Source organism: Actinacidiphila yanglinensis (assembly GCF_900107965.1).
Classification (GTDB): domain Bacteria; phylum Actinomycetota; class Actinomycetes; order Streptomycetales; family Streptomycetaceae; genus Actinacidiphila; species Actinacidiphila yanglinensis.
In genome coordinates, this window is record NZ_FNVU01000025.1 from 1 (window position 1) to 113,706 (window position 113,706).

At 73.1% G+C, this 113,706-nt stretch carries 99 protein-coding genes and 3 pseudogenes (2 of these 102 cut by a window edge); 44 read left to right on the plus strand and 58 right to left on the minus strand.

What is annotated here, in order from left to right; translation table 11 throughout:
- The 3 genes and pseudogenes from C4U44_RS35465 to C4U44_RS35475 all read right to left on the minus strand — a co-directional run.
- Positions 1–1,386: pseudogene (locus tag C4U44_RS35465) on the minus strand (ATP-binding protein); the annotation flags it as partial.
- Positions 1,387–1,815, minus strand: coding sequence for a hypothetical protein (locus tag C4U44_RS35470; protein WP_103890211.1), 429 nt, complete (start codon positions 1,813–1,815; stop codon positions 1,387–1,389).
- A 2-nt stretch (positions 1,816–1,817) separates the two neighbouring features.
- The gene (locus C4U44_RS35475) at positions 1,818–2,399 is read right to left on the minus strand and encodes a WXG100 family type VII secretion target (protein ID WP_103890212.1); all 582 of its coding nucleotides are present in this window, start codon (positions 2,397–2,399) and stop codon (positions 1,818–1,820) included.
- 122 nt (positions 2,400–2,521) lie between these two features.
- Between C4U44_RS35475 and C4U44_RS35480 the strand changes: the two genes are divergently transcribed.
- Entirely contained in the window at positions 2,522–3,115 is a 594-nt protein-coding gene (locus C4U44_RS35480) for a hypothetical protein (RefSeq protein WP_103890213.1), read from the plus strand.
- Positions 3,116–3,162: 47 nt separating this feature from the next.
- Here the strand turns inward: C4U44_RS35480 and C4U44_RS35485 are convergent, their stop codons facing one another.
- The 7 genes and pseudogenes from C4U44_RS35485 to C4U44_RS35520 all read right to left on the minus strand — a co-directional run bounded on the left by C4U44_RS35485 (position 3,163) and on the right by C4U44_RS35520 (position 9,633).
- A complete protein-coding gene (locus C4U44_RS35485; protein WP_103890214.1) occupies positions 3,163–4,326 on the minus strand; it encodes an AAA family ATPase in 1,164 nt (387 codons plus the stop codon).
- Positions 4,327–4,414: 88 nt separating this feature from the next.
- A pseudogene (locus tag C4U44_RS43730) lies at positions 4,415–5,857 on the minus strand (right-handed parallel beta-helix repeat-containing protein); the annotation flags it as partial.
- Positions 5,858–5,885: 28 nt separating this feature from the next.
- Complete coding sequence (gene eccD, locus C4U44_RS35500) at positions 5,886–7,253, minus strand: type VII secretion integral membrane protein EccD (protein WP_103890215.1); 1,368 nt, start codon at positions 7,251–7,253, stop codon at positions 5,886–5,888.
- A 57-nt stretch (positions 7,254–7,310) separates the two neighbouring features.
- Positions 7,311–7,634: a WXG100 family type VII secretion target gene (locus C4U44_RS35505; protein WP_103890216.1), complete on the minus strand. Its 324-nt coding sequence runs from the start codon at positions 7,632–7,634 to the stop codon at positions 7,311–7,313.
- 53 nt (positions 7,635–7,687) lie between these two features.
- A complete protein-coding gene (locus tag C4U44_RS35510) occupies positions 7,688–8,056 on the minus strand; it encodes a WXG100 family type VII secretion target (protein WP_103890217.1) in 369 nt (122 codons plus the stop codon).
- Between the two features lie 286 nt (positions 8,057–8,342).
- Positions 8,343–8,681: a YbaB/EbfC family nucleoid-associated protein gene (locus C4U44_RS35515; protein WP_103890218.1), complete on the minus strand. Its 339-nt coding sequence runs from the start codon at positions 8,679–8,681 to the stop codon at positions 8,343–8,345.
- A gap of 31 nt (positions 8,682–8,712) precedes the next feature.
- A complete protein-coding gene (locus tag C4U44_RS35520; protein WP_160145178.1) occupies positions 8,713–9,633 on the minus strand; it encodes an RICIN domain-containing protein in 921 nt (306 codons plus the stop codon).
- Positions 9,634–9,966: 333 nt separating this feature from the next.
- Here C4U44_RS35520 and C4U44_RS35525 point away from each other — a divergent pair, with 333 nt between their 5' ends.
- The gene (locus C4U44_RS35525; RefSeq protein WP_103890220.1) at positions 9,967–10,401 is read left to right on the plus strand and encodes a nuclear transport factor 2 family protein; all 435 of its coding nucleotides are present in this window, start codon (positions 9,967–9,969) and stop codon (positions 10,399–10,401) included.
- A gap of 35 nt (positions 10,402–10,436) precedes the next feature.
- Here C4U44_RS35525 and C4U44_RS35530 read toward each other — a convergent pair whose 3' ends face one another.
- Entirely contained in the window at positions 10,437–11,960 is a 1,524-nt protein-coding gene (locus tag C4U44_RS35530) for a protein kinase domain-containing protein (protein ID WP_103890221.1), read from the minus strand.
- Between the two features lie 426 nt (positions 11,961–12,386).
- Here C4U44_RS35530 and C4U44_RS35535 point away from each other — a divergent pair, with 426 nt between their 5' ends.
- Both C4U44_RS35535 and C4U44_RS35540 read left to right on the plus strand, forming a co-directional pair.
- A complete protein-coding gene (locus tag C4U44_RS35535; protein ID WP_200823520.1) occupies positions 12,387–13,112 on the plus strand; it encodes a molybdopterin-dependent oxidoreductase in 726 nt (241 codons plus the stop codon).
- A complete protein-coding gene (locus C4U44_RS35540; protein WP_103890222.1) occupies positions 13,057–13,833 on the plus strand; it encodes a cytochrome b/b6 domain-containing protein in 777 nt (258 codons plus the stop codon). The genes C4U44_RS35535 and C4U44_RS35540 overlap by 56 nt, the downstream gene beginning before the upstream one ends.
- Here the strand turns inward: C4U44_RS35540 and C4U44_RS35545 are convergent.
- Positions 13,818–15,053 (minus strand): cytochrome P450 family protein, encoded by a 1,236-nt coding sequence (locus C4U44_RS35545; RefSeq protein WP_200823529.1) that lies wholly within the window; start codon positions 15,051–15,053, stop codon positions 13,818–13,820. The two genes, C4U44_RS35540 and C4U44_RS35545, sit on opposite strands and share 16 nt — an antisense overlap.
- Before the next feature lie 362 nt (positions 15,054–15,415).
- Between C4U44_RS35545 and C4U44_RS35550 the strand changes: the two genes are divergently transcribed.
- The 3 genes from C4U44_RS35550 (at position 15,416) to C4U44_RS35560 (ending at position 20,080) form a co-directional block, all read left to right on the plus strand.
- Positions 15,416–16,834, plus strand: a complete 1,419-nt coding sequence (locus C4U44_RS35550; protein ID WP_103890224.1) for an FAD-binding oxidoreductase — start codon at positions 15,416–15,418, stop codon at positions 16,832–16,834.
- A 90-nt stretch (positions 16,835–16,924) separates the two neighbouring features.
- Entirely contained in the window at positions 16,925–17,485 is a 561-nt protein-coding gene (locus tag C4U44_RS35555) for a CGNR zinc finger domain-containing protein (RefSeq protein WP_103890225.1), read from the plus strand.
- 408 nt (positions 17,486–17,893) lie between these two features.
- Positions 17,894–20,080: an AfsR/SARP family transcriptional regulator gene (locus C4U44_RS35560; protein ID WP_235032600.1), complete on the plus strand. Its 2,187-nt coding sequence runs from the start codon at positions 17,894–17,896 to the stop codon at positions 20,078–20,080.
- Here C4U44_RS35560 and C4U44_RS35565 read toward each other — a convergent pair.
- Positions 20,037–20,846 (minus strand): YbaB/EbfC family nucleoid-associated protein, encoded by an 810-nt coding sequence (locus tag C4U44_RS35565; RefSeq protein ID WP_160145179.1) that lies wholly within the window; start codon positions 20,844–20,846, stop codon positions 20,037–20,039. The genes C4U44_RS35560 and C4U44_RS35565 overlap by 44 nt on opposite strands.
- 269 nt (positions 20,847–21,115) lie before the next feature.
- On the opposite strand from C4U44_RS35565, the gene C4U44_RS35570 reads away from it, so the two are divergent.
- A complete protein-coding gene (locus tag C4U44_RS35570; protein WP_235032601.1) occupies positions 21,116–21,967 on the plus strand; it encodes an alpha/beta fold hydrolase in 852 nt (283 codons plus the stop codon).
- A gap of 260 nt (positions 21,968–22,227) precedes the next feature.
- Positions 22,228–23,739: a GMC family oxidoreductase gene (locus C4U44_RS35575; RefSeq protein WP_103890228.1), complete on the plus strand. Its 1,512-nt coding sequence runs from the start codon at positions 22,228–22,230 to the stop codon at positions 23,737–23,739.
- 54 nt (positions 23,740–23,793) lie between these two features.
- On the opposite strand, the gene C4U44_RS35580 is transcribed toward C4U44_RS35575, so the two are convergent.
- Together C4U44_RS35580 and C4U44_RS35585 are read right to left on the minus strand one after the other, a co-directional pair.
- Positions 23,794–24,582, minus strand: coding sequence for an alpha/beta fold hydrolase (locus C4U44_RS35580; RefSeq protein ID WP_235032602.1), 789 nt, complete (start codon positions 24,580–24,582; stop codon positions 23,794–23,796).
- 426 nt (positions 24,583–25,008) lie between these two features.
- Complete coding sequence (locus C4U44_RS35585; RefSeq protein ID WP_103890229.1) at positions 25,009–25,443, minus strand: Immediate-early protein 2; 435 nt, start codon at positions 25,441–25,443, stop codon at positions 25,009–25,011.
- Positions 25,444–25,700: 257 nt separating this feature from the next.
- Here C4U44_RS35585 and C4U44_RS35590 point away from each other — a divergent pair, with 257 nt between their 5' ends.
- Positions 25,701–26,501, plus strand: a complete 801-nt coding sequence (locus C4U44_RS35590) for an SDR family NAD(P)-dependent oxidoreductase (protein ID WP_103890230.1) — start codon at positions 25,701–25,703, stop codon at positions 26,499–26,501.
- Here C4U44_RS35590 and C4U44_RS35595 read toward each other — a convergent pair.
- From C4U44_RS35595 to C4U44_RS35610, 4 genes are all read right to left on the minus strand, one after another.
- Positions 26,482–27,081: a TetR/AcrR family transcriptional regulator gene (locus tag C4U44_RS35595; protein ID WP_103890334.1), complete on the minus strand. Its 600-nt coding sequence runs from the start codon at positions 27,079–27,081 to the stop codon at positions 26,482–26,484. The genes C4U44_RS35590 and C4U44_RS35595 overlap by 20 nt on opposite strands.
- A 52-nt stretch (positions 27,082–27,133) precedes the next feature.
- Positions 27,134–27,682 (minus strand): telomere-protecting terminal protein Tpg, encoded by a 549-nt coding sequence (tpg, locus tag C4U44_RS35600; protein ID WP_407642939.1) that lies wholly within the window; start codon positions 27,680–27,682, stop codon positions 27,134–27,136.
- A 12-nt stretch (positions 27,683–27,694) separates the two neighbouring features.
- On the minus strand, positions 27,695–29,986 hold the full coding sequence (gene tap / locus C4U44_RS41755; RefSeq protein WP_103890232.1) for a telomere-associated protein Tap: 2,292 nt from the start codon (positions 29,984–29,986) through the stop codon (positions 27,695–27,697).
- Between the two features lie 131 nt (positions 29,987–30,117).
- Positions 30,118–32,460 (minus strand): XRE family transcriptional regulator, encoded by a 2,343-nt coding sequence (locus C4U44_RS35610; RefSeq protein ID WP_103890233.1) that lies wholly within the window; start codon positions 32,458–32,460, stop codon positions 30,118–30,120.
- Positions 32,461–32,830: 370 nt separating this feature from the next.
- Between C4U44_RS35610 and C4U44_RS35615 the strand changes: the two genes are divergently transcribed.
- Positions 32,831–34,294 (plus strand): catalase, encoded by a 1,464-nt coding sequence (locus C4U44_RS35615; protein WP_103890234.1) that lies wholly within the window; start codon positions 32,831–32,833, stop codon positions 34,292–34,294.
- 136 nt (positions 34,295–34,430) lie between these two features.
- On the plus strand, positions 34,431–34,829 hold the full coding sequence (locus C4U44_RS35620; RefSeq protein WP_200823522.1) for an ankyrin repeat domain-containing protein: 399 nt from the start codon (positions 34,431–34,433) through the stop codon (positions 34,827–34,829).
- A 154-nt stretch (positions 34,830–34,983) separates the two neighbouring features.
- Here C4U44_RS35620 and C4U44_RS35625 read toward each other — a convergent pair whose 3' ends face one another.
- Positions 34,984–36,120 carry a glycosyltransferase gene (locus tag C4U44_RS35625; protein WP_103890235.1) on the minus strand — a complete coding sequence of 379 codons (1,137 nt, stop codon included), beginning with the start codon at positions 36,118–36,120 and terminating at the stop codon, positions 34,984–34,986.
- A gap of 234 nt (positions 36,121–36,354) precedes the next feature.
- On the opposite strand from C4U44_RS35625, the gene C4U44_RS35630 reads away from it, so the two are divergent.
- Positions 36,355–36,717 carry a hypothetical protein gene (locus C4U44_RS35630; protein ID WP_103890236.1) on the plus strand — a complete coding sequence of 121 codons (363 nt, stop codon included), beginning with the start codon at positions 36,355–36,357 and terminating at the stop codon, positions 36,715–36,717.
- A gap of 40 nt (positions 36,718–36,757) precedes the next feature.
- Positions 36,758–37,132: a DUF2255 family protein gene (locus C4U44_RS35635; RefSeq protein WP_103890237.1), complete on the plus strand. Its 375-nt coding sequence runs from the start codon at positions 36,758–36,760 to the stop codon at positions 37,130–37,132.
- A 17-nt stretch (positions 37,133–37,149) separates the two neighbouring features.
- Here C4U44_RS35635 and C4U44_RS42145 read toward each other — a convergent pair whose 3' ends face one another.
- From C4U44_RS42145 to C4U44_RS35660, 5 genes are all read right to left on the minus strand, one after another.
- Positions 37,150–37,998 carry an alpha/beta hydrolase gene (locus C4U44_RS42145; RefSeq protein WP_235032614.1) on the minus strand — a complete coding sequence of 283 codons (849 nt, stop codon included), beginning with the start codon at positions 37,996–37,998 and terminating at the stop codon, positions 37,150–37,152.
- Positions 37,971–38,888, minus strand: a complete 918-nt coding sequence (locus C4U44_RS35645; RefSeq protein ID WP_103890239.1) for a TIGR03619 family F420-dependent LLM class oxidoreductase — start codon at positions 38,886–38,888, stop codon at positions 37,971–37,973. The genes C4U44_RS42145 and C4U44_RS35645 overlap by 28 nt, the downstream gene beginning before the upstream one ends.
- Before the next feature lie 36 nt (positions 38,889–38,924).
- Positions 38,925–39,446: a class I SAM-dependent methyltransferase gene (locus tag C4U44_RS43010; protein ID WP_322973723.1), complete on the minus strand. Its 522-nt coding sequence runs from the start codon at positions 39,444–39,446 to the stop codon at positions 38,925–38,927.
- Positions 39,413–41,551 carry an MFS transporter gene (locus C4U44_RS35655; RefSeq protein WP_235032603.1) on the minus strand — a complete coding sequence of 713 codons (2,139 nt, stop codon included), beginning with the start codon at positions 41,549–41,551 and terminating at the stop codon, positions 39,413–39,415. The genes C4U44_RS43010 and C4U44_RS35655 overlap by 34 nt, the downstream gene beginning before the upstream one ends.
- A gap of 65 nt (positions 41,552–41,616) precedes the next feature.
- Complete coding sequence (locus C4U44_RS35660; RefSeq protein ID WP_103890240.1) at positions 41,617–42,834, minus strand: LLM class flavin-dependent oxidoreductase; 1,218 nt, start codon at positions 42,832–42,834, stop codon at positions 41,617–41,619.
- A gap of 147 nt (positions 42,835–42,981) precedes the next feature.
- Between C4U44_RS35660 and C4U44_RS35665 the strand changes: the two genes are divergently transcribed.
- Positions 42,982–43,560, plus strand: coding sequence for a TetR/AcrR family transcriptional regulator (locus C4U44_RS35665; RefSeq protein ID WP_235032604.1), 579 nt, complete (start codon positions 42,982–42,984; stop codon positions 43,558–43,560).
- Positions 43,561–43,645: 85 nt separating this feature from the next.
- Here the strand turns inward: C4U44_RS35665 and C4U44_RS35670 are convergent, their stop codons facing one another.
- From C4U44_RS35670 to poxB, 3 genes are all read right to left on the minus strand, one after another.
- Positions 43,646–44,584 (minus strand): alpha/beta hydrolase, encoded by a 939-nt coding sequence (locus C4U44_RS35670; protein ID WP_103890242.1) that lies wholly within the window; start codon positions 44,582–44,584, stop codon positions 43,646–43,648.
- 159 nt (positions 44,585–44,743) lie between these two features.
- On the minus strand, positions 44,744–45,172 hold the full coding sequence (locus C4U44_RS35675) for an SRPBCC family protein (protein WP_103890243.1): 429 nt from the start codon (positions 45,170–45,172) through the stop codon (positions 44,744–44,746).
- Positions 45,173–45,320: 148 nt separating this feature from the next.
- Positions 45,321–47,054, minus strand: a complete 1,734-nt coding sequence (poxB, locus tag C4U44_RS35680) for a ubiquinone-dependent pyruvate dehydrogenase (protein ID WP_103890244.1) — start codon at positions 47,052–47,054, stop codon at positions 45,321–45,323.
- A 646-nt stretch (positions 47,055–47,700) separates the two neighbouring features.
- Between poxB and C4U44_RS35685 the strand changes: the two genes are divergently transcribed.
- Positions 47,701–48,786, plus strand: coding sequence for an alpha/beta fold hydrolase (locus C4U44_RS35685; protein ID WP_103890245.1), 1,086 nt, complete (start codon positions 47,701–47,703; stop codon positions 48,784–48,786).
- A 112-nt stretch (positions 48,787–48,898) separates the two neighbouring features.
- Positions 48,899–49,672 (plus strand): creatininase family protein, encoded by a 774-nt coding sequence (locus C4U44_RS35690; RefSeq protein ID WP_103890246.1) that lies wholly within the window; start codon positions 48,899–48,901, stop codon positions 49,670–49,672.
- A 101-nt stretch (positions 49,673–49,773) separates the two neighbouring features.
- On the opposite strand, the gene C4U44_RS35695 is transcribed toward C4U44_RS35690, so the two are convergent.
- From C4U44_RS35695 to C4U44_RS35705, 3 genes are all read right to left on the minus strand, one after another.
- Positions 49,774–51,192: an FAD-binding oxidoreductase gene (locus tag C4U44_RS35695; RefSeq protein WP_235032605.1), complete on the minus strand. Its 1,419-nt coding sequence runs from the start codon at positions 51,190–51,192 to the stop codon at positions 49,774–49,776.
- A 134-nt stretch (positions 51,193–51,326) separates the two neighbouring features.
- A complete protein-coding gene (locus C4U44_RS43015; RefSeq protein WP_235032606.1) occupies positions 51,327–51,932 on the minus strand; it encodes a hypothetical protein in 606 nt (201 codons plus the stop codon).
- 136 nt (positions 51,933–52,068) lie between these two features.
- The gene (locus C4U44_RS35705) at positions 52,069–52,713 is read right to left on the minus strand and encodes a peptide deformylase (protein WP_103890338.1); all 645 of its coding nucleotides are present in this window, start codon (positions 52,711–52,713) and stop codon (positions 52,069–52,071) included.
- A gap of 547 nt (positions 52,714–53,260) precedes the next feature.
- On the opposite strand from C4U44_RS35705, the gene C4U44_RS35710 reads away from it, so the two are divergent.
- Entirely contained in the window at positions 53,261–54,067 is an 807-nt protein-coding gene (locus C4U44_RS35710; RefSeq protein ID WP_103890247.1) for an alpha/beta hydrolase, read from the plus strand.
- Between the two features lie 64 nt (positions 54,068–54,131).
- Here the strand turns inward: C4U44_RS35710 and C4U44_RS35715 are convergent, their stop codons facing one another.
- Positions 54,132–56,876: a helix-turn-helix transcriptional regulator gene (locus C4U44_RS35715; protein WP_103890339.1), complete on the minus strand. Its 2,745-nt coding sequence runs from the start codon at positions 56,874–56,876 to the stop codon at positions 54,132–54,134.
- Between the two features lie 431 nt (positions 56,877–57,307).
- Here C4U44_RS35715 and C4U44_RS35720 point away from each other — a divergent pair, with 431 nt between their 5' ends.
- From C4U44_RS35720 to C4U44_RS35735, 4 genes are all read left to right on the plus strand, one after another.
- Entirely contained in the window at positions 57,308–58,273 is a 966-nt protein-coding gene (locus tag C4U44_RS35720) for an RNA polymerase sigma factor (protein WP_103890248.1), read from the plus strand.
- Between the two features lie 218 nt (positions 58,274–58,491).
- A complete protein-coding gene (locus C4U44_RS35725) occupies positions 58,492–59,430 on the plus strand; it encodes an alpha/beta fold hydrolase (RefSeq protein WP_103890249.1) in 939 nt (312 codons plus the stop codon).
- A gap of 276 nt (positions 59,431–59,706) precedes the next feature.
- Positions 59,707–60,126, plus strand: a complete 420-nt coding sequence (locus tag C4U44_RS35730) for an SsgA family sporulation/cell division regulator (RefSeq protein WP_407642936.1) — start codon at positions 59,707–59,709, stop codon at positions 60,124–60,126.
- Between the two features lie 197 nt (positions 60,127–60,323).
- Positions 60,324–61,184 (plus strand): Bax inhibitor-1/YccA family protein, encoded by an 861-nt coding sequence (locus tag C4U44_RS35735; RefSeq protein ID WP_103890251.1) that lies wholly within the window; start codon positions 60,324–60,326, stop codon positions 61,182–61,184.
- 120 nt (positions 61,185–61,304) lie between these two features.
- Here C4U44_RS35735 and C4U44_RS35740 read toward each other — a convergent pair whose 3' ends face one another.
- The 5 genes from C4U44_RS35740 to C4U44_RS35760 form a co-directional block, all read right to left on the minus strand.
- Positions 61,305–61,508, minus strand: coding sequence for a hypothetical protein (locus C4U44_RS35740; RefSeq protein ID WP_103890252.1), 204 nt, complete (start codon positions 61,506–61,508; stop codon positions 61,305–61,307).
- A gap of 329 nt (positions 61,509–61,837) precedes the next feature.
- Positions 61,838–63,463, minus strand: coding sequence for a tannase/feruloyl esterase family alpha/beta hydrolase (locus C4U44_RS35745; protein WP_103890253.1), 1,626 nt, complete (start codon positions 63,461–63,463; stop codon positions 61,838–61,840).
- Between the two features lie 372 nt (positions 63,464–63,835).
- On the minus strand, positions 63,836–64,498 hold the full coding sequence (locus C4U44_RS35750; RefSeq protein ID WP_103890254.1) for a GPP34 family phosphoprotein: 663 nt from the start codon (positions 64,496–64,498) through the stop codon (positions 63,836–63,838).
- A complete protein-coding gene (locus C4U44_RS35755) occupies positions 64,495–65,937 on the minus strand; it encodes a dihydrolipoyl dehydrogenase family protein (protein WP_103890255.1) in 1,443 nt (480 codons plus the stop codon). The genes C4U44_RS35750 and C4U44_RS35755 overlap by 4 nt, the downstream gene beginning before the upstream one ends.
- A gap of 85 nt (positions 65,938–66,022) precedes the next feature.
- Complete coding sequence (locus C4U44_RS35760) at positions 66,023–66,469, minus strand: VOC family protein (RefSeq protein WP_103890256.1); 447 nt, start codon at positions 66,467–66,469, stop codon at positions 66,023–66,025.
- Positions 66,470–66,754: 285 nt separating this feature from the next.
- On the opposite strand from C4U44_RS35760, the gene C4U44_RS35765 reads away from it, so the two are divergent.
- A complete protein-coding gene (locus tag C4U44_RS35765; RefSeq protein ID WP_103890257.1) occupies positions 66,755–67,612 on the plus strand; it encodes an SGNH/GDSL hydrolase family protein in 858 nt (285 codons plus the stop codon).
- 111 nt (positions 67,613–67,723) lie between these two features.
- On the opposite strand, the gene C4U44_RS35770 is transcribed toward C4U44_RS35765, so the two are convergent.
- A complete protein-coding gene (locus C4U44_RS35770) occupies positions 67,724–69,319 on the minus strand; it encodes a GMC family oxidoreductase (protein ID WP_103890258.1) in 1,596 nt (531 codons plus the stop codon).
- A 90-nt stretch (positions 69,320–69,409) separates the two neighbouring features.
- Here C4U44_RS35770 and C4U44_RS35775 point away from each other — a divergent pair, with 90 nt between their 5' ends.
- From C4U44_RS35775 to C4U44_RS35795, 5 genes are all read left to right on the plus strand, one after another.
- Positions 69,410–70,153: a TetR/AcrR family transcriptional regulator gene (locus C4U44_RS35775; RefSeq protein WP_103890259.1), complete on the plus strand. Its 744-nt coding sequence runs from the start codon at positions 69,410–69,412 to the stop codon at positions 70,151–70,153.
- A 147-nt stretch (positions 70,154–70,300) separates the two neighbouring features.
- Positions 70,301–70,933 carry an HAD-IA family hydrolase gene (locus C4U44_RS35780; RefSeq protein WP_103890260.1) on the plus strand — a complete coding sequence of 211 codons (633 nt, stop codon included), beginning with the start codon at positions 70,301–70,303 and terminating at the stop codon, positions 70,931–70,933.
- A 378-nt stretch (positions 70,934–71,311) separates the two neighbouring features.
- Positions 71,312–73,948: a carboxypeptidase regulatory-like domain-containing protein gene (locus tag C4U44_RS35785; protein WP_103890261.1), complete on the plus strand. Its 2,637-nt coding sequence runs from the start codon at positions 71,312–71,314 to the stop codon at positions 73,946–73,948.
- Positions 73,949–74,115: 167 nt separating this feature from the next.
- Positions 74,116–75,147, plus strand: a complete 1,032-nt coding sequence (locus C4U44_RS35790) for a helix-turn-helix transcriptional regulator (RefSeq protein WP_103890262.1) — start codon at positions 74,116–74,118, stop codon at positions 75,145–75,147.
- Positions 75,148–75,425: 278 nt separating this feature from the next.
- Complete coding sequence (locus C4U44_RS35795) at positions 75,426–75,902, plus strand: SsgA family sporulation/cell division regulator (protein ID WP_200823523.1); 477 nt, start codon at positions 75,426–75,428, stop codon at positions 75,900–75,902.
- A 60-nt stretch (positions 75,903–75,962) separates the two neighbouring features.
- On the opposite strand, the gene C4U44_RS35800 is transcribed toward C4U44_RS35795, so the two are convergent.
- Positions 75,963–76,445: a sigma-70 family RNA polymerase sigma factor gene (locus C4U44_RS35800; protein ID WP_235032607.1), complete on the minus strand. Its 483-nt coding sequence runs from the start codon at positions 76,443–76,445 to the stop codon at positions 75,963–75,965.
- Positions 76,446–76,938: 493 nt separating this feature from the next.
- Between C4U44_RS35800 and C4U44_RS35805 the strand changes: the two genes are divergently transcribed.
- Positions 76,939–77,511, plus strand: a complete 573-nt coding sequence (locus tag C4U44_RS35805) for a BlaI/MecI/CopY family transcriptional regulator (RefSeq protein WP_103890264.1) — start codon at positions 76,939–76,941, stop codon at positions 77,509–77,511.
- Positions 77,512–77,713: 202 nt separating this feature from the next.
- Here the strand turns inward: C4U44_RS35805 and C4U44_RS35810 are convergent, their stop codons facing one another.
- The 8 genes from C4U44_RS35810 to C4U44_RS35845 form a co-directional block, all read right to left on the minus strand.
- Entirely contained in the window at positions 77,714–78,760 is a 1,047-nt protein-coding gene (locus C4U44_RS35810; protein WP_103890265.1) for a hypothetical protein, read from the minus strand.
- A gap of 654 nt (positions 78,761–79,414) precedes the next feature.
- Positions 79,415–79,840: an Ohr family peroxiredoxin gene (locus tag C4U44_RS35815; RefSeq protein WP_103890266.1), complete on the minus strand. Its 426-nt coding sequence runs from the start codon at positions 79,838–79,840 to the stop codon at positions 79,415–79,417.
- Between the two features lie 254 nt (positions 79,841–80,094).
- Positions 80,095–82,899 (minus strand): discoidin domain-containing protein, encoded by a 2,805-nt coding sequence (locus tag C4U44_RS35820; RefSeq protein ID WP_146088422.1) that lies wholly within the window; start codon positions 82,897–82,899, stop codon positions 80,095–80,097.
- Positions 82,900–83,028: 129 nt separating this feature from the next.
- Complete coding sequence (locus C4U44_RS35825; protein WP_103890268.1) at positions 83,029–83,943, minus strand: carbohydrate ABC transporter permease; 915 nt, start codon at positions 83,941–83,943, stop codon at positions 83,029–83,031.
- Between the two features lie 4 nt (positions 83,944–83,947).
- On the minus strand, positions 83,948–84,880 hold the full coding sequence (locus C4U44_RS35830) for a carbohydrate ABC transporter permease (RefSeq protein WP_103890269.1): 933 nt from the start codon (positions 84,878–84,880) through the stop codon (positions 83,948–83,950).
- Positions 84,877–86,274, minus strand: a complete 1,398-nt coding sequence (locus tag C4U44_RS35835) for an ABC transporter substrate-binding protein (protein ID WP_103890270.1) — start codon at positions 86,272–86,274, stop codon at positions 84,877–84,879. Before C4U44_RS35835 ends, C4U44_RS35830 begins: the two co-directional genes overlap by 4 nt.
- Before the next feature lie 42 nt (positions 86,275–86,316).
- The gene (locus tag C4U44_RS35840) at positions 86,317–87,414 is read right to left on the minus strand and encodes an enolase C-terminal domain-like protein (protein WP_103890271.1); all 1,098 of its coding nucleotides are present in this window, start codon (positions 87,412–87,414) and stop codon (positions 86,317–86,319) included.
- Between the two features lie 179 nt (positions 87,415–87,593).
- Entirely contained in the window at positions 87,594–88,385 is a 792-nt protein-coding gene (locus C4U44_RS35845) for a FadR/GntR family transcriptional regulator (protein ID WP_235032608.1), read from the minus strand.
- A 206-nt stretch (positions 88,386–88,591) separates the two neighbouring features.
- Here C4U44_RS35845 and C4U44_RS35850 point away from each other — a divergent pair, with 206 nt between their 5' ends.
- From C4U44_RS35850 to C4U44_RS35860, 3 genes are all read left to right on the plus strand, one after another.
- Positions 88,592–89,632, plus strand: a complete 1,041-nt coding sequence (locus tag C4U44_RS35850; RefSeq protein ID WP_407642937.1) for an aldo/keto reductase — start codon at positions 88,592–88,594, stop codon at positions 89,630–89,632.
- 41 nt (positions 89,633–89,673) lie between these two features.
- Positions 89,674–90,189, plus strand: coding sequence for a hypothetical protein (locus tag C4U44_RS35855; protein ID WP_235032609.1), 516 nt, complete (start codon positions 89,674–89,676; stop codon positions 90,187–90,189).
- Positions 90,190–90,329: 140 nt separating this feature from the next.
- The gene (locus C4U44_RS35860; RefSeq protein ID WP_103890273.1) at positions 90,330–91,103 is read left to right on the plus strand and encodes a glycosyltransferase family 2 protein; all 774 of its coding nucleotides are present in this window, start codon (positions 90,330–90,332) and stop codon (positions 91,101–91,103) included.
- Positions 91,104–91,291: 188 nt separating this feature from the next.
- On the opposite strand, the gene C4U44_RS35865 is transcribed toward C4U44_RS35860, so the two are convergent.
- The 3 genes from C4U44_RS35865 to C4U44_RS35875 form a co-directional block, all read right to left on the minus strand.
- Positions 91,292–91,513, minus strand: coding sequence for a helix-turn-helix domain-containing protein (locus C4U44_RS35865; RefSeq protein ID WP_103890274.1), 222 nt, complete (start codon positions 91,511–91,513; stop codon positions 91,292–91,294).
- Positions 91,513–92,004: a DUF2975 domain-containing protein gene (locus tag C4U44_RS35870; RefSeq protein WP_103890275.1), complete on the minus strand. Its 492-nt coding sequence runs from the start codon at positions 92,002–92,004 to the stop codon at positions 91,513–91,515. The genes C4U44_RS35865 and C4U44_RS35870 overlap by 1 nt, the downstream gene beginning before the upstream one ends.
- Positions 92,005–92,109: 105 nt before the next feature.
- Positions 92,110–92,772 carry a hypothetical protein gene (locus C4U44_RS35875; RefSeq protein WP_146088423.1) on the minus strand — a complete coding sequence of 221 codons (663 nt, stop codon included), beginning with the start codon at positions 92,770–92,772 and terminating at the stop codon, positions 92,110–92,112.
- 192 nt (positions 92,773–92,964) lie between these two features.
- Between C4U44_RS35875 and C4U44_RS35880 the strand changes: the two genes are divergently transcribed.
- From C4U44_RS35880 to C4U44_RS35890, 3 genes are all read left to right on the plus strand, one after another.
- A complete protein-coding gene (locus C4U44_RS35880; protein WP_103890277.1) occupies positions 92,965–93,780 on the plus strand; it encodes a hypothetical protein in 816 nt (271 codons plus the stop codon).
- Between the two features lie 137 nt (positions 93,781–93,917).
- Positions 93,918–94,100, plus strand: a complete 183-nt coding sequence (locus tag C4U44_RS35885) for a DUF1877 family protein (RefSeq protein ID WP_103890278.1) — start codon at positions 93,918–93,920, stop codon at positions 94,098–94,100.
- Positions 94,101–94,260: 160 nt separating this feature from the next.
- Positions 94,261–94,947 carry an alpha/beta fold hydrolase gene (locus C4U44_RS35890; protein WP_103890279.1) on the plus strand — a complete coding sequence of 229 codons (687 nt, stop codon included), beginning with the start codon at positions 94,261–94,263 and terminating at the stop codon, positions 94,945–94,947.
- 103 nt (positions 94,948–95,050) lie between these two features.
- On the opposite strand, the gene C4U44_RS35895 is transcribed toward C4U44_RS35890, so the two are convergent.
- Complete coding sequence (locus C4U44_RS35895; protein ID WP_103890280.1) at positions 95,051–95,629, minus strand: hypothetical protein; 579 nt, start codon at positions 95,627–95,629, stop codon at positions 95,051–95,053.
- 185 nt (positions 95,630–95,814) lie between these two features.
- On the opposite strand from C4U44_RS35895, the gene C4U44_RS35900 reads away from it, so the two are divergent.
- From C4U44_RS35900 to C4U44_RS35910, 3 genes are all read left to right on the plus strand, one after another.
- On the plus strand, positions 95,815–96,438 hold the full coding sequence (locus C4U44_RS35900) for an RNA polymerase sigma factor (protein ID WP_103890281.1): 624 nt from the start codon (positions 95,815–95,817) through the stop codon (positions 96,436–96,438).
- Positions 96,431–97,447 (plus strand): CU044_5270 family protein, encoded by a 1,017-nt coding sequence (locus C4U44_RS35905; protein WP_103890282.1) that lies wholly within the window; start codon positions 96,431–96,433, stop codon positions 97,445–97,447. Before C4U44_RS35900 ends, C4U44_RS35905 begins: the two co-directional genes overlap by 8 nt.
- Before the next feature lie 112 nt (positions 97,448–97,559).
- On the plus strand, positions 97,560–98,258 hold the full coding sequence (locus tag C4U44_RS35910) for a nucleotidyltransferase domain-containing protein (protein WP_103890283.1): 699 nt from the start codon (positions 97,560–97,562) through the stop codon (positions 98,256–98,258).
- Positions 98,259–98,386: 128 nt separating this feature from the next.
- Here C4U44_RS35910 and C4U44_RS35915 read toward each other — a convergent pair whose 3' ends face one another.
- The 3 genes from C4U44_RS35915 to C4U44_RS35925 all read right to left on the minus strand — a co-directional run bounded on the left by C4U44_RS35915 (position 98,387) and on the right by C4U44_RS35925 (position 100,071).
- Entirely contained in the window at positions 98,387–98,821 is a 435-nt protein-coding gene (locus C4U44_RS35915; protein ID WP_103890284.1) for an SMI1/KNR4 family protein, read from the minus strand.
- A 166-nt stretch (positions 98,822–98,987) separates the two neighbouring features.
- Positions 98,988–99,725: a barstar family protein gene (locus C4U44_RS35920; RefSeq protein ID WP_103890285.1), complete on the minus strand. Its 738-nt coding sequence runs from the start codon at positions 99,723–99,725 to the stop codon at positions 98,988–98,990.
- Positions 99,726–99,846: 121 nt separating this feature from the next.
- Positions 99,847–100,071 carry a dTMP kinase gene (locus C4U44_RS35925; RefSeq protein WP_103890286.1) on the minus strand — a complete coding sequence of 75 codons (225 nt, stop codon included), beginning with the start codon at positions 100,069–100,071 and terminating at the stop codon, positions 99,847–99,849.
- 993 nt (positions 100,072–101,064) lie between these two features.
- Between C4U44_RS35925 and C4U44_RS43020 the strand changes: the two are divergent.
- Positions 101,065–101,889 (plus strand): annotated as a pseudogene (locus tag C4U44_RS43020) (DnaJ C-terminal domain-containing protein); the annotation flags it as partial.
- Between the two features lie 304 nt (positions 101,890–102,193).
- Positions 102,194–102,580: a hypothetical protein gene (locus C4U44_RS35935; RefSeq protein ID WP_103890288.1), complete on the plus strand. Its 387-nt coding sequence runs from the start codon at positions 102,194–102,196 to the stop codon at positions 102,578–102,580.
- A 114-nt stretch (positions 102,581–102,694) separates the two neighbouring features.
- Here C4U44_RS35935 and C4U44_RS35940 read toward each other — a convergent pair whose 3' ends face one another.
- Positions 102,695–103,591, minus strand: coding sequence for a MurR/RpiR family transcriptional regulator (locus C4U44_RS35940; RefSeq protein WP_103890289.1), 897 nt, complete (start codon positions 103,589–103,591; stop codon positions 102,695–102,697).
- Between the two features lie 148 nt (positions 103,592–103,739).
- Here C4U44_RS35940 and C4U44_RS35945 point away from each other — a divergent pair, with 148 nt between their 5' ends.
- Both C4U44_RS35945 and C4U44_RS35950 read left to right on the plus strand, forming a co-directional pair.
- The gene (locus tag C4U44_RS35945) at positions 103,740–105,797 is read left to right on the plus strand and encodes a family 20 glycosylhydrolase (protein ID WP_103890290.1); all 2,058 of its coding nucleotides are present in this window, start codon (positions 103,740–103,742) and stop codon (positions 105,795–105,797) included.
- A complete protein-coding gene (locus C4U44_RS35950; RefSeq protein ID WP_103890291.1) occupies positions 105,794–107,719 on the plus strand; it encodes an alpha-L-fucosidase in 1,926 nt (641 codons plus the stop codon). Before C4U44_RS35945 ends, C4U44_RS35950 begins: the two co-directional genes overlap by 4 nt.
- A gap of 81 nt (positions 107,720–107,800) precedes the next feature.
- Here C4U44_RS35950 and C4U44_RS35955 read toward each other — a convergent pair whose 3' ends face one another.
- The 3 genes from C4U44_RS35955 to C4U44_RS35965 form a co-directional block, all read right to left on the minus strand.
- Positions 107,801–108,352 (minus strand): hypothetical protein, encoded by a 552-nt coding sequence (locus C4U44_RS35955; RefSeq protein WP_103890292.1) that lies wholly within the window; start codon positions 108,350–108,352, stop codon positions 107,801–107,803.
- A gap of 219 nt (positions 108,353–108,571) precedes the next feature.
- The gene (locus C4U44_RS35960) at positions 108,572–109,801 is read right to left on the minus strand and encodes a glycoside hydrolase family 76 protein (protein WP_160145180.1); all 1,230 of its coding nucleotides are present in this window, start codon (positions 109,799–109,801) and stop codon (positions 108,572–108,574) included.
- A gap of 112 nt (positions 109,802–109,913) precedes the next feature.
- Positions 109,914–112,631, minus strand: coding sequence for a glycoside hydrolase family 97 catalytic domain-containing protein (locus C4U44_RS35965; protein WP_235032611.1), 2,718 nt, complete (start codon positions 112,629–112,631; stop codon positions 109,914–109,916).
- Positions 112,632–113,204: 573 nt separating this feature from the next.
- Here C4U44_RS35965 and C4U44_RS35970 point away from each other — a divergent pair.
- Positions 113,205–113,706, plus strand: the 5' portion of a protein-coding gene (locus C4U44_RS35970) for a helix-turn-helix domain-containing protein (RefSeq protein WP_103890295.1). It continues 29 nt past the right edge of the window; only the first 502 of its 531 coding nucleotides appear in the window; its start codon is at positions 113,205–113,207; its stop codon lies beyond the right edge, outside the window.
- Positions 113,648–113,706, plus strand: the 5' end (the start) of a protein-coding gene (locus tag C4U44_RS35975) for a hypothetical protein (protein ID WP_103890296.1). The gene runs 424 nt beyond the window's last position; 59 of the gene's 483 nt are visible here — the first part of the coding sequence; it begins with the start codon at positions 113,648–113,650; the stop codon falls past the right edge of the window. Before C4U44_RS35970 ends, C4U44_RS35975 begins: the two co-directional genes overlap by 88 nt.

The window sequence follows — 113,706 nt, forward strand, 5'->3', positions numbered from 1 at the left end:
GATCGGCAACCGCAACAACGCCTCGTCATCCGGCGCGTGCCACAACTCCGTCGGATCGAACGACCCGAGATCAGCAACCCCCAGCATCTCCGGCAGCGCGACGGTACGGGCCAGCACCTGCTCCTGCTCACCCGACAACCGCAACGGCGCCAACGCCCGGGCCGCCTGCTCACCCAGCTCCGGCGGGCACACATCCGCCACCGCGTCCTGCACCGTCTGCACCAGGACCGGGTAGCGCGTCTCCAGCTCCAGGTCACCGGCGGCGTCCACCCGGGCCCGCGCGTCGACCCGGCCGGGCTCCTCGCTCTCCCGGGCGACGACGCACACGACGTGCAGACCGGTGTCGGCGCCGGCCTCGGCCAGCAGGTCGGCCACCAGCGGCAGGCGTGCCCACTCCGCTCCCGGCCGGTAGCCGTCGAGCACGACCACCACCTGGCGGGACGCCCGGGTCTCCCGGCGCATGCCGAGCGAGCCGGCCCGCTCCGTGCGCTCCTCGCGGATCCGGTCCACGTGCGCCTGCAGCAGGTCGGCGAGGCCGTCCATGCTGCGCGCCACCATGGGGACCAGGTCCGTGCGGCCGGGACCGCGGGTGTGCGGCAGCCACTTCACCCACGCCCAGGGATGGTCCTCCTCCTCGGTGAGGGCGATCACCTGCACGTCGTCGGGGGCGTGCAGCACGGCCAGCTGCATCAGCAGCGACCCGACGAGCTGCGCGGTGCGCTCCGGCGGCCCGAGCAGGCTGAGGACGCCGGTGTGCGCCAGATCGACCCAGGCCGGCTGCAGGCCGACAGTGGCGAAGTCGTCCGCGAGCCGCTCGGCGCGCTGGTGCGCGTCGGGGTCGTGCTCGGCGGTGGGGTCCCCGTGCTTGCTCAGCGTGACGCGCAGGGCCGGCGCGCCGCGGCCGATGCCGAGCCGCAGCTTGAGGAAGTCCGCGTCGGACGGCCGGCGTTCCCACACCCGGCGCGGGCCGGTGGTGGCGATCGCCCACAGCCGCTGCGGGCTCGGGTGCACGAACGCGCCGGCCGCGCGCTGCGCGGCCGCCGACTCCCGTGCCTGCCGCCGGACGTCGCCGAGGTACTCCACGTACAGGTCGCGCTGGCGGTACTGGGTGCGCCGGTTCGCCTTCTTCATCTGCGTCCTGATCAGCACCATGACGCCGAGCGAGAGCGTGACGAATCCGACGCCGAGCATCATCAGCCACGGCCGGCCGAACGTGAACATGTAGGCGGCCATGCTGACGCTGCTCAGCAGCGGCAGCAACATGGTCAGCCAGGTCTGCGCCTGGTTCTGCACGGCCTTCTGCGGCGGTGCGGCCAGCGCGACCTGCTGCTCCGGAACGGAGAGCGGGAAGGTCCTGGCGGGGCGGTGGAAATCAACCCTGGTCATCTAGTTCGGGTAATCCTGGGAGAGGGGATAGTCGGGGCCGGTGTGGTCGGACGGTGTGTCGCCGGCGCCACCGGTGTCGGCGAGGCCGCTGGAGAACTTCTGGAAGGCCGACGCGAGTTCGACCTCGGTGTGGCTGTACGCCACGGCGGTGCCCAGCAGTCCCCCGGCCATCGCGGGGAGCACGCCGGTGGGGCCGTCCTTCTTGCCGAACAGCTGGAGCATGACGTTCTTCCAGGAGTTGTTGAACTCCTGTGCCTCGCCGGCGGAGTTGCCCACCCACGACAGCACGAGGCTGCTGACGGCGTCGTTGATGCCCTCGATCTCGTCCGCCATCTGCTCGGCCAGGGACACCAGCCGGTCACTGGCGGTACTGAGGTCCTGCGGGCGGACCCGCAGGGTACTCACGTCGTAGTCGGCGTTCACCGGCACGGTCAGCCTCCGGAGTTGTGGGTGTTGGCGGTCTCCACCGCGTGATATGTGTCGTACGTGCTCCGCATGCGGCGGGCCATCTCGTCGAGCAGGTCCTTCAGCGCCCGGGAGGACTGGGTGAACCAGGTCGCGGTCGTCTCGAACGTCGTGGCCGACGGGCTCTGCCAGGCGTCGTGGGCCGCGGTGAACTGCGACTGGATCTCGGCGAGCAGGTCCGAGATCGCTTCCCGGTGCCCGTTGACCTTGGTGATCGCGGTCTGGAGTTCCCCGAGGGCGACCCGGAGTTCGTGCAGCGCCCCGGAGGTGCCGGACCCCCCGCCGGTGCCGTTCCTGTCGGAGAGGGAGGAGGTCTTCGACGAGGTCAGGACGTGGCGGTCGGTGCCGCCGGCCTGCCGGTCCTCGGCGGGTGTCCTGGGCTGGGCCGCGACGGTGGTGCCGCTCGGCGAGGCCGCGTCCGCCGCGGTGCGGTCGAGCACGGGTGAGGCCGGCGTGCCCGCGTCCGCCGCCGTGCGGTCGAGCATCGGCGACACCGGGGTGGCCGCGCTGTCGCCCACCGCGGAACCGTTCCCTGACGGTGGTGTCATGAGGCCGTCCTCACCGAGGTTTCTTCGACATACGTATGTGTGGCAATGTGTGAGCAACCGGCGTTGTCAGGGCCGGAGGTACCGCCCGGCCGTGCTGCCGGGCCGACTGAGGGGAGAAAAAGGTGGCCGACTCGGACGACGACCCGGACGCGGGCAAGGACTTCTACAACCTCGTGCCGGCCATGTCGGTCGACTGGGACACTCCGCCCAGCTTCAACCTCGATCCGAGCGGTCAGTCGAGCGGCCAGGCGTCGTCCGACGTGGCCGACAGCGGCCCGATCTCCTTCGACGCGACCACCGTGCGGGCAACCGAGAACACGCTGCTGGCCCAGAGCCGCAACGCCGTCTCCAACTACGAGTGGCTGCGCGGGCAGGTCGACCACGCCGCGCACGGCCAGTTCTGGGGACCGGCGCACACCGCCCAGACGATCTCCTCCGGGCAGGACACCGCGTCCCAGACCCCGAACTCCACGGGCGGCTCCCCCGCGCCGGCCCCGGACTGGGAGGACAAGGAGGACCAGAACACCCTCGCGGACATCGGCGACGACTTCGCCCGGCACATCAACCCGGCGATGCAGAAGGCGCTGGCCCTGCAGAGCAACGCGCTGGAACTGCTCGGCGACTACATCGCGATGATCAACAGCGCCGGGCAGTCCTACGCGCACATCGACAAGGCGGCGGGCTTCCCCGAGCCGCCGGGCTCGGTCACCCACTGAGCCCGGCGCCGCGCGGCGGCCGGCGGGCCGGCGGTGGTGGCAGGTCATCACGCCACCACCGCGGGCACGTCGGCCGGCTGGAGCACGGTCAGGTCCTCGTCGCTGGGGTCGTCCAGGTCGGCGACCCGCATCGCGTGCTGCTCGGTCATCCTCTGGAACGCCTGGCGGGCGGTGCGCCCGTTGCCGAAGCGCTCGGTCCGCTCGACGGCGTCGAAGCGGGCCAGCAGCGCCGCCGCCGTGTCCCGCGGGATCCGGTACTCGTGCCGCGTCGCCTGGTGCTCCACGATCTCCACCAGGTCCGCCGAGGAGTAGTCGTCGAAGCGCAGCGTGCGGGTGAAACGGGAGGCCAGGCCCGGGTTGGAGTCGATGAGGCGATCCATGTCGTCCGGGTAGCCCGCCGCGATCACCACGACGTCGTCGCGGTGGTCCTCCATGAGCTTGACCAGGGTGGAGATCGCCTCCTGGCCGAAGTCGTTGCCCTGCCCCGCAGGCACCAGCGCGTAGGCCTCGTCGATGAACAGCACGCCGCCCAGCGCCCGTTGGAAGACCGCGGTGGTCTTCGGCGCGGTGTGCCCGACGTACTCGCCCACGAGCGCGCTGCGGTCGGCCTCCACCAGGTGCCCCCGGACCAGCAGCCCGAGCGCGGCCAGCAGCCGGCCGTACAACCGGGCCACCGTGGTCTTTCCGGTACCGGGGTTGCCCGCGAAGATCAGGTGCCGGCTCAGCGGCGGCGGCTGCAGGCCCGCCTCCTGACGGCGCTTGACCATCCGCATCAGCTTGGCCATCGACGCCACCTCCCGCTTGACGCCGTCCAGGCCCACCAACCGGTCCAGTTCGGCGAGCAGTTCGGGCAACTGGTCCTCGCCGGCTCCCTCGTGTTCCGTCGCGGCGGGGGTGGAGGCTCCGCCGCTGCCGCCGGGGGGCGCCGCCACGCCGGCCGCCGCCGGGACGGCCTCCCCCTCGGGGGCCGTCGGCAGCGTGCCGGTCCTGACGTTGCTGCTGCGGCACGCCTCGAAGCGGGCCGCGGCGTCGTCGTCCTGCGACAGGTCCTCGTCGGTGTCGCGGACCAGGCAACGGCGCAGCACCGGCGCGGCCTTGGCCCCCACGTACACCGCCGGGAAGCCGGTGGCGGACAGCGTGCAGTCCTCCAGCAGGCCCAGCGCGCCGTCGCCCGCGTACACGCCGTTCTTGCCGGTGCCCTCGATGGTCACCGACCGCACCCGGGGCCGGGCTTCGGACCAGACCGCTGCCCTTGGTGTCGCGGATGGTCAGGTCCTCGATCAGCGGCTCGCTGCGCTCGTCGAGGAAGACGCCGGCCGATCCGGCGCCCTCGACGCGCCCGCCGAGCAGTACCGCGCCGGTGTCTGCGGCGATCTCGATGCCGGTCCGGCCGGAGCCGAGCACCTCGCAGTCCTCCAGCAGCGGCCGGTGCCCGGTCTCCAGCCGGATGCCGGTCTCCGCGTCACTGACGGTGCAGCGGCGCAGCACCACATCGGCTTCCTTGACGTCGACGCCGCACAGGGCCGCGCGCTCCACCCGGGTGTCCTCGGCCAGCAGGGTGGCCGTGCCCTCCACCCGCACCCCGTGCTGCGCGCTGTCGCGTACGGTGCAGTCGCGCACTTCGAGCCGGGCGCCCCGGCCGGCGTTCAGGGCGGTGTACGCGGTCGCCGAGATCTCGCAGCCGGTGAGCCGGACGGTGCATCCGTCGGTCGCGTGCACGCCGTTGGCGCCGGTACGGGCCACGGTGCCGCCGCGCACCAGCAGTTCCGCGCCGTCCACGGCGGCCAGGCCGGTGCTGGGCACGTCGACCACCCGCGTCCCCTCCAGTTCCACCCGGCCGCTCCCGGCGGCGATCAGTCCCGCGCCGCCGGTCTCACGGATATGACAGTCCGTCAGTTTCAGGCCGGCGACCGACGCCGCCAGCACGCCTTCCTGCCCGGTGCGGAAGATCTCGCTGTCCTCCAGCCGGATCCGCAGCTCTTCCCGCCCGGCGCCGTCGCCCCGGCCGCCGGCGGGATCGGGGGGCAGGGCCGCGGCGCCGGGGCCGTCGGCGATCCGGACGCCCTGCGCCTTGGTGTCGTGCAGCCGGCAGCCGCGCAGCAGGGGATGCGCGGGGGCGTGCACCAGGAGTGCGGCGTCGCCGGTGTGCCGGACCGCGCAGTCGTCGAAGGTGCCCGCGGACTCGCCGGTCATCACGATGCCGCTGCCGGTGACGCGCTCGATCGTGGCGCCCCGCACGTCGGCTCGCGCGGCGTCGTCGAGCGTCAGGCCGTGCCCGGTCGCGGCGCGGATCACGCAGTCCTCCAGCACCACCCGTGCGGTGCCGGTGGCGTGCACGCCGGAGCCGGAGGCGTCCTGCACGGTGCACGAGCGCAGTTCGGCGCAGGCGTCCCGGACCACCTCGACCCGGCCGCCGGTCACCTCGCAGTGGTCGAGCACCGGGGTGCCGCCGCCCACGACCACCGCGGGTCCGCTGTCCGGGGCGACCTCGATCGTCAGCTCCCGCAGCTGCGGAGCGCCGGCGTTCACCCGCACCGCCGGGCCGTGCGCGGCCACGACACGCACGGTTCCGGGGCCCTTCTCGGCCGCCACGACGATGTCGCGGTCCAGGACCAGGGACTCCCGGTAGACGCCCGGCTGGACGTGGACCACCGCGCCCTCCTCGGCCACCCGTACGGCCGCCGTGAGGGTGCGGTAGGTGCCCCAGCCCCGGTCCGCCACCCGCAACACGCTGCGCTTCACGGGCGACGCACTCCGATCGCGGCGCGGATCACGGTGTGTGCCCGGAGTTCATCATGCTGCTGTAGACGCCGAACACACCCACCACGAGCGGCACGCAGGCCACCGTGAGGAAACCGGCGAGCGGGTCGATCCAGGAGGGGCGCACGTCGGGGGCGCTCGCGCGGAACGCGCGGACCAGGCCGACCGCCACGGCGAGCAGGGCCACGACGAGCAGGACGGCCGATCCGGCCCAGTCCGGCGCGCCGAAGCGACCCGGTGCCTTGATCAGCCCGGTGACGAGGCCGATCGTCCCGGCGATCACGACCGGCACCACGGCCGGCGCCATCGTCAGGCGGCCCGCGCGCAGCACGAGCGCCAGGCCCAGGCAGCCGGCGAGGGCCACCGCGTAGCGCTGGTGGGAGGAGCCGAGGACGAGCAGGCAGGCGGCGGAGACGACGGCCACCAGGACGTTGGTGCCGATGAGCAGCCGCTGGCCGCGCTTGACCAGGTGCAGGACGTCGGCCTCCTCGTCGCGGCCGGCGGCGCCGCCGGGATGGCCCGCCAGGACCGCGAAGTGCCCGGACAGCCGCGGGGCGACGCCCAGGACGGCGAGCATGGCGACGCCCACGACCGCGGCGGCCTCCAGCAGCGTGACGTGGCCGCCGGCCAGACACACCGTCAGCACGACGGCGAACGCGGCGATCGCGGCGGTCATCAGCGTCGTGGCGTGGCGGATCGCCAGCAGCCCGGCGAGGGCCGCGAGCACCGCTCCCGCGCTCAGCGCCTCCAGCACGGAGCCGGCGTGCCGGCCGTGGTCGGCGCCGGCCAGCTCGAACGACGCCGAGGCCACGGCCAGCAGCGGGATGGCGGAGTAGGCCATGACCAGGCGCAGGGCGAGCGGCAGGGACCAGCCCTGGCGGGTGGCCTGCCACACCAGGACGAGCAGGCACAGCGCGACGACGACCGCGGCGGCGCCGGCGGCCGGCAGCACCGCGGTCCGGTCGCCGGAGCACGCCAGGGCGACGAACCCGGCGATCAGGCCGAGCAGTCCGAGGACCAGGGTGACGTAGGCCCGTGTCCGCCGGCCCCACACGCTGACGTCCTCGCCGGCCCCCTCGACCTTCTCCTCCAGGTCGGTGACGACCGGCTCGTCGAACTCCCCGGCGGCGGCGTCCCGCAGGTACAGCGTCGCGCCGTCCGCGACGCCGCTCTCCCGCAGGGAGGTCTGCGGGCCCAGCGGCGGCCCGCCGGGCAGGGCGAGCGACCAGACCGGGGGCAGGGTGTCGTCGAACTCGACCTCGCCCAGCAGGGTGAGCAGGGTCGGGGTGTACTCGGCGATCGCCGCGTCCGCGGGCACGGCGAGGTCCACGCGCCGCCGGGCGCCCACCACGGTCACGTGGCAGCGTTCATTCTCCACAGGGTGTCTGTCCTTGTCGCGTGTGCGTCCGGCGGCCGGGCCTGCTGCGCGGGTGCGTCACCTGGACGCCCACGTCTTGGTGTTCGCTCCCTCGGCCTCGACGTAGTTGTCCCAGATCGCCTGCAGCCGGTTGGCGATGTCGCCGAGTACCCCGCCGTCGCCCTGGGTGCCGAAGAGGCCGGTGGCGGAGGCGTCCCACTCGTGCATGCGGTCCTGGAACTCGGTCGAGGACTGGGCGATCCAGGTCTCGGGCATCGCGAGCACGCGGTTCTTCAGGGCCTTCAGCTCGCCCATGATGCTCTCCGCCCGCGCCTCGATGGTGCCCGGGGCCGCCTCCAGTTCCTGCTGGACGCTGATGGGCATGGTGTCGATGTCGGTCATCTCGGCTCCTCCGGACTGTTTGTGCGACCTGCTGCGAGGGGTGTCGGGCGCGGTCAGGACAGGCGGGCTGCCGGCAGGGACGCCGACGCGGCGGCCAGGACCGTGTGGTTCGCGTGCTCGGCCTTCGCGTAGGTGTCGGCGCTGCCGACCAGCGCGGTCGAGATCTCGCCGAGGACCTCGCCCAGCTTGTTGGCGTACCGGTCCCAGTCGGTCATGAGGTCCTGGAAGGTGTTGGACGCGTAGCCCTGCCAGATGTCCTCCATCTGCACGACGTACGTCCGCAGGGCCGCGATCTCGCCCATGATGGTCTGCTGGGTGCTCGCGATGTCGTGCGCGTGGGTCTTCAGGTCGTCGGGCGTCGCGTGGTACAGCACGCCGTTTCCACCCTTGTAGTCCGTGACCCCGCCGTCGGTCGCCGCCATGGCTTCCGCCTCCCTGACCTGGTCGCCGGCGGACCGTGCGCACGGCTGACCCCGAGTGAAATATGGTGCGCGGTGCCGCCGGTCACCCGCCGCGAGGCGCGACCTGCCGGACACTTCACACCATCAACGATGTTTACACATGCTAACACGTATCGACCGAGGCCTCCGCTCTCCCCCGCCGGGGCGGCTCGGCCGAAGTCCCAGACAGGGAGGGCGAGATGGCCGGTGAGCGCGTCCCCAGGGTGCGGCGGGGTGCGGAGCGGTGCGGCGGGTGTCCTGGTGCGGGTCAGCCCGAGATGCCCCGGCCGAGCTCGCTGTTGATCGACTCCAGCAAGGGACGGAACCGCTCCTCGCGCCGGGCGGTCAGGGTCTGCCGGGCGTCGTGGTAGGCCGAGACGATCAGGTCGGCCAGGCCCCGCGCGTTGCCGGGGTCGGCGGCGAACGGCGCGATCGTCACCGCGGCCAGCACTCCCTTGCTGTCGACGGTCGCCCGCACCGCGCCGCCACCCGCCGTGCCCTGCACGGTCAGCGCGCCGAGGTCCTCCTGGGCCCGGTCGAAGTCCCGCTGGAACTGCCGGGTACTGCTCAGCAGCCGCTGGATGGCCGCGTCGTCGTCGAGGGCCATGCCCGCCGTCCCTCCCGTCCCTGCCGCCGGCTCACTTCTTGGTCCACTTCTGGTTGGGGGTGCCGGCGCAGTCCCACAGCTGCAGCCGGGTGCCGTTGCCGGTGTTGCTGTCGACGACGTCGACGCACTTGCCGATCGAGGTGTTCACCAGGTCGTAGGAGGTGTTGACGATGAACTTCTGGGCCCAGCCGCCGTTGCACTTCGCGAGCTGGATGGTGGTGCCGTCGCTCTTGTCGGCGCCGGCGATGTCCATGCACAGGCCGTACATCCGCGCGGTGCCGTCGGAGCGGAAGTCGACCTTCTGCCACGACCCCCCGTCGCAGTCGTGGATCTCCAGGGGGGTGCCGTCGGTCGCCTTGCTGTTCTGGTGCCCCGTGGCGGACACGCAGCGCCCGCTGGCGTGGCCCACGACGGTGACACCCGGATAACCGGCGACCTGCGTGCTCTGGGTGGACTTCTGGGTCTGGGTGCTGCCCGAACCGCCGGACGTGGTGGACGATCCGCCGGTGCCGGTCCCCGATCCGGACTGCGTGCCGGCGACCGGCGCGGCGGCCCCGCCGGTCCTCCCGCTGCCTCCGCCGGAGGAGCCGCTGCCGCCTCCGGCCGCCTTGGTGCCGCCCGCGTGCTTCGTGGCACCGCCGGTCGGGCCGTGGCCGGTCGCGCCGGTCTTCGCGGGCGTGGTCCGCTCGGCACCGGAGGGGGTGGGCGAGGCGGAGACGGCCGCGGTGTCGCGTGTCTTGCCGTCGTGACCGGAGGACACCTTCGCGACCGCGAACACGATCAGGACCACGGCCGCGGTGGCGCCGGCCGCGCCGACGATCCAGGTCACCGGTCGCGGTCCCGGGCCGCCGCCCGGGCGGCCCTGCGTGGTGCGGCGGAGGAACGCGTCGGCGAAGCGCGACGACGCTCCGTCCAGCAACGCGGGATCCTGCGGCTTCTGTTGGGGCGGCACTTCGTCTCCTGAGAGCTCGGAAACCAGAGGGCAGGCTCGGACACACGGGAAGGCGGGTCCACCGAAAGGGGCCCGACGATGCGCTTCCGCGGCCGGACGGTTCACGCGGCCACGGGCCACGGCCCCTCCGGTCCGTGGGACGCCACGGGCCACATGTGTCTCCGGGTAGGCGTACCGGATTCTACACACCTTTGCCGACACCTACGTGTCCCGGATGCCAGGAGGGCCGCATCCTCCGGGGTCGACGGTACGACCGCGGCCGCGGTGAGCGACTCACCAGTCCATGCGCGGCGCCTCCCGTCTGCGATTCCCGGCCCACGTATGCTCGGCGTCATGGACAGTGCCACCTCTCATGCCGCCATCGCCCGACTGATCGCCGAGTACGCCGAGTTGGTGGACGACGGGAACTTCGCCGCAGTGGGCGCGCTCTTCGCGGACGCGGTCTTCGTCGGCAGCGGCGAGCCGGCCCGGGGCGCGGAGGCCGTGGAGCGGATGCTCGCCGACAGCGTGATCCGTTACGAGGACGGCACGCCGCGCACCCACCACGCCGTCTCCAACCTCGCCGTCGACGTCGACGAGGAGGCCGGGACGGCCGTCGCGCGGTCCTACGTGACCGTCTTCCAGGCACTCGCCGGCTTCCCGCTGCAGCCGGTGGCCGCGGGACGCTACCGCGACCGTTTCGAACGGACCGGCGCCGGCTGGCGGTTCACCGAGCGCCGGGTCCGCATCCGCCTCGTCGGCGACGTCAGCCGCCACCTGCGCGGATAGTTTCAAAGGCACGGCCGTTTCGCCGTGCCGGACGCCTATTCACCCCAGGCCTCGGTGTCGGACTTGCCGTGGCCGTACCGGTCGAGGGCGGCCCTCAGTGATGCCTGCTGCTGGTCCGTCATCGGGCCGAGGACGCAGACGGGAACCAGCCTGTTGCGGATGGCCGCGGGTTGCGGGAACGCCCATCCTGCCGGGGGATACAGCTTGGAGCGCATGTCCCTGGTAAACCTGATGTGGATCCCGGCCGCGGCCCGATAGGTGCCCGTACCCGAGAGGACCGCGTCGATGGCGTAGGTCTTCACCTGCTTCCACTGGATCTCAGGCCCCCCGGGTCCCCCGGTCCTGATGCCCTGCGGCCCTATTTGCAAGGACCAGGTGCGTCTCGCGTTGAGGGTGGATCGAGCGCCCACCAAGGTCGCCAGAAACAGCAGTACGCCGATGACGAGGAACATCGTCGCGACCAGCCATCCGGAATTGACCGCGAACGTCAGGCCCAGCGTGAGGAGCGTACCCGCCACGCACACGGCCAGCAGGGTCGCGAACCATGCGACCCGGACGCGCAGGGGCCGGATGTCGGCGTAGGTCGCCAGGCGTTCGGTCCAGGTGATGGTGAACGGACCTTCGGTTCCGGCTGGTTGCCGCGTGCCGTTGTTCGTGCGCGGGTCGAGTGGTGGTGACACCTTTGTGGTCGGCAGGTTCGACGTGCCCTCATCCGCCGGGTCAAGGGCCGCCCGCAGACGCTGAAGACGTTCCTGGACCTGTCGCGCCGCCTGCGGGCGCCGGTCGGGGTCGCGTTGCAGAAGCTCGGTGACCAGCGCGGTCACCACCGCCGGCAGGTCGGGGCGGAGCGCGTCGAGACGTGGCGCCTCCTCGTCCAGTTTGCGCCGTACGACCGCGAGGGCGCTGTGACCGGTGAAGGGCGGCTGACGCGTGAGCATGGCGAACAGCACGCCGCCGAGGGCGTAGAGGTCGGAGCGTTCGTCGCCGCGCTCGGTGAGGAACTGCTCCGGCGCTCCGTATTCCACGGTGCCGGCCGGGGTCAACTGGGAGGAGCGGGCGACAGAGAACGCGGCCTGGACGAATCCGGCGATCCCGAAGTCCAGGACCTTCACGTGGCCATCCGGGGTGAGCATCACGTTGTGCGGCTTGATGTCGTAATGGATCACGTCGGCCTGGTGTGCGGCCGCCAACGCCGTAGAGATCCCGCCGGCGATTTCCAGGGCGCGGGCCAGGGAGAGGGGGCGTTCGGCGTGGATGTGCTCGGCGAGCGTCCGGCCCTCGACCTTCTCCATGATCAGGAACAGCATGTCTTCGTGGACGCCCCGGTCGTACAGCGCCACCACGTTCGGGTGGTTGATCTGAGCGGCGGCCACGCCCTCGCGTTCGAATCGCCGGGAGAGCTCCGGGTGCCCGGCGCCGTCGAGGTCGAGCAGCTTGATCGCGATGTCACGGTGGAGGGCGCGGTCCCGGGCGGCCCACACCTCGCCCATGCCACCTCTCCCCAGCCGCTTGGACAGCTCGTAACGGCCCGCGATCAGTTCCCCGCGCTCCACACCCATCCCCCCATCGACTCAGGCATCCCAGGTGCCACAGTACGGTCGGCGGCTTCGATGACACAGGCGAAACGACATCCCGTCAGGGCTTCGAGTGCGCCCTGCCCCCGCCCGTAAACGAGACCCGTACGCCTGCGCGGTCCGTTCGCGAGCCCGCTCCGCCATCTCTTCACAGCTTCATGCCAGGCGCGAGGAGTCCAGGAGCTCAGCCCCCACAGCACCGTGTTGACCTGTCCGGGACGTGACACATGTGTCGGTCCGCCTTGACGTTCCGCACACAGAACCGGATACTCGTCACCAGTCTGAATGGTGATTTCGCCTGACGGCCGGGCGTCCTGCCCGGCGTCACGCGGCGGCGTGCTCCCGCGGGTTCCCGACGGGAAGGCCCGGAGGCACGTGCGGGTGCACCACGCCCGAGGAGGAGTGCGGAAGATGGCAGACCGGGAGAAGGGAACGCCCGAGGGACCACCGGTGGGGCGGCGGGCGCTGCTCGGCATGCTGGGACTCGGCGCGGCGGGACTCGCCGCCGCCCCGACCCTGCAGCGCGGCTGGGACTCGTTCCTTGCCGCGGCCTCGCAGGAGGACCCGACCGGGCTCAGCGCCCTGCTGCCCAACCCGGGCGGCTTCCGGTACTACAGCGTCGTCGGCTCCGTGCCGCACCGGAGCGAGGCGGACTACACACTGCGCATCACCGGCCTGGTGCGGAAGCCGATGACGCTGCGCCTGCCGGACCTGCGCGCGATGCCGCAGACGCGGGTGGTCCACGACGTGCAGTGCACCGACGGGTGGCGGGTACCGAACACCCCCTTCGCCGGGGTGAAGCTGTCGGACCTGCTGGACGAGGCGGGAGTGCGCCCGCAGGGCAAGGCGCTGCGCTTCACCTGCTTCGACGGGGCCTACTCCGAGAACCTCACCCTGGAACAGGCCCGCCGGCCGGACATGCTGGTGGCCCTGCAGATGCAGGACAAGCCGATCAGCCACGCGCACGGCGGGCCGGTACGGCTGTACGCGGCCCCGATGTACTTCTACAAGTCGGCCAAGTGGCTGTCGGGCATCTCCGTCACGGACGAGGTCGTCCCCGGGTACTGGGAGGAGCGTGGTTATGACATCGACGGCTGGCTCGACGGAGCCGACAAGAACTCCGGCGGGCAGGGCTGAGGTGCCGGACCGGATCCGCCGGTTCAGCCGGGCCGAGCGCCTGGTGCACCGGAGCACCGGCCTGCTGATGCTGCTGTGCGTGGCCAGCGCGGCCTGCCTGTACCTGGGCCCGCTCGCCCAACTGGTCGGGCGGCGCTACCTGGTGGTCACGGTGCACGAGTGGTCGGGCATCGCGTTGCCGCTGCCGTTCCTGCTCGGCCTGCTCTCCCCCGACTTCCGTGCGGACCTGCGCCGGCTCAACCGCTTCGCGCCGTACGACCGGCAGTGGCTGCGCGCGGCCCGCAGGCGCCTGAACTCGGTGCGGGACCGCCCTGCGGGCAAGTTCAACGCCGGCCAGAAGATCTACGCGGGCTGGATCGCCGGCGCGGTGCTGGTGATGATGTTCACCGGCCTGCTCATGTGGTTCATGGGGCTGCTGCCCTCGATCTCCCGCACCAGTGCGATCTTCGTCCACGACTTCCTGGCGTGGGCGCTCGTGGGGGTGCTGGCCGGCCACGTCCGCAAGGCATACCAGGACCCGGGGACCGCCCCGGGCATGCGCACCGGCTTCGTCAGCCGCGGTTGGGCCAAGCGGCACCATCCCCGCTGGGTCGACGAACTCGACGAACTCGCCCGGCTCGACGCACCCGGCGCACCCGCCGCACCCGCCCCTCGCCCACCCAGCGACCCCGGCGCACCCGGCAGGCGCGACACGTTCGGCGACGCTCAGCCGCGGGCGTAACGCACCGGCAGCGCCAGCACGCCGCGCATCATGCCGGCCGGGACCCAGGACAACGACTCGGCGGGAACGGCGAGTTCCATGGCCGGGACGCGGTCCAGCAGGATGTTCAGGGCGGTGGTCGCCTCCAACCGGGCCAGCGGCGCGCCCAGGCAGTGGTGGATGCCGTGGCCGAAGGACAGGTGCCGCGCCGAGGGCCGGGTGACGTCCAGCCCGGCAGGGTCGGCGTCTCCGGGCACGCCCGCGTCACGGCCGGCCGAGGCGAGCGCCACGGACACCACCGCGCCCCGGGGGATGCGGACCCCGGCCAGTTCCAGGTCCTCGGCCGCGTACCGGTGCGTGGTCCGCTCCACCGAGGTGTCGTAGCGCAGGAACTCCTCGACCGCGCCCGGCATCAGCTCGGGGCTGCCGCGCAGCAGCCGCAGCTGGTCGGGGTGGCGCAGCAGCGCGAGGACGGCGTTGCCGAGCAGGTTGACCGTGGTCTCGTGGCCGGCGATGACCAGAAGCGCCGCGGTGCCCGCGAGTTCCTCCTCCGACAGCTGCCCGTCCTCCTCGTCCCGGACCGCGACGAGCGCGGACAGCAGGTCGTCCGCCGGGGCCTGCCGCTTGGACCGGATGACGTCCGCCAGCAGCCCGTGCAGGCTCGCCACGGACGAGGCGTACTCCGGGTGGGCCACCTGGAGGGCCAGGGACGACCAGCGGCGGAAGTCCCCCTCGTGTGCCCGGGGGATGCCCAGCAGTTCGGCGATCACCCGGATCGGCAGCGGCGCGGTGAACGCCTCGACGAGATCGAGTTCGCCGGCGGGCGGCATCGCGTCGATCAGCCCGTGGGCGATCTGCGCGACCCGGGGCGCCAGGCCCGCGGTGCGCCGCGGCGAGAACGCGCTCGACACCAGGCGACGCAGCCGGGTGTGCTGCGGCGGATCGGCCTCCAGCATCTGGCCGCCCAGGCCGACTTTCGGCTTGTGGCCGACGAAGCCCGCGGCTTCCAGAGTCCGCGCGGCGGGCCCCGGGTCCTTCAGCAGCGCCGGGTGGGTGAGCGCCTCGCGGGCCGCGTCGTACCCCACGACCAGCCAGCCCTCGATGCCGGGGAAGAACTGGGCCCGGTGCACGGGGCCGTCCGCGCGTAACCGGGCGTACCGCGCGTGCGCGTCCGCCTTGAACTCGGGGCCGAGGACCAGCGGTCCGGCGCCGCCGCCGTCCCCTCCCTGCTGCGCGTCCATGTCCATGCCGCCTCCCGGACCGATACGTGTGCGTCACACGTGACGCATGGGACACATCTCGGGCCGCAGTCTGACATGTGCCGCGGGAAAAGCGGAAACCCTGCGGGCCGCCGGCCGGGGGACGTGCACCGGCGCCCCCCGGCCGGCCCATACACGGGCACATACGCCGGCGCATCCAATGGCCGAAAGTGTGCGCCGATCCTCATGCCCCGGTCCCGAGGTGAACTCACCGGCCGGCATGCCCCGTCTCCCCTGTGAGGAAGCCCGCGTACGCGCGCTCCTCGGCGGCCCGCTCCCGGAGCCGGGCCCGCCCACCGCGAGGACGACAACCGCGACAACCCAGTGGATGTGCGAGACAGTTGATGAGCGGCAAGGACACCGGCCCGGACCAGGCGGGTCTTCCCGCGCGGGAGGCGCCCACGGCGCTGGTGCGGGAGGTCGGCGGTCCGGTCCTGGTGCCGGGCTCCGAGGCGTACGACGCCGAATGCGCCACCTTCAACCTGAACTCCTGCCTGCGGCCCGCCCTGGTGGTCGGCGCCACCGGTCCCGCGGACGTGCGCGCCGCGGTCGCCTTCGCCGCCCGGGAGGGCATGCCGGTGGCGGTGAAGTCCACCGGCCATCAGGTCCTCTCGCCGGCGCACGGCGGCCTGCTCGTCACCACCGGGCGGATGCGCGGCCTGTCCGTCGACGCGCGGACGCGGACCGCCCGGGTGGCGGCCGGGCTGCGCTGGAGCGAGGTGCTCCCCCGCACCGCGGCGCTCGGCCTCGCCCCGATCGTCGGCTCGGCGCCCGAGGTCGGCGTGGTCGGCTACACCCTCGGCGGCGGCCAGAGCCCACTGCTGGGCCGGACGCTGGGCTACGCCGCTGACCACGTGCGCGCCATGGACGTGGTGACCGCGCGGGGGGAGTCGCTGCGCGTCACTCCCACGAGCGCGCCGGACCTGTACGGGGCGCTGCTGGGCGGCAAGGGCAACTTCGGGGTGGTGACGGCGATCGAGTTCGGCCTGTTCCCGGTCACCCGCTTCTACGGCGGCGGCATCCACTTCCGGGGCGAGTACCTGCCCGAGCTGCTGGAGGCGTGGCGCGGTTGGCTGCCGGACGTGCCGGAGGAGATGACCTCGTCCCTGGCCGTCCAGCGGCTGCCGGACACGCCGGCTCTGCCCGCACCGCTGCGCGGCGCGTTCGTGGCGCACCTGCGGATCGGCTACCCGGGCCCGGCCGCCGAGGGCGAGCGCCTCCTCGCTCCGCTGCGGGCGGTCGCGGCTCCGCTGCTGGACACCGTCGGGGAGCGCCCTTTCACGTCCATCGGGGCGATCCACCAGGATCCGGTGACCCCCTCGCACTACCTCGACCGGACCGTGTGCCTGGCCGAACTCACCGACAAGGCAGCCGACACCCTGCTGGCCCTGGCCGGTCCCGGCTCGGGCTGCCGGCTGGCGAACGTCGAGATCAGGGCGCTGGGCGGCGCGCTCGACCGGGCGCCGGAGTTCCCCAACGCGATACCGACCCGGGGCGTCCCCTTCATGGTCTTCGCCCTCGGGCGGGGCGGCCCGGACCGGGCCGAGACCCTGCGCGCGGAGCTGGCCGGCCTGGTGGACGCGCTCGCGCCGTGGGCGGTGGAGCGCAACATGGTCAACTTCATGTCGGCCGACGACGCCCCGGGCGCCGCGGACGTGGCGGCGGTGTTCGGGCCGGAGCGCCACGCGCGGCTGGCGGAGGTGAAGCGGCGCCACGACCCGTCCAACCTCTTCCGCTTCCACCACAACGTCCGGCCCGCCTGACACCGCCCTGCGCGACGGGTCGGTGACTCTTCGCCCACACCGCGGGTGCGGCCCCTTGCCGCTCGACCAGTCACCTGTCAAAATGGTGACATGAACCTTACCCATGTCTTCGTCTGCGACCATCCGGCGCTGGACTTCGCGGCGACCCTCCGGGCGCGGCGGTCCACGCGCTTCGAGATGTTCGCCGCACCGGACCGGCTGGACGCCTGGTACCTGGAGTCCGGCATCGTCGACGCCGTCGCCCCGAGCCAGCAGCGGGACGTCGACCAGGCGGTGGCGGTACGGGAGGCCGTCTACAGCCTGGTCACCGCCCGCCGCTCCGGCGAGGAGTACGACCCCGGGGCGCTGGACCTGCTCAACGCCACCGCCCGCAAGCCGTCGGCGGTGCCGCAGCTCACCGCCGAGGGGCGCCGCACCGTGGCCACGCCGGAGGAGGCGCTGTCCACCGTGTCCCGGCAGGCCGTCGAGCTGCTCAGCGGCCCGGACGTGCCCCTCCTGAAGGAGTGCGGCAACCCCGAGTGCACCCGTGTCTACATCGACCGCTCCCGGGGGATGCGCCGGCAGTGGTGCGGGATGGAGTCGTGCGGGAACAAGATCAAGGCCGCCGCGTACCGCGCCCGCAAGAAGAGCGTGCAGCCCGCCGGCGCCTGACGGCCGCGGATCCCCGGTCCCGCGGCCGGTCGCCGGTCGCCGGAGTCGGAGCGTACTGGACTTGCGGGTCCAGTCACGACACACCATGCTGTCGGTGCGACACGGCGGAACGCCCCGGCGACCGGGACACCCACCGGCGGTCGCCCCGCCCACGCAGTGCCCGCGGGCACCGGGTGAGACACCTGGTAGGAACGGGCTCCACCACGGCGGTGCCCGGCGGCCCCCGGTACCGCGAACCCGCCGTCCTGTGACGGCACCCTCCGGCAGGCACCTTCCGTCGGACCCGGCCCCGGCCGGCCGGTAGGCGCCTGCCGGGAGGTGCCGGGGCGCCACCCGCCACGAGGGACCCGCCTGCCACCGTCACTGCCCGGAGCGGTGAGAAGACCGGCCGCACGCACGACGCGACATGTGAGGAAGGACCAGGTCCACGGCACGATGAAGGCCACGGTGCGCTACTCGATCCTCGGCACGGTGCGGGCTCAGCGGGGTGACACCGAGCTCGAACCGGGCCCCCCGAAACGGCTGGCGCTGCTCGCCCTGCTGCTGCTGCGGGCCCCGGGGACCCTCCCCCTGCACGAGGCGGTCGACCTGCTCTGGGACACCGAGCCGCCGGCCAGCGCCGTCAACGTGGTGCACCGGCACATCGGGGCGCTGCGCCGGACCCTGGAGCCGGAGCTGCGCACCCGGTCGGCGGCCCAGCACCTGGTCCGCGCCGCCGACGGCTACCGGCTCGCCGTCGACGTCACCACCTCCGACCTGCTGCACTTCCGCGATCTGCGCAGCCAGGCGCAGTTGGCGGTCCGGTCCGGGGACCCGGCCGAGGGGGCCGCCCTGTTCCTGGACGCGCTGCGGCTGTGGCGCAGCCCCGTCGTGGCCGCGGGCTCCTACCTCGCCCGGCACCCGCTGTTCACCTCCGTGGGACACGAGTACGTCGCGGCGGTGAAGGACGCGGCCGACACCGTCCTGACCGCGGCGCCCGCCCTGACCGAGGAGATCCTCGCGATGCTGCGCCAGGCGGTGGAGCAGCACCCCTTCGACGAGGGCCTGCACAGCCGGATCATCGCGTCACTGGCCGCCACCGGCCGGCAGGCCGACGCCCTGCGGCAGTTCGAGGCGATACGGCGGGCGCTGGCCGACGAACTCGGCGTCGATCCCGGGCCGGGCCTGCGCGCGGCCCAGCAGCACCTGCTGCGGCCCCGCGCGGTACCCGAGAGCGGCGCTCCCGCGCCCCGGTTCCGGCAGGGCACGGGGCCAGGCACGGGACTGGGCACCGGACCTGGCACGATTCCGGCGCAGCTTCCGGCCGACCCCGCCTCCTTCGCCGGGCGCCGCGAGGTCCTCGCGCAGTGCCTGGAACTGCTGCCTCTGGAGGGCGAGGACCGCCCCCCGACCATGACCGCGGTGATCTGCGGGATGCCCGGGGTCGGCAAGACCACCCTGGCGGTGCACTGGGCCCACCAGGTGGCCGACCGCTTCCCCGACGGGCAGGTCTACGTCGACATGCAGGGCTACCACCCCAGCCGGTCGCCGCTCGCCCCCGGGCAGGCGATGCGCGAGGTGCTGGACGCCCTCGGCGTCCGCCCGCGCCGCACCCACACCGGCGCGGCCGGGCTCGGCTCCCTCTACCGCAGCGCGCTGGCCGGGCGGCAGTTGCTCATCGTGCTGGACAACGCCTACGACTGCGAGCAGGTCCGCCCGCTGCTTCCGGGCACCCCGGGCTGCCTGGCGCTCGTGACCAGCCGGCGCCGGCTGGAGGGGCTGGCCGTGACCGACAACGCGCGGGTGATCACCCTGGACCCGATGACCTCCGAGGAGGGGCTGGAACTCCTCGACCGCCGGCTGGGCACGGACCGGATCCGGGCGGACTTCCAGGCCGCCCGGGAACTCGTCGACCTGTGCGGGGGGTTGCCGCTGGCGCTGGCCGTCTCCAGCGCGCGGGCGCTGCTGAACCCGACGTTCCCGCTGTCCTGCCTGGCGGCTCGGTTGCGGGAGAACCGGGACACCCTGACGGTCTTCGCCGGCCACGACGCGCTCACCGACGCCCGCAGCGTCTTCTCCCGCAGCTACGACGCCCTCGGCCCCGGCGCCGCGGACCTGTTCCGGCTGCTGAGCCTGCACCCCTCGCGCGACATCACCACGGCCGCCGCCGCGAGCCTGACCGGCCGGCCGCTGCGGACCACCCGGGAGGAGATCGCCGAACTCGCCGACCACCACCTGCTGGTGGAGCAGGTGCCGGGCCGGTTCACCTGCCACGACCTGCTGCGGACCTACGCCTCGGAGCTGAGCGCCGCACACGACACGCACCAGGCCCGCTCCGACGCGCGGGCCCGGATGTTCGAGCACTACCTGTACAGCGCCGACGCGGCCACCGCGCTGATCGCGCCCCACCGCGGCAGCATCATCCTCCCCCCGCCGCGCCCCGGCGTCCTGCCCCAGCGGTTCAGCCGGCGCACCGACGCCGCGGAGTGGATCGTCGCCGAACGGTACGTCCTGCCCGCGCTGGTCGAGGGCATCACCCACCACCCGAGCGTGGAGACGTTCCGGCGGCAGCTCATGCGCACGCTGGAGGTGGGTCTGCAACCGAGCGCCCGCTGAGGTCGCGGGTGCGCCGGGTCCCGAGGTCCGCCGCGCCGGCCGCCGCGGCGCCGGGTACCGGTCCCTGACCCTGGCCCTGGCCCTGGCCCGGTCCCTGGCTCAGGGTCGTGACGGCGCAGCGCACGGCGTCCCCCAACGCGAGGGCGGCCGACCGCAGTTCCACCGGCACCGGCGCGTGCCGGAAGGCGAACTGCTGCTGGTGCCGTTCGCTGCCCCACAACGGGCCCCGGGTGAACGGGACATCGTCCCGCGCGGGATCCGCCCCGGCGGGGCCGCCGGCCACCACGGCCCGTGCCTCCCCCACGAAGCGCCGCCAGTAGGAGTCCGGTGCGGCGGGCAGTGCCGGGTCCTGCGCGGCGGGCGCCGCCGCCAGGTCGCAGGGGGCCGACGGGTCGCAAGCAGGGACGGGATCGGGCAGGTCCGGGAAGTCCGGGAAGAGCGAGGCGTCCGGGACCTGCGAGGGCAGCAGCCCCAGCGACTCGACGACGGACGCGGTGCGCCGGGCGAGCTCGATCCGGGCCGCCGCCAGGGCCTCCAGGAGGCTGTCGGCCAGCGTGCGCCCGGCCATCTGCCGGAACCTCTCGCCGGGAAAGCTGAGCGCGCGGACGTCCCCGCAGCCGGCGACCGTGACCTCCACCGAGCCGTCCCGGGACCTCGCCTGCACCGAGAGCGACGCGATCTGCTCCTTCGCCTTGGCCTGCGTCCGGTGTTCCGCCGCGAAGTGGTCGAGGACGCCCTGCAGCCTGCTTTCCCGTGCCCTGTCCATGTCGCTCCCCCTGCCGTGCGCGGACAGCATCCCGTACGTGAACAACACGGTGGTACGTGCACGGCAGGTTCACATGTCGCGCCGGAATCGGCCACCGTATGTGTGAACGGTCGGGCGTACGGGCGAGCGAACGGGTGAACTATCGTCACTGGCTTGACAGGTGATCGATTGCCATGGCAGATTCATCACCAGTTGAAGCGGTGATGCGGGGCGAGCCCCGCAAGATCCGCCCACCCGCCGCCCAGTCGGCTCGAGAAGGGACCGTCGTCGTGATCAGCATCAGGGGTGCCCGCAGGAACCGCTTCGTCGTGGGAGCAGTGGCGGCCGCCGCGGCGGCCGCCGCGCTCGGCACGTTCGCCGCCACCGGGAGCGCGAGCGCCTCCCCCCGCACCCCCTCGGCCGCCGGTGGCGCCAAGCCGACCATCGTGCTGGAGCACGGGGCGTTCGCGGACGGCTCCAGTTGGAACGGCGTCATCCAGAAGCTGCGCGCCGACGGCTACCCCGTGGTCGCCCCCGCCGACCCGCTGCGCGGCCCCGCGAGCGACGCCGCCGCCCTGCGCAGCGTCCTCGACCACATTTCCGGACCGAAGATCCTGGTCGGGCACTCCTACGGCGGCTCGGTGATCAGCGAGGCCGGTACGAACGACCCGCAGGTCAAGGGCCTGGTGTACGTCGCCGCGTTCCTGCCCGCGCCGGGCGAGAGCGCCGCCGGGCTGACCGGGAAGTTCCCCGGCTCCACGCTGGCCGGCACCCTGGACGCGGTGCCCTACACCCTGCCCGACGGGAGCAGCGGCACCGACCTCTACGTGCAGCAGGACAAGTTCCACCACCAGTTCGCCGCCGACGTCCCCGCCGCCCAGGCCGCCCTGATGGCCGCCGAGCAGCGGCCGATCGCGCAGGCCGCCCTGGACGAGAAGGAGACCTCCGCGGCCTGGGAGCAGAAGCCGAGCTGGGACGTCATCACCACGCAGGACCTCAACATCCCCGCCGCCACTCAGCGGTTCATGGCCAAGCGGGCCCACGCCCACACCACCGAGGTCGCAGCCTCCCACTCCGTCGCGGTCTCCCACCCCGACGTGGTGGCCCATGTCATCGAGGAGGCCGCCCGCGCCACCCGGTGAGCGGTCTTGCCGGGCCGGCGGTGCGGGCGGACCCGAGGGTCCGCCCGCACCCATCCGTCGCGCCGGTCCTTCGGCTGCCGCCACCCCGCCCGCGGGCCCGGCCGGAGCAGCCTGGACAATCCTCTGCCACGGCGTTGCCGACACATGCCTCGGGTCCGGACCGGCGGCGGACGAACCATCGATATCACGATCATCGGATCGTCGATTCCCGGATGGTAGCGTTGACACGTGTCGAGTGAGGCAGCTAGGAGTCTGACAACATGAGCCGGGCACAACGTGCTTACGACGTGGTGATCGTCGGCGGCGGAACGGCGGGCTCGGTGCTCGCGGCCCGGCTGTCGCAGGACGAGGACGTGCACGTCCTGCTGCTGGAGGCCGGCGCCGCCACCCTGCCGGACGAGGTGCGCGACCCGCCGGCCTGGCCGTCGCTCGCCGCCACCCATGCCAGTTGGGGCGAGACGACCGTGGTCCAGCGCTCCCGCGGCACCGCGGTGGCCCTGCCCCGGGGCCGCGGACTGGGCGGCTCCTCGGCCATCGACGCCATGGTGTTCGCCCGGGGCCACCGCTCCGGCTACGACGCGTGGAGCCACGGCGGCGCCAAGGGCTGGGGGTTCGACGACCTGCTGCCGTACTTCCAGCGCAGCGAGACCGCCCTGGTCCGCGCCCCGGGCCGCGGGACGCAGGGGCCGCTGCTCGTGGCCCCTGCGGCCGCGCCCAACGACGTCCTGCTCGCCTGCCTCGACGGGGCGGTCGAGGCGGGCCACCCGCGTGCCCGCGACATCAGCGGGGGCCTGGAGGAGGGTTTCGCGCCGGTCGACCTGACCATCGTCGACGGGCGCCGGCAGAGCGCCGCGGACGCGTACCTGGTGCCCGTGCTGAACCGGCCCAACCTGCACGTCGTCACCGAGGCGCTCGCCCACCGGCTGCTGTTCGACGGATCGCGCTGCAGCGGCGTGGAGTACGGCGTCGACGGCCGCACCGAACGGGCCGACTGCGCCGGGGAGGTGGTGCTGGCGGCCGGGGCGGTGGGATCGGCGCATCTGCTGCTGCGTTCCGGCGTCGGTCCGCCCAGCGACCTGCGGCAGGCCGGCGTCGACGTCGTCCACGCGCTGCCCGGGGTCGGCCGCAACCTGCACGACCACCCGCGCGCCCACCTCGTCTACCACGCCCAGCGGGAGGTGCCCGCGGCCCGGTACAACCACGGCGAGGTCATGGGCCTGCTGCGCAGCACCCCCGAGGCGGACGGCCCGGACGTGCAGATCGTCTTCGCCGACTTCGCGGTCCCCAACCCGGCGGGCCCGGTCGACAACGGCTTCACCATGGCGATCACCCCGATCCGGCCGGTCAGCCGGGGCACCGTCCGCCTCACCTCGGCCGATCCGCGCACGCCTCCCCTGGTGGACCCCAACTACTTCGCCGAGGAACAGGACGTCCGCACCGCCCTGTGCGGGCTCACCGCCGCCCGCCGGATCGCCTGGTCGTCCGCCCTCGCCGAGTGGGGCATCGAGGAGGTCAGCCCGGGGCTCGGGGCGGTGGACGAGGAGTCCATCGGCGCCTTCGCCCGGCGGGAGTTCAGCGCCTGCTGCCAACCGATGGGGACGTGCGCCATGGGCGAGGAGGAGATGTCGGTGGTCGACTCCGAGCTGCGCGTCCGCGGCCTCGACGGCCTGCGGGTGGCCGACGCCTCCGTCATCCCCTCGGTGCCCTGCGGCTCCCCCGCGGCCACCGTCTACGCCGTCGCCGAGCGGGCGGCGGACCTGCTGCGCCCGTGACACGCGTCCGCTGGCACCTGTCCCGACGCGCCGCCCACTCCCCGGCCCGACCGCTCACGCCAGCAGGCGCGCCAGCTGATCGGGGTGGGCGAGGTGGGGGAAGTGGCCGCTTCCGGGCAGCACGGTGACGATCGCCTCGGGCAGCGCCGCGCTCAGCCAGCTCCGGTACTCCGGGGCGGGCTCCGAGCCGGTGACGTAGTGGTAGGGGATGCCGCCGGCGGCGATCCGCGCCAGGCGTTCGGCGTGCCGCTCCTGCAATTCGGGCGCCGGGGTGGACAGCAGCTCGTCCCAGTACCCGAGCAGGGCCTCCTGCACCGGCGCCTCGCTCTGCGCGGCCAGGCCGCGAACGTCCGGCGGCAGTTGGTCGATGCCCATGCCGCCGGCCAGCCGGTGCCAGAAGGCGCCGTAGTCGGGCCCGCGCAGCAGCTGCTCGTTGTTCCGCAGCATGGCGGCGAAGCCGGCCACCCGGAGCGGCTGGTCGATGTTGACCGCACCGCGCACCGGGTACAGCGCGGCGTACGCGGTGGCGATGGCGCCGCCGAGGGAGTGCCCGACCACGACCGGTGCGGCCAACCCGGCCTCACCGACCGCCTGGTGCACGATCGCCGCGACGTCGTCCAGCCCCAGCGGGTCGCGCAGCGGCGACTGCCCGTGGCCCGGGAGGTCGACGGCGAGGACGCGGCGGCCGGGATCGCAGCCCTCCAGCGCCCGCAGCAGCGGGCCCCATTCTCCACGGTGCCCGCCCATTCCGTGCAGCAGGACGAGCGGGGGGCGGCCGTCCGGCTCGCCGTGGCGCTCCGCCCTCAGGCCGGCGTACGTCAGGGGCTGTCCGCTGGTGCTCACGTGGGTGTTCCTTCTCTGGGGTGCGTGCCTACGTGACAGAAGGCGTAGCACGGGGGTGAACGACCTGTGCATGGCGGGCATCACACCCCCCAGCCGGCGGGTCCCCCTGCGTCGGGTTGGTACCGCATGAGGCGGCCGGTGCGCGGCGAGGCGCGCAGGTGGGCGCCGATGAGCGGAGCGGCGGCCTCGATCGACACAGAACCCGCCTCACGCAGGGTGTACAGCACCCGCCGGGGCAACGGGAAATCCGCAGCCCGCTCGCGACTCCCCGCCACCCGATTCGCGGTGTGCCGACACCCCGAGCGGGGGGAGACATCACCCGCGAACTGCACGGCCGACATTACCCGGGACCGGGCCCACACGTCCACACGTATCTCCGATGGTCCGAGACACCTTTCTCCGCGTCCGGCCCGGTACCAGCCACCCTCACTCCGCCAGCAGGGTGGCGACGACCCGGCGAAAGACCGTGCGCGAGACGGCACGGGTCAGCCCGTCGAAGACCCCCGGGAGACCGCGTACCCGCAGATCCTCGTGCCAGCGCACATGCGTGCCGGCGGCGTACGGACGCACCTCGATCTCGGCCCAGCCGAGGACGACCCGGCCCGTCTTCTCCAGCCGGCACCGCCCGCTGCCGCCCTCGTCGGGCGGCTCCCACACGGCGACCCGCATCGGGTCCGCGAAGCCCACCCGGCCGACCCCGGTCCTGGCGATCATGACGGTGCCCACACCGGTCGGCGGAGAGGTGGGGACGGTGATCCGGGTCAACGGCACACTTCCCGAGTGCCGTTCCCACGTGGTCAGCCGCCGCCACGCCTCGCCGGGTGGCAGCACCGTACGACATTCGACAACGAACTCGGGCACGCGCCGAACGTACCCGCCCGCGTCCCCGCCGGGCGAGCGGCAGGCCGGAGACACGTCAAGCGTCGAGCGGAGTACGCAGCCGGGTCGCAACCATGCGGCCGGCCTCCGGGCCGAGCCGGCGGCAGAGGGCGCGATCCGGGCGACGACTCGGCGCCCGTCGCGCACAAGTCTACGAGTGTATACTTGTGGGTGAAGGCGGTCGCGGCTCGCACGATCAGGGGGCGAGAGCGGTCCGCCGACGAAAGGGAGCAAGCAGCATGAACCTCGATCTCATCGGCAAGCGGGCACTGGTCACCGGTTCCAGCGCGGGACTGGGCGAGGCGACCGCCAGGATGCTGGCGGCCGAGGGCGCCGCCGTGGTGATCCACGGGCGGAACAAGGGCCGGGTGGAGGCGGTCGCGGACGCGATCCGTGCGGCAGGCGGGACCGCGGACACGGCGCTGGGCGACCTGGCCACCGACGAAGGCGCCGCCGACGCCGCCCGGGCCGCGACCGCCGGCGGGCCCGTCGACATCCTCGTCAACAACGCCGGCTTCTACCGGCACCTGTCATGGACGCAGGCCACCGCGCAGGAGTGGAACGACACCTACAACGTCAACGTCGTCTCGGGGGTGCGGATGATCCAGCACCTGGTCCCGGCGATGCGCGAGCGCGGGTGGGGACGGGTGGTCACCATCGGCGGCGGCCTGGCCTCCCAGCCGATGAACACCCACCCGCAGTACAACGCCACGCTCGCCGCCCGCCACAACCTCGCCGTCTCCCTCGCCCGCGACCTCAAGGGGACCGGCGTCACCTCCAACGTGGTCTCGCCGGGCGCGATCCTCGTCGACAGCGTGAAGGACCTCGTCACCGGGATCGGGCCCGACCGGGGCTGGGGGCAGACCTGGGACGAGATCCACCCCAACGCCGTCGAGGCGCTGATCCCCAACGACCAGGAGCGTTTCGGCGAGCCCGACGAGATCGCGGCGGCCGTGGCCTACCTGTGCGGGCCGCACGCGCAGTACGTCAGCGGGGCCACCCTGCGCGTCGACGGCGGCCTCATCCGCTCGGCGTTCTGACCGGGCCGGCCTCGCCCGTGACCGGTTCGAGCATGGCGGCCAGCAACGCGGCGACCCGCCCGTCGTCCGCCGCCTCCAGGGCGCCGACGCCGACGACCGTGCGCAGCAACCACGTCCCCGCGGCCAGCGCCAGCCCCAGCTGGGCGCGCAGTTCGGCCTCCGGGCCGCCGATCAGGTCCGCCAGCCGCGCCCCCACATGGGCCTCGATGCCCCGACGGACGATGCCGGCGGCCTCAGGGTCCGACGCCGAGCGGAGCATGAGCAGGAACGGGTCCAGGCGCTCGGCGCCGGGTCCCGTGCGCTCGGCGAGCGAGCGGGCCATGATCTCGGTGAGGCCGCGGGACTCGGTGCCGACCACGGTGGGCGGGGCGAAGCAGCGGTCGACCGCCTCCGCGAAGAGGCCCTGCTTCGACCCGAAGTAGCGGTTGATCAACATCGCGGTGACGCCCGCGCGTTCGGCGATCCGGCGCACCCCCGCACGGTCGTAGCCGTGCTCGGTGAACTCCACCACCGCGGCGGTCAGGATCGCCTCACGCGTCGCCGCGGCATCCCGCCGGCGGGGTGGCTGGTCAGCAGTCATGCGGGTGAGCATACGTCGCGCCGTCTACGACCGTAGACAACGCCGCCCGCGGTCAGAAGTCGAGTTCGACGTAGTCGATGTCGGTGAACTCCACCTCCAGGTCGGCCGCGCGGCGGCCGCGGTCCTTGAAGTAGATCTCCTGCAGTCCCTCGGCGGCGATGGCCTGGAGCTGCTGCTCGGTGGCGCCGGCCGCCTGCGCGTCGAACAGGCGGGCGGCGTAGGCCGGGGGGAGGTGCTGGGTGATCCGGCGCATCCGGCCGTCGTCCGTCGAACCGGGTGCGGCGGTGTAGCCGAAGCGGGCCCGGGTCTCGATCACGATGCCCGTGCTCGTGGCGGCCTGCTTCCTCGCCCGCTGCCGCACCCGGGGCTGCCAGTCCCTGCGGACCTCGCGCTCCAGGCGCGCCGCGAGGTCCTTGCGCGGCTGCCGCAGCGTGCCCTTGACGTACCGCTCCACCGTGCGCTGGGAGATCCCCAGGCGGGCCGCCAGGGCGCGGGTGGAGCCCTTCTCCACCCTGAGCAGGAACCGCATCTGCGCGCCGGCCGACTTCGGGATCGGCCGCGTCGCGGTGTTCGCGGCCGCGCGCGCCAGCGCGTCTTCCATGTCGCCCACGCGCTACTCCCCGTCGTCCGCGGCGCCGTCGCCCTTGATGTGCCGGGCGGGGTTGTGCTGTTGCTCCATCAACTCCACCGCCCAGAACAGTGGTTGCGTTCCCTCGTGCTTGACCATGCCGGGCGAGACGCCGAGCCGGAAGGTGCCCGGCGCCGGCTTGTCCGCCGCGTCGTAGGGCAGGACGTCCAGCGGTGACGGGCCGGCGGCCGGGTAGACCGCGCAGTCCGACAGCAGTGCGATCGGCAGCAGCGCGTCCTGGCCGAACACCACCGAGCCGGCCGGCGCGGGGCCGGTCTGCGTCGCCAGCGCGGTCTTGAGCAGCTTGCGGTGCATGTTGACCCGCGCCGCCGAGATGACCGCCGCGCGGATGTCGGGGCGCCAGGTGGGGCGCTCCAGCGCCGGCCAGCGCTCGCCGGGCCGGTATCTGGTCCCCTGCGGGCGTTCGCGCAGCTTGCCGATGCCGCCCTTGACCGTCGACTTGATCGCCGAGAGCACCGCGGCCATGCCCGGGTCGGTCTGCTTGTGGCCGGCCATCGCGTCCAGGAACGCCGCCGGGGACAGGTCGGCGGTGATGCCGAGATCGGCCATCGTGGCCTTGTACGCCTCGGACACGTGCTTGTACCAGGGGTCGAGGTACGGTCCGGCCTCGCGCCGGACGTACGCTTCGGCCGGGTGGATCTCCACCGGCAGCCGATAGGTGTCGATCAGCTCCTGAGCGTACGCCACGGTCGGTGTCGCGTACCAGGCCGGCCCCGACGGGCGGCTTCCGTGCGGGGTGAACGGCGAGGGCAGCCGCGGGTCCAGCTCGATGCCGGACAGGTCCACCAGCCAGGAGCCGGGCACCTGCTTGTCGAACCGCGGCGCGCTCACGTGCTCCGGCCCGCCCAGGCCGACCACCAGCCGGTTCGCGGCCGCGAGGAAGGCGGTGTTCACGTCGACGCCGACCGCGAACGCCTTCGCGCACTCGTCGTCGGTGAGCAGTTCGGTGGGGCGGATCCAGTCGAAGGCCTCCTCGTCGAGGACTTCGGCAGGGGTCCGCTCGTGGGTGCGGGGGAACAGCGCGGTGACGACGGGGTGTTCGTCGGGGGCCTCCGGCGGCGCCGGGTCGACGGCGACGGTGAGCGAGCCGGGGACGGCTCCCGGCACCCAGGTGCCGGTGGCGTCGTCGCGCACCGCGCGGGTCGGCGGGCGCAGGCTCGTCATCAGCTCCAGGCCCGCGACCGCGGTGGAGCCCCGCGGGGTGAGCACGCGCGAGGAGTAGGCGGTCAGCACCCGGGCGAGTTCCGGTGGGGCGAGCTCTCCCGCAGTCCCCCAGGCGCGCGCGTCCAGCGCGTCCCAGGGCAGGACGGCCAGTTGCACGCACTGCCGCTGGTTGCCCTGAGCGGGGCGGTAGATCCTCGCCCACGGCCCGAACCCGCGCTTCGTCAGCCGCCACTTCGCGCGGAGGACCTGGCGTACCACCGCGTGGTCCTCCGGCAGCCGCATCCCCCGCCGGTCCTCCAGTTCCTCCGGCAGGCCCAGCCGGTCGGCCGCACCCGCCGTGAGGACCACCAGCGGGTCGGAGTCCTTGCCGAACTGGTGCAGCCGCGGCGCGCCCAGCCGCGCTTCGGCGAGCGTCCACTCCACCAGTTCGGGCACGCTCTTCGCCGGGCACTCCAGTACGAGGCCGCCCGCGCAGTACAGCGATCCGTCGGCGTCCAGGACTCCGAGCGGGCCGTGGGCGAAGCGCGGGTCGGAGGGGGGTGGGGTCGCGGGGGTGGCCGGGGACTTGGGCGCCGCCCTTCTGGCGGCGGGCCGGAGCGGGGTGGGAGGTGCGGGGGGCGCGGACGGAGCCGGGGCCAGGGCCGGGGCTGGAGTCGGGGCCGGGGCCGGGGCTGGTGTCGGGGCCGGCTCGACGGTGGTGGGGTGCTGCGGGGCGCCGCCGGGCGCCGTCACTGGTGCGGCGGCGGGCAGGGCGGCGGGGGGGGCGGGCGGCGCGGCGGGGGCGGGGGCGGGAGCAGGGGCGGGCGGCGCGGCGGGGGCGGGGGCGGGAGCAGGGGCGGGCACGGGGTATTTCGCGGCCCACCCGTCCAGCAGCCGCAGGTACGCGTCCCGCTTCGGCGGCCGGGGCTCGGACCGGCCCGCCTCCCAGTTCTTCACCGTCTGCACCGTGGTCTGCAGGGCGGTCGCGAGCCGGGACTGCGGCACCCCGGCGGCCTTGCGCAGCCGGGACCGCTCGTCGGGCGGGGGCAGGTCGGGCTCGCCGGCGAGAAGCGCGTCGACCGCTGCGAACAGCTCGTCCTTCTCGTGGGACATGTGGCACCTCCGGGCCGGACTCTAGCATCACTTAGCCAACGTTTTAGCCGCGAATTTATCCCATGGGCCCTCTCGGGACCGGGGGTTGGCCGCCCCGGTCCCCTCGGACCGGCGGATGAGGGGATCGTCCCTCAGGCGGCGGGCAGATCCGGCACGTCGCCCAGGTCGGCGAGGCGGGAACGGGCCTCGACGAGGTGTTCGGTGCCGGCGTCGGGCCCCAGGGCGGCGCACTGCTCGAAGGCCTCGCGTGCCTCCACGGTCCGGCCGGCCCCCAGCAGGGCGTCACCGAGGTGTATGAGGTAGCGGCCCTCCATGGCCGAGTTGCCGACCGTGCGGCTCAGCTCGACCGAGGCCCGCACCAGCCGTACCGCCTCGTCCCAGCGCTGCAGGCGGCTGTGGCAACCTCCCTGGCCCGCCAGGGAGTTGATCCGGTAGATGGCCGCGACGTGCGAACCGATCCGGTCCTCGAACTCCTCCGCCAGGCTCAGCAGCTGCTCGAAGACCTCGATCGCCTTCTCCTGGTCGTCGCTGATGTCCCGCAGCGTCGTGGCCCGTTGCTGCAGCGCGGTCAGCATGCCCGGGGTGTCCCCGGCGGCCTGGAAGAGCCCGGCGGCCTCGGTCACGTGGAAGACGGCTTCCTCCCCCTCGCCCAGGAACCGGTGGGCCCAGCCCGCGTAGTTGTGGGCCCACGCCTGTTGCAGGGTGTCCTCGGCGAGGCGGGCGGCGACCAGGGCCCGGCCGGAGTACCGCAGGCTGTCCCGGAACCTCGCCTCGCACATCCCCAGGGCCCAGGCGTAGAAGTTGAGGTGGGTCGCCTCCAGCAGGGGGTCGCCGAGCGCCTCGGCGGACCGGGCGGAGGCGCCGAACACCTCGGACCAGTGGCCCCAATACATCCAGTGGTCGGCGAACCACTGCAGGGCCGCCACCACCTCCACGACGGTGGCGTGCTCGCCGTTCGCCGCGGCGGCGTGCAGGGCCGCGAGCCAGTTGGGGGCCTCGCTCTGCAGCCAGTCGCGGGCCTTGTCGGCGCTCGACAGGTCGACCGCGCCCGGTGCGGAGGGCGGCGGCGCGGCGGCGCCGGGTTCGTACCAGAGGCCGGCCGCGGTGGCGGTCTCCAGCAGCCAGCGGAACATGGTCGCGCGGGAGTGCGCGATGTCCTCGGCGCTCTCCTCGGAGGTGAGGCGGATGCGGGCGTACAGGGCCAGCAGGTCGTGCAGCCGGTAGCGGTCGCCGGCGCTGTCGAGCAGTCCCGCCTCGACCAGCTCCTCCAGGGTGTCCTCGGTGTCGTAGAGGTCCTGGCCGGTGAGCCGGGCGGCGCAGGCGGCGCTGGTGTCCGGGGCGGGGACCAGCGACAGCCGGCGGAAGAGGCGGGCCGCGGTCGGGGTGAGCTGGCGGTAGGACAGCTCGAACGCGCCCGCCACGCGTACGTCGCCGGCGGACAGCGCGTCGAGCCGTCGCTCCTCGTGGGCCAGCCGCTCGGCGAGGCGGCGGACGCTCCACGCCGTCCGGGTGGCCAGCAGGTTGCCCGCCACCCTGAGGGCGAGGGGCAGGTGCCCGCAGAGCCGGGCGACCGCCTCGACGGCTTCGGGGTCGGTGGTGGCGCGGTCGTCACCGAGGAGGGCGGCCAGGAAGGCGGCGGACTCGGCGGGGGCGAGCCGGCCGAGTTGCAGGCGGTGGACGTCGTCGAGGCCGGTGAGCATGCGGCGGCTGGTCACCAGGACGAAGGTGCGTCCCGAGCCCGGCAGCAGCGGGCGCACCTGGGCCTCGTCGCGGGCGTTGTCCAGCATCAGCAGGCAGCGGCGGTCGGCGAGGGTCTGCCGGTAGAGGGCGGGGCGGCCCTGCGGGCCGGCCTTGGCCAGGTCGCGGTCCGGCACGCCGAGGGCCTTGAGTATCCGGACCATCAGCTCGGCGGGCGCGGGGGAATCGTCGTCGGTCCCCATGAGGTCGACGATCAGCTGGCCGTCGGGGAACCGGTCGGCGAGGCGGCGGGCGGCACGCAGCGCGAGGGCGGTCTTGCCCGCGCCTGGCGCACCGTGGATGGCGGCGATGACGGGGCGCGCGTGCGGGTCCGGGGAGTACGGGGAGCCGCCGGAGCCCTCAGGTGCGGGATCGCCGCTTCCGCCGTCCTCGTCCGCGGTCCGGGCGAGCGTCTCCAGGCGGCCGAGCTCGTCCGCCCGGCCGACGAAGTCCTCGGCGCCGCGCGGGAAGGAGCGCACTCCGACCGGGCTGTACACGGAGCTGCGCTCCGCGGACGCCGCGGCGTGCAGCCGCGCCCTGCCGGCGTCGTCCAGGCCCAGTCCGTCCGCGAGCGCGGTCACCGTGCGCTGGCGGGGGTCGGCCCGCCGTCCCCGTTCGAGGTCGCTGATGCCCCGCACGCTGACGCCGGACGCCTCCGCCAGCGCCTCGATGGTCAGCGCCCTGTCCCGGCGCATCGCCCGCAGCAGCGCGCCGAAGGTCGCTTCCTGGGCCGACACGCTTACCTCTTCCGCCTGCGACGAACGCACTTCTTCCCGACGTACCGCATCCTACGGGGCGGGTCCGGTGAAACGGCCGGGCGCTCGCGGGCGTGCCTACGCGGGGTGCGGGAGGGCGAGGGACGCCGAGGGAGGGCGAGGAGGCGTCCGGACGAGCCGGGAAGACCGCGCCGCGGCGACCGGCGCGATCACCGGCCGTCCGTACGGCTCCGGCGTACGCACACCACACACCCTTTTCTCACATGTATCGAAGATATGTGTCAAAATGCGACGTGTGCCGGCAGGTGTCGCGGGGTTGCCTGCGCGCCCACTCGACCTCGGCCGGGACCGCCGGCCGCGAACCGGCGAGGACCCCGCCCAGGAGCGAGCTGTGCCCGAGAACGACCAGAAGCCGTTGACGACCGCCGCCGGCGCGCCGGTGGCCGACAACCAGAACTCCCTCACCTCCGGTGCGCGGGGCCCGATGCTCCTGCAGGACGTCTGGTTCCTGGAGAAGCTGGCCCACTTCGACCGCGAGGTGATCCCGGAGCGGCGGATGCACGCCAAGGGGTCGGGCGCGTTCGGGACGTTCACCGTCACCCACGACATCACGCGGTACACGCGCGCGGCGCTCTTCTCCGAGGTCGGCCGGCGGACCGCGCTGTTCGCCCGGTTCTCCACCGTCGCCGGCGAGCGCGGCGCCGCCGACGCCGAGCGCGACATCCGCGGCTTCGCCCTGAAGTTCTACACGGATGAGGGCAACTGGGACCTGGTCGGCAACAACACGCCGGTGTTCTTCTTCCGCGACCCGCTGAAGTTCCCCGACCTCAACCACGCGGTGAAGCGCGATCCACGCACCAACCTGCGGAACCCGGAGAACAACTGGGACTTCTGGACCCGGCTGCCCGAGGCACTGCACCAGATCACCATCGTGATGTCCGACCGCGGCATCCCCGCGTCGTACCGGCACATGCACGGCTTCGGCTCGCACACCTACAGCCTGGTCAACGCCGACGGCGAGCGGTTCTGGGTCAAGTTCCACCACCGCACCCAGCAGGGCGTCCGGAACCTCACCGACGCCGAGGCCGCCGCGCTCATCGGCAGGGACCGCGAGTCCCACCAGCGTGACCTCTTCGACGCGATCGAGCGCGGCGACTTCCCGAAGTGGAAGCTGTTCGTCCAGGTCATGCCGGAGGCCGACGCGGCGCACTACCGCTTCCACCCCTTCGACCTCACCAAGGTCTGGTCGAAGGACGACTACCCGCTGATCGAGGTCGGCGAGTGGGAGCTCGACCGCAACCCCGGCAACTACTTCGCCGACGTCGAGCAGGCCGCCTTCAGCCCGGCGAACGTGGTGCCGGGGATCGGCTTCTCCCCCGACCGGATGCTGCAGGGCCGGCTCTTCTCCTACGGCGACGCGCAGCGCTACCGCCTCGGCGTGAACCACCACCAGATCCCCGTCAACGCCCCGAGGAACCCGGCGCACTCCTACCACCGCGACGGCGGCATGCGCGTCGACGGCAACCAGGGCGCCACCCCGGGCATCGAGCCCAACTCCTACGGCCGCTGGCAGGAGCAGCCCGCCTACCGCGAGCCGGCCCAGGCCGTGGGCGCCGTCGCCGACCGCTTCGACTTCCGCGCGGACGACGACAACTACTTCGAGCAGCCCGGCACCCTGTTCCGCCTGATGAGCCCGGAGCAGCGGCAGGTGCTCTTCGAGAACACCGCGCGGGCGATCGACGGCGCGTCGCAGCAGACCGTCGAACGGCACATCGGCCACTGCACCCTGGCCGACCCCGCCTACGGCGAAGGCGTCCGCAAGGCGATCGAGGCGCTTGCGGCCGGCACCCTCTGACGCCCGGTCAGGCGGGCGCGCCGCCCGGCGCGGGCGCGTGCACGGTACGCGCCCGCGCCGGTCACGGCGCTCCCGGCATCACCGGGTCCACCCGGTTCACCCGGTCCACCGGAGCAGACGGCAGGAGAAGGCGGAAATGACCGGCGGCAGCGCGACCAGGGGCAGCCTGACCCCCGAGCAGACGCGGCGCGTCGTGTCGGTCGCGGCCGACCTGGCGCGCGAGGGCAGGACCGGCGACCTGCTGGAGTTCGTGGCGCACGGGCTCCCCGTGGACACCGCCGACGCGGCCGGCAACACGTTGCTGATGCTCGCCGCCTACCACGGCCGGACCGGCACCGTACGGGCGCTGCTCGCGCTCGGCGCCGACCCGGACCTGCGCAACGACCGGGACCAGAGCGCCATCGCCGGCGCCCTGTTCAAAGGCGCGGACGGCGTGGTGACGGCGCTGCGCGAGGCCGGCGCGGACCTGGACGCCGGCACCCCGACGGCGCGCGTGGCCGCCGCGCTGTTCGGCGCGGCCCACCTGCTGGAGTGAGCGGTGGTGCGGCCGGGCGGGCGGCTGCCCGGGGCGGCCGCGTTTCCAGCCGCCGGGCCGGACCCCGCCGCCGCTTCCGGGAGAACGGTGGGCTCCCCGGGCGTCGGTCGCTCGGGGGCGGGGTCCGGCCCGGCGCGGGAACCGGGCGGGGAGCTCAGCGCAGCGCGGAGGCCAGCCGGTCCGCGACCTCGCGCGGCGAGGGCATCGCGGCCATCTGCTCCGCCGCGCGGCGCGCGTTGCCCCGGAACTCGGGGGCGCCGAGCACCTCGGCGGCGGCCGCCACGACGGCCTCGGGGCCGGCGGCCGGGGGCGGCACCGCCACGCCGGTACGCGAGCGCGCGACGGCGGCGGCCTGCAGGAACTGGTCCGCGCCCTGCGGCACGACCACCAGCGGCAGGCCGTGGGCGAGGGCGCCGAGGGTCGTGCCCGCGCCGCCGTGCGTGATCACCAGGTCGACACCGTCCAGCAGTTCGGCGAGCGGCCGGAAGCCGGTGAACTCGACGTGCGCGAGGTCGGTCCCGTAGTCGGCGGGCGTCGTGGTGAGCCCGAGGGTGACGACGAGGTCGACGGCCGGCGCGAGGGCCTCGATGATCGGGCGCAGGACTCCCGGGTCGGTGAATTGGGTGCCGAAGGACACCAGCGCCTTCACCCGCGTGCCCTCCGCGACGGGTCCCGCGGCGCCGGGGGTGCGCTCCGGGGTGTCGGGTCCGCGGTGGGCCTGCGGCCGCATCGGAAGGCGGCCTCGCGGCGGCTGCCAGTCCGGGGCCTGCAGGAGCTGCGGGCACGGGTCCAGGTACCAGGCGGGCGTGGGGAGTTCCACGCCGCGCTCCTTGTAGCGGGACGCGGCGACGGCGTCGAAGGCGTCGGTGAAGTCCGCGGGGATCAGGGGGCCGAACGCCAGCTTCGCGAACGGGACGCCCAGCACGGCCGCGACGAGCGGGCCGACGTAGTCCGTCGCCTCGGCGACGACCAGGTCCGGCCCGAAGTCGCGGGCCGCGGCGAGTGCTTCTTCCGCGGTGAGGTCGATACGGGCTCCGGCGAAGAACTCCGCGGCGGCGGCCGGGGTCGGCTCGGTCGCCACGCCGCCGGTCCTGCGGGCCGCCTCGGCGAGCAGTTCGGCGGCCTCGGGACCGACGGGAAGCAGGTCGATCCGCTCGGCGGCGAGCATCGGGGCGAAGGATGCCGAGCTGATCACCGACACGTCGTCGCCGCGGTCGCGGAACGCGCGGGCGAGAGGGAGCTGCGGCAGGAGGTGTCCGTGCGCAGGTGTACTGGAGAAGAGAATACGCATGGCGAAAGCCTAGAGGCTCCGCACATGTTTCTCGGCAGCGACACCGGGGCATGCAGGCAGGTGTCGATGGCGGGATTCCCCTCTACCGCAGGGCACTTGGATGCGGGAGAGTACATCCTGCCGACCGCGGGGCACCTCGGGTGTGGGCCTTCCCGTGCCACTCGCAGGGGAAGTGGCGACGGGGTCACACATGTGAGGTGCGCCTCCGGGTTCGTCCGAACGAAAGGTGGGAACATGCTCACGTCCAAGGCGAAGGCGGGCGGTGCGGCAGTCGTCGCGGTGGCGGCCGCGGCCCTGCTCGGCCTGGGGACCGCGTCGGCGAGCGCCGCCGGCCCGCCGCCCCTGCGGTACGGCGCGTACCTCTACTCCGGCGCGGGCAGCACCGGTTCGGTGACGACCGTGGACCTCACCGACGCCGGCACCTGCCACACCATTGCCACCCCGGCGCTCTCGGGGATGGTCGTCGACGGCAGCCGGCAGCTCGAGCTCTACTCCGGTGCCGGCTGCACCGCGACCTGGAGCTACACCACGGGCAGCCTGATGCAGGGCGACTTCCCGTGGGCGATGCTCAGCTACCGGGTGATCCCCGCGACGTGACCTGCCGGACTAATCAGCTGATCACGCGCGTTGTACAGACATGAGCATCTGGCCCCCCGAAGACCGGTCCCTGCTGGCTGACACCTATGCGCTCGTCCTCATCGTCGGCGAGGGCGACGGCTCGCCCGGGGTGGAGATCGGGATGGTGGTCGTCGGCGGCGAGTTGTACGTCCGGGCCTACCGGGGGGTGCGCTCGCGCTGGTACCGGGCGGCCCAGGAGGACGGGCGCGGCACGATCCGGGTGGGCGCGGTCACCCGTGACGTCACCCTGGAGACCCGCGGCCTCGAACCCCCCGCCGGGGTCGAGGCCGCCTTCCGGGCCAAGTACGGCGAACTCGCGGAGGCGCTCGTGGCGAGCCCCGAGGCGCGCGCCGCGACGATCCGCATCGACCCGGCGCCCGCTCCGGCCCGCTGAGCACCTGCCCCGCTCGGTCAGCCGCGCAGACCGTCGGGGCCGTGCGCGCGGATCCAGTCCGCGCTGCCGGTGAGGATCCGCTCCGCGTCATGGTCGTGCAGGGCGACGTGGAAGCTGTTGCCGAGGATCTCCTCGCGGAACTCGGCGTCGCGCATCCCGGTCCGGACGAGCCGGGCCGACCTGCCGTCGACGACGTGGTCGACGCGGCTGCGGAACAGCAGGGTGGGCGCGACGACTCGGGGAAGCTCGCCGCGGACGGTGCGCCACAGCCGGGTCAGCTGGTAGGCGGCGCGGACCGGCACCAGGTCATAACTGCTGGTACGGGCGCCCGGCTTCTTGACGTCCCCGCCGATCCCGTGGCTGGTCCGCTTGATCCGGGCGATCACCGGTGCGCGGCCCAGCAGTCGGGGGCCCAGGCCGTACGTGCCCAGCGAGGGGTTGACCAGCACCACGCCGGCCACGCCGTCCGGATGCGTGGCGGCCAGGTGGAGGGCGAGGGCGCCTCCCATCGAGAAGCCGCAGACGAAGACGGCGGCGCAGCGGTCGCGCAGCTCGGTGAACGCCGTCTCCACGCCCTGGTACCACTGCTGCCAGGACGTGGTCTCCAGGTCCTCCCACCGCGTGCCGTGCCCCGGCAGGAGGGGCAGCCGGACGGAGTGCCCGGCCGCCGCCAGGTGGTCCGCCCCGGGGACGCACGTTCCTCGGCGTACCGGCGAAGCCGTGGGCGACGACCGCCCCGATCCGCCCGCCGTCCGCGGCGAACGCGGCGTCCGCTGGGTCCGCGGAGTCCGCGAGATCCGCGAGGTCGCCCACGGGGTCGCCCTCGCCGGATGCGCCGTCAGCCCGCACGGACGCCCTCGATGAATCGGCCGGCGATGTCGATACGTTGGTCGAACGTGGCGGGTGACTGCCCGAGGTCCACGAAGAGTTCGTGGACGCCGGCCTCGGCGGCGGCCCGCGCGTAGCCGATGTACTGGTCGAGGGTGCCCGCCGAGGGCATCTGCTCCGGCGCGGTCGCCGCCTCGGTCAGCGTCGGGTTCACCCGCAGCGCCATCCTCAGTTCGGCGGGGTCCCGGCCGGCCTTCTCCGCCTCCTGAAGGATGCCCGTCCACATGGCCGTCAGGTGCGGCAGCGGCATGCCCACCGGCAGCCAGCCGGCGGCCCGCCGCGCCAGCCGCCGGATGCCGCCGGGGGTGAACGCGGCGAGCAGGACCGGCGGGCCGGGCCGCTGGACCGGCTTGAGGCCGACGACGGTCCCGGGGACGGTGAACAACGGTCCGGTGTGGCCGAACTCGTCACGCGTCCAGTACTTCTCCAGGATGTCGAGCGTCTCGTCGAGCCGGGCGCCCCGGCCCTGCCAGGGCACGCCGACCGCGGTGTACTCCTCCGGCATCCAGCCCAGGCCCAGCCCCACGTCCAGGCGTCCGCCGCTGACCACGTCGAGGGTGGTCAGCGCGCGGGCGAGCATGACGGGCGGGTGCCACAGGGCGTTGAGGGTGCTGGTACCGAGCCGGACCCGGCGGGTGTGGGCGGCGGCGAGCGTCAGGCTCACCAGGGGGTCCATGAAGTTCTCGTAGTACCGCGGCATCACCGGGTCCTTGCCCGGGTAGGGCACGCTCGGCGAGCGGGGCGCGAGGATCCGGTCGCCCGTCCACAGCGAGTCGTAGCCGAGGTCCTCGGCGGTGCGGCTGACCTCGATGACGGCGTCCGCGCCGGCGTCGGTACCGAAGGTGGGAAGGGCCAGGCCCAGTCGCATGTGTCGTCCTCCAGGAGTGGTGCGGGAGATCATCGGCTACCGCTTGACGTCGTGGACGCGGTTGGTGGGTGTCTCGACGGCGAGCCGCCAGCGGCTCAGGCCGGCCTCGGCGGCGATGCCCTCCAGGGCCCGGCCGGCGTGGTTGCCCAGCGCGTGCAGGCCGTTCTGGGCCAGGGCGGTCGGCAGGCACAGGACGGCGGAAGTGGACGCGAAGGAGCGGCCGATGGGGTGGATGTTCGCGCCGGGCTCGGCCGACGCGTTCGGTTCGACGACCAGGCAGCTGCCGTCCGGGGCGAGCGCCTTCTCCGCCTGCCGCAGGGCCGCGCCGGGGTCACCGAGGTCGTGCAGGCAGTCGAAGAACGTGACGAGGTCGTACCCGCCGCCGGGGAACTCGTCCGCGGCGGCGACCTCGAACGTCACGCGGTCGGCCACGCCCGCCTCCTCGGCCAGCCGCCGGGCCGCATCCACGGAGGCGGGGTGGAAATCGAAGCCGTGGAAGCGGGAGCGCGGGTACGCCTGGGCCATCAGCACCGTCGAGTGGCCGAAGCCGCACCCCACGTCCGCGACCGAGGCGCCCTGCCGGAGCTTGGCCTCGACGCCCTCCAGGGCGGGCAGCCACTCCTGGACGAGGACCGCCTCGTAGCCGGGCCGGAAGAACGCGGCCACGCCCTGGGCCAGTTCGGGCCCGTACTCCTGCCAGCCCACGCCGCCGCCGGTCCGGTAGGCGCGCTCCAGCGCCTCCTCGGCGCCGTAGAGGGCCTTGAGCATGGTGAAGCCGCCGCCCACGTACGTCGGCACGAGGAGTCGGCCAGGACGGCCGCGTGCGCGTCGGGCAGGACATAGGTGTCGGCTTCGGCGTCGTGCAGGACGTAGGCACCGGCGACCTGTGCGGCCAGCCACTCCCGGACGTACCGCTCGGCGACTCCCGTGCTCTTCGCCAGTTCGGCGCAGGTGAGGGCGCCCGCGCCGGACATGGCGCGGTACAGCCCGAGGCGTATCCCCAACGACGTGGACACCCCCGCGAAGGCGGCCGCCTGGTCGGCGACGACCCGCTCGAGGAATTCCATGACGCGCTTCTCGTCCTGCATGTGCTCAACTTTCTCGGTGCGTTGTCCTGCGGATGTACCAGGAGGCGACGTGGGGGACCCCTCGTTCCTCCGACGAGCGGCGGCCCCCTCCGGGTTCACATCCGGATGCCCCGCCGCGCGGCCGGCGAGGTGGGCGCAGGCGGCGGCGAGGACCGCCACCGCGGCGACGACCCAGGTGGCGACGGCCAGGGCGTGCCCGGAGGCGGCGCCCGCCGCGGGCAGGGCCACCCGGCTCAGGAAGAGGGTGCCAATCACCGAGACGCCCAGTACCTGGCCGAGTTGGATGACGGTGTTCATCAGCCCGCTGGCGTCGGCGGCGTCAGCCGCACCGACCCGGCCGAGCGCCAGGCCGAACAGCGGGCCGTAGGCGATCCCCGAGCTGAGCCCGACCACGGCGAGCGCGGTCTCCACCGCCGCCCCGGCCTGCCCGCCGTCGCGTTGCAGCAGCGCCAGCGCGCCGTAGCCGAGCGCGGTGGCCAGCAGTCCGGCCACCGGCAGCGCGGGGTGCAGCCGGGCCGGCAGGCGCCGCCAGTACAGGCCGCCCAGCCCGAACGTGACGACCAGCGGCACGAACAGCAGCCCCGCGCGCTCGGGTCCGTAGCGCAGCGCGCCCTGGAAGTGCAGGGCGCAGACGAACAGGAAGCCGGAGAACGTCACCAGCACCAGGCAGATCGCCGCCGCGGCCGGCACCAGCCCCGGGGAGCGCAGCACCCGCCCCTCGATCAGCGGGTCGCCGCCGCGGGCCGTGAGCCGGCGTTCGAACCGGACGAAGGCGGTGAAGGCGGCGGCCGAGGCGGCCAGCAGGACCCAGGTCCAGGCCGGCCATCCCGTCTCGTGGCCCAGTACCAGCGGGGTGACCAGCAGGCCGAGCGCGGCGGCGAGCAGCAGCAGGCCGGGCAGGTCCAGCCGGCGGGCGCGGGTGCCCTCGACCGCGGGCAGCAGGCGGCGGCCGGCCGCCAGCAGGACCACGCCTACGGGCACGTTGACCAGGAAGACGGCCCGCCAGCCGCTGCCGAGCAGGTCGGCGCCGACCAGCACGCCGCCCAGGATCTGCCCGACGACGGCGCCGGCGGCCAGCACCGCGGTGTACACGCCGAGCGCCCGGACCCGGGAGGGGCCGGTGAGCGAGTGCTGGATGAGCGACATGACCTGCGGCACCAGCAGGGCCGCGCCGGCGCCCTGAACCAGCCGGAAGCCGATCAGCCAGCCGGCGCCGGGGGCCAGCCCGCAGGCAAGCGAGGCGGCGGTGACCAGGGCGGTGCCGGTGAGGAAGAGCCGGCGGTAGCCGTGCCGGCCGCCCAGGCGGGCGCTGCTGATCAGCAGGACCGCGTAGACGATGGTGTAGCCGGCGACGATCACCTGGAGGGCGGGCCCGGAGGCGTGCAGGTCCCGCTGGATGGTGCGGGCGGCGACGTTCACGATGGAGACGTCGAGGGTGGCCATGAACTGGCCGGTCAGGATCAGGGCGAGCAGCGTGCCGGTGGCGCGGCCGGCCGGCGCGTCCTGTTCTGCGGGGGGCGGTGCGCCGGGCGCGTCGCCCGGGGCGGCGGACACGCGGGGTGCCGCACTCGGCATGGTCGTGCCTTCCTTGCGTCGGGGGCGAGGTGGAGCGAGTGGGCGGGGTTGCGGGCGAGGTACGGTCACATGTCCGCGGTCAGGCGGCCGCCATCGGACGTCTGCTGGGTCGGCTCCCCCGTCGGACATGGGCGGTCGGCCCCTGCCGCCAGTCCGAACTCCCTCGCCACCAGCGCGTAGGAGAGCGCACGCGCGGTGTCGTCGTGGATCATCGTGGTGAGCATCAACTCGTCCGCCCCGGTGCGTATCTGAAGATCCGTCAGCCCCGCGTGGACCGCGTCGGGGGCGCCGTGGACGACACCACCGAGCCACCCGTCGACGAACTCCCGCTCCTCGGGCGTGTACGGGTGGCGCGCCGCCGTGTCCGCGCTGGGCAGGGCGGACTGCCTGCCCTGCCGGGCGCGCATCATCATCAGCGCCCCCGACCGGGCCAGCCGCAGCGCCCCCGCGGCGGTCGGCGCGCAGGTGGCGTTGACGGACACCATCACGTGGGGCTCGGGCAGTGTCGCTGAGGGGCGGAAGGTGCTCCGGTACAGGTCGATCGCCTTCAGCGCCTGGCCGGGGTTGATGTGGAAGGCGGCCGCGAAGGGCAGCCCGAGGCGGGCGGCGGTCACCGCGCCCGTCGTCCCGGATCCGAGGGCCCACACGGGGAGTTCGGGCGCCTTCGGCACGACGTGCACGTGGTCGCGCGCGTACGGGTGGTCCGCCGGGAAGCGGTCCGCCAGGAATCCCAGCAGTTCCTCGACCTGGTCCGCGAAGTCGCCGCCGTCCTTGGCGCGGTCGTTCTTGGCGCCGCGGTCGTGTGCGCCGCCGTCCTCGACCTGGTCGTCGGCGCCGTCCTCCTTGCCGTGGCCGGCGCGGCGCAGGGCCTGTTCGACGGCGGGCAGGCCGCCGGGGTTGCGTCCGACGCCCAGGTCGATCCGGCCCGGGTGGAAGGCGTTCAGGACGCCGAACTGCTCGGCGACGACCAGCGGGGCGTGGTTGGTCAGCATCACGCCGCCGGAGCCGAGCCGGATCGTGCGGGTGCGGTCCGCGAGGAACGCGAGGAGAACCGCGGGGGCGGGGCTTCCGGAGGCGGGGAAGCTGTGGTGCTCGGCGACCCAGAAGCGCCGGTATCCCCAGCTTTCCACCGCCTGCGCGAGCGAGGCGGTCCGCCGCAGCGCGGCCGCGGGATCGCCGTTCTCCCCCACGACCGTCAGGTCCAGGACGGACAGCGGGATGCGGCTGCCGCCGGTCCCGCCGGTGTCCGGACCCGGGCCGCCCGCGGGTGTCGTGTGGTTCATGCGCCGCTCCTTCGTGCCGCCCCCATGTAATCGGACTCATGAGTCCGCTTAGTCGAAGAGCGTAAACGGACCCATGAGTCCGGTCAAATGGGTGTGCCGCGCCCCCGGCCGCGGCGGGCCGGTGCCGCGCGCGGGCACAATGGGTGCGTGACAACCACGGAGGTGAGCGCGGTGACCGCCGAGCCCGAGCCGTCCCTGCGGCGCGCCGACGCCCGACGCAACCACGAGCGCGTCTTCGCCGCGGCGCTCGAGGTCTTCCAGGAGTTCGGCCTGCACGGCACCATGCCGCAGGTCGCCGAGCGGGCCGGCGTGGGCAAGGCCACCGTCTACCGCAGCTACCCCGCCAAGGAGGACTTGGTCGAGGCGGTCGTGGCCGAGCGGCTCGGCGAGCTGGACCGGCGCACGGCGCCCGCGCTGGCCGGTACCGACCCCTACGAGAGGTTCCGCGCGTACGTGTCCTGCCTCTTCGAGAGCCTCGCCGGCGACCGGCTGCTGTCGGAGGCGCTGGCCACCGGGCAGTTCCGGCGGGCCTCGGGACTGCTGTCGCGGCTGTCGGGTCTGATGGACGACGCCAAGGGCCCCGGGCAGGTGCGCGAGGACGCCACCGCACTCGACCTGCGCGTGTTGCTGTGCGGGATGACCCTGCAGCTCATGACGAACGGCGACCGCGATCCCGCGCTGTGGCGCCGGTACGGGGAGTTGACCCTCCAGGCGCTGCGCCCCTGACCGGCCCGCCCTCAGGGGCACGCACCGGGGCCGCGCAACGGGCCTGGGTGCGTCGCTCCCTCACCTGCCCTCGGCGGGCGCGGGGTCAGACCGCGGGCAGGTTCGCCGTGAAGAACTCGGTGAGCCGGTCGATGGCCGGGCCGATGTACTCCTGCTTGTCGTACAGGTCGACGTGGCTGGCGCCCTTCATCCAGTGGATCTGCGCCGGGCCGGTGGCGCGCCGGTGGGCTTCCAGGCCCATCCACGCCGTGACGGCGCGCTCGCCGAGGATCTGCAGGATCGGGCGCGGGCCGATCAGCGGCACGGCGTGGAAGACGTCGTAGGAGGCCATCTTGTCGATGCTCTCCCAGGCGAGGGTCTTCGCCGAGCGCTCGTGGTAGCCGCGGGTGCTGCAGTAGTACTCCCAGCCCTCGACGCCGTGCTCGCCGCCGAGTTGGCGGGCCTGGTCGGCGGTCTCGGGGAACATCGTCATCGCCCCGGCGTCCTCGCCGCGCGCGGCGGCGGTACGGGCCTGGGCGGCCGCGTCCAGCAGGGACTGGAAGACGGCCGGGTCCTGGGTGCCGTCGGCGCCGTAGCGGAACTGGCGGGCGGGCTCCGCGGTGGAGACGGTGGCCACCGCCCTGATCCGGTGGTCGCCGCCGGTCGCCGAGAGGCTGTAGCCGCCCGAGGCGCACACGCCGAGCAGGCCGATGCGGGCGGGGTCGACCTCGTCGCGGGTGGTGAGGTAGGAGACGGCCGCCTTGAAGTCCTCCACGCGCTGCGCCGGGTCCTCCAGCCCGCGGGGCAGCCCGCCGGATTCGCCCTGGTAGGCCGCGTCGAAGGCGAGGGCGGCGAACCCGCGCTCCGCGAGCTGCCGCGCGTAGACGCCGGAGGTCTGCTCCTTCACCCCGGTGCCGGGGTGGCCGACGACCAGCGCCGGCAGGGGGCCGGCCGCGCCGGCGGGGAGGTAGAGGTTCGCGGCGATCGGGATGCCGGCGCTCTCGAAGGTGACGGAGGCGGGGGCGGTGCTGGACGTGCTGCTCATGGGCTGCGTGCTCCTCGTGCTCGGTGCTGTGGTCGTGCGAGGTGGTGGATGGGGGGCGGAGGGTTCCCCGTCGCCGGGGGCCGGGCCCCTACCGCGACGGGAAGGTCCTTCCCCCGGGAGGGCCGATGATCACGGTGGTGCGTCCGGCCGGGGACCGGGTCACGCGGCCCGCAGCGGCTTGGCGAAGGACTTGCGCAGGCTCCCGGGGGCGGCGAGTGGAAGCAGGGAGGCCAGCATCTTGCCCTTGACGGTGGCGGGCCTGCGGACCAGCTCGACGTCCACCCGGGTGCCCTCACCCTCCGGGGTCATGGTGAACTCCCAGCCGCCGCCGGCACCGAAGAGCTTGGAGTCCAGGGTGGTGATGGTGACGGTGTCGCCGCCGGGCTGCCATTCGTAGCGGGCCCGCTCCCAGGCGGAGGCGGTGCCCTCGGTCACCTCGGCCCAGTTCTCGCCGCGGCCGTGGAGGACGAAGTGCTCGGCGTCGATGGTGGGCCAGCTCTCCGCGCGGGAGGGGCCGAAGTCGGTCAGCACGTCGAGGACGGCCGACGGGCTGAGGGTGGACACGAGGTGGAAGCGGACGACTGCCATGGCTGGATTCCTTCATCGGGTTCTTGCGTAACTTCTCTGACTGGTGACGACTCTTCCATCCAACATCGTCACCTGTCAAGACGGTGACGAATCGAATCCGCCGGCCGGACACATGCCCCGGCCGGCGGGGCGCGGCAGGTGGGCCCGGTCAGTGCAGGATGCGGCGGGCGACGTTGGTGGAGACCAGGTCGAGCAGCTCGCCGCCACGGCCGGACAGGACCGTCCGGATCGCGTAGAGCGTGAAGCCCTTGGCCTGCTCGGCGGTGATCGTCGGCGGCACCGAGAGCTCCTGGCGGGCCGTCATCACCTCGACCAGCGCCGGGCCGTCGTGGGCGAGGGCGCCCACGAGCGCGTCCTCCAGCTCACCGGGCCGCTCCACCCGGCGCGACCACAGCCCGATCGCCTCACCCACGTCGGCCAGCCGCGGGTTGTCCAGGTCGGTCGCGAAGTTGACGATGCCGGCCGCCTTCATCTCCAGCTCGACGAAGTTCAGCGAGCCGTTGTTGAAGACCACCACCTTCACCGGCAGCCGGTTCTGGCGCAGCGTGAACAGCTCGCCGAGCAGCATCGTCAGCCCGCCGTCACCCGACAGCGCCACCACCTGGCGGCCGGGGAACGCGGTCTGGGCGCCGATCGCGTGCGGCAGGGCGCAGGCCATCGTGCCGTGGTTGAAGGAGCCGAGCAGCCGGCGCCGCCCGTTGAAGGTGAGGTAGCGGGCGGCCCACACCACCGGGGAGCCGACGTCGGTGGTGAACACGGTGTCGGCGCCGGCGAGGCGGTCGAGGGTGGAGGCGACGAACTGCGGGTGGATCGGGGTGCGTTCGTGGTCGTTGACCGCCAGCGCGTCCAGCGACCTGCGGGTGCGGGCGTAGTGGGCCAGGGCACCGTCCAGGTGGCCGCGGTCCTCCTTGCCGGCCAGCAGCGGCAGCAGCGCGGGCAGGGTGTCGCGGACGCTGCCGACCAGCGGCAGGTCGACGCGGGTGCGGCGGCCGATCTGCTCGCCGCGCAGGTCCAGCTGGATCACCTTCGCGGCCTGCGGGTAGAACTGCCGGTAGGGGAAGTCGGTGCCGAGCATCAGCAGGGTGTCGGCCTCCTCGATGGCCTTGTAACCGGAGGCGAAGCCGAGCAGGCCGGTCATGCCGACGTCGTAGGGGTTGTCGTACGCGACGTACTCCTTGCCGCGCAGGGCGTGCACCACCGGGGCCTTGAGGACACCGGCGAGCCGGACCAGGTCGTCGTGGGCGCCGGCCGCGCCCGCTCCGGCCAGGATCGTCACCTTGCGGCCGGCGTTGAGCAGGTCGGCGGCCTCCTGCAGGGCCGCGTCGTCGGGGCGCACCACGCTGCGGGCCGGGCGGACCACCGCGGGGGCCGTGCCGTGCGGGGCCTTGGCGAGGAAGACCTCGCCGGGGACGACCACGACGGCCACGCCCCGGCGCTCGACGGCCGCCCGCATCGCCGCCTCCAGGATGCGCGGCGCGGACTCCGGGCTGCCGACCACTTCCGCGTAGACGCTGCACTCGCGGAACAGCTCCTGGGGGCGGGTCTCCTGGAAGTAGCCGGTGCCGATCTCGGCGCCGGGGATCTGGGCGGCGATGGCGAGCACCGGCACGCGGCTGCGCTGCGCGTCGAACAGGCCGTTGATCAGGTGCAGGTTGCCCGGGCCGCAGCTGCCGACGCACACCGTCAGCTCGCCGGTCAGCCCCGCCTCGGCCGCCGCGGCGAAGGCGGCGCTCTCCTCGTGCCGCACGTGCACCCAGTCCACCTCGCCGTCGCGGCGGATGGCGTCGGTCAGTCCGTTGAGGGAGTCACCGGCCAGGCCGTAGAGGCGGTGGACTCCCGAGGCCTTGAGCGTGGCGATGACGTGATCGGCGATGCTGTGCATGGCTGGTGATGCCTTCCGTCGGTCGGGGAAACGCGGCTTGTGCGGCGCGCTCGGCCCGCGCCGGGGCCCGCCCGCGCAACCGGGGGCCACCCGCGGCGGGGTGCCCGCCCAGTGTCCGGGCGGGTGCCGGGCGCACACATCCGTCGATTGACTGTGCCCCGGCCGGGACCCGGCGCCCGCCCGATGCGGGGCGATCGGGCGCGGTGGCGGGGGTGGCGGACCCTGCCCGGGAGCACCGGCCGGCGTGCACCCTTCCGGCGCGCTCACACGTGTTGGGGGTCCGGGAAACGGGGCGCAGCCCCGCGCGCAGTCAGATGACGTAGCCGGTCGCGTGGGTGCGGGCCCGGGCTCCGGCGGGGGGTTCGCGGGGCGCACCGGTGGGTGTTCCGTGCCGGACCGGGGCGGTACGGAGGTGCCGGCCGGGCGCGGCGGACGCGGGAGGTGTCCGCTCCGGGTCGGTACTGCCGCGCGCGTCTCACCGTCAACTGACTGATGTGGACCGCCGCGCCGGGGACGACAGTGGTGAACCGTCGGCCTCACGGCGCGGCGGTCGGAACGCACGGCCGGGCGGAGGCGGACGCTTTGGGACACGAGGTCGCCTGCGGCGCGGGTCGGCCACCGACACACACGGGACAAGGGTTTTCACATGATCGACAGGCGTACCTTCGGCAAGGCCTTCGGCGTGGGCACCGGCGCGGCCGCCATGGCCATGACCGGTCTGGGCACCGCGAACGCCGCCGGCACCGGCACGGCCGCCCGGCACGGCGGCACGAACGGCACGGGCGTGCCCGCCGCCACCGTGCCCCCGATCGTTCCCGGCACGCACACCACCTTCCCCGCCATCAAGCAGGTCAGGGCGGGGCTGCTGGACGTCGGCTACGCGGAACTCGGCCCGGCGCACGGCCCGGTGGTGCTGCTGCTGCACGGCTGGCCCTACGACATCCACAGCTTCGTCGACGTCGCCCCGGCGCTGTCCGGCCTCGGCTACCGGGTGCTGGTCCCCTACCTGCGCGGCCACGGCAGCACCACCTTCCTGTCCCCCCGCACGCCGCGCACCGCGGAGCAGTCCGCGGTGGCGCTGGACATCATCGCGTTCATGGACGCCCTGCGCATCGACCAGGCCGTGCTCGCCGGCTTCGACTGGGGTTCGCGCACCGCCGACATCATCTCCGCGCTGTGGCCGGAGCGGGTCAAGGCGCTGGTGTCCACCAGCGGTTACGTCATCACCAATGTCGAGGCGCAGAAGACCCCGGCGGCGGCGGCCGTCGAGCACAACTGGTGGTACCAGTGGTACTTCTCGACCGACCGCGGCAAGCAGGCCATGGAGAACCCGGACGAGTGCAAGGCGCTGTGCCGCCTGGTGTGGCAGATCGTCTCCCCCAACTGGAACTTCGACGACGCCACCTTCGAGCGCACCGCGCAGGCGTTCACCAACCCCGACTACGCCGCCACCGTGCTGTTCAACTACCGCTGGCGCATCGGGCTGGTGGAGACCGACCCGCGTTACGCCCGCTACGAGAAGCAGCTGGCCGCCGCGCCCAGGATCGGCGTCCCCACCATCACCCTCGACCCGGCACTCGACCCCTTCACTCCGGCCGGCGACGGCGCGAACTACCGGACGTACTTCACCGGGAAGTACGACCACCGCACGATCCAGAACATCGGCCACAACCTCCCGCAGGAGGCGCCGACCGTGTTCGCCCAGGCCGTCGTCGACGCCGACCACCTCTGACCCCGACCACCTCTGATCCCCACCCGCACCACCCACCCGTCCGCGCCGGCCGGGCGCCGGCCCACCCGCCGCGCCCGCGCCGGCGCGGCACCTGCCAGGAGGAACCTGAAGGATGAGCGAAGTCCAGTGGAACCGTATGACGGCCGCGCGGTTGCGCGACCTCGCGGCCGAGGACGCGGTGGTGCTGGTGCCGGTGGGAGCCACCGAGCAGCACGGTCCGCACCTGCCGACCGGGGTGGACGACTTCCTGGCGGCGGAGGTGTGCCGCCGGGCGGCCGGACTGGCCACCGCGCGGAACTCCGCGGCGGTGGTGGCGCCGTCGGTGGCGACGGGCCTGTCGGAGCACCACATGGGCTTCGGCGGCACCATCACCCTGTCCCTGCCCACCCTGCACGCGCTGCTGCGGGACATATGCCGCTCGGTGGTCCGGGCGGGTTTCTCCCGCGTGCTGATCGTCAACGGGCACGGCGGGAACATGACCGCGCTCAACGCGCTGACCACGGAGCTGACGGCGGAGCTGGGCAGGCCGATCGCCTTCGCCAGCTACTTCGGCGCCGGCCGGGAGGTCGTGCGCGACACCCTGGAGACCCAGGACGGCCTCATGCACGCGTGCGAGGGGGAGACGTCCATGATGATGGCCGCCTTCCCCGGCCTGGTGCGCACCGAGTACCTGGGCGACGCGCACGGGCCGCGCATCACGCTGCCGGCGGAGTCCACCGAACCGGTCTACCTGGCCGTGCCGTTCGACCGGATCACGCCCTCGGGCGTGGCGGGTGACGCGCGCACGGCCGGGGCCGAGAAGGGCGAGAGGATGCTCGCCGGCTGCGCGCAGGCGCTGGCCGACGTCATCGTGCAGGACCCGTGGGCGGCGCTGCTGGACCGCTGAGGCGGCGCAGGCCCGGCACCACTCCACCGCCCCGACGGGCGACGGCCTCCGCCGGAGGAGCCGTCACCCGCCGGGGCGGTCCTTCTGTCTCTGACCTCGCGTCAGGCAGGTCGGACGTTGTGGTTGAAGCGGAACATGTTGCCGCCGTCGTAGCGCTGCTTGACCGCCGCGAGGCGCTCGTAGCGCTGCGGGCCGTACGCCTGCGCCACTCCCGCGCCGTCGGTGGCCTCGTGCGGGGACAGGAAGTTCACCATGTTGCGGCGGGCCGCCCAGGGGGCCAGGCCGTCCACCACCGTCGCCAGGCCGGCGCGCGACTGCTCCTCGTGCTCCGGGCTCCCGACGGCGAACGCGAAGACGACGAAGGGCAGCCCGCGGCTGGAGACCGCGTTGCCGCCGGCCGGCTCCCGGTCGAACGCCCCGCCCAGGGCGCGGATCTCGACGTTCGCCAGCGCGCACCCGGACCCCGCGCCGGTCAGCTCCACGAGCGTCTGCGCGGTCTTCTCGGAGAACTCCTCCAGGCAGACGCTGCGGTCGAAGTACGGCATCGGGGCCACCGGGTCCCGGTGGATCTCCCCGAGGGCGGCGAACGGCTTGTCCTCCACCAGGTCCAGCAGCACCGGCGCCGCCGCCCGCAGCGGCGCGATCAGCCGCGCACCGTTCTCCGCGGGCCCCAGGTAGCCGATCCGCAGGTGCACCACGAAGGCGCCGCGCAGCGGTTCGGGCAACACCGGCAGGTCGGGCAGCCGCTGGATCGCGACGGACGACGTCATGTCCTCACCGACCGTCGGCAGCCAGGCGCGCCACGCCTCCAGCACGTCGGCCAGGTGCTCGCCAGGGAAGTAGAGGCCGCCGCCGTAGAAGCGGGTCCGGGGGAACGCGTCGAACTCGACCGCCGTCACGACGCCGAAGTTGCCCTTGCCGCCGCGCAGTGCCCAGAACAGCTCGGGTTCGCTGTCCGGCTCCACCTCGCGCAGCTCGCCGTCCGCGGTGACCACTTCCAACCGGCGCACACGGTCGGCGGCGTAGCCGAGCGACCGGCCCAGCAGCGGGCTCTGCCCGCCGCCGAGGGTGTAGCCGACCACGCCCACGTCGGGCGCCGAGCCGGCCAGGACCGCGAGGCCCGCCTCGGCGACCCGCGGCAGCACGTCCCGCCACCGCACGCCCGCCTCGACGCGCACGGTGCGCGCCGCGGCGTCGACGGAGATGCCCGCCATCCGGCCGGTGGTGACCAGCACGCCGCCCTCCGCCGAGCCCACCACCTGATGGGCGGTGCACTTCACCGCCACAGGCAGCCCGCGCTCCGCGGCGAACCGCACGGCGGCCCGCACGTCCTCGGGCCCGGTCGCGCCCACCACCACGGCCGGGCGCAGCCGGCACGCCAGGTTGTACGTGGCGCACTCCTCGTCGTACGCCGCCGATCCCGGCACCAGGACCGGGCCCCGGACGGCCTCCCCCAGTCCCGCAACGTCCTGCGGCCGCAGGTCCCCACCGGTCACACCGGACATGTCCGCGTTCACCATGACATCTCTCTTCCGAAACACACATATGTCTTCTTCCAGAATACGTGTCTCGGCTTGGACCAGGTGCACGGCTGCGGTGCGGGTAGGGCTGCCCGGGAGGGGAGGTGACATATGGCAGCGTGGCAGCCTGCCTGTCAGTCGGTGAGCCCTTCCAGGAGCACGGTGGCCAGGCGCAGGGCCGCGTGCAGTTCCGTCACCTCGGCGACGGTGGGCCGGACCACGCCGGACCAGTCGCCGCGCAGGCCCGGCCAGCACGCCAACAGCACCTGGGTACCGGGGAGTCCGAGGTGGGCGGTGACGTCCATCCGGTCGAGCCCGGCGGGTGTCCAGGACAGCAGGACGCGGCCCGGCGGCACGCGGGACGGTGCGTTCCGCGGCACCCACACGGCCGTCAGCGTGCCGTCCACCGGTGCCACGAGAGCGCCGCGGACGCCGTCCGGCATCGGCAGGCGGGTCAGCCGGGACAGCGGCGCGGGTCCGCGGCGGGCGCGGGGGTCGGCGTCCGCGGGGGTTTCCACGGCGGTGTCGGTGTGTGTGTCGCCTTCGGCCGGGAAGCGGGTGTCGGTGTCCGCCGAGCCCTGCACGTCGGCCTCGGCCGGGACGAGGGTCAGCGGCGGCCGGCCGGCCCGCTCGGTGTCGGGCCCCGGCCGGGACCGCCGCAGCGGCCGCGGCCAGGACCGCGGCCGGGTGGCCGGTGAACGGTCGCAGCAGGGCCGGCCGCATCCGCCGTATGTCGTCATGTCCCTCTCCCCCTCCGGGCCCGTGCGGGCCTCAGCCGTGCGAGCTTCGCGGGCTTCAGTCTGCGGGGGGAAGGGGGTCGGGCGAATCCGTCATCCGACTGCCGGACAGCCGGGCCGCACCGGGCGGTTCACGGTGTCACGGCAGCTCGAACCCCAGCTCCCGGGCGGCCGTCTCGGGGGTGGGCTGCGACCAGTGCGCGGCCACGGCCTCGTTGGTGGACAGCGACCGCGTCAGGGCCGAGTCGAGGTAGAGGATGCCGCCGAGGTGGTCGGTCTCGTGCTGCACGATGCGGGCCGGCCACCCGGTGAACACCTCGTCGACGGAGCGGCCGCGCTCGTCCCGCGCCCGCAACCGCACGCGGGCGTGCCGGGCCACCACCGCCTGCCACCCGGGCACGCTCAGGCAGCCCTCGAAGAAGGCGACGCGCTCGTCGCCCTCGGGTCGGTACGCGGGATTGACCAGCACCCGGAAGGGCAGCGGGGTGCGGCCGCGCGCCTCCAGCACCTCCGGCGAGCCGGGCGCCGGATCCTCCACCACCGCGATGCTCAGCGGGATGCCGACCTGTGTCGCCGCGAGCCCGACACCCGGGGCCGCGTGCATCGTCTCGCGCAGCGCGGCCACGAACCGGGCGAGCAGCGCGTCGTCGAGCTGGCCGTCGTACGGCTCGGCGACGCCGCGCAGGACGGCCTCGCCCGCGGCGACGATGGGCAACGGGCCGCCGGCTGCCAGGAGTTCCTCCACCCGCTCGGGCAGGGACATGTGTGTCGCGGAAGCAGTCATGCGGGTCAGCATGCCAGTCCGAGCGGCCCGAACGTGGCCGGGGGTGCCCGGTGTGCCGGGGGTGCCGCGTGCGGGAAGCAGCGCGGCCGGCGGCGGCCGGTCCGCGCGGCGGGCCGGCCGAGCGGAGCTGCCCGGCCCGGTGCCCTCCTCGGTCCGGCCCGGCCCGCGTCGCCGGTCGGAGCGGCCCCGGTCCACGTGAGGTGCCGTACCGGGGCGGCGGCCGCGCACCGCCCGCCTGACAGCGCCCCCGTGGGATGCCGCGGGCGACGGCACCCCGGCCCTCAGTCATCTGACGTACGAACTTCCCGGCGTCCCTCCCCCGGCCTGCCCCGCCGCCCGCCGGCATCCCGGCCTCGGTGGGCCCCCGGCGGGCGGCCGGAGCCCGCACTCCCGGGTCAGCGGCGTGTGCGGGGCCGCCCGGTCCGGCCGGCTTCCGGCGCCCACATTCAGTCATTCGACTCTGGCCGCCGCCGTACTGCCTGAACGATGCTGGGGCGGTCGCCCGTGTACCGGTGCCGGGTGATCGCCATGCTCGGAGGAACCAACCGTGAACCGCACTCCCGTCGTCTTCATCCACGGCGCGTGGCTGCACGCGCTCGCCTGGGAGTCGTGGGCGGAACGCTTCGCCAGCCGGGGGTTCGTCGCGATGGCCCCCGGCTGGCCCGGGGAGGCGGACGAACCCCGGGACGTGCGCCGGGACCCGGCGGGGCTCGGCGACATCGGCCTGGACGCGCTGACGGACCACTACGCCCGGTTCATGCGGTCGCTGGACGTCCCGCCGGTCATCGTCGGCCACTCCGTCGGCGGGCTCGTCGCCCAGCAGCTGCTCGGCGCCGGCATCGGCCGGGCCGCGGTGGCGATCGCGTCCGCCCCGGTCAACGACGTCCCGCTGCCCGCCGCCCGGGACCGGTTGTGGACCCCGGACGGCGCGCAGGGCGACGACCCCTTGGTGTCGCTGTCCGCGCGGGAGTTCCACCGGGTCTTCGCCAACACTGCCGGGGAGCAGGAGTCCGACGCGCTGTTCGAGCGGTACGTGGTGCCGGCCCCGCGGCGGCTGCTCGCCGACCTCGGGTGCGCGGACACGGCACGCAGCCCCCGTGCGGCGGCGGACGTGGCCAACGCCCGCCGCGGCCCGCTGCTGCTGATCTCCGGGCAGGAGGACCTGCTGGTGCCCGACGTCGTGACCCGCGCGGCCTACAAGCAGTACGGCGACTCCACGGCGCTGACCGACCTGAAGCAGTTCGCGGACCGCGCCCACTCGCTGACCATCGACAGCGGATGGCGCTTCGTCGCCGACTACGTGCTCGGCTGGCTCGACGAACGCGGCATCCGGGCCGGGCAGGCGCGGGGCTGAACGCACCATGACCGACGGGTTGGTGGCCGGCGGGCCCGGGGAAGCGCACCCGCCCGCCCCCGGGTCACACGTTCTGGTCGCTGGGGAGCTTGCCCAGCGCGTCGCGCAGCGCGGCCCGCGAGGTGATGCCGAGCTTGGGGAACACCCGGTACAGGTGGGAGCTGACCGTACGCGGCGACAGGTGGATGCGCTCGCCGATCTCCTTGTTGGTCAGGCCCCTCGCGGCCAGGTCGGCGATGCGCTGCTCCTGCCAGGTGAGCGCCGCGAAGGGTGCCGAGGAGGAGGCGGCGGCCGTACCGGCCGCCCGCAGCTCCGCCCGGGCCCGCTCCGCCCAGTCGGGCGCGCCGAGCCGTTCGAAGGTCTCGGCTGCCAGCGTCAGCGAGGGCCGCGCGGCCTTGCGGCCCTGGGTGTGGCGCAGCCGGATGCCGTGCGCGAGCCGGATGCGGGCGTGCTCGAACGGGAAGGTCACCGCAGCCGGATGGGTCTCGGCGCGGTCGTACATCGCGTCGGCCTCGGCGGCGTCCTCGGCGGTCATCGCCAGGGCCCCGTACGTGATCAGCGCGAGCCGGGGGGAGATGTCGGGCAGGTTCGCGTCGCGGGCCGCGAGCGCGTGGGCGCGCGCCTGCTGCGAGCGGCCGGTGTGCAGGGCCGCCTCGACGAGGTCGAGGAGGCTGCGGGAGGCCTGGTGGGCGTAGGGGGTGAAGGTGCCGGGGGGTGTGAGGCCGATGGCGTGGAGGTAGGCGGCCTCGTAGTCGCCCTCGCCGAGGGCGGCGGCGGTGCCCGTGGCGTCGGCGATCTGGGTGAGGAAGCCGACGCCGCGCGGGCGCGCCCACGCGTCGACCTGGGCCTGGAGTTCCCGCGCGCGTTCGACGTCCCCGCGCAGGGCGGCCAGCAGGCCGAGGTACGCCTGGGTGTGGTGGACGAACAGCGCGTGCTGGTGGGTGATGGTCAGCTCCAGGCAGCGCTGCCCGGTGCGTTCGGCCTCGGCCCACTCCCCGACCGCGATCTGGTCGAGCATGATCAGGTGCAGCATGGTCATGGCGTCGGCCACGGCCCCCGTCTCGACCTCGCGGTCCACGGTGCGCTGCAGATGCGGCCGGTACTGGCTGAGGGTGTCCACGTGGTACGCGGCGACGCACAGCCGGGTGACGTCCCACGGCTCGAGGCCCTGGGGGTCGGCGAAGGCGCGCTCCACCCGCGCGTGCAGGCCGGCGCCGCGGCGCACCACGTCGCCCCAGGCGTCCTCGTAGATGCGGGTGAGCGGGGGCACCAGGTGGCCCACGTCGTCCAGGATCCGGTGGGTCCGCTCCCAGGCGGCGTCGTCGCTGGCGTACTGGTTGATGACCAGCAGCAGGTCGACCAGGCGCGTGAGCACCTCGTCCGGCTCCTTCACCCCCGCGTCGCGCATGCTCTCGACCGCCGCGCAGATCTGGCGCTGGGTGGACCGTACGTCCCCGTCCTCGAAGAGCGCCGCGTAGCCGGCGGCGAGCGCCGCGGCCGGGGAGTCGTTCGCGCCGGGGCCGCCGCCGGCGCCGGCGAGTTGCCGGGCGTGGTCCAACTGGCCCGAGTGCCCGGCGATGTAGGCCGCGTCGCCCAGCCGCCGGTGCCGTTCCTCGGGGCTCTCGCTGAGTTCGGCGGCCCGGGTCAGCCAGGCCACGGCGGCCAGCGCGCCGCCGCGCAGGGTGGCGGAGTCCGCGGCCGCCTCCAAGGTGGCGGCGACCTGCTCGTCCGGGTCGATCGTCGAGGCCGCCAGGTGGGAGGCGCGGCGTTCCAGGTCGGCGCGGTGCAGATCCGCGAGCACCGCGTGGGCGGCGCGCCGCTGGTTGGGGGTGGCGGTCTGCACGACGGTCGAGCGCACCAGGGGGTGGCGGAAGACGAAGTCGCCGCTGAGCGGGTCGACGTCCAGCAGGCCGCGGGCCGCGGCCTCGTCGGCGTCCCTCATCCGGTACCGCGTGCCGCGGGTGCGGTCGGCGGCGCTGCCCGCGCCGACGCCGTCCAAGGCGCCGCGCAGCAACTCGGCCCGCACGGACGGTTCGAGGGCCTCGATGCGCGCCCCGTAGACCTGGTGCAGGCGCTGGGGCAGGGGTATGCCGGTGTAGCCGGACACGTTTCCGCCGCCGCGTTCGGCCCGGGCACCGGAGACGTGCGGCGGCAGTTCCAGCAGCGCCAGCGGGTTGCCCCGGGCCTCGTCCAGCACCAGCCGGCGGACGCTTGGGTCCAGCGCGGTGTGGCGGGTGTCCAGGAGTTCCTCGGCGGCCGCCTCCGACAGCGTCGCCACCGCCAGTTCGGGCAGGGCGGCCGTGTCGAAGCCCGAGGGCACGCCGGCCCGCAGGCCGACGAGGAGCTTGACCGCGCTGCCGGTCAGCCGGCGTCCCACGAAGCCGCACACCTCGGTGCTGGAGCCGTCGAGCCACTGGCCGTCGTCGAGGACCAGCACCAGGGGTTCGTGCGACGCGGCGAGGGACAGCAGGTCCAGGACGGCGATGCCGAGCGTCATGACCGAGGGCGAAGTGCTCCCGCCCCTGCCGAAGACGACGTCGAAGACGCTCCGCTGGGCCGGGTCCAGCTGGTCGATGGAGGGCAGCAGCGGGTACAGGAACTGGTGCAGGCCGGCGAACGGCAGCTCCGATTCCGCCTCGACGCCCGCCGCCCGGATCACCCGGTGCCCCTGCTCCGCGGCGAGTTCGGCCGCGTGGTCCAGCAGCGCGCTCTTGCCCACGCCCGCGTCGCCGCGCAGCACGAGCACGCGCCCGCCGGTGGCCGCCGTGAACTCCGACAACACCTCCCGCTCGGTCTCCCGACCGACCATGGCCCCGATCGACCCCACGCCCCCACTCCCTTCAGCCCTGGACACGCCGGACCGGAACGCTGCCGCGCTGGTGCGGAACGGAACGTGCCAGGTCCAGGGGCGACAGTACGCTGTCGTTCCGCCGGGCCGCGGCGCCGTCCATTTCCGTCGGGCGCCCTTGCTGGCTGGTCAGGGGCGCGTTCCGGAAGCCGCACCCGCCGTGGGAACTCATACGTGTGTCCCGGTCCGGCGGTGAGCGGCCGTGCTCGCCCCTAGTATGACCGAAAAGTGACGCCGGTCTCGTGTCGATGTGTCTGCTTCTGCGAGACACGTGTCACATGTGGCGGGACGGTACGGTGCCGTACCGGTCGGTACGCGGTCGGGACCGCGCTTTCCGCCCGGCCCCGGCGGGCGGGTTAGGGTTCAGGAAGATGTCTCGGTCAGGAACGGGTATGGACGGAACGCCGCAGGACGCCGGGCCGGCGATGGACGCGGCCCTGACCCGCGCCGCGCAGGCGGGCGACGTGTCGGCCCTGGCGCTGCTGCTGGAGCGGCACCGGCCCGGGATGCGGGCGGTGGCGGTCAGCCTGCTGGGGCCGGGCCCCGACGTGGAGGACGTCCTGCAGGACGCGGCGCTGGTGGCGCTGCGGCGCATCGTGGACGTCCGCGATCCGGAGGCCGTCGGAGCGTGGCTGCGGATGGTCGTGCGCAACGGCTGCCGGAGCCTGCAGCGGGCCGCCCGGAGGGTCGAGCCGGTCGCACAGGTGCCGCTGCCGCCGGACCTCGGCACCCCCGAACAGGTCCTGCACGGCCACGCGCTGCGGGACTGGGTGTGGGAGGCCGTCGAGACGCTGTCCCCGGCCCTGCGGCTGCCGGTGGTGCTGCGCTACTTCTCCGCCGGGATCACCTCCTACCAGCAGATCGCCGAGGCCTGCGCGATCCCGGTCGGCACCGTGCGCAGCCGGCTGAACCAGGCGCGCACCGCCCTGGAGCGGGCCCTGACGGCGACCGCGGCCGGCGCGCACAGCGACACGCAGCGCCGTACGCGGGACAGCTGGCAGGATGCCCGTGACATGCTCGCGGCCGCCGAACGCGGTGAGTTCGGCCGGGTGGTCAAGGACCGCTGCTCCCGCGAGGTCTCCCTGCTGGCCGGGGGCGCGCGGCTCGGCGGCGCCGGGATGCTGCTGGCGGGCATGGACCTCGACCTCTCTGCGGGCGTACGCCAGCGGCCCCTGCACGTGACGGCCGGCCGCTCCCTGGTGGTGTGGGAGATGGAACTCCTCAGCCCGCCCGACGATCCCGACCACTGCCCGCCCGGGGTCGCCTGGATCATGACGGTGGAGGAGGGCCGCTTCCAGCGGGTCTCCCTGCACCACGCGGCGCGCCCGCAGGCCGGGTCCGTGCCCGACGCCGCCTGATCCGGTGCCGGGCGCCGCCTGATTCCGTGCCCGAAGCGGCCTGATCCGGTGCCCGAAGCCGCCTGAGTCCCCTCCCCGCGCGCCCCTGCCCGGGCGGCATGACCCAGATCACACCGTCCCGATCGAACTTCGCGGCCTCCACTCCGTCATGTCGGTGTCAGTGCCAGTCAGTACCGGCCACTGCCCGCCAGTGGCACCTTCACCGTACGGAGACCGCGATGAGCGACCGCCTTCCCTCGCAGCACGACGACGCCCCGGCGTCCGGCCCCCTCTCCCCCGGCACCCACACCTACACGCTGGCCGGTGTGGTCCAGCGCTACCACGTCCACGGCAGCGGCCCGGTGTGCGTGGCCCACTCCGGCGGCCCGGGCATCGACTGGGAGTACCTGCGCATGCCCGCCCTCGAGGAGCACCTGACCATGGTGTACGTCGAGCCCGTCGGCACCGCCCCGGACAGCCGGCTGCCCACCCACCCGCACGGGTACACCCGGGAGCGGTACAGCACCTTCCTGGAGGTGCTGGTCAACCGGCTCGGCGTGCCCGAGGTGCACCTGCTGGGTCATTCGCACGGCGCGTTCGTGGCCGCCTACCACGCCCTGTACCGCCCCGAACGCCTCGCGGGCGTGGTGCTGTACGAGGGCGCACCGGTCACGGGCCCGGAGCACGGCGCGGAGGCGGCCCGCATGGTCGAGGCGTTCGCCGCGCGGCACGCCGACCATCCGGGGCTGCCCGGTGTGCTGGCCGCGTTCGCCGCGCTGTCCGGCCTGTCCACCGACGAGCAGACCACGGCGGCGGCCCGGGGCGTGCTGCCCTCCTACTTCGCCGACTTCTGGGGCGACGAGGAGCGGCTGGCCCCGTTCCGGGACGCCGTGCGGGCCACGTACATCTCGGGGCTGGACGAGGACCTGACGCCCGATGTGATCGACGACCGGGCCGCACTGAAGGGGCTGGAAGTCCCCGCACTGGTGGTCGTCGGCCGGCACGACGTGATCTGCGGGGTGCGCTGGGCGCGGGAACTCGACGAGCTGATCCCCGACTCGGACCTGCTGGTGCTGGAGAACAGCGGGCACATGGGGCACCTGGAGGAGCCGGATCTCTTCGCGGAGGCGGTGCGCCGCTTCGTGCTGCGGACAGGTGCGCAGCAGGCAGCCGGCTGACTTAGGTCACGCGGTCCGCCCCCCTTCGCCGCGCCGTCACCAGGCAGGCCCATCACGCGGGCCTCCCCGCGCGGCAGGCGGGCGGGCGGGCCGTGTCGGCCGGCGCCTTTCCGTCACGGGCCGTGCCGGGCCCTTGCGTTGACCGTCAACTGACCGATGTGGCGGCGGCGCCGTGAGCCGAGAGTGGTGGCCAAGACAAGACGTCGTCCCACGGAGGGAACCCCTGCCATGCACCGCGATCAGTCACCACTGCGGGCTCGTTCGCAACCCGGCGCCGTGCCTTCGCTGATCCTGGAACTCGACCAGATGCTCGACGAATTCACCCGGCTCCCGGTGCGGGCGGAGTTCATCTTCGACCCGGACGAACCCGCCCTGATCCGGGTGGAGTTCCGTGCCGAGCGCGGGCCGGGGCTCATCTGGCACATCGGCCGCGAGCTGCTCCAGCGCGGCCTGACCACGATGAGCGGCTCCGGCGACGTACGGATGTGGCCGACGCTGCCCGGGGAGCGGCCCTCGTCCTGGCTGCTGCTGGACTCGCAGGAGGTGGAAGCCCTCTTCGAGTTGCCCCGGGACCGGCTGGCCGCGTGGCTGGAGACCACCTACCGCGCGGCCCCGGCCGGGACGGAGCTGGACGGTCTGGACTGGGACGGCTTCCTCACCGGACTGCTCGACGGCCGCGGATCGGCGTCCGCCTGACCGGCGGCCCGCCGGGCGTCGGAGGTGGGTTGCCTTCCCGTGCGTCACCTGTCAGAGTGGTGACGCAATCAGGAACGACGTCGCCGCCGCCGTCCGGTCGGCCCCGCACCCTTCACACATGTGCGGAGCGGGACCCGGGATCCCCGGTGACACCGCACCACCCCACACCGCGTACGCGGTGGACCAGGAGGAACGACGTGAGGACAAGCAACCCGATCTTCTCCCGCTGGGGTGCCGCACGCGCCGCACGCCCGGCCGGCGGGTATCCGCCCCGGCAGCCGGCCGCCCCGCTCGGCGACCGGCCGGCGGGCGGCGGCCTGGGCGTCGCCACCGTGCCGGACCTCGGCACCGCCGTCGACGCGCGGGCCACCCGGGCCACCATGACCATGGACGACGTCGTCGTCCACACCGCGGCGACCGTCGGCACGGCGGCCCTGGCGGCGGTGCTGTCCTGGCTGCTGCTGCCCGTCGACGAGGCGAACCTCGGCCGGTCCTACGGCATCGCCGTGAGCGCCGCGCTGGTCGCCTTCGTCCTGTCGCTGGTCCAGTCGTTCAGGCGGACGCCGGTACCCGCGCTGATCCTCGGGTACGCCGCCCTGGAGGGGGTCTTCCTCGGCGTCCTGTCCAGCGCGATCTCGACCTACGTCGCACCGGGCGTGGTCGAACAGGCGGTGCTCGGCACCTTCGCGGTCGCCGGAGGGGTGCTCCTCGCGTACCGGCGCGGCTGGATCCGCGTCACCCGCACCTTCGCCGGGTTCGTCGGCGCCGCCGCCACCGGCTTCGTCCTGCTGCTGGTCGCCGACAGCCTCTTTTCCGCCTTCGGCGCGGGCAACGGCCTCGGCTTCCACGGCGGCGGCCTCGGCGCCGCCTTCGCGATCGTCGGCGTCCTGCTCGGCGCGGCCTTCCTCGCCCTGGACTTCCGGCAGGTGGAGGACGCCGTCGCGAGCGGGGCACCGCGCGAGCAGGCGTGGCTGGCCGCCTTCGGCCTCACCATGACCCTGGTGTGGATCTACCTGGAGGTACTGCGCGTGGTCACGATCTTCACCAGCAACGACTGACCTCTCCCGGTCCAGGACCGGTATCCCACGCCCGGAGGGGGCATGCGCACCGCGCATGCCCCCTCCGGGCGTCCGGCCGTGCTCCTTCGCGGGCGGCCGCCGGCCAGGGCCCGCGGCGGGTCAACGGCGCCGTCGCCCGGGGGCGAGCGCGACGGCCGCCGCGCACACGACCGACCCGAACAGCAGCCCGCCCCACGGCAGCGCGCCGATCGCGTGATTCCGGAACACGCCGTAGCCGAGGGAGCCGAGCGCGCCGCCCGCGAAGAAGCACGCGAAGGCGCGGAGTGCGGTCCACCCTCTCGGGTGGGCGAGGCGTGAGGTCACGGCAGGCAGTATCGCCGCGGCCTGGCCGCGGGCGCGACGGTACGGACGTGAACGCGCCGACGAGCGGGCGGACTTGAGCGTACGGGCACGACCGTGTTGACGTGAGCGTACGGACGAGGGCGCGGACATGACCGTACGAGCCCCCCGAGGGCGAACGCGTCGCGCAGGCAACCCCGTTGGGCCGGGGAGACGAGCGCCGCACGGCACCTCGCCCTCGCGACGAAGCCCACCCGGCAACGAAAACGTCCCGGCCCGCGCCGGTGGGCGCGGGCCGGGACGGGTCCGGGTGAGAGGAGTTGCTCAGGTCGCCGAGGTCGTCGGCGGCCGGGTCAGTGCCGGGACGGGAGGACGCAGCGGAAGCTGGAGGCGACGGCCGGGTCACCGTGGCCGTTGTAGCGGGAGACCTCCGGGTAGCTGCACAGGTTGCGGCTGACGCTCTGCCCGGAGGCGTTGATCAGCGTGGCGGGCAGGGTCTGCGGGGCCTTGCCGTGCTCGACCCACGCGGTCAGCGCGCCGAGCCCGTCGGTCGAGCCGTCCTGGCCGTTGAGACCGCAGTGGCTGGTGCCCGGGGCGAGGAAGAGGCGGTAGAAGTCGTCGACCTTCTGCGAGCCGCCCATCTTCTGGTCGACCTGCTGGCGGTAGGCCACGGTGCCCTGGGCGGGGATGTACTGGTCGGACTCACCGTGCCAGGTCAGGAGCTTGCCGCCGGCCTTGCGGAACCCCGACAGGTCGGGGTCGTCGGAGCCGATGACCTTGTCGTACTCGGCCTCGGACTGCTTGAACAGCTGCGTGAACCGGCTGTAGGTGATCTTCGACAGGTCCAGCGAGGGGTTCTTCGCCACCCAGAGCTTGACCCAGTCGGCGGGCACCTGGAAGGGCGCTCCGGCGACGTTGCCGTTCGCGTCGGGCTGGGTGAGACCCGCAAGTCCCGTCAGGTCGGCGCCGATCGGCACACCGGACCACAGCTTCTTGCCCGACGTGGTGCGCGGGCCGTCCCAGATCTTGCGGACCACGGTGGCGTCGGCCGCCGTGATGGTCAGCGTCTTGCCGTTGCACTCCACCGTGGTCCCGATGAGCTTGCGGGGGTCGAAGTCGCAGCGGTTCGGGTCCTCGATCAGCCCGTCCTTGACGCCGTCGAGCGGGTCGCAGGCCTTGACCGCCGCTGCGGTGAAGGCGTTGAACTCGCAGGTGGTCGGGAAGGTCTTCTCGTTGTTCATGACGACCTGCGGCCACAAGGTGGCCACCTCGAACTCGTCCCAGTTGACGGCCGGGGCGTCCGCGAGGATGCCGTCGTAGTCGTCGGGGTACTGCTGGGCCTCCACGTAGCCCTCGCGCCCACCGGTGGAGCAGCCGTTGAAGTAGGAGTACGTCGGGCCCTTGCCGTAGATCCCGTCCACGACCTCCTTGCCGACGATCGACGCCTCGTGCTGGGAACGGGAGGCGAAGTTCTGCAGCAGCGCGGTGTTGACCTTGCCCTTGCTGTTCAGGGCCCAGCTCGTGTCGAGGGCGTCCCCGACCCCGGCGTCGGTGCTGACACCGGCGTAGCCGCTCTTGACGGCGTTGCCCAGGCCGACCCCGTTGTCGCCGGCCAGGTAGGCGCTGCCGCCCAGGGCCTCGAAGCGGCCGTTCCAGCCGCTGACGGGCAGCCAGGTCTGCACCTTGGCGTGGTCGCCGTCGCCCGGGTGGGTGAGGGTGACGGTCACGTCGCAGTAGGCGGGGACACCCGTGGCCGAGCCGCCGAGGACGCCGGTTCCCTGAATGGTGCCGCCCGCCTCGGCGACCGCCGTCACGGACTCGACCTTGGTGCCCGACGGCGCCTTCACGGACGGCGCCGAGCAGGAGAAGGGGGCGGGGGTGAGGGTGGCGGCGTGCGGCTCGGCGGACGCGCTCGGCAGGTACACCACCGCCGCGGCCAGCGGCACGCCCGCCGCGAGGACGGTCAGCAGTCGTTTCATTCGCTTCTCTCCAAGGAATAGGTGTGCAACCGGCGATGCCGACACATGTGCACGATGCATGTTACGTGAGTGCCGGGTCACGGGCCCGCCGCAGAGGCGATCTGCGCGCATGTAACCAATGACCTGGGACAAAGAATCAAAGTGGCTTGGTTCCCCGAAGCCTTCGGCCTCACAGTATCACCTGTTAAGCAGGTGATAAAAGGGGGAGCTCTCGGTGTGTCGGGACGGGGCGTCCCGACCAGAGTCCACTGTGGCCGGGCCCCGTCCTCCGCCACCACCGTCAAGTGACTGCCGGCGACGGGGGACCCGGCCGCGCCCCCGTCGGGTCATCCGACCGCCGCGGGCCGAGTCCTGTGCACACGTGTGGCGCAACTACGCGCGCCACATGTTGTCGAACGCGGCGTCCTCGACCTCCCGCCGCAGCCGCAGCGCCTCCAGGTCGGTGACCGCGTCCCCGACGGCGGCCAGTACGGTCGCCACCGCGTCGCCGGCCGGGTCCTCGGTCCCATCTCCGGCTACGTCCGCGGTCGCGTCCTGCGCCTTTTCCTCGGCCTCCTCGTCGGCCTCTTCCGGCAGGGCGTCGACGCCCCTGAGGACGGCCAGCAGCTCGCCGACCAGGGGATCGTCCGCACCGCGGTGTTCCTCCGCCGGGTGAGCGACGGGCAGGTCGGCCGGCGCGTGCCGCGCGAACCGGGCCCGGAGCCCGTGCCCCGTGGCATGGCCGATGCCCTCCGCCCGGCCCAGGTCGTCGACGTAAGCGGCGGCAAGTCCGTTGCCCCGGCGCCACAGCCAGTCCTCGACCTTCTCGTACGGCTCCTGCCGGACGAGTGCGGCCGCCGCCTGGTCCAGCAGGCGGTCACCGGTCATCGCGGGCGGCCCGGGCACCAGGACGTCGCCGACCAGGGTCAGCGCGCCGCCCTTCAGAAGATCGGCCGCCTCGGCGCCGGCGAGCGCGAGGGACAGGTCCCCCTGCTCCGGGGCACGTTCGGCCGGCAGGCTCAGGGCGGCGCGCGCGAGATCGCGGGCGGTACTCATGACTGACTCCTTGTCTCCAGCAGGCGCAACCAGACCTCGCTGATGGTGGGAAACGCGGGAACGGCGTGCCACAGGCGCTCGACGGGCACTTCCCCGGCGATGGCGACGGTCGCCGAGTACAGCAGTTCGGCGACCCCCGGTCCGGCGAAGGTGGCGCCGACGACGACCTGGCGTTCGGGGTCCAGCAGGATGCGGGCCCTGCCCTGGTAGCCGGGGCGGTACTGGTGGGCGCCGGCGAGCTGCCCGAGGTCGTGGTCGACGACCTCGACGACGCGGCCGGTGCGCAGCGCCTCGTCGGAGGTCAGGCCGACGGAGGCGACCTCGGGGTCGGTGAAGACGACGCCCGGTACGGCCTCGTGGTCGGCCGTGCTGCGGTGCGGGGACCAGCGGCCGGGCGCGGGCTGCTCGCCCCGGGCCCGTGCGGCGATCACGGCGCCGGCGATGCGGGCCTGGTACTTGCCCTGGTGGGTGTACAGCGCCCGGCCGTTGACGTCGCCGACGGCGTACAGCCACTCGCCCGGGACGGCGGCGACGGTCAGGGTGTCGTCGGCGGCGAGCCAATCGCCGGGGATGAGCCCCACGGTGTCGAGCCCGATGTCCACCGAGCGCGGGGCGCGTCCGGTGGCGAACAGGATCTCGTCGGCGAGGAGTTCGCCCCCGTCCGACAGCGTGATCGCGACCTCGCCGCCGGGGGTCCGCTCCGCGGCGGCGACCTCGACGCCGAAGCGGACGACCGCACCGGCCTCCCGCAGCCGCTCGGTGACCAGTTCACCCGCGAAGCGCTCCATGCGCGGCAACACGCGCTCGCCGCGTGCGAGCAGGGTGACCTGGCTGCCCAAAGCCTGCCAGGCGGTGGCCATTTCGACGCCCACCACGCCGGCGCCGACGATCGCCAGGCGCCGCGGTACCTGCTGGGCGCTGGTCGCCTCCCGGTTCGTCCAGGGCCGCAGGGCCTCGATGCCCGGCAGCCGGGGCAGCGCCGGGCCGCTGCCGGTGCACACCGCGACGGCGTGCCGCGCCCGCAGGCGCACGGTGCCGCCGTCGGGGCCTTCCACCGTCACCTCGCGCTCCCCCGCCAGGCGGGCGTGGCCGCGCAGGAAGTCGATGCCGGCCGAGGCGATCCACTCGACCTGACCGTCGTCCTTCCAGTCGCCGGCCATCCGGTCCCGGTGGGCCAGGACCGCCTTGGCGTCGAGGGCGTTGCCGACGGCGGGATCGAGTCCCGGCATGTGCACCGCGTCGGCCCGCAGCAACGCGGGGCGCAGCAGTGCCTTGCTCGGTTCGCACGCCCAGTACGAGCATTCGCCGCCGGCGAGTTCGCTCTCCACGAGCACGGTGCTCAAGCCCGCGGCGGTGGTGCGGTCGGCGACGTTCTCGCCGACCGGTCCCGCGCCGATGACGATGACGTCGTAGGCCCGGGTGGTGGTATCGGTGGGCATGGTCTCCTCCGTAAGGTGTTGGGTGGCCCGGAAGGGCCGGGACCCAGCCGCCGGATCTCGACGGCCGGATCTCAGCGGCCGGATCTCAGCGGCCGGGGGCGCGCTCGGTGATCTCCTGGAGGAACCACTCGTTGCCGTCGGGGTCCGCGAAGGCGGCGAACGTGCCGTAGCTGGACCGCTCCGGGTGGAGGCCGGGGACCCGGTGCGCGGCACCGGCGTGCCGGAAGGCGCCGGTGGCGTCGCGGAACGGCCCGGCGACCCGCACCCCTCGGGAGGTCAACTCCTCCTGGGCGGCGACGATGTCGGTGACGGTCAGCTGCAGGCCGTGCAGCGTGCCCGCGGTCTGCTCGGTGAGGCCCTCGCCGAAGATGACCGAGCACGCGGAGCCGGGCGGGGTCACCTGCACGATCCGGTAGCCGTCCTGGATCGGAAAGTCGGCGTCGAGGCGCCAACCGAGCCGCTGCACGTAGAAGTCCCTGGCACGGTCCACGTCGGACACCGGCAGGACGACGACCTCGAGTTTCATGTCCACAGCTGTTGCTCTCTCTTTCGACGGCTCGGGCACGGGGGCCGGAGCAGCGGTCCCCCGACGACGTCGCCCACTGTGATCCGCCGGTGTCGTCCCCCACATCAGTCTTTTGACTGTCCGCCCGGCCGACGGTGGCTGATTCGTTATCGGCCGAGGCGAAACGTCAGGGGTGCCGGGAGCGTGTTGGTGAGGAACACCACTCACTCACGTGTGGACACGTGCGGAACGAAAGGACCTGAATTGGTGAGGAAACTCCTCCCTCGCTCCCTGGCGGGACGCGGACTGACGATGGGCGCGGCCCTGCTGTGTGCCGGCGCGGTGCTCGCCCCGGCGGGAACCGCGGCGGCGAGCACGGGGACCGGGAGCCGGCACGCGGTGGACTACGTCGCCCTCGGCGACTCGTACGCCTCGGCGCCGGTCGTACCCACCCAGATCGACGCCACCTGCCTGCGCTCCAGCCAGAACTACCCCTCGCTGGTGGCGCAGGAGCGGTCCGCGGCGCTGACCGACGTCAGCTGCTCGGGTGCCACCACCGCCGACATGACGGCCTCCCAGGAGGACGGCGTGGCGCCGCAACTGGCCGCGCTGGACCGGCGGACCGACCTGGTCACGGTCACCATCGGCGGCAACGACATCGGCTTCTCGACGGTGCTGGGCACCTGCGCGCAGCTGACGTCCACCGACGCGGCCGGGGCGCCCTGCGAGGCCCACTTCGCGGGCGGGGGCACGGACCGGATATCGGCGGCGATCGACCAGACCGCGTCGAAGGTCGCGGGGGTGCTGCGCGACGTCCACCGGCGGGCGCCGCACGCCCGCGTCGTGGTGGTCGGCTACCCCGACCTCTTCCCCGACGACGGGGTCGGCTGCACCAGTGCTTCGGTGCCGCTGGCCGCGGGTGACTTCGCCTGGCTGCGCGACAAGGAGAAGGAGCTCAACGCGATGCTGGCCGGCCAGGCGCGGCACGGCCGGGCCCGGTACGCGGACACCTACACGCCGACCGTCGGGCATGACCTGTGCCGGCCGACCGGCGAGCGGTGGATCGAGACCTTCGCCCCGCAGACGCCGGCCGCGCCCGTGCACCCGAACGCCGCGGGTGAGCGCGCGATGGCGACCGCCGTCGAGAAGGCGGTCGGCCGCCACGTGTGACCGGCCGCTTTCCGGCCACGGCCTGATCGCTGGCTGATCGCGGCCCGGCCCCGTCCGAACGCGGCCCGGGTCCCGGCTCGGTCCGGGGCCCGGGCCGCCGGCCCGGCCCGCTCAGGCGGACGCGCGCAGGAGGTCCGCGGCGCGCTCCGCGATCGCGTACACCGTCGCATTGGTGTTGTTGGACGGGATCGAGGGGATGACCGAGCCGTCCGCGACCCGCAGTCCGGCGAGGCCGCGCACCCGCAGCTCGGAGTCCACCACGCAGGTGTCGTCCTCGCCGAGGGCGCAGGTGCCGACCGGGTGGCAGTAGGACGTGAACGCCGTACGGGCGTACGCGGCGAGCGATCCGGCATCGGCCGCCCCCGCGCCCGGGGCGACCTCCTCCGCACCCCAGGCGGCGAGCGCCGAGGAACGGGCGATCGCGCGCGCCGCGTTGATCCCGGACAGCACCGCGGCGACGTCCCGCCGGTCGGTGAAGTAGCCCGGGTCGAGCACCGGCGGCGCGTACGGGTCGGCGGAGGTGATCCGCAGGGTGCCGCGGCTGTACGGCCGCATCGGCGAGACGCCGATGGTGAAGCCGTTCTCCACCGGGGCGACCGGGTTCGGGACGGGGATGTCGATGAAGATGATCTGGAGGTCGGGGCCGTCCAGCTCGGGCGCGCTGCGCAGCAGGCCGATGATCTCGCCGTGGTTGCCGCGGCCTGGCGGCACCGCGCGGCTGGTGCGGTGCACGAGGTTGACGCGCGGGTGGTCGTGCAGGTTGCGGCCCACGCCGGGCAGGTCGTGGCGGACCTCCACGCCGGCCGCGCGCAGCTCCTGCGCCGGGCCGATCCCGGAGCGCAGCAGGAGCTGCGCGCTGCCGATCGCGCCGGCGGTGAGGACGACCTCGCGCGCGGACCGGGCGGTGTGCGTGCGGCCGTCGACGCCGTACTCCACGCCGACGCAGCGTTCGCCCTCGAAGAGCAGCCGGTGCGCGGTGGCACCGGTGACCACGGAAAGGTTCGGTCGGTCCAGCGCGGGAGTGAGGTAGGCGTCGGCCGCGCTCTGCCGGCGACCGGCGACGACGTTGAGGTCGACCGGGGCGAAGCCCTCCTCCAGGCCGCCGCTGATGTCGCGGGCCCGTTGCTGACCGGTCTCCAACGCCCCGTCCAGGCAGGCGAGCAGCACCTCGTTCGGCTCGGCGGCCGGCGCCACGAGCAGGGGGCCCTGCGTGCCGCGGCCGGGTGCGCCGGAGGCGGCGGTCTCGGTGCGCTGGAAGTAGGGCACCAGGTCGTCGTACGCCCAGCCCTTGGCGCCGCGCTCGCTCCAGCCGGCGTAGCCGGTGCGGTGGCCGCGGGCGAAGACCATGGCGTTGATGGCCGAGGAGCCGCCGAGGCCGCGGCCGCGCGGCAGCATGATGCGCGGGCCCGGGGCGGCGGAGGGGGAGCCGGTCTGCTGCGGGACGGTCGTGTCACCCCAGCTCGCGGCGGTCTTCCCCAGGCCGGGCCAGGCCGGCGGGTGCGCGACGGCGTCCGGCAGGCCGGCCGCCGCGGTGCCCGCCTCCAGGAGCAGGACGCGCACGCCGGCGTCCTCGGTGAGGCGGGCGGCCAGGACGCAGCCGGCGGAGCCGCCTCCCACCAGGACGATGTCGTAGGTCCCGGGCTGTTCGGGCGGTGCGGTCTGCTCGGGGTGTGCGGCGGGTGAACTCACTGCGTGCCGGCGTTCCATGGCTCGGACTCCTCACTGTGAATCGTTGATCCGGTATCGACGGTATCACCGATACGATCAGCGATTCATAAAGACTGATACCGTCGATCCATGACAAGGGAGACGGCGCCGGAGCAGACAGGTCCCACGCTGCGGCAGAAGATCGTCCTGGCCGCCGCGGAGCTGCTGGAGGAGGCGGGCCTGGAGGCCGTCTCGACCCGGGCCGTCGCCGCGCGCGCCGGTGTGCCGACCCCGTCGATCTTCCGGATCTTCGGGGACAAGGACGGGCTGCTCGAAGAGGTCGCCGAGCACGGCTTCGGCCGCTACCTGGCGGCGAAGGCCGAACTGCTCACCGGGGACGACCCGGTCCGGGTGCTGCGCGAGGTCTGGGACCTGCACATCCGCTTCGGGGTCGAGCATCCCGCGTACTACACGCTCGTCTACGGCCAGGTCCGCCCCGGCCACATGCCGCAGGCCGGCCGCCGGGCCGTCGCCGACCTGCGCGGCGCGCTCGTCCGCGTCGCCGCCGCCGGACGGCTGCGGATGAGCGTCGACCTCGCCACCGAGGTCATGCACTCCGCCGGGGTGGGCACGATCCTCGCCCTGACGGCGCTTCCCGAGGACGCGCGCGACCTGCGGACCGCCGACACCGTCCGCGAGATGGTGGTCGACACCCTCACGCTCCCGCCCCCGCCGGACGGGGCCGCCGCCCCCGGGATCACCGTGGCGAGCTCCGCGACGACCCTGGCGGCCGCCCTCGGCCGCGACGGCACGTCCGCCCTCACCCCCGGCGAGCTCACCCTCCTCACGGAATGGCTCGACCGCCTGGCCGACCCGACCACCACCGCGGGCTGACCACCCGCGCTCTCGCAACACGTGTGCGTGGGCTCGACGGGTTTGCGGTGCGGGTGTGCGGGCAGGCGGGCGGTAGGTGTCGCGGGCGGGACACACGCGTGGCCGGGGCGGCGCCGGCGGATGATCACCCGCTGTTAGGGTTTCGCCATGACTTCCCCGCGTACCGGCCTCCTCCTCGACTTCGGCGGCGTGCTGACCACCCCGCTGCTCCCCGCCGTCCTCGCCTTCGAGCGGCGTGAGGGGCTGGCCGAGATGGCCGCGGCGCGGGCGCTGTTCGGGGACGCCGAGACGGTGCGGCGCACCCAGGACCTCGAACGCGGCACGCTCACCCAGGCGGAGTGGAACGCGGGCGCGGCGCCCCTGCTGGGCGTCCCGGCGGAGAACCTGATGGGCCGGCTCTTCGCCGACCTGCGCCCGGAGCCCTCGGTGATCGCCGCCGCGGCCGCCGCCCGCCGGGCCGGGGTGAAGGTCGGCGTGCTGTCCAACTCCGTCGGCGCCGACCCGTTCGACCTCTACGCCGGGTACGACCTGGACCGCTCGTACGACGCGGTCGTGATCTCCGAACGGCACGGCCTGCGCAAGCCCGAGCCGGAGATCTTCCGGCTGGCGCTGTCGATGCTCGAACTGCCCGCCGAGGCGTGCGTGTTCGTCGACGACACCCCCGAGTACGTCGCCGCCGCAGAGGAGTTGGGCTTCGCCGCGGTGGTGGCGAAGGACCCGGCCGAGACCGTCGCCCGACTGGAGTCCCTGCTCGGCGTCCCGCTGGCGCAGGCCGCCTGACCGCGGAAAAAGCGGGCGGGGCGACCGGGCTGTTTCCCGGTCGCCCCGCCCGCAGCCCTTTTCCCGGCTGCGAGGGAAAAGGGAAATGCCGTACGCATTCCCGAGATGACCGGTTCCGAATTACGGGAGCGCACCCGCCCCGCCTCCTGATCATGCCGCCGGAGCTGCACGGGAGCAACCCAACGGCCCGGCCGGTATGCGCACTTGCACACATGAGAACCGTCGGCAGGCCGCGGAAACACCGTGCCATCAACTCGAAACATACGGAGCATTGACAGCCGGTTTCCCGGCGGACGCTAATGAATCGGCTGCGCTTTCGCGTGACCGTCCCGTTTGTTTTCGGTCCTGATCCGGGGACCCGCAACGACAGGAAATTCGATGCCGACTCCTCGCGCGCACACGGGCGCTGCTGTGTCCCGTGCCCTGCGCCGCGGCGCCGCGGCGGTGGGGCTCTCAGCCCTGATCCTCCTCGGCGTCCACCCGTCCGCCCAGGCCGCGACGCCCGCCCCGCCCGGCTCGGTGAGCACGACGGCCCCGGCGGCCGCCACCGACACGGAAACCGACACCGGCACCGGCACCCCGGCGACCGGCGACCTGGCCCCGGTGTGCGGCGCCCCCGCTCCCGGCCACGCCGCCTGCTTCGCCATGCGCGACACGCGGCGCGGGCCCACCCTGCGGCTCAGCGCGGGGCAGGCGCCGGCGGGCCTGAGCCCCCAGGACCTCCAGAGCGCCTACGCCCTGCCCTCCGACGGCGGCGCCGGGCAGACCATCGCCATCGTCGACGCCTACGACGACCCCTCGGCCGAGGCGGATCTGGCGGTCTACCGGCAGCAGTACGGCCTTCCGGCGTGCACCAGCGACAGCGGCTGCTTCCGGAAGGTGGACCAGCGCGGCGGCACGTCCCTGCCCCAGACCAGCGACAGTTGGGCGTCGGAGATCGCCCTCGACCTGGACATGGTCTCCGCCGCCGCGCCCCAGGCGCACATCCTGCTGGTGGAGACGGACAGCGACGGCCTGGACGCCCTGGGCGCGGGGGTGAACGAAGCGGTGGCCCTGGGCGCGAAGTACGTGTCCAACTCCTACGGGCGCCTGGGCGACTTCGTCACCGACCAGGCGACCTACGGGGCGGCCTTCGACCACCCGGGCGTGGCCGTCGTCGCGGCGACCGGCGACTACGGCTACGGGGTGTCCTTCCCCTCGGACCTCGCCACCGTGACCGCGGTCGGCGGCACCACGCTGACGCCCGACAGCGGGAGCGCGCGCGGCTGGAGCGAGGACGTGTGGCAGCAGGGCGTCAACGGGCCCGGCTCCGGATGCGCGGCCAACCAGCCCAAGCCCGCCTTCCAGACGGACACCGGCTGCACCGGCCGCAGCGAGGCGGACGTCTCCGCGGTCGCCGACGACCTTGCCGTCTACTCGACGTTCGGCGCGTACGGCAACGGCTGGGACACCTGGGGAGGCACCAGCGCGGCCACTCCCCTGATCACCTCGATATACGCGCTGGCCGGCGCCCCGCGGCCGGGCAGCTACCCCAACGCGTACCCCTATGCCACCGGCGGCGTGGGGCTCAACGACATCACCTCCGGCACCAACGGCGACTGCGCCGTGAGCTACCTGTGCACCGCGGGCCCCGGCTACGACGGGCCCACGGGCCTGGGCACCCCCGCCGGGCTGGCCGCCTTCCGCTACGGCCCCAGCGGCACTCTGGTCGGCACCGTGAAGGACGCCTCGACCGGTGAGCCGATCGCGAAGGCGACCGTGAGCGACGGCGTCGACATCGCCACCACCGGCGCGGACGGCACCTACAGCCTGTCCCTGCCCGCGGGGCCGGCGAGCGGCCTGACGGTCACCGCCTTCGGCTACACCTCCAGCGAACCGGTCACCCTGGACATCACCGCCGACACGACCACCACGCACGACGCGGCGCTGCGGCCCGTACCCCGCCGCCGGGTGCACGGCGTGGTGACGGACGGCTCGGGCCACGGCTGGCCGCTGTACGCGCGGGTCTCGGTGGAGGGATCGCCCGAGGCGCCGGTCTGGACCGACCCGGTCGACGGCGGCTACGACCTCCAACTGCCGCAGGACGCCGCGTACACGCTCGACATCAGCGCCGTCCAGCCCGGCTACGAGCCACTGGCCAGGCCGGTGACCGTCGGGCACCGCACCACCACCGCCGACGCGGCCCTCACCGCCGACCCGGACCTGGCCACGGCGGCCGGCTACGCCCTCGATGTCCACGCCAGCACCGAATCCTTCGACGCCACCACCGCGGCGCCGCAGGGCTGGACGGTCGCCGACGCCGCCGGCACCGGCAACGGCTGGGAGTTCGACGACCCGATCCAGCGCGGCAACTCCACCGGCGGCACTGGTGCCTTCGCGGTCGTCGAGAGCGACCAGGGGCCCTTCGGCCCGCACCAGGACACCACGCTGACCAGCCCCGACTACGACCTGTCGACCGCGCAGTCCGCCCAACTGGCCTTCAGAACCGCCTACATCAGCAACCCGACGCAGCAGCACATGAGCGTCGACGCCAGTGCCGACGGCGGCGCCACCTGGCAGACCCTGTGGACCAACCCCAAGTCGTCGGACTCGCAGGACCACCTGAGCGTGCAGGTGCCGCTGGGCGACCTGGCGGGCCGCTCCTCGGTGCGGCTGCGCTTCCACTTCCAGGCCGACTGGGGCTACTTCTGGGCGATCGACGACGTCGGCGTGACCGGTCGCACGCTCGCGCCGACACCGGGCGGGCTCGTCGTCGGCACCGTGAAGGACACCGCCGGCCACGGCGTGACCGGGGCGACCGTCGCCGATGCCTCGGCTCCGGGCACCGGCGTGCTCAGCGCCGCCACCCCGCAGGACCCGGGCGTCGGGGACGGGCTGTACACGCTGTTCGTGCCGTCCCCCGGCCGGCACGCCCTGAGCGTGACCGCCCCCGGCTACCGGACGGCCACCCGCCAGGTCACGGTGCACGCGGACCGGGTCACCCACCGGAACGTCACGCTCGCCCGCTCCACCTGACCGAACGGGCAGGCCGCAACCGGCCGCCGCACCGCGGGGGAGCCGCCGCTCCCCCGCGGTGCGGCCCTGTCATGAGCACCCGGACACCCGTAGGATCGGGGGCGGACGCACACCGGCCGCGCACACGTATGCGTCCCGGCCCGCAGCGCACAGGAGTGTCAGACCGTATGGAAGCAACCGGCGGCCCGTGGTCGGGGACCGGTCTCGACCCGCTCGGCGAGCGGGTACTGGAGCACCTGGTGGGCGTGCCGTCGGCGGACGCCGCCGAGGTCGCCAGGGTGGTGGCGGTGCCCGTGGCGCAGGCGGAGGCCGCGCTGCGGCAGCTGGCCGAGGCGTCGCTGGTGCTGCGGGTCCAGGACCGGCCGGCCCGCTGGGCGGCCGCTCCGCCGCGGTTCTCGCTCGGCGCGGCGCTGGCCCGCGGGCGGGCCGAACTCACCCGCGCGGAAAGCCTCGTGGAGCGGCTGCACGAGGTGTACGAGGGAGTCTCCGCCCCGCGCACCGCGCACCTGGTGGAGTCGCTGGCCGGCGGCCTGGAGGTCGCCGCACGCTACGGCCAGCTGCTGGAGGCGACATCGGCGGAGGTGCTGCACCTGGCGAAGCCCCCGTACGTCACGGTCCCGGACGTCCCCGGGAAGCAGCCCGCGGTGGCCCCCGGGGTGCGGATGCGCTCGGTGTACGACACGGAGGGGTTCACCGACGCGCAGTCGCTCAGCACCGCCCTGCGCGGGGTGGCCCAGGGCGGCCGGTTACGCCTGGCCGACCGACTGCCGGTGAAACTGGTGGTGTTCGACCGGAAGGCCGCGCTGCTGCCGGTGCTCGGCGACCGGCCCGCGAACGGCTCGCTCGTGGTGCACTCCCCCGCCCTGGTGCAGGCGCTGGCGGCGCTGTTCGAGAGCGTGTGGGAGCGGGCGGCCCCGCTGGCGCCGGACGGCCGGGCGGGCCTGTCGGCCGCGGAAGGCGGCGCGCCGCCCCCGCCGGACCGGCGCACGCGGGAGATCCTGCATCTGATGGCCGGCGGGATGAAGGACGAGACGATCGCGCGGCTGCTCCATGTGAGCCGCCGTACGGTGCAGAAGCACGTCAGCGAGGCGGGCGCGGCGCTGGGCGCCCGGACCCGGTTCCAGATCGCGCTGCTGGCCCGGGACCGGGGGTGGCTGGACGCCCCGTCCCCGGCCGAGGAGGCCGGCGCCGGCCGGTGAGAACCGGAGTCGACGCGTGAGGCGGTCCGGCGGCCGGGGACAGTCGGTTGACTGAGGGGGACCGCGGGCGGCGCCTGCCACCGCCGGCGACGCCCGGACCCCGCCCACGTCCGGGGAACCGCGACCACCGGGGCAGCCGGTCCCGGCAGGGGGTGCGCCGCCCGGCCACCTCACCGTCGGACGGCATGATCCGGCACCGTCAGGTGACTGATGTACGCGGGTCCGGGGCGGGCAAGAGTAGCGGTCAGCAGCCATCGTCCAACAGGAGAGTTCCCGTTATGAGCGGCAATCGACACGACGAAGGGCGGTCCCGGGCCCGGGCGGCGCGCCTGCCTTCACTGTCCCTGAACGTCCAGCGCGTGCTGGAATCGAGCTCCTGCCGGCAGACCGTCCGGGCCACCTTCCGCTACGACCCGGACACCCCCCTGGTCGTGACCGTGGTCTTCCGCGTCCACAGCGGCCAGCAGGTCACCTGGCACCTCGGCCGGGACCTGCTGTACGAGGGCATGTACGCGCTCAGCGGCATCGCGGACGTGCAGGTCTGGCCGACGGAGCACGACGACGAGCGGCCGACCGCGTGGCTGAAGATCTCCTCCCGCACCACCGCGGCCCTCTTCGAACTCCCGGTGCCGCCCCTGGCCGAGTGGCTGGAGGACACCTACGCACTCGTACCGCCCGGGCAGGAGAGCACGGAGCTGGACTGGGACGCGTTCGCCGCGGGCCTCACCGCCGACCCCGACGTGTCGGCGGGCTGAGCCCCGGCGCGCCGGCCGGCGGAGGCGTGCCGGCCGGCGCGGACACCTGTGCGGGCCGGCTCAGGCGGCCTCGGCCGTCGCGGCGTGGCGCAGCTTGCGCAGGGCGTTGTGCTGCCGGGACTTCACCGTCCCGGCGGGTACGCCGAGGATGTCGGCCGTCTCCTGGATGGTGCGGTCGCGCAGGTAGATGTGCACCAGCACCGCGCGGTGCTCCGGTGACAGCCGCTGGAGCAGCGGCCTGACGACCATGGCGTGCCGCACGGTCTCCGTCTCGTCCCTCGCCGTCGCGGCGTCGACGTAGGTGACGCCCACGATCTCCTTGCGGGCGTGCGGCTTGCGCACCCAGTCGATGACCAGGTGCCGGGTCACCGTGAAGAGCCAGCTCCGCAGCGAACCCTCCATCCCCGTCAGCCGATCGATGTTCCGCCAGGCCCGGATCATGGTCTCCTGGACGACGTCTTCGGCGAGACCGCGGTCGTTCAGCATCCTCTCCGCGTACGAGACGAGCCCGTCCCGGTGCTCCCGCACCAGAGCACGGAGCACGTCCGGTCCATTCACGGCCCTGGGGGGCGTAGTCATGGGGTTCTGAGCCATCCTGGTTCTCTGTCGCGCAACAAACGGAAGGCTGGACACAGCCTTCTCTTCCGCACCATGGCAGGGCCGAGTGCCAGAAGAATGCTGCACTTGTGTCACCGCGGGGCAGGCGGTGACACATGGAGGGCACTCGCCGTCACCACGCGGGGGGGAGGCGGTCCCCGTCACCGCACCAGGGCCTTCGGCTGCGGGCACCGCTGGTCGCCAGGTGTGCCGCCGCACCGGCTGCCGGATGCGGCACACGGGGAATCGGGCCGTCCGCCGCATCCGTCCCCCGCACGACTGAATCCGCACAATTGCCACCCTCACACGTGCGGGGAATGATAGATGTGCAGGAGGAGGCACCTTTCCCGCACACCGCACGCCGCCGCGCGCTCACGGCGTGGGTCTGCCGGGGTGGGTAGCATGCGCAGCATCAATAACACCAAGGGAGTGAACGGTTGTGACCAGCCAGTCAACCGCCACGCTCCGGTCGCGGTATGTCGAGCAGGCCGCGTCGGATCTGGAAGAAATCCGTCGACAGCAGCAGGAACTGACCGAGAGGATCAGGGTGCTTCAGCAGGAGGAGGCACTGCTCGTCGACATCCTGACCCTTGCCGAGCGCACCCCCTCCGAGGAGGCGTCCCCGCTGCCCGAGCAGGCACAGGACGAGCCGACGCTCGCCCCGGCCCGGTCATCCGCGGCCGGCGCGCCCCGGGCCGCGGGCGGGCGGGCCACCGGTTCCGGTGCCACGCGCGGTCGCGCCGCCGGGGGTTCCGCCGGCAAGAAGGGGCGGCAGCCGTTGCTCGGTGATCTGCTGATGGAGTTGCTCGGTTCCCATGACGAGCCGCGTCTGGCGAAGGAGTTGCGGGACGAGCTGATGGAGCAGCACCCGGACCGGGAGCCGACGCCCCAGGTGGTGCGCAACACGCTGGAGTCGCTGGTCGCCAAGGGCCGCATCCGCCGGCACCGGCAGCAGCGCTCGGTGATGTACTCCCTCGTCCAGTCCGCGAAGCCGGCGGCAGCGAAGAGCTGATCCGGCCGCGGCTCCCCGGTGCTGCGGGTGCGGCTCCGTACGGTGGTCCGTGCGGACCCGCACCCGCGCCGGGGTGCGGGGGTGCCGCCCGCGGGGGTGTGGCCTGCGAGGTTCTCCCACGTGCGGCCGGGAGAGCGGCGCACATGTACCGGCGTGCTCACACGTGTCACCACGGTCGCGTCGTACCCGCACGCCTCACTCCTCATGTCCTGCCCTGGGCCATCGCGGCATCGATGACGCGTCGCGTGGTCCGGTGGCTCACCCAGGTGGCGAGCCGGCGCAGTTCCTCCCGGGAGGCGGGGTCGTCCTGCCGTGCCAGCGCGATCACGGCGGCATGGGCCAGCTTCGGGCTGCGCGGCCCGTGCCGGGGTACGGTCCGCAGGCCGACGCCGACGAGGCGGACCAGGGTGTGCGCGGAATCCTCGTCCGCCTCCGTGAAGGACAGCAGGCAGATCAGTCCCCGTGCGGCATTCACGTTGACGGGGTCGAGCCGCTCGTTGACCGCCGCGCCCGTGCCGTCGGCCGGCTCGGCCAGCGGGCGGGTCCTCGGGCGGCCGGCCAACGCCAGCCAGGAAAGGATGCGGGTCCGCGCCGCGCGCACGCCGAGGGCGTCCAGCAGGGTCCGGCCCACCTTCTCCCAGCGCGCGCCGGGCTCGCCGGCGTTGAGCGTCACCGCGTGCGCCAGCAGCGCGGGCCAGCCCTCCCCCAGGGCCGCGGTCTCGGCGAGAGCGGTGTCGGCCCACAGCTCCCCCACGTTGAGCGCTGGGCCGCGAAGGGAACCCGCGAGGCCCCTCCACGCGCGGTCCCCCACGAGCTGCGCGGTACGGCGCACGGTGGCAACTGTGGCGGGCGGCAGGTTCCTGCCCGCGGCCACCTCCGCCCGGACCAGGTGCAGGTAGGTGTGGTTCTGGAGGACCCAGTGCTCCCCCACCGATGCCACGGCCGCACGCCGCTCGTCGGCCAGGATGTCGACCGGGAGGCCCTCCGACAGCGCGACGCACAGGTGCAGCAGCCCGTGCCCGAGACCCGGGCCCGCCGGCGCCTGCACGACCCGGCCGGGCAGGGCGGCCACCAGGCGGACCCGTACCTCGGCCGGTTGCGCGGCCAGGTGCTCGACGACGTCGCCCCACACCATCCGGAGGTCGCCCAGGCTCGCGTGGAAGGCGTCTGACGCCACGTCCAGCGCGCCCTCCGGGAACCCGCCGCGCAAGGCCGCGTCCACGCGCTCCCGGTAGCTCGGCCCGGCCATCGCCTTCCTTCCCTGCTCACGTGTGGGTGACTGCCTCAGGTGCCGTATCCGGCCCCGCCCCCGCTCTTCCGCCGCGCACGACGGAGGAGGCCCTGCCCCGGACAAGAAGGGCAGGGCCGTGTCGGAAAGCTCCAGCCATGGCTTTTCCGACGGTCGGACGGAGAAGGGGGGTTCTCCGTCCGGTCAGGTCCGGCTCGCCTGCGCGCGAGCACGCGGGCGGACCGGTCCTGGTGCCGTCCGGCCGGGAGTGGGCAAACCGGACGGCGCCTTCCCCGCGGCCCGTGCCGGGTTCGCGGGAGTCTGCAACCTTCAAACGTGGGCGAGCGGCCCGGAGTTCACGACGGAAGCGGTGAGCGAGTCAACTCGATCGCGGCGCGGGGCAGACCGGCCCCCGAAGGAAGCTGTCCGCGGTCGGGCCGTAACCCGACATCATCGCGGTCTCGGCCCAGGAAAGGACCAGTTCGGGAGCGGGCCACCCGCCGGCGGCGCAGTCAGCGGGAAACAGTGCGCCGGGAGAGACGGCCGGACGTTGGCGGCGGGAGGAGAGCCGCCGCCACAGCCGGGCGGGGGCTCCCGCCGGGGCTGCGTCCTGGCGCCGGGCGGGAGGCCGCGCCGGTGACGCGCCGGCCGGCCACGGGGAGCCCTGGGTGGACATCAGGCGGCGAGCGCGTTGATCGTGACGGGGATGTTGTTGCGGGTCGCCTTGGAGTACGGGCAGGTCTGCTCGGCCGCAGCGGCGAGCTCCTCGGCGGTGGCCTGGTCGACGCCGCCGAGCACCGGGCTGAGGACGGCCGAGAGACCGAACTCGCCGTCCTCGCCGTGCGTGAGGGTGACCTCGGCGGTGATCTCGGTGCTGGTGAGCCGGATCTTCCGCTGGGCCGCCACCCGGCGCAGCGCACCGAGGAAGCACGCCCCCCAGCCGGCCGCGAACAGCTGCTCGGGGTTGGTGGCGTCGCCGGGCCCGCCGAGCTCCTTGGGGAAGGCCAGGGTGGTGTCGATCAGCCCGTCGTCGGAGCGGACCGTGCCGCCGTTGCGACCCTCGCCGGTGACGTTGACGCGGGCGGTGTAGGTGACGGTCATGGTCTTTCCCATCTCGGTATGTGTGTGAACTGTCTGCGGGAGCAGGACCAGCCATTTCGGCCGGGCGGTGAACTTTCGTCACCCGCTCAGGCAGTGACTTGACTATGTCACCCAATCTCGTCACCAGTCAAGCTAGTGACGAATGAGGAGGCCTCTGCCGGGCCCGTCCTGCGGGCAGCACGAAGCGGGGCAGGGGCTCGATGCGTGCCCCTGCCCCGCCTGCGCGTCCGCGCGTCCGCGCGACCGCTCGCTCGCTAGGGTGCGGTCAGGCTGTAGACGCCCAGCTCGCTGATCCCCATCTGGCCGCCGGTCTGGCCGCCCTGGTCGGGGCGGTCGACGATCAGCCGGAGGTAGCGTGCCGTCACCGGCTTGTCGAGCTGCACACCGGTGACGCCCCCGGCGCTGCCGGAGTGTCGGCCCACCGTGTACCAGGTCGAGGCGTCGGTGGACACGTCGATGTGGAAGTCGGTGGCGAACTTGTCGTCCGGCTGCAGGAGCGTGACGAGGCTGATCGGCTGCGGGGCCCGCAGATCGACCTGCTGGATCCAGCGGTACTGGCCGGTCACCTGGGACCAGGTCGCCGGGTCGCCGTCGGTGGCGTAGGACGGCAGCGAGTTCGGCTGCATGTCCGCCTGGGTGCCGTCGACGAACAGCGCCTGGGTGGGTGCGTCGAGGGCCAGGTTCGCCGCTGCGGACGCGGGCGCGTAGGCGCCGACCTCGCTGATGGCCATCTGGTCGCCGCGCTGTCCCCAGTCGTCGGGCTTGTCCGCGACGATCCGCAGGTAGCGCGCGTGCAGCGGTGCGGAGAACTCCACCGGCACGGTTCCCGCGTTGGCGTCGTGGACGGTGCCGGCCGTCGTCCAGTCGGTGCCGTCGGTGGAGGCGTCCACGTGGAAGTCGGTGGCGTAGTGGGGTTGCGGCATCCCGACCGTCGCGGAGCCGAGCGTGTCCACCGTCCCCAGGTCGACCACCAGTTGCCAGCGGAACTGACCGCTTGCCTGCACCCAGGTGTTCGGGTCGCCGTCGGTGGCGTCGGACGGCTGGGTGCCCGGCTGGAGGTCGGCGGTACTGCCGTCGACGAACTGCGCCTGCGCGGGCCGGTGCAGGGCGAGGTTCCTCGGGGCGGGGCCGGCCGGGGCGGCGGCCAGGTGGGCGTACTGCGGCTCCAGCCCGGCGTTGGCGACGAGGGACGCCGGCACGCCGGTGCCGTCGGCGGCGATCTGGGTGTTGTCCAGCGTCAGGTTGTCCGGCGTACCGCACGGCCAGTCCGGTGTGGTGTTCTCGACGTAGTTGCCGGTGAAGGAGAAGCCGCCGTACGGGAGGGAGTCCTCCTTGCAACCGCCCATGGAGAAGGTGCCGTTGGCGAACATGGCGTTGCCGGTCATGGTGATGTTCGTGCTGCCGCCGTCGGTGTAGATGGCGTGGCCGCCGTCCGCCCCGTTGTCGTTGCGGACGATGTTCCCGCTGATCAGCAGGCCGTCGGCGAGCGAGTCGCCCTCCTGGCCGAGCACGTAGATGCCGCCGCCGTCGGAGCGCAGCTGCATGGCGTCGAAGACCAGGTTGTCGAGGATCTTGTTGCCGGCGGTCTTGGTCGGGGTGTGGCCCCAGCCCCAGTTGGAGCTGATGCCGCTGTACGGGACGTCGTTGACCTGGTTGTGCTCGATCACGTCGTCGCGCGTGTAGCTCTGGAAGATGCCGACACCGCCGGTGTATTCGGAGGCGACGTCGTGCACCCAGTTGTCGGCGACGGTGTTGCGGGCCGGCAGCAGCGTGACGTCCGCGGGAGCCGCGTCGGCGCCGTTGCCGATCTCGACGCCGTTGCCCGAGATGTCGGTGAACTCGTTGCCCTTGAGCACGGAGTCATCGACGTTGCGGCCGAGTTGGAGTCCGGCCGCGCCCAGGTGCTGGAAGGTGCTGCCGGTGACGGTCAGCCCCTGGGTGTGGTCGAAGACGACGTTGCCGGGTGTCATCGTCCAGTTGCCGTAGGGGCAGGTGCCGGGGTCGGTGGAGGAGTAGCGATCGCACGATCCCTGCTTCTCCCAGGCGTCGTCACCGGTCAGGTGCATGTTGGCCTGCACCTCGGAGAAGCCGTCGGGTCCGTTGGGCTGCGTCCAGCCGCCGTACTCGAAGGAGATCCCCTGGAACGCCACGTCCTTCAGGGGACTGGCCTCGGTGCCGGTTCCGGAGACCAGGGTCTGCAGCCGCGGGATCTCGACGTCGGCGGTCCTGAGGTCCTGGCCCTCACGGGGTTTGTAGTAGACGGTGTGCGCCGTCTTGTCGAGATACCACTCGCCGGGGTCGTTCAGCAGTTCCCTGGCGTTCTCGACGTAAGTCGGCGTATCGGCGTTGACGCCGTACGGCTTCTTGGTGGAGTTGTCGAAGCAGGGCTGGTCCATGGTGACGGCGGTGCCCGACACGGACGCCACGCCGCAGTAGATCTCGGTCCAGCCGACGTCGTAGACGAACTGGACGTCGGAGATGTTCTTCCAGCTGTCGAGGGTCGTGTCGGAGGTGGTGTAACCGGTGGCGGTGCGGGTGAAGCCGGTCGGGTGGGCGCCCCGGGCGCGTATGCCGCGTACTCCGTCGACGTACATCTGGCGGGTGTCGGTGCCGGCCGGCACCTTGGCCTCCCAGACCCCGTCGGCGTCCTGCGTCCAGCCCTGGACGCGCTCGCCGCCGCTGAGGACCGGGTGCGCGCCGGGCGCGGCCTCGTAGGTGACGTGGTGGCCGGACGTCCCGCCGTCGCCCTTCGCGGCGTCGAGCGCGAGGGTGCTCCCGAGCCGGTAGGTCCCGCCGGCGAGGACCACGTCGATGTCGGCCTGGGCCGTGCGGCTCGCGGACCGCACCTCGCTCTGGGCCGTCGTCAGGGCGCACGGGTCGTGGGACGAGCAGGTCCGGCCGTGTCCGTCCGGGGACACGGAGAGCGTGATGGCCGGCAGGGCCGAGTGGGACGGGGCGGCGGCCGCGGTCCAGCCGGTGGACAGGAAACCGGCGAGCAGGGCGACGGCGGCGCCCGCGCTCACCGCGAGACCACGCCGGCGTGGTCGGGTCTTCTTCATGCGTGTCACTCCCGAGGCTTCGTTGATTCGAGGCGTTTCGTGGTGGAAAGAGACGTCATGGGGTACGGAGAGGTGGAGTTGGAGGGGGATGTGCGGCGGCGCCGACCGGCGCGGGCGCGGCCCCGCGGGTCATTCCTTGGTCGCGCCCGCGAGCATTCCCGAGACGAGGGTGCGCTGGGAGAAAAGGAAGAGCACCAGCACCGGCAGGATCGCCACGATGATGGCCAGCGACAGCTCGGGGATGGTGATGTTGAGGCCCGCGCCGGCCACCGGGTTGAAGGACGGCGTGGACGTCAGGAGCTGGTTCAGGCCGACCTGGATCGGGAACTCGTCGCTGTTGGGCAGTACCAGGTAGGGCAGGAAGAAGTTGTTCCAGTTGCCCACGAAGCTGAAGAACGCGACCAGGCCGACCACGGGCTTCGCCAGAGGCAGCGCGATCCGGGTGAACAGCTGCCACTGCGTGCAGCCGTCGATGCGTGCGGCGGACAGCAGGTCGCGGGGCAGGCTGGTGGCGAAGTAGATGTACACCAGGTACACGCCGAACGGGTAGAACGAGAAGGGCAGGATCACCGACCAGACGGTGCCGATCAGGTGGAAGCGGTTCAGCTCCAGGAAGATCGGCAGCACCAGGGTGGCCGACGGCATGATCATGGTGACCAGGGTGGCGATCAGCAGCGTCTTGCGGCCGCGGAAGCGGGTCAGCGCCAGCGCGTAGCCGGCCGGCAGGCTGGTGACCAGGGTGAGCACGAGCGAACCGAGCGAGTAGACCGCGGAGTTGCGCAGCCAGGTCAGCAGCGCGTGGTCCTGGAAGTCGTACAGGTGCCGCCAGGCGGTGCCCACCTGGTGGAAGGAGCCGAACGACAACGGGTTGTCGTGCACGATCTGCCCGGCGGTCTTGGTCGGCGCGAGGAGCAGCCAGACCACCGGGAGCACGAAGAACACCAGCAGCGCGGCCAGCAGCACCCCGACGACCAGGACGGAGACCGCCTTGGACGGGGTGGCACGGCGGACGGCCGGGCGCTGCGCGGGGGCGGAGGTGGTCATGGCGTCATTTCTCTTCGATCGTGAACATGTTCGAGCGCCAGACCAGCAGGCCCGCGCACAGCAGGCCGAGGGCCAGCAGGAAGACCGAGATGGCGGCGGCGCCGTTGAAGTCGCCCTGCTGGAAGGCGTAGACGTAGGCGAGCTGGTTGGGCGACCAGGTGGGGCTGATCCGGCCCAGGCTCGCGGTCTGCAGCAGTTGCGGCTCCACGAAGAGCTGGGTGCCGCCGGCGAACGCGAGGATGGTCATGTAGGCGATCCACTGGCGGATCATCGGGATCTGGATGTGCCAGGCGCTGCGCCAGGGTCCCGCGCCGTCCATCTTCGCGGCTTCCAGGACCTCGTCGGGGATGTTGTTCAGCGCCCCGTACATCACCACCATCCAGCCGCCCGCGCCGGTCCAGAACGCGATCAGCATGAAGATCACCGGCAGGTCGCCGGGGGCGAGCACCGCCGCGAAGCTGTCCAGGCCGATCGCCCTGAGCAGCCAGGAGACCGGGCTGACGTCCGGGTCGAGCATGAACAGCCAGACCAGCACGCTGGCGACGCCGGCGAGCGCGCCGGGGATGTAGTAGAGGAACCGCAGCAGCGCCGACAGGCCCGGCCTGACGCGGCTGCGCAGCACGACGGCCGCGAGCACGGTGAGCACCACCAGGGTGACCAGCCACAGCACCAGGTAGAGCAGCACGTGGCTGAAGGCCGGGCCGAACCGGTAGTCACGGGCGACCTTGGTGAACTGGTTGATGCCGGTGAACTGCCCCGCGTCGTTGGTGAACGCCAGGTAGAAGGCGTAGCAGGTGGGGAACACGCCGAAGGCGAGCAGCAGCACGGTGTAGCCGCCGGCGAAGAGCCAGCCGGCGAGGCCGGCGGCCCGCCGCCGCGGCTGGGTGCCGCGGCGGCGAGCGGGTGCGGCGACGGGCGGGGTGTCCACGAGCGTCATTCGTTGGTCACCTTGTATCCGTCGGCCTTGGCCTCGTTGCTGATCGTCTTCTGCCAGGCGGGCAGGGTGGAGGTCAGCGACTTGCCGGCGGTCAGCGCGGGCAGGACGACGCTGGACCAGGCGGTGGCGTCGGAGAACTTGGTGTTCGACCAGCCCGTCCACACCTCGTCGGCGGCCTGCTGGAAGGGTCCGCTGACGTCGTCGGCGAAGTAGGAGCTGTTGGCCGGGTTGGACAGCCACGCCTTGGCCGCCGGGGCGTAGGCGGGGTAGGTCGGCGCGGCGGTCTGGTTGGCGTCGGAGGTGGTCAGCCAGGTGGCCAGGTCGGTGGACGCCTTCAGGTTCTTGCTGTGCGAGGAGACCATCCACACGCCGCCGCCGACGTTGCCGGTGGTGGGGGTGGACTCGCCCGGCCAGGTCAGCGGGGCGGCGGCGGCGATCTGCCCGGCGGGGGTCTTGAACGCGGTCTTGAACAGGTACTGGCCGTACCAGGACGGCCCGTAGGCCATCAGGACCTTGGAGCCGCTGTCCTTGGCGAAGCCCTGGCTGAAGAAGCCCTCGGTGCTGACCGACTTGGCCGAGATCAGCTTGTCCAGCAGGGTCGACATCCGGGTGCAGTCCGGGTCCTTCAGCGCCACCCGCAGGGTGCCGGGCTGGGTCTCCTGGAAGGCCGGGCACTGGCTGGACCAGAGGTACGACTCCTGGGAGTTGGTGTCGCCGACCGAGCCGACCAGGTAGCCGGGGTGCTCCTTCGCGACCTTCTCCCCCAGCGCCTCGTACTGCGCCCAGGTGGTGGGGACGGTGTAGCCCCACTGGTCCATCAGTTTCTTGTTGTACCAGAGCACGACCTGCGCGATGTCGTTGCGCAGGCAGTAGGTGTGCCCGTTGAACTGGCACGGCGTCAGCGAGCCCTTGGCGAAGCCGCCCAGGGTACTGGCGGGTACCAGCTTCTGGTCCAGCGGGGCCGCGAACGGGGTCGCGCCGGGCTTGGTGGGAGCCGACGCCCAGGTGACGTCGGTGGGCGAGCCGAACACGACGTCCGGCCAGCCGCTGCCGGTGCGGTCGAAGAGCTGCACCTTGGTCTGGAGGTAGGTGGAGCCGTCGGCGCCGCCGTCGTAGGTGACGATCTTCATCTTCACGTCGGGATGCGACTTCTGGTACGCCTGCACCGCGGGCAGCCGGGTGGAGTCGGCCCATACGGTGATGGTCGAGCCGGCCTTCTGGGCGACCGGCTGGAACGCGGAGTGCCCGGACTGCTTGGCGGGGCTGCTGCTGGTGTCGGCGCTGGCGCCGCAGCCGGCCACCAGTGCGGCGGCCGCGGCCAGGGCGGTGGCCGCCGACGCGGTACGGGCCACGCGGCGGCGCGGGGCCGTTCTCGGAGATCCGGAAGACCTCATCGTCTTGCCTCTCTGTTCTCTGTGCTCACGTGCGGCTGTTGTTCAGCGGGGCTGCTCGACGAAGGCACGGAGTTCCGCGCCGTAGCCGTAGTCGAGCGGCAGGGCGATGCCGGGCCCGGTGGGGGCGTGCACGAGTCCCTGGTCGTCCACGTGGCGCTCGCGCACGACGGTCGTTGCGGTGACCAGGGACTCGTAGTAGGTGGTGTTCGAAATGGCCATGCACAGGTGGTGGTTGGGGATGTCGGAGCCGTGCACCTCGGCGCGCACCCGGAAGGCGTCGGCGAGGTGCGCGGTGCGCATGGCGCCGGTGACGCCGCCGCGCAGCGTGGTGCTCGCGCGCACGCCGAAGGTGGCGGCGCCGGCCCGGATGAAGTCGGCGGAGTTCATGTGTGCGCCGTCGGAGGTCTCGGCCACCAGCAGGGGGACGTCCACGCGTTCGGCCAGCTGCCGGTAGGCGCTGACGCTGAACTCCCGCATCGGCTCCTCGTACCAGAGGTAGTCGGCCTCGGCCAGCGCCTTGCCCAGGAAGATCGCATCGGGCAGGTCGAAGCCCGCCGACCCGTCGTACATCAGCGGGACGTCGGGGCCCACGTGCCGGCGCAGCGCCAGGCACAGGGCGGCGTCGCGGCGGGCGTCGCCCCAGGCATGGAGCTTGATGCCCCGGTAGCCCAGGGCCAGGCACTGGTCGGCGACGTCGAGGAACTCCTCGGTGGTGTCGAAGGTGGACGTGGAGGCGTAGGCGGGTATCGCGTCGCGGAACCCGCCGAGCAGCTGCCACACGGGCTGGTCGGTGACCCGCCCGGCGAGGTCCCACAGGGCGGTGTCGATCAGGCCGAGGGTCGGGAGGGGTAGTTCGTGGATGCGGTCGAGTTCCCACATCCGGTGCCACAGCCACTCCCGCTGGAAGGGGTCGGCTCCCATCAGCTCGTCGCGGAAGACGCGGTCGACGAGATCACGCAGGGTGACGGCTGCTCCGGGACGGGCGAGCAGCGCCACTCCCTCGGCTCCTTCGTCCGTGCCGATGTGCAGGACCGCGCCGTCGCCGACCGGAGGGCTGCCGGCCAGGCCGCGCCGCCACCGGAAGGGCGGGTCGGCCGCGGGGACGTCGATCCGGTGGACCTCGACATGAGTGATCTTCATCCGTGCTTTCTGTTTCTGTGAACGGACCGGCTGGGGAGGGCACAAGGGCATGCGGAACCACGGCCCGAGGAGACGACGGCCCGCGGAGACGATGTGCCGCAGGCCTGTTCGACGCCGCGGCGGCCGGGCCGCAGGGGTCCGGACACGGCGCCTTGGGAGGGTGGTGGGCGCCGGAGGGGTCAGCGCCGGGGCACGCGAGCGGGCACCGGTGGAGTCAGGCTGAACAGCCGGTCGCGGATCTTGCGTTCGACCTGGTGGCGTGTGGTGTCGATGTGGGCCTGCATCAGTTCGGCGGCCTCCTCCGCGTCGCCGGAGGAGACGGCCTCCGCGATGGCGAGGTGCTGCTTGCCCGCCGCCTCCATGGACCCCGGCACGTCTCCGTGCAGGAGGAGGATGTCGGTCTGGGACATCAGCCGGCGGATGGTGCCGACGCTGGACCGCAGGAACAGGTTGTGCGCCGCGGTCCCGACCGCGTCGTGGAACTGCTCGTCCGCGAGGGCGAACGCCTGGACGTCGTCGGAGAGAGCGGCGTCGAGGGACGACCTCGCGCTCCTGGCGATGGCGCGGACCTCCAAGGGGGTGGCGAGCGCGGCGGCCTTGCGGGCGGTGTCGGACTCGATGAGCTGCCGGTAGTCGATCAGCATCATCACGTGGTCCATCTGGGTCGGCTGGAAGTGCGCGAGCCGGTCGTCGTTGAGCGCCCCGGGCGAGGCGGCGACGAAGATGCCCGCGCCCCTGCGTACGCTGAGCCGGCCGATCGCGGCCAGCACCTTGATCGCCTCCCGCGTGACGTTGCGCGTGGCGCCGAGGATCTGCGCGAGCCCCTGCTCGGTCGGCAGGCGGTCTCCCGGTTTCATGTTCTGCTCGGCGATGTAGGTGAGCAGTTGCTCGGCCACCAGCTCGTAGCCCGGACGGTAGGGCGCGGCCGGCTTCTCGGCTCCCTCCGACGGCACGGCACGTTCGCCAGGCACACCCACAACTTCCCCCTCGGCTCGATGAGTCGGATTCATTTGCGCCGTCACTATGACACCCGGATGACACGGAGGGAAGAGTCGGGTCAATTTTTCTTCCGACCGGCAACGAGCGGCCCCGATCACGCTACTTGCGAGGGTGCGCAGCAGCACCGGTCCAACCCGTTGCGCCGCCCACGGGCCCCGCTTATCGTGCTCCCGGCGCGATGAAGCAGATTCATCCGCCGAGGATCGAGCCGCCGAGGACGATGAAGGAGATCCATGAGAGCCCCATCCGGCGCCGCGAGGTGAACAGCAACCCGCTCGGCCGTACCGGCGTCACGGTCACCGCGCTCGGGTTCGGAGCCGCGCCCCTCGGCAACCTCTACCGCCCGCTGGCCGCACCCGACGCGCTCGCCGCCGTCGACGCCGCCTGGGACAGCGGAGTCCGCTACTTCGACACCGCCCCGCACTACGGACTCGGCCTGTCCGAACGCCGGTTGGGCGACGCGCTCGCCGGACGCCCGCGGCACGAGTACGCCGTCTCCACCAAGGTCGGCCGCCTGCTGACGCCCAACCGGGCACCCACCGGCTCGGACCTGGCCGCGGGCTTCGCCGTACCCGACACGCTGACCCGCAGGCCCGACTACTCCCGTGACGGTGTGCTGCGCAGCCTGGAGGACAGCCTGCGGCAGCTGCGCCTGGACCGGGTGGACATCGTGTACGTCCACGACCCCGACGACCACCTGGACGAAGCCCTGGACCAGGCGCTGCCCGCCCTCGCGGACCTGCGGGACCAGGGCGTCGTCGGTGCGATCGGCGCGGGCATGAACACGGTGGCACCGCTGTCCCGGATCGCGGCGGAGGCGGACGTCGACGTGCTCATGGTGGCCGGGCGCTGGACCCTGGTCGACCGGAGCGCGGCCGCGCTGCTCGACCTGTGCGTGCGGCGCGGGATCTCCGTGGTGGCCGCCGCCCCCTTCAACTCCGGCCTGCTCAGCCGGCCTTGGCCGACGGACGACGCGTCGTACGACTACGGTCCCGCCCCCGGGGCGGTACTCGATCGCGCCCGCGCGCTCGCCGAGGTGTGCCGGCGGCACGGTACGGTCCTGCCGCACGCCGCGATCCGCTTCCCGCTGCGCCACCCGGCCGTGGCCTCCGTTGTGGTGGGCACCCGCACAGCGGCGGAGGCGACGTCGGCCACCGGCTGGGCGATGTCCGAGCTGCCCCCGGGCACCTGGCCGGAGTTGGACGCGCTCATCCCCTGACGGCACCGCGCGCCGCACGCGTCTCCCAAGATTCTTGGCACGTGGTGGAGGCGACCGTGGCGGCCCGCAGACCGGAACGTGCGGAGGCGTTCGCCCGGCGGGCGGCCGGGGAGTTGGGCATCAGGGTACGGGCGGTGCGAACGGTGGAGGAGGCCGCGCGTGACCACGATGTCGTGGTCGTCGCCACGGACAGCGCGGCGCCCGTCCTGGCCGCCGACTGGATCGCGCCCGGGACACATGTGACGACGCTCGGACCCAAGACGGCCTCGCGCCATGAAGTGCCCGCGGCCCTGGCCGACCGGGCCCACGTGATCGTCACCGACTCCCTCGCTCAGGCGGCCGGCTACACCGAGCCGCACATCTTCCCCGCCGGCCGGATGGTCGACCTGGGTGCCGTCCTGTGCGGCGCGGCGACGGGCCGGACCGAGCCCGACCAGATCACCCTCTTCTGGTCCGTCGGTCCCGCCGGCACGGAGGTCGCCGTCGCCGCCGCACTGTGGGAAGCAGCACATCAGGCACAGCACGGCCACGGTTCGCCCGCGCGCGAAACCGGGTGATCCGCGTCGCCCGCACCTCGCCCGCACCTCGCCGGCACCGATGTGGGACGGTGAAGCCCTGTCGACATCGCCGCGCAGCGCGTCCTCCTCGATCGCGGTGATTGAATGGACCACGCTTTCGATCCGACAAGGAGAGTCCTGTGCCCCTGGTGTCTGTCGTGATGCCCGTGTACAACTCGGCAGCCACCCTCGGCTCAGCCGTACGATCGGTACTCACCCAGACCCATGGCGACCTGGAACTGCTGGTCACCGACGACGAGTCCACCGACGGCTCCATGGACCTGCTGCGCGAGTTCGCCGAGCAGGACAAGCGCGTGCTGCCGGAGTCTGCGCCCGAACGGGGCGGTGCGGGCCGTGCACGCAACCTCGCGATCCAGCGGGCCCGCGGGGACTACATCGCCTTTCTCGACAGCGACGACATGTGGCTTCCGGAGAAGACCGAGAAGCAGCTCGCCTTCGCCGCGGAGGCCACCGCACCCTTGACGTTCACCTCGTACTTCAAGATGGACGCCGACCACGACGGCGAGAGCACCGACTGGGTCCCGAACGGGCGGGTGATCCGTGCGCGGGAGCACGTGGACTACCGCGCGATGCTTGTTCAGGACCACATCGGTGCGCTCACCGCCATGTACGACCGCAATGTCCTCGGCACCCGGCTGATGCCGGAGATGCGCAAGCGCCAGGACTACGCCCTCTGGCTGTCGATCATGCGGGACGGCGCCGACGCCCGGGGGCTGGCCGAGCCGCTTGCGGTGTACAGGGCCCACCAGGCGGGATCGCTGTCCTCCAACAAGCTGTCGCTGGTGGAGTACAACTGGGCCCTCTACCGCGAGCACGAGCAGCTGTCGGTCCCGCGGGCGACGCGGGCCCTGGCCGGCGCGGTATGGCAGTCACTGCGCAACTCACGCATCTAGATCGGCCGGCAGGCCGGCACTCATGGCCGAGCCCGTGACCACTGGACAGCGACTCGCCGCGCGCCAGCTCCAACCGGCCCTGCGCGGCGAGGACTTCACCGGACAGAACGTGGTCTCGGCCAGGACATCGCGATGGCGATCCACCCTGTGCTCCTTCGTGGACGCCGACCTGCGCCACGCCGCACGGTTCATTCGTCCGCGGCGTCGTCGGCCTCCCAGCGCAGCAGGTCGCCCGGCTGGCACTGGAGCGCCTCGCAGAGCGCGGCGAGCGTCGCGAAACGCACCGCCTTGGCGCGGCCGTTCTTGAGTACCGCCAGGTTGGCGGGCGTGATGCCCACGCGATCCGCGAGTTCGCCCACGGACATCTTCCGCTTGGCCAGCATCACGTCGATGTCGACGGCGATCGGCATCAGATCACCTGGTCCAACTCCGCCTGCATCTGCGTGGCTTCGACGTCGCGCGCGACTGCCTGGGCGAGCAGCGTCCGCAGCACGAACACGATGAGGGCCACTCCCAGGATGGCCACGCCGACCCCGCCCATGATGAGGCTCACGCCCGGGTCGTCCCGCTGACCCGGTGCGTTGACGATCGTGACCGCGAACCACAGGAGAGCCGCCACCACGATCGCGCCGATCACGGCGTCGACGTACCGGAAGGCGGTGTGCGAGAACACCGTCCCGCGTCGCACCATCGTCACCAGCCGCCAGACGCAGATCAGGGCGATCTGCGCCGACACCATGCCCAGGATCGTGATCACGCGCAGCGCGGTCAGCGGAGCGGACCCGTCCTCGGGGTCACTTCCGCTGACCAGCACCCACACCATCGACGCCTGTACGAACACGGTGCCGACGAGCACCACCCCGAGCACGGCGCGCAACGCACGCACGGCCAGCTTTCCCATGACGCGTCCTCCCATCGACTTGCGATGGGAATCTATCGAATGTCGATAGGTCGGGCAAGGGTCGGACCGGGAGACAGGCGACAGGCGCCTACGGCTCGACCCTTCTCACTCACCGCTCAGTTGCGCCCAGGTGTAGCTGTCCATGCTGTCGTGGGGGCCGATCCTGGAGAGTTCCGCGCCGTCGCGGCCCACCGCCACGATCAACGGTCGCGTCCCGCCTTGACTCGTGGACGGGGACCTCCAGGCGACGATGAGCGCGCCGTGCGGAGGTACGTCGATGCGGCGTTCGCCGAGAAGGAGGTGGTCCACTTCGGCGGCCACGTGGATCTCGTCGGCCCCGACCCAGTGGGACGTCTCGCCGAGCTCCGGGCGATGCCGCCGAAGGCTGTCGGCGCGGCTCAGACCGCCCATGCCTCCCCCGAATTCGATCATCCCGACCTGCCCGGACCGGCCCACCGCCCGCCGTTCCGCCGGCAGGCCGGCGCTGGACCCTGCGCCTCCGCCGGTGGAGCGCCACTCCCGACCGCAGCGCTCGAACAGCCCGGTGTACGCCTCCGCTCCCGCCGAGCCGGGACGCCACACCACCCAGACCGCTCCGATCCCCGCGTCGAGGTCGAGGTCGCTCGACACCACCGTCAGCCAACGGCGCGGCAGCCAACCGGGCTGGGTCGGCTCGCCGTTGGTCACCCGACGCACCACCCTGGGCAGGAGGACGTTCATCCTGCGCTCGATCCGGCGCATCCGGCGTAACTCCGCGCGACTCGGCATGTTCGTAGGTTACCGGGATGAAACGGGGTCCGGCGAAGCCGGTGACGATACGTCAGATCAGCTTACGTCCCGATTCGTGTGATTGTCTGCGCCCAAAGGATGACTTGTGGGAACGTGACCGTACCCGACCGCGCCGAGGGGAGGCGCGGCAGGAGACCGGGGCGGGAGGCAGATCCCGCCGGAGGAGGGTCCGTGCTCATCGACGGGAGCAACACCTACACCAACGCCACCGCCGTCCATGGTGTCGAGCCGGCCGTGAAGGCCCTGGGCGCCGAAGCGCCGAAGGCGGCCACCATCAGGCGCCGGCTGCTGACCGTGCTGGTCATCAACGCCGCGAGCGACGCGTCGCAGTTCGACATGGCGGACGTGGTACGCGTCTACCGCGACCTGATCGCCCAGGCGGTCCAGGAAGAGCCTGTGACGAGCGCCGCCCGTCACTGGTGCCAGGCGCGGATGGGCAACGACGCCGCTCTCGCGGCCGAACTGGAGCTGGCGTTGAACCGCCAACCCACCAAGCTGGCCGAGCTGAGGAGCCGGCAGAACGTCGTGATCGCCCGGGGCTGCGGGCCCCGGCAGGCCAAGGAGATCCTCACCCACGTGACGTTCGGCGGGCTTGCCGCCAACCTCGTCCTGCAGGGGCCGCCGACGGCGGATGACGCCGACCGTCAGACCGGCCTCGGCGAGAAGGACACCGCGAACGGCCCGATCGAGGAGTGGTCGCTCGGCCAGCAGAAGGGCTTCTCCAGCGACGGCTTCATGCTGATCGCCGAGGCCGCCGTCGCGAAGGTGACACTGCCGCGGTCCGACGCGGCCGCCGTCGAAGGCGAGGCGGGCGTCTGCGGGTACGCAGCGGCCTCGTTGGAACGGGTCGCGATCCTGAGCGAGGGCCCACCGGTCACCGACCCGCTGGAGCGGGAGGTCCAGCGGATCAACGACCGACTCTCCGTCAGATCGAATCCCGGCGTAGCCCTCCTCAAGGAGGCAAGGCGCCAGCGCATCGAACAGTAGCCAAGGCGCCACCACGGGTACGACCTGCCTGACTCGTGCCTCGACGTTCGACCCGGCGCCCCCGCCAAGCCGGTCGGGGACGCCGGGGCCGGACCCCGCGCCGTGGAAAAGGGTTCCCGCCCCGGGCCTGACGGCAGTTGCCGTTCCAGGACGTGATCCGGGACGTGGACCCCGAGCAGCTGACAGCCGTCCGGATCTACCCGCTCTTCTGGGACGAGGCCGGCGCCCTGGAATGGGTACGCGGGTGGTTCGACCCGCTCGTCCCGTTCTTCGGCGCCGCCGCCCGAGCGGGCGAGGCCATGCTGGTCTGGCTCGACTGAACTTCCGCGCCCCCGGATGGCAGAGGCACAGATCCCCCCGGATCCCCGCAGCAGCCAGCGGCGGAGCCGGACACGCCTGGCCACCGCTCAATATTCCGCATTCACTGCGAAATGTGATGGACTGGGGTGATATGTGATAGCTCCGTAGGAGGAAATCGCCATGGCGGGCAAACCCAGCATCGTCTTCGCTCACGGGCTCTGGGCGGACGGGTCGTGTTTCAACAAGCTCATCCCCACCCTCCAGGCCGAAGGCCACGAGGTGTTCGCCTCGCAGCACGGCCTCAACTCGCTCGAGAGCGACGTGGCGTGCGTCAACTTCACGCTGAACCACGTCCCCGGCCCGATCGTGCTCGTCGGTCACTCCTACGGCGGGACGCTGATCACCAAGGCGGGCACCCATGACCGCGTAGGTGCCCTCGTGTACATCTCCGCGCTCGCGCCGGACGAGGACGAGACGTCGCAGCAGCAGCAGGACAAGTTCCCGCCCACGCCGATCTTCGAACAGGTGGAGGTCGTCGACGGCCGCGTGTGGATGAAGCCGTCGGGCGTCCCGCACTTCTGCGGCGACCTCCCGGAAGCGGAGCAGAAGCTCGTCCTGGCAACGGGCGCCGTTCCCGTGGCCGACCTGTTCAACCAGCAGGTTCCCGGCACCGCCTGGCGGACCAAGCCGAGCTGGTTCATCGTCGCCAACAACGACGAGACGGTGCATCCCGACCTGGAGCGGGCCGCCGCCGAGCGCATGGGCGCGCAGGTCCGCCCCGTGGACAGCAGCCACGTTCCGATGCTGTCGCATCCCGACTTCGTCCTCGATGTGATCCGCGAGGCCGCGAAGTCGCTCCAGGGGTAGACCCGCGGCGCTGCCTCCCCACGCAGCTGAAGCAGGCGCGGCGGCCCGCGTGTGACCCGGGCCGCCGCAGGCTTCCCCCGGGCCGGCCGTAAGGCGCCGGGCGTCACGCCTTCAGGGCGCTGAGCGGGAATCCGGTGCGCGCGTCGACGGCGTAGGCCGACCAGTCGTCGACCGGACGGACGCGGAACCGGGCCGGATCGAGCTGCACGGCCACGACGAAGACGACGACATCGCCGAGCCGCTGGTAGCCCATCGAGAACCCGTCCGCCGTGGCGGTCTCGGCGCGATCCTCTTCCGTACCCGGTCCGCTTCCGGACCCGGCGATCCCCGTCCCGGTTCGCGTCCAGAGAGCCTCGGAGTTCGCGAGCGCGTCGATGGCCTGGTGGGTGGCGAGCGGTCCCCGCGGCCGTGCGGCCAGGGGAAGCGCGTCACCGCCGAGGGCCAGGTGAGCCGCCCGGAACCTCGCCTCCGCTCGGTCGTAGCGGCGACCCGACGTGCACACGATCACGACGGAGCCGGCCGCCGCCCACCCGAGATGCACCTCCTCCGCGGGCGCACCGATCAGCCCGTCCCAGTGGCTGAACCACCGCCGGGCGGCCGCACCCCCGCCTGCCGCGACGTCGCCGTCGTCGAACTCGTGGAGACCGAACTCCGCCGGAACGAAGCGTTGTTCCTCGACCATGGTTCCCCCTGTCGTTCCCCCGAGGCTACTGAACTCGTCGGCGGGTGGCGGATGTTGCCCGACGGTCCCGGCGGACCGCGTCGTCAACGGGGAATGGAACTCGATGCGGTCGAGCGGCGAAGGATGGGTGAACCACCCGAACAAGCCCAAGCCTTCGAGGCGTTCAGACGACGGAAGGAGCCCCGATGGCCGTCGAGTCCCCGGGCGTCAGTGCCCGCGAGGAGAATCGCGAGGACGACGACGCCCGCGTGATCGCGCGGTCCCGGGATGAGCCCGAGCAGTTCGCCGCGCTGTTCGACCGGTACGCCGACGCCGTGCACCGTTACGTGGCCCGGCGGATCGGTCCCGAGACGGCGGAGGATCTGGTGGCCGAGACGTTCATGACCGCGTTCCAGCGACGCCACACCTACGACCCCCTGCGTGCGGACGCCCGCCCGTGGCTGTTCGGCATCGCGACCAACCTCATGAGCCGGCACCGCAGAGCCGAAGCACGCCGTTTCAAGGCGCTCGCGAAGGTTCCGGAGCCGGTGGAGGACGAGGAGCCGGTCGCGGACCGCGCGGTCGCCAGGGTCGGCGCCACGGGGGTGCGCCGGGAGCTGTCCGCGGCCCTGGCCAAGCTGTCCGCCCGGCACCGGGACGTCGTCCTGCTGGTGGCGTGGGGCGACCTCGGCTACGAGGAAGTGGCCCAGGCGCTCGGGGTACCGGTCGGCACCGTCAGATCTCGGCTGAACCGGGCTCGCAGCAGGTTACGCGAAGCATTGGGCGGGTCCGATCCGACAGCTTTCCGGGAGGAAGACGCCCATGCGTGACATCGACGAACTGGAAGAACTGCGGGAGTACGACGCGGGGGCTCCCCCGCTCGACAACGCCACCCGGGGACGGATGCGGGCACGGCTGCTCACCGCGATGGACCCCGAGAACGCCGCCGCCCCGGCGCCGGCCGTCCGCCATCGCCGCCCCGTCCTGCGCATCGCCCTGACCGTCATGGTCGCCGCCGCGGTCGCCGGCAGTGTCCTGGTCGCCGTGCACGACGACGGCCGCGCCAAGGGGGGGACGGCGGCACCGTCGTCGACCGGTTCCCCGGCCCTGCGGAACGTCAGCGCGCAGGTGGTGCTCGACGGCGCGGCCACCTACGCCCGGCAGCACGAGCAGCCGGCCAGCCCGAGGAACGACCAGTTCATCTACACCAAGGAGATCATCAAGGAGACCAACCAGCGGACCGGCGCCACCAGGACCTACACCGACGAGAACTGGCGGTCGGTGGACAACTCGAAGCCCTCCTGGGTCATGGAGATCGGCAAGGGCTGGTGGTCGCCTCCGCCGCCGAAGAACGAGACCGTGTGGCCCCCGGAGGACTGGGCAACGCTGAAGAAGCTTCCGACCGATCCCACGCAACTGATCCTTTGGCTCGTCGAGGGACCCAACGGCAAGGACCACTCCCTCAGCCGGCTCAACAACATCGACTGGTCGCTGGCCCACTTCGAGCTTTCCGGGCTGCTCAAGCTGGTCCCGGTGATGCCCGCGGGGCTGCGCCCGGCGGCGTACGAGGCGCTCGGCATGTTCCCCGGGGTGAAGGTGGTGCCGAACCAGAAGGACGCCAAGGGCCGTACCGGCGTGGCCGTCACCTACGACGACCCGACGCGTCCGAAGGGGTCGACGGGCTTCGGCGGCTACTTCATCTTCAACCCGAAGACCTACGAGTTCCTCGGCTTTCGTGACCAGAGCACCTCGGGCAGCGGAAAGAACAGGAAGACGTACACCCAGCTCTCCTCCCTCGACACCTGGGCCGTCGTCGACAAGGTCAAGGAGCGGCCGTAGCCGGGGATGGCCCCGGCGGTCCCCTGAGGGCGGCCCGGGCCGGAGGGTCCCGCGGCCGCCCTCGGCGTACTCGACCCCTCACGGGACGGACGGCGGCCCGTATGCTGCGATCATGGATGACCCCGTACTCACCGCCCGCGAACTGGTGCGGGACCGATTTCCCGCCGCCCGGGCGGTCTTCCTCGCCGGCAGCGTGCTGACCGGCCGCCGGACGCCCACCTCCGATCTGGACATCGTGGTCGTCATGGACGGGCCGCCCGCCCCCTGCCGGGAGAACCTGGTGTACCGGGGCTGGCCGGTGGAGCTGTTCGTGCAGACGGAGGCCGTGTGGCACGGCTTCGCCGACGAGGAGACCGCGAAGCGGAACTCGCCGTTGCTCGCCATGTGCGCCGACGGCATGCTCCTGGTCGACGCGGACGGGCTCGGCGCCGCGCTCCAGGACGAGGCGCGCCGGCGGCTGGCCGCGGGTCCGGCGCCGTTCTCGGATCCCGAGCGCGACTACCAGCGGTACATCCTGACCGACCTGCTCGACGACCTCCGCGGCTGCACCGACCCTGCCGAGCGGACGTACCTGGTCGCGTACACGCTGCAGCGCGCATCGGAGCTGGTCCTCCTGCTCGGCGGGCACTGGCTCGGCGCGGGCAAGTGGCTGTCCCGGCGCCTGGCCGACGCCGCCCCCGAGGTGCACCACGCGTTGTCCGAGGCGGCCGCGGAGGCGATCGCCGGGGACACGAAGCGCTTCGCCGAGGTCGTGACAGGCGTACTGGACCTGGCCGGCGGCCCGCTGTGGGACGGGTACGCGGTCCGATGAGTCGGTAAGGGCGATCACACTGACCGACGCCGAAAGGGCCAGGCACGAACCGTGTTCCAGCTACCTGCCTCCGCGCCTGACCTCCTGAACGCGGGGCCCGGTCCACATTCATCCACCACGTCGACGGACTACTGATACCAGTCGTCGCTGCCGTCGGCCAGTGAACGGCCCAGGTAGTCCGTCAGGTCCCCCGCCACCCAGCGGCGGCTGTCGGTCTCGTGCTCCCAGACGAAGATGTCCGGCCGCTGGGGTGTCTGCACGAAGGCGAACTGGTCCCCGCCTCCGTTGTCCCCGAAGAAGAGCAGAGCATCGAACGGCATGTACAGCTGGGCGAAGGAGCTGTCCGTGCGGAAGAGCAGGTTCTGCTCCACGATCTGCTCGACCGGCCAGACGGTGTCCACCGCGGAGTGCCCGATCATGCCGTCGCACTCCAGGAGCAGCTGCCTCAGAGCGCCAGGCAGCTCACGTCCGAGACGGTGCTCCGCGTCAGCGAGGGCCGCCATATGTGCGGGGCTCCGCAACTCTGTCCCAGGAAAGGCTTCGAGAGCCGCTTCTCGCCACATGGCCCGAAGGGTACTGATTACCCGGGTGACGGTGGGGTCGTGGGGTAACAGAGCACTCCGGCGAGGGGGTCGCCGGACTGTCGCGCGGGCCGCCGGACGACCATCCCGTGCTCCTCCTCCCACCGTCCGGCGCCAGGGAATCGGCGAACGGGACCGGCCTCATCATTCAGTTCCCCGCACCTTCACCGCGCAAGAATGCAGAGCGGGACCGGACGATGTCCAGTCCCTCGTGGATCGAGCAACCGAGTTGGTCCCGGAACGACTTGATGGCCGTGAGGGTCATACCGCTGCGGATCTCCTCGTCCGCGAAGGACAGCGGGCCGGCCGTCCAGGGGGCGGACGCGGGATCTCCACCGGGCCAGTCGACATCGGTCAGGGTGACGAGCAGGCGGCCGTCCGAGAGCGCCACCGCCACGTCCCTACCGCGGGCCGCCTTCTCCGTGAAGGCAACGGGTGCGGTCCGGTCCAGGAGGAAGAGGAAGTGCTGGGCGAAACGCTGGCGCCCCTCATGGGGTTCTCCGTCGGCGTCCAGGCGCAGGTTGGAGTTCCAGGCCGCCTGGGCGAGAACCGACACGAACAGCCCGAGGAAGTCCGACGTCAGCAGGTCGTCCGCGTGCTCGATCAGGATCGCGAGATCCTGGTCCCCGTGGCCGGGACCGTGCCAGTCGTGGAGGCAGTCCACGAGCGCGTCCCAGTTGTGGCCGAAGCAACCGAGGAACGAGAGCTCCCGGGCGAAGGTGCGGAAGACGGATGCCGGATCCCGCATCTCCCGGCCGTCCAGTCGCAGGACCAGACCGTTCCGCTGCACGAGCGCGGCCGTTTCCGACGCCAGCCATGGGTCCGACGAGGAGGTGAACACGACCCACGGGGAACGGCGTTCCGTCAGAGCGGGCACGGTCGTCATGGGCGAGATCCTCGCACGGCACGGGCTCGGAGCCGGAGCGATTGACGGAGGTCGATCGTGCTCGGCGGACGACGCCCGCCCGGGGCAAGGAGGTTGGGGTCGCTCGCGCCGGCGCCCCGGCCTATGGGGAAGGTCGGCTGCCGGTCAGGAGGGTGCGGACGTAGACGGTGTGGGCGTGGAGGAGTGTGACGGTGCGCTCGGTTCCGCCCGGCAGGAACGGCAGGGTGAGCAGGGCGGGGACCATCGCAAGCAGGGACAGCAGGACGGCCGGGGCGAGCAGGGCGACCAGGAGCACGCGCTGGAGGGCGCCGGCGGTGCGGGGCGAAGGCAGCGGAAGAAGGGTCATGTCGGCAAGTACAGGCCCTGGAGGATCCGTTCACCCAGCGTGAGGAACGGACTCGGTGAACCTCCGCCGACTGCGAACGATCCGGTACGGGAGCCGGTGTTCCGCGCGGGCCGGACATGGAACCGCGGGGTGTTCCGGATCGTTCCGTCAAGTCCAACACCGCTCCGCGCGCTGCCCTTTAGCCTGAGGCCATGCATCGCCGGCGGGGGGAAGGACATGGGTGACAGCGCCAGCCCGGACAGCGGCGAGCCGCACGTCCAGGAGAGCTTCGCCCGGGAACTGTCGCTGTTCGCAAAGCAGTTGCGTGATCTGCGGCTGGATCGGGGGAACCCGTCGCTGCGGGACATCGCGCGCCGTGCCGAACAGGTCCAGGTCCTGCGGCCGTTGCCGCTCGGAACGCTCAGCGACGTCTTCAACGGGAAACGGCTGCCCCGCCTGGAACTGCTGCTCACCCTGGTCCGCACCCTGCTGGCCTTCGACGAGGACGGCCGGCCGTGCCAGGCCCTCACCCCCCGGTCGGCGGAGCTCGACGTCTGGCGCAGCCGCTGGCGCGCGCTCGAGGCGCTGCGCACCGCAGCCCGGGTGGCGTCCCCACCGCCCGATCCGCCCGCGCCGGACCTGTCGGGCGCCGACGCCACCCCGCATGTGCCAGACACGGATGCCACCCCGACCGATCCCGCGGCATCCGACGCGCAGGACGCCGCATCCCTGTTGCATGCCGCTCGTACGGAGGCGGCGGGCATCAGGGAGGTGGCCGGCGCCCGGGCCGACCAGCTCATCGCCGAAGCCCAGGCCGAAAGGGATCAGGCCGCCACCGAACTGGCGCGGCTCCGCGGCAGGGTGGCCGAGGAACTGGCCACCGCCCGGGAGGAGGCGCAGCGGGAACGGGAGCGGGCCGTCGCCGACGCGGCACGCATCCGCGAGCAGGCGCGGGCACAGGCCGCGGCACCCGGCAGCGGTCCGGACGACCAGGCGGGCGCCGAGGACGTCGAGTCCTCTCCGGGGCCGCGGGACCGGTCCGGCGACGACGTCGTGATCCCCCTGGAAATCGCGCTCGAAGAAGCCGCTTTCGGCGTCACCAAGGACGTCGAGGTGGACACCGCGGTCGCCTGCGACAGGTGCGGGAGCCAGGTCCCCCCGGCGCGGAAGTGCGACGTGTGCCGCGGCCGCGGCGAGGTCTCCGGGATCACCCGATCCCTCCTCGGTCAGGTCATGGAATCGCGGACCTGCGCGCGATGCCGTGGCCTCGGCACGGTGCTGCCCGAGCCGTGCCCGCAGTGCGCCGGCGAGGGGCGGGTGCGCTCGCGCCGCACCCGGACCGTCCGGCTTCCCGCCGGTATCGACAGCGGTACCCGGATCCAACTGGTCGGCGAGGGCGCGGCCGGGGCCGGCGGCGGCCCGCCCGGCAACGTGTACCTGGAGATCCACGTGCGGCCGCACGAGATCTTCGAGCGCCGCGGCGACGACCTGCACTGCACCATCACCATCCCGATGACCGCGGCCGCGCTCGGCACCATGATCCCGCTGGAGACGCTCGACGGCGCGGCGGAGGTGGCCATCCGGCCAGGCACCCAGTACGGCCGGACCATCCCCTTCCCCGAACGGGGCGTCACCCACCTCAACGGCGACGGCCGCGGCGACCTCGTCGTCCATGTCGAGGTCACCGTCGCGGCCGGGCTCGACTCCGTCCAGGAGGACCTGCTGCGCCGACTCGCCAGAGCCCGCGGCGAGGAGCACCCGACCGGTGAATTGACCCCCGGGGCGCAGGGGTTCTTCTCCCGGCTGAAGGACGCCTTCAACGGCCACCAGCCCATGTGAGCGTCTGCGGCCGGGGCGCTGCCGTCCCGTCACGGTCGCATGCGGCGCGACGTCTCGGCAGGTCAGCCGGCGGGACGTCCCGTAATCCCCTCAAGTCCTCGTCGCTGCTGGCCGATCGCTGGCGGTGACCGGCAGTCTCGATGGTGCACGACGGACGGCGCGGCCCACCCGGTGGGACGGTCCGTACCGGCCGGCGGCCGCGCCGGCCGGCAGGACCGGGAGCGTGCCGCGCCGGACCCCTCGACCATCGACGGGGTGCCGATCGGATCGGAGATCCGACCGGGCACCCGAGAGAGCGGGAACCATGACGAACAGGAAGACGGCGGCGGCCCTGGCCGCAGCAGCGCTGACCCTCGTGCTCGGCGCCACGGTGCCGGCAGCGGCGGCGCAGGCGCCGGGAGTTGCCACGGCGGGCGTGTCGGCGGCGTCGCGGACGGGGACGTTCTACGGTACCTACCAGCACTCCGACGGATGCGTGTACCTGCGGTCCGCAGCCGGGTACCACTACCTGCTGGTGGGCTACACGATGGGCGGCAACGGCGGCCTGTACAAGAAGGGCGGCGGCTTCATCGCCTACCCGGGCTGGCGGATCGCCGCGCACGGCACCCAGTACAACAAGTCCGGCACGACCGTGTGCACGACGTGGGGCGCCTACCGCCGCATCAAGGCGACGTCCATCCACTCCTACTGAGCCGGCGCCGGTGAGGGGGTGGGCCCCTCCCCCAGTGTGACGGTCCCGCAGCCCCGCTCCTCCCCTCGCGGATCTTCCGCCGCGCACGCGTGCGCCGGCGCGGCCTTCCGCTCGTCAGGGGGTGGGCGGGGGCTGCTTGTAGGGGCGGACGGCCTCCGCGGTGGCGGCCATCGCCTCGGTGGACTGGTCGTAGGTGCGCTGGGCGACCGCGACGTACAGCAGGTCGAGGACGGCCATCTGGGCATGCCGGCTGAGGATGCTCGCGTGGCCGGGGGCGTCGGTGGGGACCGCGGTGGTGAGGAGCAGGTCGACGCGGCGGGCGAGGGGTGAGCGGGGGTCGTTGGTGAGGGCGATGGTGGTGGCGCCGCGGGCGGCCGCCTCCGCGGCCAGGTCGGTGACCTCGCGGGTGGTCCCGCTGTGGGAGATGGCGAGCATGACGTCCAGCGGGCCGAGCAGCGCGGCGCCGGTGAGGGAGACCTGGGTGTCGCTCCACGACCAGGCGGGGACGCCGATCCGGAAGATGCGGTGCTGGAACTCGGTACCCATCCCGGCGCTGCCGCCCGTGCCGCAGATCTCCACCCGCCGGGCGCCGGCGATCGCCGAGGCGGCCCGCTCCACGGCGGGCAGGTCGAGCCGGTCGAGGGTCTCACCGACCGAGTGGCGGACCGCGGCGGAGATCGCGCCGGCGACCTGGGCGAGGCCGTCGTTCTCGGAGATCTGCCGCCCGATGTTCTCCTGCCACGTCTCGCGCCCGGTGCGGCCGCTGTCCGAGGCGAGCGCGATGCGCAGCGCCGCGTAGCCGGGCAGGCCGAGCGACCGGCAGAAGCGGGTGATGCTCCCGGTGGACACCCCGCACGCCTCGGCGAGGTCGAGGATGGTCATCCGGGCGACGGAGGCGGGATCGTCGAGGATCAGCGCGGCGGTCGCGCGCTGCGCTTCGGGCAGTTCGGGCATGAGCCCGCGGATGCGCTCGACGACTCCGTCGTCGGTGGCATCGAAAGCTGTACGCATGGGGGCGATTCCTCCCGGACTGGCGGAGAATTATTCTCCGTTACCTCCTTTCGGCGTGTCAACGCCGCTGAACGACCCTTGACTTGGCTGGTGGCTCACCTGCAGAGTCCTTCGGCGGAGAATAATTTTTCTTCGACGGGAGCATGTGATGACATCGTTGGACGAGGATCGCCCCGGCGGCACGAGGCGAACCGCACCACCGCCGGCGTGGCGGCGACACGCCGCCGCCGTTCTGAGGAGACCCTCGGCAGGGGCCGCCGCGGTCTGCCTGGGGCTGACCGCGGCACTGCTGGCCGGCGCGGGCACGGGTACCGCCTCGGCCGGCACCGCGCCGGCCACCGCCACCGCGGCAGCGGACTCCGCGACGCCCGCGCTGATCCCGGCGCTGGACAACTGGAAGGCGGCGGACGGCTCGCTGCGGCTGGGCCCCACCTCGCGGATCGACACCGACGCGGCGAACCGCGCGACGGCGGTCACCCTCGCCGCCGACCTGCGGGACGCACACGGCTGGCGGCTGCCCGTGGTGGGCGGACCCGCCCGGCCCGGCGACATCGTGCTGCGCACCGACGCGAAGCGCACCGACCTGGGGGCGGAGGGGTACGAGCTCGGTGTCGGCGCCGAGGCGAGCGTCACCGGCCGCACCGGCGACGGCGTGTTCTACGGCACCCGCACCATCCTCCAACTGCTGGCGACCAGCGCGGCGTTGCCGCACGGCAGCACCACCGACGTGCCCGCCGCACGGGAGCGCGCGGTCGGCGTGTGCGCCTGCTACACGTACAACACCGACGCCTGGTTCGACCGCCTCATCAAGGACATGGCGTACCTGAAACTCAACACGCTGCACCTGGAGTTGAAGGTCCGCAACGACGAGTACCCGGCCGTCAACACCTTCTCGTACTACACCAAACCGGAAGTGCGCGCGCTGGTGGCGCTCGCCGCGAAGTACCACATCACCGTCATCCCGGAGATCAACTCGCCGGGCCACGTGGACCCGTACATCACGCCGTACCCGGATCTGCAGCTCACCAACGCCGACGGCGTGAAGGACCCGACCCGGCTGGACGTCACCAACCCGGCGTCGTTCACCTTCTACACGCACCTGATCGACAACGACCTGAGCGTGTTCCCCGGGCCGTACTTCCACATGGGCGCGGACGAGTACATGGTCAACTCCGCCTACGGCAACTTCCCGCAACTGCTCACCTACGCGCGGCAGAAGTTCGGGCCGAACGCCACGGCGCAGGACGCGTACATCGACTTCGTCAACCGGGTGGACGCCTACGTCCGTTCCAAGGGCCGCACGCTGCGCATCTGGAACGACGGCCTGACCGGTGACAACACCGTCCCGCTCAACAAGGACATCGTCATCGAGCACTGGCTGCCGGAGAAGGTCACCACGCAGCAACTGCTGGACGACGGCTACCAGGTGATGAACGCCACCGACGCCTGGTACTACGTCAGGGGCGGCTACCAGCCCGACGCCGAGCGGCTGTACGACGCGGACTGGTCGCCGCTGGACTTCGCGGACCAGACCGTCACCGACACCGGCTCCCGCGTGACCGGCGCCGAGTACATGGTCTGGCCGGACAACTACGGCAAGGAGAACGAGAACGCCGTCCAGAACGGCATGTTCACCTCGCTGCGCGCCTTCGCCCAGGGCGTGTGGGGCAGCCCCCGGCCCACCGCCGACTACACCGGCTTCACCGCGCTCGCCAATGCGCTGGGCCACGCGCCCGGTTGGGGTCCGCAGTGGGTCCAGCCGCTGCCGGAGGGCAGCTACCGGCTGAGCGACTCGGGTGGCGCGCTGTCCGCTCCGGCCTCCTCCACGGGCGCGGCTCCCGCACCCGGAACCGCGCTGATCACCGGCCACAGCGCGGGCACCTGGCACCTGGTGCCCACCTCCGACGGCTACTACCAGCTCGTCGACACCGACGGCGGGCTGTGCGCCGACATGAGCCGCGGCACGACGAACAACATGCACGTGGTGGAGCAGGCGGATGCCGGCGCGACCGCGGAGAGCTGCGTGGCGAGCTCCGAGAGCCAGAAGTGGCAGCTGGAACCCGTGCCCGGCGGCTACCGCGTGGTCAACGCCATCACCCAGCTCACGCTGCAGTCGCCGCGTGCCTGGGGCCCGGTCGTCCAGGAGCCGCGCGACATCGCGACCGGCGACGTGTGGCGGTTCACCGCGGTGAAGGGGCAGTCATGATCAGCCGCAGGGACGTACTGCGCGGCGGGACCGCCGCGACCGCGGCCGTCGCGGCGGCCGGCCTCACCGCCGGCCGGGCGGGCGCCGCGCCCGCACCGGGATCCGCGCCCGCACCGGAATCGGCACCCGCCGCCGCCTCGACCGTCACCTCGGGGGGCACGGGAGCGATCCGGCCCGCACCGATCATCGCCGTCGACCCGGCCGACACGCCGCAACGCATCGTCGCCAAGGCCGCCGCCGTCGTACCGCGGCCACCGCAAGTGAGCTGGCAGCAGCGGGAGGTGACGGGGTTCACCCACTTCGGGATGAACACCTTCACCGACCGCGAGTGGGGCTCGGGCTGCGAGGACGAGGTGACCTTCGCCCCGACCGCCGTCGACATCGACCAGTGGATGGACGCCTACCGGGCGGCCGGCATGAAGCAGGTCATGCTCACCGCCAAGCACCACGACGGGTTCGTGGTCTACCCCACCCGCTACACCAACCACAGCGTGATCGCGAGCCCGTGGTGGTACCGCGACGGCGGCCCGGACGCCACCGCCCGCGCCGCACGGGCCACCGCCACCGCTCAACGGGGCGACGACTACGCGGCGTTCTGGCGGATCCGCGGAGAGGGCAACGTCAATCCGGCGGGCGACATCCTGGGCACCTACCTGGCGGCCGCCCGCAAGGCCGGCCTGAAGGTCGGCGTCTACCTCTCCCCCGCCGACGGCGCGGAACTCCCGCACGCCTGGCACGAGACCTTCGTGGCCGGGATCGTCGCCAAGCACGACGCCGGCGGTCAGCTGGACACCGAGGAGCAGTCGACGTACGACGACCGCGACCGGGCCCCGTCGGGTATGGGGCGCTACGGCAGCGGCAGCGCGGTCACCGCGCGGACCGTCCCCACCCTGGTCGAGGGCGACGACCGGGCCGAAGCGCTCGCCGCCGGCCGGCTGCCCCGCTTCCAGGTCATGGCGGACGACTACAACGCCTACTACCTCAACCAGCTCTACGAGCTGTTCACGCAGTACGGCCCCATCGACGAGCTGTGGCTCGACGGCGCCAACCCCTGGACGTCCAGCGGGATCACCGAGACGTACGACTTCACCACCTGGTTCGCGCTGATCCGCGCGCTCTCCCCGGACACCGTCACCTTCGCCGGGCCGCAGGGCACGCGGTGGGTCGGCAACGAGGCGGGGCAGGCGCGGTTGACGGAGTGGAGCGTCACCCCGGCGACCGCCGACCCCGCCACGGCACACGGCGAGGGGCTGCTGCCGAACGGGGCGCAGGCGGAGGACATCGGCTCGGACGCGGCGATCACCGCGCCCGGGGTGAAGTTCCTCCAGTGGTTCCCGGCCGAGGCGGACGTGTCGATCCGGCCCGGCTGGTTCTGGCACGCGTCCGAACAGCCCAAGACCGCCGAGCAGTTGACGGAGCTGTACCGCACGTCCGTGGGGCGCAACGCCGTACTGCTGCTCAACGTGCCGCCCAGCACCGGCGGCCGGGTCGACGACGCGGATGTCGCCGCGCTGACGGGCTTCGGACGCGCCGTCGCCGCGACCTACGGCCGCAACCTGCTCGCCGGGGCCCGACCCGGCTCGCTGGCACGGACGTTGACCGACGGCCGGCTGGAGACCGCGTGGTCGCCGTCGGGCGGCGCGGCGACCGGCTCCTTCGAACTGCGCCTGCCGAAGGGCCTGTCCTTCGACCAGGTGCGGCTCGGCGAGGACATCCGGCGCGGGCAGCACGTCGAGGAGTTCACGGTGGACGTCTGGGACGGGACGGCCTGGACCACCATCGCCGAGGGCACCACCATCGGCTACTCCCGGATCCTCGCGGTGCCCGCGCAGAGCGCCGCCCGGTCCCTGCGGATCACCGTCGGCCGCGCCCGGGCCACCCCGCGCCTGGCGATGCTGGGGCTGTACCGCACGCCCGCGTAACCCGGTACGGGGCGGGCCGGCGCACCTCGCCCGGCCCGCCCCGTTTCCGGCAACCCGGACCCTGACGCCCACACGCCGGCGTCAGGGTCCGGGTTGCCCCATGCGGGGCCCGCGGCGGACCGTGCCGAAGGGCTTGACGTAGGAGAGCACGACGGTCGCGATCAGCACGCAGCAGGCCGCCCCGGCGTCGCGGACCAGGCCGGTCGGGTCGGCGACGGGCTGCCCGGCCAGGGCCGACGAGGCCGCATCGCCCAGGCCCGGGACCAGCACGAGCGCGCCCAGGACGGTGCCCGCGGCCGTGAACGCGAGGCTCAGCGCCACCCACCAGTGGCGCAGCAGGCCCCACGGGGTGAGCAGGCCGAGCGCGACGCCGGTGGCCAGTGCCAGCACGGCCAGCGGCAGGAGCAGCAGCTCGCTGATCAGGTGGGCGGCCGGGTAGACGGTGACCGGGTCGCTGCCCAGCCGGCCCGCCGCGGCCAGGACCAGCACGGCGGCGTCGCTGCCGAGCAGGCCGATCGAGACCGTCACGTGCACGGCCCGCAGCGCTCTGCGCCACCGGGGCGGCAGCCGGGTGCCACGGCGGCGGGGGCGGCTCGCCCCGAGCGGGGCGGGTTTCGGCGGCTGGGTGTCCACGGTCTCGCGTCCTCGGTGTCCGGTGTGCGTCCTTCCGGGTGTCGGGCGGACGTCGCCTACGATCCTGGACCCGATCGGCGCGGAGATCGTCGTCCCGGGGGCGGCACGCGGCCTACTCCGCGGGAAGTACCGGGCGACCGGTGAGGACACCCGCGAAAAGACACCCGGGCCCCGGCCGCGCCTCGTGCGGCCGGGGCCCGGGTAGGCGGGCGGCGGGGGTCACAGCAGCAGGTGGTAGTCGCGCGGGCTCCACGCCGCCAGCGCCTGCGTTTCGACCAGCGCGGCCTGGGCGTTGACGGCGAGGCCGCCGTCCGTGGGCAGCAGGCCGGTGGCGGGGTCGACCGTCGCCCACAGGGTGTCGGCGTACTCCCGCTGACGGCGGCGGTAGCTCTCGTCGGGGTGCACGGAGTGGAGGAGGAAGAGGTTCTTGAAGAACGTCACGGCGCCCGGGACGTCGGAGGAGAGGGTCGGGCTGGAGCCGTAGACCTCCAGCGCGGTCCCGGCGATGTCGATCGCCTGCGTGAGGTAGGCGCGTTCGCCGGTGGCCAGGTGCAACAGGGTCGCCGCGCCGAGCATGTTGCCCTGGTTGTACGCCAACTGGGCCGTGTTCACGGTGCCGTCGAGGTCGACGTGGTCCCAGTACAGGCCGTTGGGGGCCCGCAGGTAGCGGTCGACCCAGGCGAACTGCCGGAGCGACCGGTCGAGGTGGGTCCGCTTGCCGGTGAGCAGGTACAGGCGGCTGGCGATCTCCGAACCGAGGCCGTTGGAAACGGTGTTGCGGTCGTGGCTGTACGTGGCCTGGGTCCAGAACGTGCCCCCGGGGTCGGGGTGGCTCGGGTCGTCGTCCCAACCGTAGGCGACCAGCGTGTTGATGAGCTCGGCACGCCTCAGGGCCGCCCTGTCCCCGGTCGTCCGGTACTGCTGCAGGGCGGCGAGCGCGAGCCACTCGTTGTCGTCGTAGAAGAGGTCGCCGCTGCCGCCCAACGGGGGCAGCACGTAGGAGGCGTAGCCGGGCGGGCTGGCCGGGGCGGGTGGGCTCAGCGGGTTGGCCGAGGCCGGTGCCGGATTGTAGTAGGCGGCCAGCGCCTCGTCCCGGTCCCGCAGGGCCGAGGCGTAACCGCGGTCGAGCCGCAGCAGGTCGAGCGTGGCCGTGATGACCCCGGCGTACGGATACACGTACGCGTAGGGGTTGTCGCCGGGCTGGGCGGGGAAGTTGGGCGCGTAGAGCTTCGTCTTCGCGTCGTAGAAGGTGCGTTGCAGGGCGTCGTACGCGGTGACCGCGCGCTGCGCGTACGCCCCGGGGGCGGCCGGTGACCCGGGCGTCCGCGCGAGCGCGGGTGTCGCGGACAGTCCCAGTGCGAGCGAACCGCCCGCGACCAGGGCGGCCCTGCCGAATGTCCTGCGGCTCGGGCGTGATCCGGATCGATCGTCGATGGACAACGTCGTCAACTCCTCGTCCTCGCAGGGTCGATGGGTTCGAATTGCGCCGCGCACCGCGGGCCGCCGCCCGTCTCGCCGGGGAGGCGGCGGCCCGCGGTGGTGGCGTCGGGGCCGGCGGGTGTCAGTCCGCGCAGGTGAGGACGGCCTGTCCCCAGTCCGCGTGGTCGAAGGCGTTGCCGTCGCCTCCGTCGCCGACGGACAGCGTCAGCGTGTGGACGCCGGTGACGTCCGCGCCGAGGTCGACCGCGGCCTGGCCGCCGACCACCACGCCGGTGGCGGCGAGTTGCTTCCCGTCGCCCTGCACGATGAACGTCACGCTGCCCTTGCCGGCCACCTCGTCGTCGACACCGACCTTCGCGTCGAAGCGGGTGCAGCGGCCCTGGATGTCGACCTGCACCTGGGAGGTGGCGTTGGCGCCCAGCCCCTTGGAGTAGACGGTGCCGTCGACGGTGAGCGGGTTGCCGTCCTGGGCACCGGTCTCACCGTTGGACCGGTCGCGCTCCACCGGCCCCCAGCCGTTGGTCTGGCTGAGGAAGGGCAGATCGCTGGCGTAGACCGTGCCGTGCAGCGGGATGTCGACGTGGACGACCTGCTCCACGTGGACCGGCGGGGCGTTCTTCCCGGCGGGGTTGGCGTACTCGACCCAGACGGGCACGTCCACGGCGCCGCCCGGCTGGTCCTTGCCGACCGTCACCGTCCAGTCCCCGCCGAGCACGTGGCCCGCGCTCAGGGATCCCGCCGTGACGTCCCGGCCGGTCGCGGTCCAGCCCGCGGGCAGCCGGTCGCGGTCCAGCGTCATCCGCACACCATGCAGCGCGGCGCCCTGCGGCAGCGTGAACTGCGCGTCGACCGTGATCTGCGCGCCCGGTGCCGCCGTCGTGGTGGACGGGTCCAGGACCAGGCTGGTGGACGGCGCGGTGACGACCGGCTCGTCGCAGTCGGTGCGGCCCTTGACGGCCGGGCAGACGATCGCGGCGAAGCCGCCGTTGGCGGCCGCGGGCACGCTGAGGGCGTCCGCGGAGGTCACGGTGCGCACGGAGCGCTGCAGGCTGCCGCCGTTGTCCTCGACGGTCTGCAGCAGCCACGTCCCCTTGCCGAGGAAGCCGAGCGGGGCCTTCATGGTGTCGCTCGCGCCGGCCAGGATTCCGCCGACGAACCAGCGGTCCCCGCTGCGGCGTGCCATGACGACCTGCCGGTCGCCGGCGGCCTGCTGCTCCGGGCTGCCGGAGACCAGGTGCGTCTCGTCCCAGACGGTGGGCAGTTGCTCGAGGTACTCCTCGGCGAGCGGCTGCGCGGCGAAGCCCTCGGGGTTGTCGCCGAGGCTGGTCCAGCCGGACTCGAAGACCACCGGCAGCGCGAGTTCGCGGGCCAGGGTGTCCTGCCGGCCGGGCCGGGAGAACCAGGTGGGGGTGTAGTCCATCGACCCGACGACGTTGCGGGTGAAGGCGAGGAAGATGTCGCGGGTCGGGTTCTGCCCGTTCTCCTCACCGCGGACCGCCTCGACGCTCATCACCTGCGGCCAGGTGCGCTGGAGGCCGCGCGGGATGGTCGCACCGTGGAAGTCGATCATCAGCTTCAGCTTCGCGGTGTCCTGGAGGATCGCGTCGTACCACTGGAAGGTGGACTGGGAGTCGGAGTACATGTAGTCGACCTTCACGCCCGCCACGCCCCACGCCTTGACCTTGGGCAGCCAGGCGTCGCGCTGGGCCTGGGTCTTCAGGTCGTTCCAGTCGAACCACAGCAGCACGTTGACGCCGCGGGCCCGTGCGTAGCGGACGAGTTCGGGGACCCAGCTCTCCTGCCAGCCGGCGTCCACGAGCGTGTACTCCAGGCCGTGGGCGGCCGCGTAGTCCACGAAGTCCTTCTGCCGGTCGAAGTTGCCGGGGCTGTTGCCGTCGCTCAGCCAGGACCAGTCGTCGACGCCGGGCCGGATCCAGGAGGTGTCCTTCACCTTCGACGGCGGCGCGAGGTCGTTCACCAGCGTGGAGCCGACGAGCGTGTCCAGGCTCCCCACGATCGCGGTGCGCCACGGCGTGCTCAGCGGTCCGGTCGAGGTCACGGGCGCGTCGTCCGCCAGCGCGACGGAGTACGACGTGCTGCCGTCCTTGTGGTCGAGGTGGCTGCCGGAGTAGCGGCCGTCGACGTCGGCCTCCGTCAGCAGGACGTAGCTGCCGCCGACGTCGAAGAGCGTGGGGTAGCCGAAGGAGCAGGTGTCGCCGGTGCAGGTCTTCGGCTGCGCCTCGTTGGCGGTGCCCGCGGTGGTCTCGGTGCGCTCGGTCTCGTAGCTCGGCTGGTACGGCTGCACCCACGCCTTCGCGTCCGTGGGCACCTCGAAGGTGGAGGCCTCGGACTCCACGGTCACCTGGCCGGAGCCGCCGAGCTGGTACCGGTAGGCGACTCCGTCGTGGGAGACCCGGACGACGACGCCGAGGCTCGCGCCGTCAGCGCCCCGGAAGGTGAAGGTGGCCTCCTGCATCGTGACGGACTGGCGGAGTTGCTTGCCCGTGGTCATCGTGTAGGACTCGTGGACGGTACGTTCCCGCTTGCTGACGAAGCTCAGGCCGGTGGTCAGGTCGTGCGCGTCGGTGCGGATGCCGAGGCGTCCCGGCAGCAGGACCGGCAGCCCGTCGCGGTCGACCGCGAGGCGCAGGTCGCCGGCGCTGTCGACGCTCAGTTCGGCGCTCAGATCGGTGTGGGCCGGGCCGGTCACCGTCCATGTGCCGTCGGCGTGCGGGTCTCCGGCGGAGGGTGCCGCAGCGATGGAGGACGCGGTGGAGGGGGCTGCCGCCGCCACGACCAGCGCGCCGGCCGCGAGCGCGGCGGCGGCCGTCGCGGCCACCGCCCGCCTCAGTCCTTGACGCCTTTGACAACGTTGTCTCATTCGTTCCTCTGCCCTTTCAGCCACACTTCGGCGGGCGGCCGGGTTTCATGGGCGCCGCCGCCTCGGATGACAGGTACGAACAACATCGAACGTTTCTCAACGAAACCCTGCACATGAGACCCCCGTCGGCTGGCGAGGTCAAGGGTCCGGACCGGATCGGCGGTCGACCGCATCCAAGGAGGGGCGGGCAAAAGCGACATGGGGTGATCTGGCGGCGGTGCGGGGTTGGCTGACACCGCGTCAGGGATGGGGCGGGCGGGGCCGGCCGTGAGGGAATCCGCCGCCTTCCGAGGGAGCCGCCGGACTTGCCTCCGGTGACGCCTTGTCAGGGCGGGAGGACGTGGGAGGTTGTGGCGCGGGTTCGGCTCGGAAGGACCCCGCCTCCACCCGCAGGTCGACCGATTCATTCTGCTTTGTTCGCTCGATGCCGGCCTCGGTATCTGGTTGCGGAGCGCTCACTCCATAACTGTTATGTTCTGCCTGGTGGTCGCTGGAGTGACGTCGACACTGGCAGCGGAGGGTGGCCCGGGAATGGGGACGGACGGCAACACGTTCGGCCGGTTGCTGCGCGAGGTACGGCAGCGCTCGCTGCTGACGCTGGAGAGCCTCGCGGAGACGTCGGGGGTGAGCGTCCGGGCGATCAGCGACGAGGAACGCGGCCGGTGCCTGCCGCGACGCGCGACGCTCGGTGAGCTGATGGACGCGCTGGACCTCGACGAGGTTCAGCGGCGGCGGCTGGTGCAGGCTTCCACGCGGCACGCGGTCCGGGTACCCCAGCAGTTGCCACCCGACCTCGCGGCCTTCCACTGCCGGGAGGAGACGCCGCGGATCGTCCGCGGGCACAGCGAGCAGGCCGCGGCGAAGGGCGGCCACGTCGTCATCTCCGCCATCGGCGGCATGGCGGGCGTGGGCAAGGCGGCCCTCGCCGCGCACTGGGCAACATGGTGCTGGAGTGGGTGCGCTACGACGAGGTCATGGGGCGCTGGACCGAGGAGATCACCGCGGCCCGCATCGCGCTCCGCGACGCCTGCGC

Coding starts and splice junctions, on each gene's coding strand:
- C4U44_RS35750 (WP_103890254.1), bottom strand. CDS start 64,498: ATGAGTACCGCCCGCGATCTCGCGCGCGCCGCCCTGAGCCTGCCGGCC.
- C4U44_RS35785 (WP_103890261.1), top strand. CDS start 71,312: ATGCCGACTCCTCGCGCGCACACGGGCGCTGCTGTGTCCCGTGCCCTG.
- C4U44_RS35510 (WP_103890217.1), bottom strand. CDS start 8,056: ATGGCGGCGACCGACGGCGGGGTCACGGACTACAAGGGTGGAAACGGC.
- C4U44_RS35810 (WP_103890265.1), bottom strand. CDS start 78,760: ATGGCCGGGCCGAGCTACCGGGAGCGCGTGGACGCGGCCTTGCGCGGC.
- C4U44_RS35820 (WP_146088422.1), bottom strand. CDS start 82,899: ATGAAGAAGACCCGACCACGCCGGCGTGGTCTCGCGGTGAGCGCGGGC.
- C4U44_RS35925 (WP_103890286.1), bottom strand. CDS start 100,071: ATGACCCTTCTTCCGCTGCCTTCGCCCCGCACCGCCGGCGCCCTCCAG.
- C4U44_RS35915 (WP_103890284.1), bottom strand. CDS start 98,821: ATGTGGCGAGAAGCGGCTCTCGAAGCCTTTCCTGGGACAGAGTTGCGG.
- C4U44_RS35545 (WP_200823529.1), bottom strand. CDS start 15,053: ATGGACGCGCAGCAGGGAGGGGACGGCGGCGGCGCCGGACCGCTGGTC.
- C4U44_RS35670 (WP_103890242.1), bottom strand. CDS start 44,584: ATGAGCAGCACGTCCAGCACCGCCCCCGCCTCCGTCACCTTCGAGAGC.
- C4U44_RS35660 (WP_103890240.1), bottom strand. CDS start 42,834: ATGAACCACACGACACCCGCGGGCGGCCCGGGTCCGGACACCGGCGGG.
- C4U44_RS35875 (WP_146088423.1), bottom strand. CDS start 92,772: ATGCCGAGTCGCGCGGAGTTACGCCGGATGCGCCGGATCGAGCGCAGG.
- C4U44_RS35770 (WP_103890258.1), bottom strand. CDS start 69,319: ATGGAACGCCGGCACGCAGTGAGTTCACCCGCCGCACACCCCGAGCAG.
- poxB (WP_103890244.1), bottom strand. CDS start 47,054: ATGCACAGCATCGCCGATCACGTCATCGCCACGCTCAAGGCCTCGGGA.
- C4U44_RS35505 (WP_103890216.1), bottom strand. CDS start 7,634: ATGACCGACATCGACACCATGCCCATCAGCGTCCAGCAGGAACTGGAG.
- C4U44_RS35575 (WP_103890228.1), top strand. CDS start 22,228: ATGAGCCGGGCACAACGTGCTTACGACGTGGTGATCGTCGGCGGCGGA.
- C4U44_RS35870 (WP_103890275.1), bottom strand. CDS start 92,004: ATGGGAAAGCTGGCCGTGCGTGCGTTGCGCGCCGTGCTCGGGGTGGTG.
- C4U44_RS35725 (WP_103890249.1), top strand. CDS start 58,492: ATGAGCGACCGCCTTCCCTCGCAGCACGACGACGCCCCGGCGTCCGGC.
- C4U44_RS35945 (WP_103890290.1), top strand. CDS start 103,740: ATGACATCGTTGGACGAGGATCGCCCCGGCGGCACGAGGCGAACCGCA.
- C4U44_RS35590 (WP_103890230.1), top strand. CDS start 25,701: ATGAACCTCGATCTCATCGGCAAGCGGGCACTGGTCACCGGTTCCAGC.
- C4U44_RS35830 (WP_103890269.1), bottom strand. CDS start 84,880: ATGACGCTCGTGGACACCCCGCCCGTCGCCGCACCCGCTCGCCGCCGC.
- C4U44_RS35920 (WP_103890285.1), bottom strand. CDS start 99,725: ATGACGACCGTGCCCGCTCTGACGGAACGCCGTTCCCCGTGGGTCGTG.
- C4U44_RS35675 (WP_103890243.1), bottom strand. CDS start 45,172: ATGGCAGTCGTCCGCTTCCACCTCGTGTCCACCCTCAGCCCGTCGGCC.
- C4U44_RS35840 (WP_103890271.1), bottom strand. CDS start 87,414: ATGAAGATCACTCATGTCGAGGTCCACCGGATCGACGTCCCCGCGGCC.
- C4U44_RS35630 (WP_103890236.1), top strand. CDS start 36,355: ATGCTCACGTCCAAGGCGAAGGCGGGCGGTGCGGCAGTCGTCGCGGTG.
- C4U44_RS35530 (WP_103890221.1), bottom strand. CDS start 11,960: ATGGGTGTGGAGCGCGGGGAACTGATCGCGGGCCGTTACGAGCTGTCC.
- C4U44_RS35900 (WP_103890281.1), top strand. CDS start 95,815: ATGGCCGTCGAGTCCCCGGGCGTCAGTGCCCGCGAGGAGAATCGCGAG.
- C4U44_RS35525 (WP_103890220.1), top strand. CDS start 9,967: ATGGACAGTGCCACCTCTCATGCCGCCATCGCCCGACTGATCGCCGAG.
- C4U44_RS35550 (WP_103890224.1), top strand. CDS start 15,416: ATGAGCGGCAAGGACACCGGCCCGGACCAGGCGGGTCTTCCCGCGCGG.
- C4U44_RS35475 (WP_103890212.1), bottom strand. CDS start 2,399: ATGACACCACCGTCAGGGAACGGTTCCGCGGTGGGCGACAGCGCGGCC.
- C4U44_RS35865 (WP_103890274.1), bottom strand. CDS start 91,513: ATGCCGATCGCCGTCGACATCGACGTGATGCTGGCCAAGCGGAAGATG.
- C4U44_RS35515 (WP_103890218.1), bottom strand. CDS start 8,681: ATGGCCCTCGACGACGACGCGGCCATCCAGCGGCTGCTGAGCAGTACC.
- C4U44_RS35780 (WP_103890260.1), top strand. CDS start 70,301: ATGACTTCCCCGCGTACCGGCCTCCTCCTCGACTTCGGCGGCGTGCTG.
- C4U44_RS35540 (WP_103890222.1), top strand. CDS start 13,057: ATGACATCGACGGCTGGCTCGACGGAGCCGACAAGAACTCCGGCGGGC.
- C4U44_RS35905 (WP_103890282.1), top strand. CDS start 96,431: ATGCGTGACATCGACGAACTGGAAGAACTGCGGGAGTACGACGCGGGG.
- C4U44_RS35595 (WP_103890334.1), bottom strand. CDS start 27,081: ATGACTGCTGACCAGCCACCCCGCCGGCGGGATGCCGCGGCGACGCGT.
- C4U44_RS35555 (WP_103890225.1), top strand. CDS start 16,925: ATGAACCTTACCCATGTCTTCGTCTGCGACCATCCGGCGCTGGACTTC.
- C4U44_RS35910 (WP_103890283.1), top strand. CDS start 97,560: ATGGATGACCCCGTACTCACCGCCCGCGAACTGGTGCGGGACCGATTT.
- C4U44_RS35655 (WP_235032603.1), bottom strand. CDS start 41,551: ATGCCGAGTGCGGCACCCCGCGTGTCCGCCGCCCCGGGCGACGCGCCC.
- C4U44_RS35850 (WP_407642937.1), top strand. CDS start 88,592: ATGAAGCAGATTCATCCGCCGAGGATCGAGCCGCCGAGGACGATGAAG.
- C4U44_RS35950 (WP_103890291.1), top strand. CDS start 105,794: ATGATCAGCCGCAGGGACGTACTGCGCGGCGGGACCGCCGCGACCGCG.
- C4U44_RS35645 (WP_103890239.1), bottom strand. CDS start 38,888: ATGCGACTGGGCCTGGCCCTTCCCACCTTCGGTACCGACGCCGGCGCG.
- tap (WP_103890232.1), bottom strand. CDS start 29,986: ATGTCCCACGAGAAGGACGAGCTGTTCGCAGCGGTCGACGCGCTTCTC.
- C4U44_RS35720 (WP_103890248.1), top strand. CDS start 57,308: ATGGACGGAACGCCGCAGGACGCCGGGCCGGCGATGGACGCGGCCCTG.
- C4U44_RS35745 (WP_103890253.1), bottom strand. CDS start 63,463: ATGAAACGACTGCTGACCGTCCTCGCGGCGGGCGTGCCGCTGGCCGCG.
- C4U44_RS35685 (WP_103890245.1), top strand. CDS start 47,701: ATGATCGACAGGCGTACCTTCGGCAAGGCCTTCGGCGTGGGCACCGGC.
- C4U44_RS35775 (WP_103890259.1), top strand. CDS start 69,410: ATGACAAGGGAGACGGCGCCGGAGCAGACAGGTCCCACGCTGCGGCAG.
- C4U44_RS35635 (WP_103890237.1), top strand. CDS start 36,758: ATGAGCATCTGGCCCCCCGAAGACCGGTCCCTGCTGGCTGACACCTAT.
- C4U44_RS35940 (WP_103890289.1), bottom strand. CDS start 103,591: ATGCGTACAGCTTTCGATGCCACCGACGACGGAGTCGTCGAGCGCATC.
- C4U44_RS35690 (WP_103890246.1), top strand. CDS start 48,899: ATGAGCGAAGTCCAGTGGAACCGTATGACGGCCGCGCGGTTGCGCGAC.
- C4U44_RS35715 (WP_103890339.1), bottom strand. CDS start 56,876: ATGGTCGGTCGGGAGACCGAGCGGGAGGTGTTGTCGGAGTTCACGGCG.
- C4U44_RS35565 (WP_160145179.1), bottom strand. CDS start 20,846: ATGGACAGGGCACGGGAAAGCAGGCTGCAGGGCGTCCTCGACCACTTC.
- C4U44_RS35825 (WP_103890268.1), bottom strand. CDS start 83,943: ATGACCACCTCCGCCCCCGCGCAGCGCCCGGCCGTCCGCCGTGCCACC.
- C4U44_RS35535 (WP_200823520.1), top strand. CDS start 12,387: ATGGCAGACCGGGAGAAGGGAACGCCCGAGGGACCACCGGTGGGGCGG.
- C4U44_RS35935 (WP_103890288.1), top strand. CDS start 102,194: ATGACGAACAGGAAGACGGCGGCGGCCCTGGCCGCAGCAGCGCTGACC.
- tpg (WP_407642939.1), bottom strand. CDS start 27,682: ATGGAAGACGCGCTGGCGCGCGCGGCCGCGAACACCGCGACGCGGCCG.
- C4U44_RS35835 (WP_103890270.1), bottom strand. CDS start 86,274: ATGAGGTCTTCCGGATCTCCGAGAACGGCCCCGCGCCGCCGCGTGGCC.
- C4U44_RS35765 (WP_103890257.1), top strand. CDS start 66,755: ATGGGCGCGGCCCTGCTGTGTGCCGGCGCGGTGCTCGCCCCGGCGGGA.
- C4U44_RS35790 (WP_103890262.1), top strand. CDS start 74,116: ATGGAAGCAACCGGCGGCCCGTGGTCGGGGACCGGTCTCGACCCGCTC.
- C4U44_RS35815 (WP_103890266.1), bottom strand. CDS start 79,840: ATGACCGTCACCTACACCGCCCGCGTCAACGTCACCGGCGAGGGTCGC.
- C4U44_RS35755 (WP_103890255.1), bottom strand. CDS start 65,937: ATGCCCACCGATACCACCACCCGGGCCTACGACGTCATCGTCATCGGC.
- C4U44_RS35620 (WP_200823522.1), top strand. CDS start 34,431: ATGACCGGCGGCAGCGCGACCAGGGGCAGCCTGACCCCCGAGCAGACG.
- C4U44_RS35895 (WP_103890280.1), bottom strand. CDS start 95,629: ATGGTCGAGGAACAACGCTTCGTTCCGGCGGAGTTCGGTCTCCACGAG.
- C4U44_RS35795 (WP_200823523.1), top strand. CDS start 75,426: ATGAGCGGCAATCGACACGACGAAGGGCGGTCCCGGGCCCGGGCGGCG.
- C4U44_RS43015 (WP_235032606.1), bottom strand. CDS start 51,932: ATGACGACATACGGCGGATGCGGCCGGCCCTGCTGCGACCGTTCACCG.
- C4U44_RS35625 (WP_103890235.1), bottom strand. CDS start 36,120: ATGCGTATTCTCTTCTCCAGTACACCTGCGCACGGACACCTCCTGCCG.
- C4U44_RS35695 (WP_235032605.1), bottom strand. CDS start 51,192: ATGGTGAACGCGGACATGTCCGGTGTGACCGGTGGGGACCTGCGGCCG.
- C4U44_RS35705 (WP_103890338.1), bottom strand. CDS start 52,713: ATGACTGCTTCCGCGACACACATGTCCCTGCCCGAGCGGGTGGAGGAA.
- C4U44_RS35890 (WP_103890279.1), top strand. CDS start 94,261: ATGGCGGGCAAACCCAGCATCGTCTTCGCTCACGGGCTCTGGGCGGAC.